The sequence below is a fragment of the Pseudomonas sp. S4_EA_1b genome (assembly GCF_016307435.1).
GTDB classification, from domain to species: domain Bacteria; phylum Pseudomonadota; class Gammaproteobacteria; order Pseudomonadales; family Pseudomonadaceae; genus Aquipseudomonas; species Aquipseudomonas rhodesiae.
Genome location: NZ_JAEILC010000045.1, coordinates 51,679 through 167,021 on the forward strand (window position 1 = coordinate 51,679; position 115,343 = coordinate 167,021).

General features: G+C 62.0%; 99 protein-coding genes (2 of these 99 only partly in view). 32 read left to right on the plus strand and 67 right to left on the minus strand.

What is annotated here, in order from left to right; genetic code table 11:
• Both YA0848_RS15230 and YA0848_RS15235 read left to right on the plus strand, forming a co-directional pair.
• A protein-coding gene (locus YA0848_RS15230) for an NCS2 family permease (protein ID WP_371263967.1) crosses the window boundary here: on the plus strand, positions 1 to 923 show its 3' portion. Its footprint begins 340 nt before the window's first position; only the last 923 of its 1,263 coding nucleotides appear in the window; the start codon falls outside the window, past its left edge; its stop codon occupies positions 921 to 923.
• 64 nt (positions 924 to 987) lie between these two features.
• Positions 988 to 1,614: a LysE family translocator gene (locus YA0848_RS15235; RefSeq protein ID WP_034138799.1), complete on the plus strand. Its 627-nt coding sequence runs from the start codon at positions 988 to 990 to the stop codon at positions 1,612 to 1,614.
• On the opposite strand, the gene YA0848_RS15240 is transcribed toward YA0848_RS15235, so the two are convergent.
• Both YA0848_RS15240 and uraH read right to left on the minus strand, forming a co-directional pair.
• The gene (locus YA0848_RS15240) at positions 1,604 to 6,880 is read right to left on the minus strand and encodes a dermonecrotic toxin domain-containing protein (RefSeq protein ID WP_332873542.1); all 5,277 of its coding nucleotides are present in this window, start codon (positions 6,878 to 6,880) and stop codon (positions 1,604 to 1,606) included. The genes YA0848_RS15235 and YA0848_RS15240 overlap by 11 nt on opposite strands.
• A gap of 155 nt (positions 6,881 to 7,035) precedes the next feature.
• Positions 7,036 to 7,389, minus strand: coding sequence for a hydroxyisourate hydrolase (uraH, locus tag YA0848_RS15245; protein WP_034114675.1), 354 nt, complete (start codon positions 7,387 to 7,389; stop codon positions 7,036 to 7,038).
• A 379-nt stretch (positions 7,390 to 7,768) separates the two neighbouring features.
• Between uraH and puuE the strand changes: the two genes are divergently transcribed.
• From puuE to YA0848_RS15280, 7 genes are all read left to right on the plus strand, one after another.
• A complete protein-coding gene (puuE, locus tag YA0848_RS15250; protein WP_034099379.1) occupies positions 7,769 to 8,695 on the plus strand; it encodes an allantoinase PuuE in 927 nt (308 codons plus the stop codon).
• Positions 8,692 to 9,207, plus strand: a complete 516-nt coding sequence (gene uraD / locus YA0848_RS15255; RefSeq protein WP_034099380.1) for a 2-oxo-4-hydroxy-4-carboxy-5-ureidoimidazoline decarboxylase — start codon at positions 8,692 to 8,694, stop codon at positions 9,205 to 9,207. Before puuE ends, uraD begins: the two co-directional genes overlap by 4 nt.
• 40 nt (positions 9,208 to 9,247) lie before the next feature.
• Positions 9,248 to 10,243 carry an allantoicase gene (alc, locus tag YA0848_RS15260; RefSeq protein ID WP_034138801.1) on the plus strand — a complete coding sequence of 332 codons (996 nt, stop codon included), beginning with the start codon at positions 9,248 to 9,250 and terminating at the stop codon, positions 10,241 to 10,243.
• 121 nt (positions 10,244 to 10,364) lie between these two features.
• On the plus strand, positions 10,365 to 10,868 hold the full coding sequence (locus tag YA0848_RS15265; protein ID WP_034099384.1) for an ureidoglycolate lyase: 504 nt from the start codon (positions 10,365 to 10,367) through the stop codon (positions 10,866 to 10,868).
• Positions 10,869 to 10,919: 51 nt separating this feature from the next.
• On the plus strand, positions 10,920 to 12,209 hold the full coding sequence (locus YA0848_RS15270; RefSeq protein ID WP_034099386.1) for a urate hydroxylase PuuD: 1,290 nt from the start codon (positions 10,920 to 10,922) through the stop codon (positions 12,207 to 12,209).
• Positions 12,210 to 12,387: 178 nt separating this feature from the next.
• Entirely contained in the window at positions 12,388 to 13,734 is a 1,347-nt protein-coding gene (locus YA0848_RS15275; RefSeq protein WP_169902442.1) for a nucleobase:cation symporter-2 family protein, read from the plus strand.
• 233 nt (positions 13,735 to 13,967) lie between these two features.
• Positions 13,968 to 14,753: an outer membrane protein OmpK gene (locus YA0848_RS15280; protein ID WP_034099390.1), complete on the plus strand. Its 786-nt coding sequence runs from the start codon at positions 13,968 to 13,970 to the stop codon at positions 14,751 to 14,753.
• A 57-nt stretch (positions 14,754 to 14,810) separates the two neighbouring features.
• Here the strand turns inward: YA0848_RS15280 and YA0848_RS15285 are convergent, their stop codons facing one another.
• Positions 14,811 to 15,950 carry a patatin-like phospholipase family protein gene (locus tag YA0848_RS15285; protein WP_034099392.1) on the minus strand — a complete coding sequence of 380 codons (1,140 nt, stop codon included), beginning with the start codon at positions 15,948 to 15,950 and terminating at the stop codon, positions 14,811 to 14,813.
• Positions 15,951 to 15,979: 29 nt separating this feature from the next.
• The gene (locus YA0848_RS15290) at positions 15,980 to 16,915 is read right to left on the minus strand and encodes a lipid A biosynthesis lauroyl acyltransferase (RefSeq protein ID WP_034099393.1); all 936 of its coding nucleotides are present in this window, start codon (positions 16,913 to 16,915) and stop codon (positions 15,980 to 15,982) included.
• Between the two features lie 119 nt (positions 16,916 to 17,034).
• On the opposite strand from YA0848_RS15290, the gene minC reads away from it, so the two are divergent.
• The 7 genes from minC (at position 17,035) to YA0848_RS15325 (ending at position 23,774) form a co-directional block, all read left to right on the plus strand.
• Entirely contained in the window at positions 17,035 to 17,772 is a 738-nt protein-coding gene (minC, locus tag YA0848_RS15295) for a septum site-determining protein MinC (protein ID WP_034099395.1), read from the plus strand.
• A 200-nt stretch (positions 17,773 to 17,972) separates the two neighbouring features.
• Positions 17,973 to 18,785: a septum site-determining protein MinD gene (gene minD, locus YA0848_RS15300; RefSeq protein WP_034099397.1), complete on the plus strand. Its 813-nt coding sequence runs from the start codon at positions 17,973 to 17,975 to the stop codon at positions 18,783 to 18,785.
• A gap of 3 nt (positions 18,786 to 18,788) precedes the next feature.
• Positions 18,789 to 19,043, plus strand: a complete 255-nt coding sequence (gene minE / locus YA0848_RS15305) for a cell division topological specificity factor MinE (RefSeq protein WP_003175252.1) — start codon at positions 18,789 to 18,791, stop codon at positions 19,041 to 19,043.
• A 96-nt stretch (positions 19,044 to 19,139) separates the two neighbouring features.
• A complete protein-coding gene (locus YA0848_RS15310) occupies positions 19,140 to 19,775 on the plus strand; it encodes an RluA family pseudouridine synthase (RefSeq protein WP_034099399.1) in 636 nt (211 codons plus the stop codon).
• 170 nt (positions 19,776 to 19,945) lie between these two features.
• Positions 19,946 to 21,235: a M18 family aminopeptidase gene (locus tag YA0848_RS15315; RefSeq protein ID WP_034114690.1), complete on the plus strand. Its 1,290-nt coding sequence runs from the start codon at positions 19,946 to 19,948 to the stop codon at positions 21,233 to 21,235.
• Positions 21,236 to 21,359: 124 nt separating this feature from the next.
• Entirely contained in the window at positions 21,360 to 21,536 is a 177-nt protein-coding gene (locus tag YA0848_RS15320; protein WP_016970148.1) for a hypothetical protein, read from the plus strand.
• 72 nt (positions 21,537 to 21,608) lie between these two features.
• On the plus strand, positions 21,609 to 23,774 hold the full coding sequence (locus YA0848_RS15325; RefSeq protein WP_034114692.1) for a mechanosensitive ion channel family protein: 2,166 nt from the start codon (positions 21,609 to 21,611) through the stop codon (positions 23,772 to 23,774).
• 37 nt (positions 23,775 to 23,811) lie between these two features.
• Here the strand turns inward: YA0848_RS15325 and YA0848_RS15330 are convergent, their stop codons facing one another.
• The 5 genes from YA0848_RS15330 to YA0848_RS15350 form a co-directional block, all read right to left on the minus strand.
• Positions 23,812 to 24,036, minus strand: coding sequence for an MbtH family protein (locus tag YA0848_RS15330; protein ID WP_034099405.1), 225 nt, complete (start codon positions 24,034 to 24,036; stop codon positions 23,812 to 23,814).
• A gap of 83 nt (positions 24,037 to 24,119) precedes the next feature.
• Complete coding sequence (locus YA0848_RS15335; protein WP_034099407.1) at positions 24,120 to 25,514, minus strand: aspartate aminotransferase family protein; 1,395 nt, start codon at positions 25,512 to 25,514, stop codon at positions 24,120 to 24,122.
• Positions 25,515 to 25,815: 301 nt separating this feature from the next.
• The gene (locus tag YA0848_RS15340; protein ID WP_034114696.1) at positions 25,816 to 26,583 is read right to left on the minus strand and encodes an N-acetylmuramoyl-L-alanine amidase; all 768 of its coding nucleotides are present in this window, start codon (positions 26,581 to 26,583) and stop codon (positions 25,816 to 25,818) included.
• 124 nt (positions 26,584 to 26,707) lie between these two features.
• Entirely contained in the window at positions 26,708 to 28,030 is a 1,323-nt protein-coding gene (locus YA0848_RS15345) for an ATP-binding protein (RefSeq protein ID WP_034114698.1), read from the minus strand.
• A complete protein-coding gene (locus YA0848_RS15350) occupies positions 28,027 to 28,707 on the minus strand; it encodes a response regulator (RefSeq protein ID WP_169902443.1) in 681 nt (226 codons plus the stop codon). The genes YA0848_RS15345 and YA0848_RS15350 overlap by 4 nt, the downstream gene beginning before the upstream one ends.
• Before the next feature lie 177 nt (positions 28,708 to 28,884).
• Between YA0848_RS15350 and dsbD the strand changes: the two genes are divergently transcribed.
• From dsbD to dsbG, 3 genes are read left to right on the plus strand one after another with little or no spacing between them, the layout of a single operon-like run.
• Positions 28,885 to 30,612 carry a protein-disulfide reductase DsbD gene (dsbD, locus tag YA0848_RS15355; RefSeq protein WP_034099414.1) on the plus strand — a complete coding sequence of 576 codons (1,728 nt, stop codon included), beginning with the start codon at positions 28,885 to 28,887 and terminating at the stop codon, positions 30,610 to 30,612.
• Positions 30,612 to 31,463, plus strand: coding sequence for a TlpA disulfide reductase family protein (locus YA0848_RS15360; protein WP_047881332.1), 852 nt, complete (start codon positions 30,612 to 30,614; stop codon positions 31,461 to 31,463). The genes dsbD and YA0848_RS15360 overlap by 1 nt, the downstream gene beginning before the upstream one ends.
• Positions 31,439 to 32,200, plus strand: coding sequence for a thiol:disulfide interchange protein DsbG (dsbG, locus tag YA0848_RS15365; RefSeq protein WP_034138809.1), 762 nt, complete (start codon positions 31,439 to 31,441; stop codon positions 32,198 to 32,200). Before YA0848_RS15360 ends, dsbG begins: the two co-directional genes overlap by 25 nt.
• A gap of 62 nt (positions 32,201 to 32,262) precedes the next feature.
• Here the strand turns inward: dsbG and YA0848_RS15370 are convergent, their stop codons facing one another.
• Both YA0848_RS15370 and YA0848_RS15375 read right to left on the minus strand, forming a co-directional pair.
• Positions 32,263 to 45,159, minus strand: a complete 12,897-nt coding sequence (locus tag YA0848_RS15370) for a non-ribosomal peptide synthetase (protein WP_169902444.1) — start codon at positions 45,157 to 45,159, stop codon at positions 32,263 to 32,265.
• A 52-nt stretch (positions 45,160 to 45,211) separates the two neighbouring features.
• Positions 45,212 to 45,964, minus strand: a complete 753-nt coding sequence (locus YA0848_RS15375) for a thioesterase II family protein (RefSeq protein ID WP_169902445.1) — start codon at positions 45,962 to 45,964, stop codon at positions 45,212 to 45,214.
• A 302-nt stretch (positions 45,965 to 46,266) separates the two neighbouring features.
• Here YA0848_RS15375 and YA0848_RS15380 point away from each other — a divergent pair, with 302 nt between their 5' ends.
• Positions 46,267 to 46,818 (plus strand): RNA polymerase factor sigma-70, encoded by a 552-nt coding sequence (locus tag YA0848_RS15380; RefSeq protein ID WP_034099424.1) that lies wholly within the window; start codon positions 46,267 to 46,269, stop codon positions 46,816 to 46,818.
• A gap of 9 nt (positions 46,819 to 46,827) precedes the next feature.
• Here YA0848_RS15380 and YA0848_RS15385 read toward each other — a convergent pair whose 3' ends face one another.
• Together YA0848_RS15385 and YA0848_RS15390 are read right to left on the minus strand one after the other, a co-directional pair.
• The gene (locus tag YA0848_RS15385; protein WP_047881329.1) at positions 46,828 to 47,616 is read right to left on the minus strand and encodes a substrate-binding periplasmic protein; all 789 of its coding nucleotides are present in this window, start codon (positions 47,614 to 47,616) and stop codon (positions 46,828 to 46,830) included.
• A 93-nt stretch (positions 47,617 to 47,709) separates the two neighbouring features.
• Positions 47,710 to 48,336 carry a TetR/AcrR family transcriptional regulator gene (locus YA0848_RS15390; RefSeq protein WP_034099426.1) on the minus strand — a complete coding sequence of 209 codons (627 nt, stop codon included), beginning with the start codon at positions 48,334 to 48,336 and terminating at the stop codon, positions 47,710 to 47,712.
• Between the two features lie 152 nt (positions 48,337 to 48,488).
• Here YA0848_RS15390 and YA0848_RS15395 point away from each other — a divergent pair, with 152 nt between their 5' ends.
• The 8 genes from YA0848_RS15395 (at position 48,489) to ppnP (ending at position 57,730) form a co-directional block, all read left to right on the plus strand.
• Entirely contained in the window at positions 48,489 to 50,267 is a 1,779-nt protein-coding gene (locus YA0848_RS15395; RefSeq protein WP_169902446.1) for an acyclic terpene utilization AtuA family protein, read from the plus strand.
• Positions 50,268 to 50,280: 13 nt separating this feature from the next.
• Positions 50,281 to 51,153, plus strand: coding sequence for an SDR family oxidoreductase (locus YA0848_RS15400; protein ID WP_169902447.1), 873 nt, complete (start codon positions 50,281 to 50,283; stop codon positions 51,151 to 51,153).
• Positions 51,154 to 51,157: 4 nt separating this feature from the next.
• Positions 51,158 to 52,774: an acyl-CoA carboxylase subunit beta gene (locus YA0848_RS15405; RefSeq protein WP_169902448.1), complete on the plus strand. Its 1,617-nt coding sequence runs from the start codon at positions 51,158 to 51,160 to the stop codon at positions 52,772 to 52,774.
• Between the two features lie 16 nt (positions 52,775 to 52,790).
• A complete protein-coding gene (atuD, locus tag YA0848_RS15410; RefSeq protein ID WP_169902449.1) occupies positions 52,791 to 53,948 on the plus strand; it encodes a citronellyl-CoA dehydrogenase in 1,158 nt (385 codons plus the stop codon).
• A complete protein-coding gene (locus tag YA0848_RS15415; protein WP_034099432.1) occupies positions 53,945 to 54,706 on the plus strand; it encodes an enoyl-CoA hydratase/isomerase family protein in 762 nt (253 codons plus the stop codon). Before atuD ends, YA0848_RS15415 begins: the two co-directional genes overlap by 4 nt.
• 90 nt (positions 54,707 to 54,796) lie before the next feature.
• The gene (locus YA0848_RS15420; RefSeq protein ID WP_169902450.1) at positions 54,797 to 56,719 is read left to right on the plus strand and encodes an acetyl/propionyl/methylcrotonyl-CoA carboxylase subunit alpha; all 1,923 of its coding nucleotides are present in this window, start codon (positions 54,797 to 54,799) and stop codon (positions 56,717 to 56,719) included.
• 90 nt (positions 56,720 to 56,809) lie between these two features.
• Positions 56,810 to 57,352, plus strand: coding sequence for an exonuclease domain-containing protein (locus tag YA0848_RS15425; RefSeq protein WP_034099435.1), 543 nt, complete (start codon positions 56,810 to 56,812; stop codon positions 57,350 to 57,352).
• A gap of 93 nt (positions 57,353 to 57,445) precedes the next feature.
• Complete coding sequence (ppnP, locus tag YA0848_RS15430) at positions 57,446 to 57,730, plus strand: pyrimidine/purine nucleoside phosphorylase (RefSeq protein ID WP_034099437.1); 285 nt, start codon at positions 57,446 to 57,448, stop codon at positions 57,728 to 57,730.
• Between the two features lie 69 nt (positions 57,731 to 57,799).
• Here the strand turns inward: ppnP and YA0848_RS15435 are convergent, their stop codons facing one another.
• Complete coding sequence (locus YA0848_RS15435; RefSeq protein ID WP_034114714.1) at positions 57,800 to 58,606, minus strand: MOSC domain-containing protein; 807 nt, start codon at positions 58,604 to 58,606, stop codon at positions 57,800 to 57,802.
• A 40-nt stretch (positions 58,607 to 58,646) separates the two neighbouring features.
• Entirely contained in the window at positions 58,647 to 59,582 is a 936-nt protein-coding gene (locus YA0848_RS15440; RefSeq protein ID WP_034099439.1) for a chemotaxis protein CheV, read from the minus strand.
• 555 nt (positions 59,583 to 60,137) lie between these two features.
• Here YA0848_RS15440 and YA0848_RS15445 point away from each other — a divergent pair.
• The 3 genes from YA0848_RS15445 (at position 60,138) to YA0848_RS15455 (ending at position 62,467) form a co-directional block, all read left to right on the plus strand.
• The gene (locus YA0848_RS15445) at positions 60,138 to 60,587 is read left to right on the plus strand and encodes a hypothetical protein (RefSeq protein WP_169902451.1); all 450 of its coding nucleotides are present in this window, start codon (positions 60,138 to 60,140) and stop codon (positions 60,585 to 60,587) included.
• 330 nt (positions 60,588 to 60,917) lie between these two features.
• Positions 60,918 to 61,811 (plus strand): sensor histidine kinase, encoded by an 894-nt coding sequence (locus tag YA0848_RS15450; protein WP_034114716.1) that lies wholly within the window; start codon positions 60,918 to 60,920, stop codon positions 61,809 to 61,811.
• Positions 61,808 to 62,467 carry a response regulator transcription factor gene (locus YA0848_RS15455; RefSeq protein ID WP_034099442.1) on the plus strand — a complete coding sequence of 220 codons (660 nt, stop codon included), beginning with the start codon at positions 61,808 to 61,810 and terminating at the stop codon, positions 62,465 to 62,467. The genes YA0848_RS15450 and YA0848_RS15455 overlap by 4 nt, the downstream gene beginning before the upstream one ends.
• Here YA0848_RS15455 and yegS read toward each other — a convergent pair.
• From yegS to YA0848_RS15715, 52 genes are all read right to left on the minus strand, one after another.
• Entirely contained in the window at positions 62,426 to 63,346 is a 921-nt protein-coding gene (yegS, locus tag YA0848_RS15460; RefSeq protein ID WP_040269007.1) for a lipid kinase YegS, read from the minus strand. The two genes, YA0848_RS15455 and yegS, sit on opposite strands and share 42 nt — an antisense overlap.
• A 146-nt stretch (positions 63,347 to 63,492) precedes the next feature.
• Positions 63,493 to 63,885, minus strand: a complete 393-nt coding sequence (locus YA0848_RS15465; protein WP_034099447.1) for a DUF2802 domain-containing protein — start codon at positions 63,883 to 63,885, stop codon at positions 63,493 to 63,495.
• Entirely contained in the window at positions 63,886 to 64,371 is a 486-nt protein-coding gene (locus YA0848_RS15470; protein ID WP_370694733.1) for a chemotaxis protein CheW, read from the minus strand.
• Between the two features lie 83 nt (positions 64,372 to 64,454).
• Positions 64,455 to 65,279 (minus strand): CheW domain-containing protein, encoded by an 825-nt coding sequence (locus YA0848_RS15475; RefSeq protein ID WP_034114720.1) that lies wholly within the window; start codon positions 65,277 to 65,279, stop codon positions 64,455 to 64,457.
• Positions 65,279 to 66,067 (minus strand): ParA family protein, encoded by a 789-nt coding sequence (locus YA0848_RS15480; RefSeq protein WP_034099451.1) that lies wholly within the window; start codon positions 66,065 to 66,067, stop codon positions 65,279 to 65,281. The genes YA0848_RS15475 and YA0848_RS15480 overlap by 1 nt, the downstream gene beginning before the upstream one ends.
• Positions 66,068 to 66,118: 51 nt before the next feature.
• Positions 66,119 to 67,006 (minus strand): flagellar motor protein MotD, encoded by an 888-nt coding sequence (gene motD / locus YA0848_RS15485; protein WP_034099453.1) that lies wholly within the window; start codon positions 67,004 to 67,006, stop codon positions 66,119 to 66,121.
• 15 nt (positions 67,007 to 67,021) lie between these two features.
• Positions 67,022 to 67,762 carry a flagellar motor protein gene (locus YA0848_RS15490; protein WP_034099455.1) on the minus strand — a complete coding sequence of 247 codons (741 nt, stop codon included), beginning with the start codon at positions 67,760 to 67,762 and terminating at the stop codon, positions 67,022 to 67,024.
• Complete coding sequence (locus YA0848_RS15495) at positions 67,762 to 68,898, minus strand: protein-glutamate methylesterase/protein-glutamine glutaminase (RefSeq protein ID WP_034099457.1); 1,137 nt, start codon at positions 68,896 to 68,898, stop codon at positions 67,762 to 67,764. The genes YA0848_RS15490 and YA0848_RS15495 overlap by 1 nt, the downstream gene beginning before the upstream one ends.
• A gap of 48 nt (positions 68,899 to 68,946) precedes the next feature.
• Entirely contained in the window at positions 68,947 to 71,190 is a 2,244-nt protein-coding gene (locus tag YA0848_RS15500) for a chemotaxis protein CheA (RefSeq protein ID WP_034099459.1), read from the minus strand.
• 11 nt (positions 71,191 to 71,201) lie between these two features.
• Positions 71,202 to 71,990, minus strand: a complete 789-nt coding sequence (locus YA0848_RS15505; protein ID WP_169902452.1) for a protein phosphatase CheZ — start codon at positions 71,988 to 71,990, stop codon at positions 71,202 to 71,204.
• Positions 71,991 to 72,008: 18 nt separating this feature from the next.
• The gene (locus YA0848_RS15510; RefSeq protein ID WP_162276696.1) at positions 72,009 to 72,383 is read right to left on the minus strand and encodes a chemotaxis response regulator CheY; all 375 of its coding nucleotides are present in this window, start codon (positions 72,381 to 72,383) and stop codon (positions 72,009 to 72,011) included.
• Positions 72,384 to 72,552: 169 nt separating this feature from the next.
• On the minus strand, positions 72,553 to 73,293 hold the full coding sequence (gene fliA, locus YA0848_RS15515; RefSeq protein WP_034099464.1) for an RNA polymerase sigma factor FliA: 741 nt from the start codon (positions 73,291 to 73,293) through the stop codon (positions 72,553 to 72,555).
• Entirely contained in the window at positions 73,290 to 74,123 is an 834-nt protein-coding gene (gene fleN / locus YA0848_RS15520; RefSeq protein WP_003192912.1) for a flagellar synthesis regulator FleN, read from the minus strand. The genes fliA and fleN overlap by 4 nt, the downstream gene beginning before the upstream one ends.
• Before the next feature lie 104 nt (positions 74,124 to 74,227).
• A complete protein-coding gene (gene flhF, locus YA0848_RS15525) occupies positions 74,228 to 75,544 on the minus strand; it encodes a flagellar biosynthesis protein FlhF (protein WP_034099465.1) in 1,317 nt (438 codons plus the stop codon).
• 12 nt (positions 75,545 to 75,556) lie between these two features.
• Entirely contained in the window at positions 75,557 to 77,671 is a 2,115-nt protein-coding gene (gene flhA, locus YA0848_RS15530; RefSeq protein WP_221433504.1) for a flagellar biosynthesis protein FlhA, read from the minus strand.
• A 344-nt stretch (positions 77,672 to 78,015) separates the two neighbouring features.
• The gene (locus tag YA0848_RS15535) at positions 78,016 to 78,216 is read right to left on the minus strand and encodes a cold-shock protein (protein WP_034099467.1); all 201 of its coding nucleotides are present in this window, start codon (positions 78,214 to 78,216) and stop codon (positions 78,016 to 78,018) included.
• Between the two features lie 30 nt (positions 78,217 to 78,246).
• A complete protein-coding gene (locus tag YA0848_RS15540) occupies positions 78,247 to 78,447 on the minus strand; it encodes a cold shock domain-containing protein (protein ID WP_047881322.1) in 201 nt (66 codons plus the stop codon).
• Between the two features lie 163 nt (positions 78,448 to 78,610).
• The gene (gene flhB / locus YA0848_RS15545; RefSeq protein WP_034099468.1) at positions 78,611 to 79,747 is read right to left on the minus strand and encodes a flagellar biosynthesis protein FlhB; all 1,137 of its coding nucleotides are present in this window, start codon (positions 79,745 to 79,747) and stop codon (positions 78,611 to 78,613) included.
• Positions 79,748 to 79,749: 2 nt separating this feature from the next.
• Positions 79,750 to 80,535 carry a flagellar biosynthetic protein FliR gene (gene fliR / locus YA0848_RS15550; protein WP_034099470.1) on the minus strand — a complete coding sequence of 262 codons (786 nt, stop codon included), beginning with the start codon at positions 80,533 to 80,535 and terminating at the stop codon, positions 79,750 to 79,752.
• Between the two features lie 4 nt (positions 80,536 to 80,539).
• Positions 80,540 to 80,809 (minus strand): flagellar biosynthesis protein FliQ, encoded by a 270-nt coding sequence (fliQ, locus tag YA0848_RS15555; RefSeq protein ID WP_034099472.1) that lies wholly within the window; start codon positions 80,807 to 80,809, stop codon positions 80,540 to 80,542.
• Positions 80,810 to 80,813: 4 nt separating this feature from the next.
• The gene (gene fliP, locus YA0848_RS15560) at positions 80,814 to 81,557 is read right to left on the minus strand and encodes a flagellar type III secretion system pore protein FliP (protein WP_034099473.1); all 744 of its coding nucleotides are present in this window, start codon (positions 81,555 to 81,557) and stop codon (positions 80,814 to 80,816) included.
• Positions 81,557 to 81,991, minus strand: a complete 435-nt coding sequence (fliO, locus tag YA0848_RS15565; protein WP_034099475.1) for a flagellar biosynthetic protein FliO — start codon at positions 81,989 to 81,991, stop codon at positions 81,557 to 81,559. Before fliO ends, fliP begins: the two co-directional genes overlap by 1 nt.
• 1 nt (position 81,992) lies before the next feature.
• Positions 81,993 to 82,460 (minus strand): flagellar motor switch protein FliN, encoded by a 468-nt coding sequence (gene fliN / locus YA0848_RS15570; protein ID WP_027603860.1) that lies wholly within the window; start codon positions 82,458 to 82,460, stop codon positions 81,993 to 81,995.
• A 39-nt stretch (positions 82,461 to 82,499) separates the two neighbouring features.
• Positions 82,500 to 83,468, minus strand: coding sequence for a flagellar motor switch protein FliM (gene fliM, locus YA0848_RS15575; protein ID WP_034099479.1), 969 nt, complete (start codon positions 83,466 to 83,468; stop codon positions 82,500 to 82,502).
• 9 nt (positions 83,469 to 83,477) lie between these two features.
• The gene (gene fliL, locus YA0848_RS15580) at positions 83,478 to 83,981 is read right to left on the minus strand and encodes a flagellar basal body-associated protein FliL (protein WP_034099481.1); all 504 of its coding nucleotides are present in this window, start codon (positions 83,979 to 83,981) and stop codon (positions 83,478 to 83,480) included.
• A 194-nt stretch (positions 83,982 to 84,175) separates the two neighbouring features.
• Positions 84,176 to 85,495 (minus strand): flagellar hook-length control protein FliK, encoded by a 1,320-nt coding sequence (locus tag YA0848_RS15585; RefSeq protein ID WP_169902454.1) that lies wholly within the window; start codon positions 85,493 to 85,495, stop codon positions 84,176 to 84,178.
• A 100-nt stretch (positions 85,496 to 85,595) separates the two neighbouring features.
• A complete protein-coding gene (locus YA0848_RS15590; RefSeq protein WP_034114730.1) occupies positions 85,596 to 85,940 on the minus strand; it encodes an Hpt domain-containing protein in 345 nt (114 codons plus the stop codon).
• A 30-nt stretch (positions 85,941 to 85,970) separates the two neighbouring features.
• Positions 85,971 to 87,689 (minus strand): ATP-binding SpoIIE family protein phosphatase, encoded by a 1,719-nt coding sequence (locus YA0848_RS15595; protein ID WP_034099488.1) that lies wholly within the window; start codon positions 87,687 to 87,689, stop codon positions 85,971 to 85,973.
• Positions 87,686 to 87,991 carry an STAS domain-containing protein gene (locus YA0848_RS15600; RefSeq protein ID WP_034099489.1) on the minus strand — a complete coding sequence of 102 codons (306 nt, stop codon included), beginning with the start codon at positions 87,989 to 87,991 and terminating at the stop codon, positions 87,686 to 87,688. The genes YA0848_RS15595 and YA0848_RS15600 overlap by 4 nt, the downstream gene beginning before the upstream one ends.
• Positions 87,992 to 88,069: 78 nt before the next feature.
• Entirely contained in the window at positions 88,070 to 88,519 is a 450-nt protein-coding gene (gene fliJ, locus YA0848_RS15605; RefSeq protein ID WP_034099491.1) for a flagellar export protein FliJ, read from the minus strand.
• A gap of 3 nt (positions 88,520 to 88,522) precedes the next feature.
• Positions 88,523 to 89,881 carry a flagellar protein export ATPase FliI gene (gene fliI, locus YA0848_RS15610; protein ID WP_034099493.1) on the minus strand — a complete coding sequence of 453 codons (1,359 nt, stop codon included), beginning with the start codon at positions 89,879 to 89,881 and terminating at the stop codon, positions 88,523 to 88,525.
• Positions 89,871 to 90,635, minus strand: a complete 765-nt coding sequence (gene fliH / locus YA0848_RS15615; protein WP_034099495.1) for a flagellar assembly protein FliH — start codon at positions 90,633 to 90,635, stop codon at positions 89,871 to 89,873. The genes fliI and fliH overlap by 11 nt, the downstream gene beginning before the upstream one ends.
• A 10-nt stretch (positions 90,636 to 90,645) precedes the next feature.
• Positions 90,646 to 91,665 (minus strand): flagellar motor switch protein FliG, encoded by a 1,020-nt coding sequence (gene fliG, locus YA0848_RS15620; RefSeq protein ID WP_034099497.1) that lies wholly within the window; start codon positions 91,663 to 91,665, stop codon positions 90,646 to 90,648.
• Positions 91,658 to 93,436, minus strand: a complete 1,779-nt coding sequence (gene fliF, locus YA0848_RS15625) for a flagellar basal-body MS-ring/collar protein FliF (protein WP_034099499.1) — start codon at positions 93,434 to 93,436, stop codon at positions 91,658 to 91,660. The genes fliG and fliF overlap by 8 nt, the downstream gene beginning before the upstream one ends.
• Positions 93,437 to 93,452: 16 nt before the next feature.
• Positions 93,453 to 93,782, minus strand: coding sequence for a flagellar hook-basal body complex protein FliE (gene fliE / locus YA0848_RS15630; RefSeq protein WP_034099500.1), 330 nt, complete (start codon positions 93,780 to 93,782; stop codon positions 93,453 to 93,455).
• A 128-nt stretch (positions 93,783 to 93,910) separates the two neighbouring features.
• Positions 93,911 to 95,287 (minus strand): sigma-54-dependent transcriptional regulator, encoded by a 1,377-nt coding sequence (locus YA0848_RS15635; RefSeq protein ID WP_034114734.1) that lies wholly within the window; start codon positions 95,285 to 95,287, stop codon positions 93,911 to 93,913.
• Positions 95,288 to 95,293: 6 nt separating this feature from the next.
• Positions 95,294 to 96,505: a sensor histidine kinase gene (locus YA0848_RS15640; protein WP_169902456.1), complete on the minus strand. Its 1,212-nt coding sequence runs from the start codon at positions 96,503 to 96,505 to the stop codon at positions 95,294 to 95,296.
• Between the two features lie 110 nt (positions 96,506 to 96,615).
• Complete coding sequence (locus YA0848_RS15645) at positions 96,616 to 98,091, minus strand: sigma-54 dependent transcriptional regulator (RefSeq protein WP_034099504.1); 1,476 nt, start codon at positions 98,089 to 98,091, stop codon at positions 96,616 to 96,618.
• A gap of 169 nt (positions 98,092 to 98,260) precedes the next feature.
• Positions 98,261 to 98,557, minus strand: a complete 297-nt coding sequence (gene fliT, locus YA0848_RS15650; RefSeq protein WP_034099506.1) for a flagellar protein FliT — start codon at positions 98,555 to 98,557, stop codon at positions 98,261 to 98,263.
• Positions 98,558 to 98,582: 25 nt separating this feature from the next.
• Complete coding sequence (gene fliS / locus YA0848_RS15655) at positions 98,583 to 98,972, minus strand: flagellar export chaperone FliS (RefSeq protein ID WP_034099507.1); 390 nt, start codon at positions 98,970 to 98,972, stop codon at positions 98,583 to 98,585.
• Between the two features lie 128 nt (positions 98,973 to 99,100).
• Complete coding sequence (gene fliD / locus YA0848_RS15660) at positions 99,101 to 100,468, minus strand: flagellar filament capping protein FliD (protein ID WP_169902457.1); 1,368 nt, start codon at positions 100,466 to 100,468, stop codon at positions 99,101 to 99,103.
• An 83-nt stretch (positions 100,469 to 100,551) separates the two neighbouring features.
• Positions 100,552 to 100,896, minus strand: a complete 345-nt coding sequence (locus YA0848_RS15665) for a flagellar protein FlaG (protein ID WP_034099511.1) — start codon at positions 100,894 to 100,896, stop codon at positions 100,552 to 100,554.
• 76 nt (positions 100,897 to 100,972) lie between these two features.
• Positions 100,973 to 102,691 (minus strand): flagellin N-terminal helical domain-containing protein, encoded by a 1,719-nt coding sequence (locus YA0848_RS15670; RefSeq protein WP_047881318.1) that lies wholly within the window; start codon positions 102,689 to 102,691, stop codon positions 100,973 to 100,975.
• Positions 102,692 to 102,968: 277 nt separating this feature from the next.
• Entirely contained in the window at positions 102,969 to 103,898 is a 930-nt protein-coding gene (locus YA0848_RS15675; protein WP_034114743.1) for a ketoacyl-ACP synthase III, read from the minus strand.
• Positions 103,899 to 104,178: 280 nt separating this feature from the next.
• Positions 104,179 to 105,789 (minus strand): flagellar hook-associated protein 3, encoded by a 1,611-nt coding sequence (locus tag YA0848_RS15680; protein ID WP_040269028.1) that lies wholly within the window; start codon positions 105,787 to 105,789, stop codon positions 104,179 to 104,181.
• A 14-nt stretch (positions 105,790 to 105,803) separates the two neighbouring features.
• Positions 105,804 to 107,849, minus strand: a complete 2,046-nt coding sequence (gene flgK / locus YA0848_RS15685) for a flagellar hook-associated protein FlgK (protein WP_034099519.1) — start codon at positions 107,847 to 107,849, stop codon at positions 105,804 to 105,806.
• 10 nt (positions 107,850 to 107,859) lie between these two features.
• Positions 107,860 to 109,131 (minus strand): flagellar assembly peptidoglycan hydrolase FlgJ, encoded by a 1,272-nt coding sequence (flgJ, locus tag YA0848_RS15690; RefSeq protein WP_047881317.1) that lies wholly within the window; start codon positions 109,129 to 109,131, stop codon positions 107,860 to 107,862.
• Positions 109,132 to 109,135: 4 nt separating this feature from the next.
• On the minus strand, positions 109,136 to 110,224 hold the full coding sequence (locus YA0848_RS15695; RefSeq protein WP_034099860.1) for a flagellar basal body P-ring protein FlgI: 1,089 nt from the start codon (positions 110,222 to 110,224) through the stop codon (positions 109,136 to 109,138).
• 27 nt (positions 110,225 to 110,251) lie between these two features.
• On the minus strand, positions 110,252 to 110,947 hold the full coding sequence (gene flgH, locus YA0848_RS15700; RefSeq protein ID WP_034099521.1) for a flagellar basal body L-ring protein FlgH: 696 nt from the start codon (positions 110,945 to 110,947) through the stop codon (positions 110,252 to 110,254).
• 52 nt (positions 110,948 to 110,999) lie between these two features.
• Positions 111,000 to 111,785 carry a flagellar basal-body rod protein FlgG gene (flgG, locus tag YA0848_RS15705; RefSeq protein WP_034099522.1) on the minus strand — a complete coding sequence of 262 codons (786 nt, stop codon included), beginning with the start codon at positions 111,783 to 111,785 and terminating at the stop codon, positions 111,000 to 111,002.
• 68 nt (positions 111,786 to 111,853) lie between these two features.
• Positions 111,854 to 112,594 (minus strand): flagellar basal body rod protein FlgF, encoded by a 741-nt coding sequence (locus tag YA0848_RS15710; RefSeq protein WP_034099525.1) that lies wholly within the window; start codon positions 112,592 to 112,594, stop codon positions 111,854 to 111,856.
• 470 nt (positions 112,595 to 113,064) lie between these two features.
• Positions 113,065 to 114,627 carry a sigma-54-dependent transcriptional regulator gene (locus YA0848_RS15715; protein ID WP_169902459.1) on the minus strand — a complete coding sequence of 521 codons (1,563 nt, stop codon included), beginning with the start codon at positions 114,625 to 114,627 and terminating at the stop codon, positions 113,065 to 113,067.
• A gap of 258 nt (positions 114,628 to 114,885) precedes the next feature.
• Between YA0848_RS15715 and phhA the strand changes: the two genes are divergently transcribed.
• On the plus strand, positions 114,886 to 115,343 hold the 5' portion of the coding sequence (phhA, locus tag YA0848_RS15720; RefSeq protein ID WP_047881316.1) for a phenylalanine 4-monooxygenase. It continues 334 nt past the right edge of the window; the window shows 458 of its 792 coding nt (coding positions 1-458); its start codon is at positions 114,886 to 114,888; its stop codon lies beyond the right edge, outside the window.

Below are 115,343 nucleotides of genomic sequence, written 5' to 3' on the forward strand. Positions count from 1 at the left end.
TGCTCAACAGCATCCCGGTCAGCCTGCGGCATGCCATGGGCGCCGGTGTCGGTCTGTTTCTTGGGGTGATCGGCCTGAAAACCGCCGGCATCATCGTCGACAGCCCGGCCACCCTGATCAAGCTCGGGTCGCTGCATGAGCCGGCACCGCTGCTGGCGGCGGTGTGCTTTTTGCTGATTGCGATCCTCAGCTACCACCGCGTGTTCGGCGCGATTCTGATCAGCATCATTGCCGTGACCCTGGCCGGTTGGGGCCTGGGCCTGGTGCATTACAACGGCATCCTGTCCACCCCGCCGAGCCTGGCGCCGACCTGGATGGCGATGGACGTCAAAGGCGTGTTCAACGTCAGCATGATCAGCGTGGTGTTCGCCTTTCTGTTTGTGCACATGTTCGACACCGCCGGCACCTTGATGGGCGTCGCGCAACGGGCCGGGCTGGTGAATGCCGATGGCAAGATCGATAACCTGTCCCGCGCCCTCAAGGCCGACAGCGCCTCCAGCGTGTTTGGGGCCATGGTCGGTGTGCCGCCAGTGACCAGTTACGTGGAAAGCGCTGCCGGCGTGGCCGCCGGTGGGCGCACCGGATTGACCGCCGTGACCGTGGGCGTGCTGTTTGTGGCGGCGATGTTTTTTGCGCCACTGGCCGGCATGATTCCGGCCTACGCCACCGCCGGCGCGCTGATCTATGTCGCGATGCTGATGATGGCAAGCATGGCCCATATCAACTGGGACGAAGCCACCGACAGCATTCCGGCGATTGTCACGGCGATCATGATGCCGCTGACGTTTTCTGTGGCCGACGGTATCGCCCTGGGCTTTATCACGTATGTGGCACTCAAGGCCGGCACCGGCAAATACCGTGAAATATCCATCAGCCTGTGGGTGCTGTGCGCAATTTTCATCGCCAAATTCGTTTTCCTGTAACCCAGGCAAACGGCGATAACCGCCTCACCTTCGGGTGGGGCTTTTGCATGAAGGGAGGAATGTAATGAGCGTGGAAACCTGGCTGCTGTTCAGCGGCGCTGCCTTGATCGTGATCCTGATTCCGGGCCCGCTGTCACTGCTGATGATCAGCAACAGCCTCAACTACGGCCTGCGCCGCTCGTATCCGGCGTTTCTGGGCGGGGTGTTCGCCTCGATCTGCCTGCTCAGTGCCTCGGCGCTGGGTCTGGGGGCGCTGCTGCTGGCGTCCGAGCAATTGTTCAGCGCATTGAAAATCGTCGGCGCGCTGTACCTGTTCTACCTGGCCTGGCAAAGCTGGCAGCAATCGCGCCTGCCGTCCCAAGGCGCGGTGGTGCCGGACGCGGTGCCGGTGCCGCGTTTTCGCGCGTTGTTCGGGCGAGCCTTTGTGCTGGGCGCCAGCAACCCCAAGGACATCCTGTTTTTCGCCGCCTTCCTGCCGCAGTTTCTCAGCAGCCAGCAGGCGTTCCTGCCGCAATTGCTGATCATGATCGCCACCTGGACCGTACTCGACTTGCTCTGCAAGCTGGCCTACGGCCTCGGCGCCCATGGCGCGGCGCGCTACCTGCGCACCGGCAAGGGCCAGAGCTGGTTCAACCGCTTCAGCGCCGGGCTGTTTGGCGGTGCCGGCGCGGTCTCCCTGCTCAAGGGCTAGTAAGCTGAGGCTTGATGAAATACACGGTGGGGGCAAGGTTGCCTTTGACCGGCCACTGAATGCCCCCCACCATCGTCACCAAGCGCTCGCTGCCCATTGCATCGTTGACCAGACGATGCACCTCTGACGTCGGATGAAGGGTCAGCTGTTTGGCGACCGATTCCTTCGACAATCTGGGAACGCCCGCAACGCTGCCTGATTCAAGCCATTGGGTCGACAGGTAATACACGTTGTCGGAGCGCTCATGGGTACACACCCACACGAAATGCTCCCGCCCGCCATGGGTTTTCTTCATCGACCTGAGCACAAAGCCTTGTGCCTCCAACACTTGTCTGATTGCGGCCTGCTGCGCCTGGCCTCGCTCCCGCAAGAGCACATCCTTTGCCTGCTTCTTCTGCAACACACCGAGCGACGCGGAAACAGGCGCCTTGAGTGACGCCGCCAAGGGGGTGGGCGGCTGGAAATCCACGCGCGAGAAGCCAGGCGCCTTGCCTTCGAACCCAATGAAAAAGGCGTGTTTGCCCGAGGGTTCGGCCGGGCGTAGGAGTTTGAACAGGTCGTCGGTCTGGCCCCCGGCCGCAATCCAGCCGTCCAGGGTTGCGCGCACGTTCAACAGGTGCGTGGCCGACGCCGTGCGGCCGGTGTCCGCCAGTTCGATCAAGCGCTGGCCGGCGAAACGTCGGCTGGCCAGGGTCATGCCGGGAAACACCTGGGCCACGGATTGCTCCAGCGGGCGGTCGAACAACGGGCGATGCAGTTGCCAACGCTTTTCGGCGTTCAGGGTCGCCGGAATCGGTTGCTCGTGGAGCTGGCTGTTGAGCCAACGCTCGATATCGTCGACAGCCCGAGAGAAAAGTGGGTTGTCTTTCGTCAGGAAAATAATCTGGTCGAGGGGCGCGTTGCTGCCCTGGGGCAGCAACCGGTAGTAGTGGCCGTCGATCCTGACTACGTAGTAGTTACGCTCCTGCAACGACGGTGAAGAAGAAACCGACCTGAACGGCAGATGGGGCAACGCGACTTCAGGCTGCATCGGCACCAGAAACACCCCATGCCCAGACGGCGCTTCCGGCAACTGCGCAACGATATTGGCATGCCAATCGCGCCACTCCACCTGAGGGCCCGGCGATTGACGCACGAAGGTTTCGGTAGCGCCGCGCGCAGGTGGCGACCAGGCGACCGGCGTGTCAGACCGCCATGGACTGAGCACCCCAGAGCTGGGGCCGGCCACCGGAGCGTCCGCGCCCAGCAGCCATTCACCGGGCGCGTAAATCGTCAGGATCAGTTCATCTTGGCCCGGCGCGTCCTGGTTTTTCAGGCGCAAAAACTGCTCGTCGCCGCGTCGGTAAACCGGGTAGCGGTCCTCGCCTACCACCATGAATGGCTCACCGTGTTTGACGTACAGGCCTTTTTCGCCGGGCCCACTGAGCGGCAAGGCGTCGGCTGGCACGCCCGGTTTCTTGAATCGCTCCAGCAGTTTGAGCTGACCAGCGGGAGAAGCCGACCGGCCCAGCCGAGGCACCCGGCCAACCTCGACGAGCGTGGTGCGATGCAGGCGGTTCAGACCTATCCCCATGGAGCGTAGCGGTACGCCCTTGCGCGCTTTTGGCCCAGGCATAACGCTCAGTATCAGATCCACCAGCAGGAATACCGCGCCAAATGCCACATCCACCGCATCCCGTGGGTCACCGCTATGGTGATAACGCCGTGCCGCCAACAACACCTCGTAGAGCTGGTTCACCAAGCCGAACCAGGGCACGAAAAGCGACAGCAATGCCCGGTCGCGGCGGTCTTTTTCCGCTTGCAAGCGTTGGGTGCGGTACTTTTCCAGGGTTTTACCGGAGTGGCTGCCAGCCTGGGCTTGACGGTGCAGTTCAAGCACCCGCGCCTGGTACAACAGGGCCTGGGCATCGCACTGGGAGGTGGGCACCAATGCCAACCAGTTCAAGGGATCGCTGGAGATCTGCTCAAGGGTCTGCGCTTCGGCTTCCGCGGCCAGCGCCGTCGGCTCCTGATGCTTGACACTGAACGAGCGCACAAACTCGGCGCCGCGCCAGAGCCCTTGCAACATGACGTACCCCGGCAACAGATACACCGCCTGGAACTGCGGCGGCTGCGCGCAGGCTTCGTCAGGCGTGTGCGCGATGGCTTCGAATGCCCAGCCGGGTGCGATGTGCCGCGCCAAGGCTTTGGTATTAGGCGGTACTGCGCCAATGCGATTCAGATATTCCCGCGCCAGTTGCAGGCTGCTGTGCTCACTGATGGCATTGCCATCCGGCGCAGCGGGCCAGTAAACCACGCAGCCTTGGGACAGCAGGTCGTGAATCACCACGATGCCGGCAATGTAGCGATCGTGCTGCAACGTGTGGCCCACCAGATGCACCACATACAGTTGCAGGTGATAGCCCTGCTGGCGCAGGTCGTTCGGCGTGCGCGCCGCCATGGCCAGGCTGAACAGGCGCTGAGCGCTGGGCGTCAGCCCCTGTTGAGTCGCCGAATACAGGTGCGCGTCAGCGCCTGTGACCAGCGCGCGCCTGAGCAAGGTGGGCACGCGCCCCTCAGTCAAGCGCCGTGGCGCCTCGTCGCGCGGGTAAAACACTCCATTGATCAGCGCCTCATACTGACCGCCGATATCCAGCGAGGAGACCATGGCGATCAGGTAGGGCGGACTCAGCAGCCCCTTCCATTCGGGCTTCAGGTACTGCGCATATTTAAATCGCCACCAAGTGGGCAACATCTGGGGATCGAGGTTATGCAGCGCCAGTTGCAGCAAAGTGAACTGAGTGCGCCCGGTGCTGGGAGTGAGGATTTCCTTGCGATCGCCCACACTGCAGGTGGCATCTGCACTACAGAAACGACCGTCGACATGGTCTGGCATTTCGATAAACGGCGTGTCGATGTCCACCGCCGGAGGGAGGCCGTCCTCGCGTAAACGGGCAATCAGTACGCGGCGGGCGAAGCTGGGTAAATCCGGCAGACGTTGTTCCAGACGTGCCTGCAGGGCAAAAGTGCTGCTCAGGTAGTGGCCTTGCAGGCGTCTGAATCGGTCGAGCTGCGCGGCCGACGCCTCTTTCAGCCACGCCGGCAGTGTGGGCTGCGCGCCCATCGCCTGGCGCACCACATCAACATGGGCCCGCGCCCGACCCCGCGCTGCGCTGGCCGGCGCCGTGAGCTGCTGCGCCAGCTCTTGGGCCAGCAACAGACCGCTCAGGTGCACATCGCTGACTTCACTGAATACCGGGGGAGTGCGCCCGATCCCTCGGTACACGCGCATATAGCCCTTGAGCAGTTGCTTGAGCGCGAACAGCAGCGGGTTGCCGTCGATGGGGGCATAGCTCACCGCCAGAGTCTGCCCGGCCACCGCTGCGCGCACCGCACCACGGTGCTGACGATCGACGTACTGCCACATCAGTGAGGCGTCACGGCTGGCAAAACTGGCCTTGACCCCCTCGGTCAGCGCGTCGAGACGAGCAAAGCTCGCCACCCCACCCTCCTGTCCGAACGCGCACAACAGCACCGGCGCACGTCGCTGCGGATCGTCGAGGGCCGCCACCTCGGTCACCACAAACAGACTATGCAGCGGCTCGCCGCCCACTCGCACCGACAGCACCCGGGCTTGACTGCCCTCACGCTGACGGGCCAGCGGAGCATCCAGCACCTCAAGCAGCAGATCGCGATGGGGCGTGCGCAGCAAGCGCAGTCGATGCTGCAACTGAACCTCGTCACGCAGCAGCTCGCGCCAGACAGCGATAAAGCATGCCACCCGCCGGGCCGTACCGTCGGCGCGCGCGGCCCAGAACGCCACGTCGAACAGTTTCAATTGAGCATCGTGCAGCAGCGTGCGCAGGCCGTTAGCGTGACTGTTGAGTTGGTTTTCCAGCGTGACTGATTCCTGCCAGGCCGGGGTGTCCTGGCCGGGGTCGTGGGGGTCCAGCAGCGCAGTCAGGCCCTTCTCATAACGCTTGACCTGCTGCTGCACGGTGTTCAACGCCAGGCCCGGCGCCGTGCTGGCGAAATTGATTTCCTGACGGCGACGCTGCTGGTCCCAGTCCAACAGCTCGCGGCGGATTGGCCCCAGGCGCGACTTGCCGATGCTGTGACGCCGACCCCGCTCGATCTGGGCGAGAAACCGCGCCTTATCGGTCACAGCCGGCCGCCGCGCAGCGGAAAACACCTGCGCAAGGTTGATCGACACGGCACAGGCCAACTCGTTTTCCCATTGCCCGTCACGAATCGCCAGGGCGCTGAGAGCCAAGGCATCGCCATGCAGCGCCGAGCCGCGAGCCGCTGTCACCGCCATGCCGGGTTGACACAGCTCGTGTCGACGTCGCAACGGCAGGCATTGCCACAGGTCGTCAAATAACGTGCTGCGGATCAGCGCGACCAGGCCGCACTGCAACTGAGCAAAGGACGGATACTCGTAAAAGGGGCGATTCAGCCCCGGCAGATACATCACATGGGGCATGCCCACCGGGTCGCCTTGCCGGTAGAGATGCAACGCACCGGGGATGGGCATCAGTCGCGGCCCCACTCCCGGCCACATCAATTGGCAGGCCTGTACGCTGGCCCACTGCTGCCCCGCACGTTGGCGGGCTTCGGCGGTCGGTGCGTCCACCAGGGCCTGGACCATCGCCGCCCCAGCGCTGGACAGCTCGTCCAGTTGCCGCGCCACCAGCGCCCGGTCGGCGAACAATTGCCTGTGGAGTTCCACCCAGCGCTCCTCGCGGGTCTGCCAGGAACCCGTGGCAAGGGTCCGCCAGTACTCGGTCTGAGCGGTGTTGAGGCGCTCGAACAACTTGAGTGCGACAACTCGCTGCAGTGCTTCCAGCGCTGTGAACGGCAAACGGCGCGTCGGCTCGTCCTTGAGGCTGAGGGCGGTGAATTGATTGATATTGAGCGGCACCGACGGCAGCACGAGCAACTGCAGGGCGCGGTCGGTCAAGCACTCCACCTTGCTCGCGGTGGCCGGCGGCAAGGGTTCGGTGAACAGCAACGTATCCGGGTCCAGATCGAAGGCCTGGCGCAGGGCGGCGCGAATCACTCGCAGCACCTTGGGCGCGCGCGCAATCAGGCCTGACACGCGGCGTGCCGCGTCGGCGCAGCGCAGATCGGCCGTCGCCAGCTGGTTGATCAGACGGCTGGGATGGGGGCTGCTGTTGATCCGCTGGGTCAGCTGGGCGCGCAGGGCCTGGCGCGCTTCGTGGGCGGCGCGGGCCGGGTCGTCCGCCTCGGCAGGCAAGGCGGTAGGGTCGTCGTTAAGTGAGGTCACGGCGGTATCTTCGTCGAGGAAAACACCTAGCCTAGGCAGGGCCAAGCTCGCGCAGGCGCTAGATAAATGAACGCCGCCCGAGCAAAAAAAAGCCCGCAGTGTGAGCGGGCGAAAAACCAACGAAGAGCTTTGGGGGTGTGAAGCGCGGGGACGACTCAGCTACCGCGATAGGTGGAGTAGCTGTAAGGCGAAATCAGTAAGGGCACATGGTAGTGATCCTGTTCGGCGCTGATGCCGAAGCGCAGCACCACCACGTCCAGAAAGGCCGGCTCCGGCAGTTGTACGCCGCGGGCGCGGTAGTAGTCACCGGCGCTGAACTGCACCTGGTAGACGCCGCTGCGATAGTCGTCGCCTTGCAGCAATGGCGTGTCGCAACGGCCGTCGCTGTTGGTCACGGCGCTGGCCACCAGTTCCAGCTGCGTGCCTTCGACGCGGTACAGTTCAACCTTGATTGCGCTGCCGGGGCAGCCGTGGGCCGCGTCGAGTACGTGTGTGGTCAGTCGTCCCATGGATCGGGGCTCCGTTCAGTCGAGTGAGAAAGGCCGCACCTTTTCAGGGCGAGAAAAAGCCGGCGATGGCTGATTAAGACACTTTTGATAAAAATTGTACACAATAAAAACCACAAAATTTTCAGCACGCTCCGCAGCGCTTTTCGCGCTGGTGAATCCTCGGTAAACCTTGCGGTTAAAAGGACTGCTATACATTTACTGACCAACCGGGCAAGTTTCTTGCAGGGTTAAGCCGTGCAGATGGCTTGGAAAAAATGCGGAAATACAGGCTTACAAAGTGACCGGCAAGTTGTATACAATCAGTCCATCGCTGTGACGCCACCCAGTCTTTCCGCTGGCCGCCACGCACTTGTTACCACGCACAAGAAGGAAGACTGCAGTGAGCGCTGACTACCCACGCGACCTGATCGGTTACGGCAGTAACCCTCCTCACCCCCACTGGCCAGGCAAGGCGCGCATTGCCTTGTCGTTCGTACTCAACTACGAAGAAGGCGGTGAACGCAACATCTTGCACGGCGATAAAGAGTCGGAGGCGTTCCTTTCGGAAATGGTCTCGGCCCAGCCGCTGCAAGGCGAACGCAATATGAGCATGGAGTCGCTGTACGAATACGGCAGCCGTGCCGGCGTGTGGCGCATCCTCAAGTTGTTCAAAGCATTCGATATCCCGCTGACCATCTTCGCCGTAGCCATGGCCGCTCAGCGTCACCCGGACGTGATCCGCGCCATGGTCGCCGCCGGCCACGAAATCTGCAGCCACGGTTACCGCTGGATCGACTACCAATACATGGACGAGGCCCAGGAACGCGAGCATATGCTCGAAGCCATCCGCATCCTCACCGAACTGACCGGCGAACGCCCGCTGGGCTGGTACACCGGGCGCACCGGCCCCAACACGCGGCGGCTGGTGATGGAGGAAGGCGGTTTTCTCTACGACTGCGACACCTACGACGACGACCTGCCCTACTGGGAACCCAACACCCCCACCGGCAAGCCGCACCTGGTGATCCCCTACACCCTGGACACCAACGATATGCGCTTCACCCAGGTGCAGGGCTTCAACAAAGGCGATGACTTCTTCGAGTACCTCAAGGATGCGTTCGACGTGCTTTACGCCGAAGGCGCCGAGGCACCGAAAATGCTCTCCATCGGCCTGCATTGCCGCCTGATCGGTCGCCCGGCGCGCCTGGCCTCGCTCAAACGCTTTATCGAATACGCCAAAAGCCACGAACAGGTGTGGTTCACTCGCCGCGTCGACATCGCCCGTCACTGGCAAGCCACCCACCCGTACAAGGGAGCGGCGAAATGACTGCGTTCCAAACCCTGCAACCCTCGACCTTGAGCCGTGACGCCTTCGTCCGCGCCTTTGCCGATATCTATGAACATTCGCCATGGGTGGCCGAAAAGGCCTTCGACCTGGGCCAGGACGCGTCGATCGATCAGATCGAAACCCTGCACCAGCGCATGAGCGATATCCTGTTGAGCGCTGATCACGCCAGTCAACTGGCGCTGATCAACGCTCACCCGGACCTGGCCGGCAAAGCCGCCGTCCAGGGCCAACTGACCGAAGCCAGCACTAACGAACAGGCCGGCGCCGGTATTCACCAATGCACGGCCGAAGAGTTTTCTCGCTTCACCGAGCTGAACGAAGCCTACAAAGCCAAGTTCAAGTTTCCCTTCATCATGGCGGTAAAAGGCAGCAACCGGCATCAGATACTCGCCGCGTTCGAAACGCGCATTCACAACTCGGCGGACGCCGAGTTCAAGTGCGCGCTGGACGAGATCAACAAGATCGCGTTGTTCCGTTTACTGACCCTCTAAACACCATCCCCAGCCACTCTATCTAAGGCAGACAAGAAGAATGAAAGCGCAACCCGTACCTTTCGAAAAGTTCGTCAACCTGGCCGACGCCCGCTTGGGCACCAAGATCATCTCCGTGACCGATGACTGGTTCGCCGACGCCAACCGCCTGTTCCAGCCGACCCCGGCCGTGTGGAAGGAGGGCGTGTTCGATGACAACGGCAAGTGGATGGACGGCTGGGAGTCGCGCCGCAAGCGCTTCGAAGGCTACGACAGCGCGGTAATCCGCCTGGGCGTGCCGGGTTCGATCAAAGGCGTGGACATCGACACTTCATTCTTCACCGGCAACTACCCGCCGTCGGCCTCCCTGGAAGCCTGCTTCCTGGCCTCTGGCGAGCCGGACGAAAATACCCAGTGGACCGAAGTGCTGTCGGCCGTCGAGCTGCAGGGCAACAGCCACCACTACCATGAGATCAACAACGACCAGGCGTTCAGCCACCTGCGTTTCAACATCTACCCGGATGGCGGCGTGGCGCGTCTGCGTGTGTACGGCGTGCCGTTCCGGGATTGGTCGGCGGTGGGCGACAACGAACAGGTCGACCTGGCCGCGGCGCTCAACGGCGGCCGCGCCCTGGCATGCTCCGACGAACACTTCGGCCGCATGAGCAACATCCTCAACCCAGGCCGTGGCATCAACATGGGCGACGGCTGGGAAACCGCGCGTCGCCGCACGCCAGGCAATGACTGGGTGATCGTCGCCCTGGGCCATCCGGGCGAGATCGAGAAGATCATCGTCGACACCCTGCACTTCAAGGGCAACTACCCGGATACCTGCTCGATCCAAGGTGCTTTCGTAAAAGGCGGCACCGACAGCCAGATCGAAACCCAGTCGCTGTTCTGGCGCGAATTGCTGCCGGCGCAGAAGCTGGAAATGCACGCCGAACACACCTTCGTCGAGCAGATCAAGGCGCTGGGGCCGATTACCCATATCCGCCTGAACGTATTCCCGGACGGTGGTGTAAGCCGCCTGCGGGTGTTCGGCAAGGTCGCTAAATAAGCGGTGAACCCAATCGCGGGCAAGCCCGCTCCCACAGGGGGAATGCATTCCAAATGTGGGAGCGGGCTTGCCCGCGATAGCAATAGACCAGACAACACAGAACTCGGATAAGAAGACCGCCATGCGCACACTAGTGATCGAACCCCTGACCAAAGAAGCCTTCGCCCCTTTCGGAGACGTTATCGAAACCGACGGCAGCGATCACTTCATGATCAACAACGGGTCGACCATGCGCTTTCACAAATTGGCCACGGTCGAAACCGCAAAGCCGGAAGACCACGCCATCATCAGCATCTTCCGCGCCGACGCGCAGGACATGCCGCTGACCGTGTGCATGCTGGAGAGACACCCGCTGGGCAGCCAGGCTTTCATTCCGCTGCTCGGCAACCCCTTTCTGATCGTGGTCGCGCCACTTGGCGATGTACCTGTATCGGGCTTGGTCCGCGCCTTCGTCACCAACGGCAGGCAGGGCATTAATTACCATCGCGGCGTCTGGCACCACCCGGTGCTGACGATCGAAAAGCGGGATGACTTCCTGGTGGTTGATCGCAGTGGCACAGGCAATAACTGCGATGAGCATTTTTTCCAAGAGGATGAGCGGTTGATCCTCGCCCCCCACCAATAAGAGAAGGTCTGATCACCCGACAACAAGGGTGACAGGCGAGAGGTAAAGACTGTGGAAGCACATCTGTTGGAATGGCTGAACCTGAGCGTGCGCTGGGTTCACATGATCACTGGCGTCGCCTGGATCGGCGCTTCGTTCTACTTCGTCTGGCTGGAAAACAACCTCAACCGCGTCAACCCCAAGGACGGCCTGGCCGGCGACTTATGGGCGATCCACGGTGGCGGTATCTACCACCTGGAAAAATACAAACTGGCCCCGCCGACCATGCCGGACAACCTGCACTGGTTCAAATGGGAAGCCTATTTCACTTGGATGTCGGGCGTCGCGCTGCTGTGCGTGGTGTTCTACTCCAACCCGACCTTGTACCTGCTGGCGCCGGGCAGCAGCCTCAGTGGTCCGCAAGGCGTGTTGCTGGGCATCGGCTCGCTGTTCGCAGGCTGGTTCATCTACTCCTTCCTCTGCGACTCGGCCCTGGGCAAACGCCCTGCCCTGCTCGGTTTCATCCTGTTCGTACTGTTGATTGCCGCCGCGTATGGCTTCAGCCAAGTGTTCAGCGGGCGTGGTGCCTACCTGCACGTAGGTGCGGTGATCGGCACCATCATGGTGGGCAACGTGTTCCGCATCATCATGCCGGCGCAGCGCGCGCTGGTGGCGGCCATCGCCGAGAACCGTACACCTGACCCGGCGCTGCCGGCCAAGGGCCTGCTGCGCTCGCGTCATAACAACTATTTCACCTTGCCGGTGCTGTTCATCATGATCAGCAACCACTTCCCGAGCACCTACGGCAGCCATTACAACTGGCTGATCCTGGCCGGTATCGCGGTGGCGGCGGTGTTGGTGCGGCATTACTTCAACACCCGGCACAACAGCCAGAAGTACGCGTGGACCCTGCCGGTTGGCGCGCTGGCGATGATCTGCCTGGCTTATGTGACCGGCCCCAAGCCGGCCGAACCGATTGCCAAGGCGCCGGCGGCCATTGAGTACCAACCGTTGCCGGAAACCGCATTGGGCGGTGGCTTGAAACCTGCCGCGCCTGCGGCAACCGAACCCGCTGCCGCACCTGCACCGGCCCAGGCGACCATTGATTTCGACAAGGTCCACGGAGTGATTCAGGAACGCTGCGCCGTGTGCCATTCGGCCAAGCCCACCAGCCCGTTGTTCAGCACCGCGCCGGCCGGCGTGATGTTCGATACACCGGCGCAGATCCAGCAACAAGCAGCACGCATCCAGGCCCAGGCTGTGGCCAGCCAGATCATGCCGCTGGGCAACATCACTCAGATGACCCAGCAGGAGCGCGACCTGATCGGCACCTGGATCAACCAGGGGGCGCATACCAACTAACAGCCTGGTGCAACTCCAAAATGTGCGAGGGGGCTTGCCCCCGATAGCGGTATGTCATTCAAAACATCAGTGACTGAACCAACGCAATCGGGGGCAAGCCCCCTCCCACGGATGACTTGCAGTGGTTTAGAGATTGCGTTCCACACAATACAAAAATAAAAAAGATTCGAGGTGTTGCATGTCCCCGTTAGAACCGCAGACTCCTGCCGCGCCCGCCATGGTGCGGCTACCCCTCTTGCAACTGATTCTGGTCGGCCTGCAACACGTCTTGTTGATGTACGGCGGCGCCGTCGCCGTGCCTCTGATCATTGGCCAGGCCGCCGGCCTGAGCCGTGAAGAAATCGCCTTCCTGATCAACGCCGACCTGCTGGTGGCCGGCGTCGCCACCATGGTGCAGTCGTTCGGCATCGGCCCCCTGGGCATCCGCATGCCGGTGATGATGGGCGCCAGTTTCGCCGCCGTTGGCAGCATGGTCGCCATGGCCGGTATGCCCGGTATCGGTTTACAGGGGATCTTCGGCGCCACCATCGCCGCCGGGTTCTTCGGCATGCTGATCGCGCCGTTCATGTCCAAGGTCGTGCGCTTTTTCCCACCGCTGGTGACCGGCACCGTGATCACTGCCATCGGCCTGTCGCTGTTCCCCGTGGCCGTGAACTGGGCCGGTGGCGGCAGCGCGGCGGCCACCTTCGGCTCACCGATCTACCTGACGATTGCCGCTTTGGTGCTGGCCACCATCCTGCTGATCAACCGTTTTATGCGCGGTTTCTGGGTCAACATCTCGGTGCTGATCGGCATGGGCCTGGGGTACGCCCTGTGCGGCGTTCTCGGCATGGTCGACCTTAGCGGCCTGGCACTGACGCCCTGGGTGCAGGTGGTGACGCCGCTGCATTTCGGCATGCCCACCTTTGAGTTGGCGCCGATTCTGTCGATGTGCCTGGTGGTGGTGATCATCTTCGTTGAGTCCACCGGGATGTTCCTGGCGCTGGGCAAGATCACCGACCGCGAGGTCACGCCCAAGATGCTGCGTCGTGGCCTGCTGTGCGACGCCGGCGCGTCGTTCGTGGCCGGGTTCTTCAACACCTTCACCCATTCCTCGTTCGCCCAGAACATCGGCCTGGTGCAGATGACCGGCGTGCGCTGCCGCTCGGTGACGATCATGGCCGGCGCGTTCCTGATCGTGCTTAGCCTGTTGCCCAAAGCCGCTTACCTGGTGGCCTCGATTCCGCCGGCGGTGCTGGGCGGCGCGGCGATTGCCATGTTCGGCATGGTGGCGGCCACCGGCATCAAGATTCTGCAGGAGGCCGACATCGCCGATCGCCGCAACCAGTTGCTGGTGGCGGTAAGCATCGGCATGGGCCTGATTCCCGTGGTGCGCCCGGAGTTCTTCGCTCAACTGCCGCTGTGGATGAGCCCGATCACCCACAGCGGCATCGCCATGGCCACCCTCAGCGCGTTGTCGCTGAATGTGTTGTTCAACATCCTCGGCGGTTCCGAGCGGGCGGTCGTCGAGCACGCGCACACCTGAGCGTGCCCCATCATCGCGCTGTACGCCCTGTAACAGCGCGCTTGAGCCCAGGCAGGGTTATCAGTATTCTCCGCGCCCGCTCGAATCGATTGCTCTTCAACGCGTTGGCGCGGCTCTTGCTAAACCCATAAAAGCTGACCGATCAGACGATATTCACAGCGAACCAAAGGCGCCACATCAGAGCGCCTGCATTAGAAGAAAAACCAAAAAAACTTTAACTCGGGAGCAACCGAATGAAACCTATGTTCAAAGGCCTGATGCTGGCGGGATCCCTGCTGGCCGGCGGCCAGGCCGTGGCCGGTGACTTGTTGCAGTGGCAGAACAACAGCCTGACCTACTTGTGGGGCAAGAACTTCACCGTTAACCCGCAGATCCAGCAAACGGTCACGTTCGAACATGCCGACGCCTGGAAGTACGGCGACAACTTCTTCTTCCTCGACCGCATCTTTTATAACGGCAAGGAAGACGGCAACGTCGGCCCGAACACCTACTACGGTGAGTTCAGCCCGCGCTTGTCGTTCGGTAAGATCCTCGACCAGGACTTGTCCTTCGGCCCGATCAAAGACGTGTTGCTGGCGATGACGTATGAGTTCGGCGAAGGCGACAACGAGTCATACCTGGTCGGCCCAGGCTTCGATTTGAACATCCCCGGTTTCGATTACTTCCAGTTGAACTTCTACCAGCGCCAGACCGAAGGCAATCGCCCCGGCGACGGCGTGTGGCAGATCACCCCGGTGTGGTCGTACACGATCCCGGTGGGCAACTCGAACATCCTGATCGATGGCTTTATGGACTGGGTGGTGGACAACGACAAGAACGCCCGCGGCACCTACCACGCCAACCTGCACTTCAACCCGCAAGTGAAATACGACCTGGGCAAGGCGATGAACTGGGGCGAGAAACAGCTGTATGTCGGTTTCGAATACGACTACTGGAAAAACAAGTACGGCATCGAAGATTCCGGCGCGTTCAAGACGACTCAGGACACGGCGAGCTTCCTGGTCAAGTACCACTTCTGACCGAACGCCCCAGGTCAGCGTGTGAGAGGGGCTTGCCCCCTCCCACCGTCAGATCGGCTACAGACCCAAGAATCGGGTGATCTCTTCACGCTTGGCCAGCGCATCTTTCCTGCCCAACTCGATCAATTCGCTGCAGTACCCCGCCTCGAACAACAAGTAGCTCAGCACCCCTGCCCCGCTGGTCTTGGTCGCACCCGGCCCGCGCAGGAACACACGCAACGCCGCCGGCATTTCCTGGCGATGTCGCGCGGCGATTTCGTCGATGGGCTGGCTGGGCGCGATGACCAGCACTTCCACCGGCGCCAGGCCGCGCGCCGCGCTGTCGGCCGGCTGCAAATGGCTGAACTGATTGAGGCGTTCCAGCAATTCGATATCGCTTTCCAGGCTGTCGATAAAGGTGCTGTTGAGCATATGCCCACCGATCTGGGCCAGGGTCGGTTGCTGCCCGGTAAAGGCGCGCTGCACCGCCGGTTCGTTGCCTCGCGGGTTGCCGCTGACGCCCACCACCAGCACGCGGTTGGCGCCCAGGTGCAGGGCCGGGCTGATGGGGGCCGACTGACGCACGGCACCGTCGCCGAAATATTCCTGATCGAGTTTCACCGGCGCAAACAGCAGCGGAATCGCCGAACTGGCCAGCAAGTGCTCTACCGTCAGTTGGGTCGGCACGCCAATGCGACGGTGGCGCAGCCAGGCGTCGATGGCGCGCCCGCCCTGATAGAACGTCACGGCTTGCCCAGACTCATAGCCGAACGCCGTGATCGCCACTGCATGCAGGTGGTTTTGCCGGATGGCCTCATCGATGCCTTGCAGGTGCAGTTTGTCTTGCAGCAAATCGCGCAGCGGCGAGCTGTTGAGCAGCGCCACCGGCACCCGGCGGCCCAGGCCCAACAGGCTGTGGATCAGGAAGCGAGCGGCCTGGCGCACCACGCCGGGCCAGTCGCTGCGCAACACCAAGTGGCTGCGAAAGCCCTGCCAGAAGGCGGTCAGGCGCTCGATGGACGCGCGAAAATCCATGGCGCCGCTGGCCAGGCTCACCGCATTGATCGCCCCGGCCGAGGTGCCGACAATCACTGGAAACGGGTTGGACGCGCCGGGCGGCAACAGCTCGGCAATCGCCGCCAACACCCCTACCTGATACGCCGCTCGCGCCCCGCCGCCGGAAAGAATCAAGCCTGTTACCGGTTCAGCTGGGCGCATCGCATCACTCCATTGGGGAAAGGTCGTTCTTATCGACGGCGTTTTTCGTACAGCTTGGGTTCACCCGGTGGCCGGCTCTTGAAGCGGCGGTGGGTCCACAGGTATTGCTCGGGGCATTCGCGCACGGAGGCTTCGACCCACTGGTTGATGCGCAGGCAGTCCACCTCGTCGCTTTCGCCGGGGAAGTCGGTCAGCGGCGGGTGGATCACCAGGCGATAGCCACTACCATCGGCCAGACGCTCCTGAGTGAACGGCACCACCAGCGCCTTGCCCAAGCGAGCGAACTTGCTGGTGGCGGTCACGGTGGCGGCCTGGATGCCGAACAGCGGCACGAAAATACTTTGCTTGGCGCCGTAGTCCTGATCCGGTGCGTACCAGATGGCACGGCCGGCGCGCAGCAGCTTGAGCATGCCGCGCACGTCTTCGCGCTCCACGGCCAGGGAATCGAGGTTATGGCGCTCGCGGCCACGGCGTTGGATATAGTCGAACAACGGGTTGCCGTGCTCGCGGTACATGCCGTCGATGGTGTGCTTCTGGCCGAGCAATGCCGCGCCGATTTCCAGAGTGGTGAAGTGCAGGGCCATCAGGATCACGCCCTTGCCATCCAACTGTGCCTGCTTGAGATGCTCCAGGCCTTCAACATGGGCCAGCCGCGCCAGGCGCTGACGCGACCACCACCAGCTCATGGCCATTTCAAAAAAGGCGATGCCGGTGGAGGCGAAGTTTTCCTTGAGCAGGCGCTTGCGTTCCTTGGCGGATTTTTCCGGGAAGCACAGCTCCAAGTTGCGCGCGGCGATGCGGCGGCGTTCACCGGCCACGCGATACATGCCCGCGCCCAGCAACCGACCGATGGTCAGCAGGGCGCGGTACGGCAATTGGGTCACCAGCCATAGGAGGCCGAGTCCCAGCCATAACAGCCAAAATCGCGGGTGAAAAAATACAGCTCGAAAACGCGGGCGATCCATTACAGATTCCGGTAAAGACAAGGGCCGCGCATTCTACAACGGTTCGACTCGGCTTGCGGCCAGTGAGTGTTCTCGTTATAAGTCTCGACACTTTTCGTGACAAGCCGCTTTTGCCGACCATGAGCCAAACCGAACCGCTAGACCAAGATCCCGTGTTCCAGTTGAAAGGCAGCATGCTCGCCATCACCGTGCTGGAACTGGCGCGCAACGACCTCGATGCCCTGGACCGCCAATTGGCCGCCAAGGTCGCCCTGGCCCCGAACTTCTTCAACAACGCCCCGCTGGTGCTGGCTCTGGACAAACTGCCCGCCGGCCAGGGCGCCATCGACCTGCCTGGTCTGATGCGCGTGTGCCGCTCCCATGGCCTGCGCACCCTGGCCATCCGCGCCAGCCGCATCGAAGACATTGCCGCCGCCATCGCCATTGAACTGCCAGTACTGCCGCCGTCCGGCGCGCGCGAACGTCCGTTGGATCCGACGGAAGGCGACGTAAAGAAAAAACCGGAAAAACCGCCCGAGCCGACGATAAAGCCTACAAAGATCATTACCACCCCCGTACGCGGCGGGCAGCAGATTTACGCCCAGGGCGGCGACCTGGTGGTGGTCTCTTCGGTCAGTCCCGGCGCGGAACTTCTGGCCGATGGCAACATCCATGTATACGGCCCGATGCGCGGACGCGCCCTCGCCGGTATCAAGGGTGACACCAAGGCCCGTATTTTTTGCCAGCAATTGACCGCTGAACTTGTGTCCATCGCCGGCCAGTACAAGGTTTCCGAGGATTTGCGCCGCGACCCGCTGTGGGGGGCCGCCGTTCAGGTCAACCTGTCGGGCGATGTGTTGAACATCATTCGGCTTTAACGGATACTGCCGCATTTTCCAAGCATCTCTAGACTCTGATAGCACAGCGAAACCGGCAAGACTTGTGTAGGAATAACTGAAAGCTGGCGTTTCCCTGCGGAAACCACAGCTTTTTCCTACAGTAGCTGTCCGCCTGCAGCGAGTTCCAAGAGATGTTTTTCAGGGGCTGAAAAGTCCTTTTTCCTTAGGGGTGAAACACCTTGGCCAAGATTCTCGTGGTTACATCCGGCAAGGGTGGTGTGGGTAAGACCACCACCAGCGCCGCTATCGGTACCGGTCTCGCACTGCGCGGCCACAAGACAGTCATCGTCGACTTCGACGTGGGTTTGCGTAACCTCGACCTGATCATGGGCTGCGAACGCCGCGTGGTGTACGACTTCGTCAACGTGGTCAACGGCGAAGCCAACTTGCAACAGGCCCTGATCAAGGACAAGCGCCTTGAGAACCTGTACGTACTGGCCGCCAGCCAGACCCGCGACAAAGACGCCCTGACCAAAGAAGGCGTAGGCAAAGTCCTTGCTGAGCTGAAGGAAACCTTCGAATACGTGGTCTGCGATTCCCCAGCGGGTATCGAGACTGGCGCGCACCTGGCCATGTACTTCGCCGACGAAGCCATCGTCGTGACCAACCCGGAAGTCTCCTCGGTACGTGACTCGGACCGCATGCTCGGCCTGCTGGCCAGCAAATCCAAGCGCGCCGAAGAAGGCCAGGACCCGATCAAGGAGCACTTGCTGCTCACCCGCTACAACCCTGAGCGCGTCAGCAACGGCGAAATGCTCGGCGTTGAAGACGTGAAGGAGATCCTGGCGGTGACCCTGCTGGGCGTCATTCCAGAATCCCAGGCGGTGCTCAAAGCCTCCAACCAGGGTGTTCCGGTGATTCTCGACGACCAGAGCGACGCCGGCCAGGCGTACAGCGATGCGGTCGATCGCCTGCTGGGCAAGTCCGTGGAACATCGCTTCCTCGATGTCAAGAAGAAGGGATTCTTCGAGCGTATCTTTGGAGGCAACTAAACAATGAAATTTCTCGACTTCTTTCGCGCCAACAAAAAGCCAAGCACCGCGTCGGTCGCGAAAGAGCGTCTACAGATCATCGTGGCGCACGAACGCGGCCAACGCAGCACCCCGGATTACCTGCCAGCCTTGCAGAAGGAACTGGTCGAAGTGATCCGCAAGTACGTCAATATCGGCAACGATGACGTGCATGTCGCCCTGGAAAATGACGGCAGCTGCTCGATTCTGGAACTCAATATCACCCTGCCCGATCGTTGATCGAACGGGCGGTCGCCACGGCGGCTGGGGCGTGCGGCTCCCTTTACGGGAAGCGGACGGCCCAGCCGCCGTTGGCGTTTGTTACGAGGCTGTTTAATGCCGTTGTCCAACATTCATATCCTCTACCAGGACGACGCGGTCCTGGTGGTGAACAAGCCGACCCTGCTGCTCTCGGTGCCTGGCCGCGCCGATGACAACAAGGACTGCCTGATCACGCGCCTGCAGGAAAACGGCTACCCCGAAGCACGCATCGTCCACCGGTTGGACTGGGAAACCTCGGGCATCATCCTGCTGGCCCGCGACGCCGATACTCACCGCGAGCTGTCCCGTCAATTTCACGACCGTGAAACCGAAAAGGCCTACACCGCCCTGGCCTGGGGCCAACCGGCACTGGACAGCGGCAGCATCGACCTGCCCTTGCGCTACGACCCACCCACCAAGCCCCGGCATGTGGTGGACCACGAATTCGGCAAGCATGCACTGACCTTCTGGAAGGTGCTGGAGCGCTGTGGCGATTGGTGTCGCGTTGAGCTGACGCCGATCACCGGGCGTTCGCACCAATTGCGTGTGCATATGCTATCCATCGGCCACCCTCTGTTGGGGGATGGCCTGTACGCCCACGAACAAGCCCTGGCTGCGTGGCCGCGCCTGTGCCTGCACGCGAGCATGCTCAGCTTTACCCATCCGCAAAGCGGCGAGCGCTTACGCTTCGAGTGCCCTGCACCCTTTTAAGTGGTCAACACAGGCAAATGTGGGAGTGGGCTTGCCCCCGATGACGGCGTATCAGTGACAGCTGTACTGACTGACACACTGCAATCGGGGGCAAGCCGTCTCCCACATTTGTTATGTGCACTTGCCGTCATCGAACGGTAAACTCCGCGCATTGCTGTCTGGAGCTATTTATGCGCGAAGCGTTGAATCAAGGCCTGATCGACTTTCTCAAGGCCTCCCCTACTCCTTTTCATGCCACCGCCGCCTTGGCCCAGCGCCTGGAAGCGGCCGGTTACCAGCGTCTCGACGAGCGCGAAACGTGGGCCACCGAAGCCAACGGGCGCTACTACGTTACCCGTAACGACTCCTCGATCATCGCCTTCAAGCTCGGCCGCCAGTCGCCGCTGCAGGGCGGCATTCGCCTGGTCGGCGCCCATACCGACAGCCCGTGCCTGCGGGTCAAGCCGCAGCCGGAGTTGCAGCGCCAGGGCTTCTGGCAGTTGGGCGTGGAAGTCTACGGCGGTGCGTTGCTGGCGCCGTGGTTCGACCGCGACCTGTCCCTGGCCGGCCGCGTGACTTTCCGCCGCGACGGCAAGGTAGAAAGCCAATTGATCGACTTCAAGCTGCCGATCGCAATCATCCCCAACCTGGCCATTCACCTGAACCGTGAAGCCAACCAAGGCTGGGCGATCAATGCCCAGACCGAATTGCCGCCGATCCTGGCGCAGTTTGCCGGTGACGAGCGTGTGGATTTCCGCGCCGTACTCACCGACCAACTGGCCCGCGAGCATGGGCTCAATGCCGACGTGGTGCTCGACTACGAGTTGAGCTTCTACGACACCCAAAGCGCTGCGGTGATCGGCCTCAACGGCGACTTTATTGCCGGTGCGCGCCTGGACAACCTACTGTCGTGCTACGCCGGCCTGCAAGCCTTGCTCACCAGCGACAGCGACGAAACCTGCGTGCTGGTATGCAACGACCATGAAGAAGTCGGTTCCTGCTCGGCCTGCGGCGCCGACGGCCCGATGCTGGAACAGACCCTGCGTCGCCTGTTGCCTGAAGGTGATGAATTCGTACGGACCATCCAGAAATCCCTGCTGGTATCTGCGGACAACGCCCACGGCGTGCATCCGAATTACGCCGACAAGCACGACGCCAACCACGGCCCCAAGCTCAATGCCGGCCCGGTGATCAAGGTCAACAGCAACCAGCGCTACGCCACCAACAGCGAAACCGCCGGGTTCTTCCGCCATCTGTGCATGGCCCAGGAAGTACCGGTGCAGAGCTTCGTGGTGCGCAGCGACATGGGCTGCGGCTCGACCATCGGCCCGATTACCGCCAGCCACCTGGGTGTGCGCACCGTGGATATCGGTTTGCCGACATTTGCCATGCACTCGATCCGCGAACTGTGCGGCAGCCATGACTTGGCGCATTTGGTGAAGGTGCTGGGCGCGTTCTACGCCAGCCACGACCTGCCCTGATCAATGAGGGAGGGGGCAGCCCCTCCCTCATTGGGTTTTGCCTAAAGCTGATCTGCATCATCTGCACTTTCTGCAATCCGACCTAGACTGGTCGATATTCCCCGTCAGACAAGGCCGTCGTTCCATGATTTCCATGTCCTCGTTCCACGCCATGCTTATCCCTATCCTGATCGGCATGATCATGCTGGCAGTGGGTTTCAACTTTCGCGACAAGCCCCTGGGCGTGTTCGGCATGTGGGTCGGCATGCTGCTGATCCTGGGCACCGTGGTGTACAAAATCCTCGCCAAACTGGCTGAATAAGAATTGCACTCGCATCTGGCATAGCGCCCTCGTACACTCGGTCAATTCGTCGTCTCCAAGGTTGACCGCCTCGTGCTTTCCCGTCTGTTTGCCCTGCCCTGTTCCCTGTTGCTTGCCCTGCTTATCCTGCTGCCGACCACGCCTGCCCACGCAGCGGGCCTGCCGGGGTTGCTCAACGGCGGCAATAAAGCCCAACCCCAGGCCGAAGTACCGCTGGGGCAGTCGTTGGACGAGGTGATCAAAACCCTGGAGAACGACCAGCAGCGCACCCAATTGCTCAGTGACCTGAAGAAACTGCGCGCCGCCACGCAAAAGGCTCAGCCGGCCGCCGAGCAAGGCGTACTCGGCTTGATCGGCAGCACCTTGTCAGGCCTGGAACAGCAATTTTCCGGCAGCGACAGCCCACTGGGGCGTTGGTCCGATGAAGTCGATCAGGCCAAGGACGAACTTGAAGCCCTGATGCTGCCGGCCAGCGAATGGCTACCGATCATTTTCGGCTTTGCCTTGATTCTGGCGGTGTGGAGCCTGCTCGCTGCCGCGCTGATCTGGCTCAGCCACCGCGTGCGCGAGCGCTTCGGCCTGCCCGAAGAATTGCCGCAGCACCCACGCACCTGGGACATGCTGCGCTTTGCCCTGCGCAAACTCGGGCCGTGGCTGATCGCGCTGGTGATCACCGTGTACCTGAGCTACGCCCTGCCCTCGTCCCTGGGCAAATCCCTGGCGATGGTGCTGGCCTATGCGCTGGTGGTGGGCACCTGTTTTTCCGCAATCTGTGTGATTGCGTTCTCCCTGCTCGACGGCCCGCATCGCCATCGTGCGCTGTACATCCTGCGCCATCAGGCCTTTCGTCCGTTGTGGCTGATCGGCAGTTTCGCCGCCTTCGGCGAAGCCCTGAGCGACCCGCGTCTAGTGCAATCCCTAGGGCAGCACTTGGCTCACACCGCCGCGACCGTGGCCAATGTGATGGCGGCGTTGTCCACCGGGGTGTTTATCCTGCGTTTTCGTCGGCCGATCGCGCATCTGATCCGCAACCAGCCACTGTCGCGCCGCCTCACACGGCGCACCCTCAGCGACACGCTGTCGATCATCGGCACGTTCTGGTACTTGCCGGCGCTGTTGCTGGTGGGCATCTCGCTGTTCGCCACGTTTCTGTCGGCCGGCGACACCAGCACCGCCCTGCGCCAGTCGCTGCTGTGCACGGTGCTGCTGGTGTTGTGCATGGTGATCAACGGCCTGGTACGCCGCCATTCGCTCAAGCCCCAGCGCGGGCACAAGCGCCATGCGCTGTATTCCGAGCGCCTGAAGAGTTTTTTCTACACCCTCGCCCACTTGCTGGTATGGCTGGCGTTTATCGAACTGGGTCTGCGGGTCTGGGGCCTGTCGTTGATTCGCTTTACCGAAGGCGACGGCCATGAAATCAGCGTCAAGCTGTTCGGCCTGGGCGGCACGCTGCTGTTTGCCTGGCTGATCTGGATTCTCAGCGACACCGCGATCCACCACGCCTTGACCCGCTCGCGCAAAGGCCTGGCCAACGCCCGCGCGCAGACCATGATGCCGTTGATCCGCAACGTGCTATTCGTGACCATTTTCATCATCGCCGCCATCGTCGCCCTGGCGAATATGGGCATGAACGTCACGCCGCTGCTGGCCGGTGCCGGTGTGATCGGCCTGGCCATCGGCTTCGGTGCGCAATCGCTGGTGGCGGACCTGATCACCGGCCTTTTCATCATCATCGAGGACTCCCTGGCCATCGACGACTACGTGGACGTCGGCGGCCACCTGGGCACGGTCGAGGGCCTGACCATCCGCACCGTGCGCCTGCGCGACATCGACGGCATCGTGCACACCATTCCGTTCAGCGAAATCAAGAGCATCAAGAACTACTCGCGGGAGTTCGGCTACGCGATCTTCCGCGTGGCGATCCCTTACAACATGGACATCGACGACGCGATCAAGCTGATCCGCGACGTGGGCCAGAAAATCCGCAACGACCCGATGCAGCGTCGCAATATCTGGTCGCCGCTGGAGATTCAGGGGGTGGAGAGCTTCGAGTCCGGCAGCGCAATCCTGCGCGCCCGGTTCAAGACCGCGCCGATCAAACAGTGGGAAGTGTCGCGGGCGTTCAACCTGTCGCTCAAGCGTCAACTGGATGAAGCTGGCCTGGACCTGGCCACGCCGCGCTTGAGCGTGCAGGTGGTGACGGCGGCGTCAGGGCAGGAAAAAGACAAGAGCGTCTAACTCCCGATCCCATGGCGGGATCGGGAGGCGAGAGAGGTCAACCGGCCAGTGCCGCGCCATCCATCTTCTGGCGCAGGCTCAACGGGCGCATGTCGGTCCAGACTTCTTCGATGTAGGCCAGGCATTCTTTCTTGAAACCGCTCTTGCCCACGGTACGCCAGCCGTCCGGCACGGCCTTGTAATCGGGCCAGATGGAATACTGTTCTTCATGGTTGACCACTACCTGAAACAGGATGTCGTCGCGGTCAAATACTGAGGTCATTGCTGTTCTCCGTCGTTCAAAGGCTGGGCTGCGCACCACGCGCAGCATCGATATCTGTAGAAACGTAGCGGGCGCGCAAAAAATTAGAGACTGGCGACGGCTGCCGCCAGGGCGCGACCGAAAATATCGGCTACTTGGTCGATTTCGCCGGCGGTGATTACCAGCGGCGGCAAGAAGCGCACCACGCTGGCGTGGCGACCGCCCAGTTCCAGGATCAAGCCGCGCTTGAGGCATTCGCGCTGCACCAACGGCGCCAACTGGCGATGCACCGGGGGGTGGCCCTGGCTGTCGAGCGCGCCGTGGGGGTCTACCAGCTCAACGCCGAGCATCAACCCACGCCCACGGATATCCCCCAGGTGTGGGTAGTCGCGCTGCAACAGGCGCAGGTGTTCACCCAGGCGCTCGCCCATCGCCGCTGCGTGACCCGGCAAATCGTGGGCCTTGAGGTAGCGCATTACCGCCGAGCCCGCCGCCATTGCCATCTGGTTGCCACGAAACGTGCCGGCATGGGCGCCCGGCAGCCAGGTGTCGAGCCAGTCGCGGTACACCACCACCGCTAACGGCAGGCTGCCGCCGATGGCCTTGGATAGCACCACCACGTCCGGGATGATGCCGGCGTGTTCAAACGCAAACATCTTGCCGGTGCGACCGAAGCCGCTCTGGATCTCATCGACGATCAATGCCACGCCCGCCTGTTGGGTGATACGCCGCAGGCCTCGCAGCCAATCGAGGTCGGCCGGAATCACGCCGCCCTCGCCTTGCACCACTTCCACAATCACCGCCGCCGGCAGCAGCACGCCGGCTTCGGGATCGTTGAGCAGGTTTTCCAGGTAATGCAGGTTGACCCGCACGCCCTCCGCGCCGCCCAGGCCGAACGGGCAGCGGTAGTCATAGGGGAACGGCAGGAATTGCACGCCATTGCCGAGCAGGGCACCCAACGGTTTCTTCGGCCCCAGGCTGCCCATCAGGCTCAACGCGCCTTGGCTCATGCCGTGGTAACCGCCCTGGAACGACAACACCGTGCTGCGCCCAGTGGCGGTGCGCACCAGTTTCAGCGCGGCTTCCACCGCATCGGTGCCGGTGGGGCCGCAGAACTGGATCTTGGCTTCCTGCGCCAGCTCAGCCGGCAGCAGGCCGAACAAGTCCTGCACAAACTGATCCTTGACCGGCGTGGTCAGGTCGAGGGTGTGTAGCGGCAGTTCATCGCTCAGCACCTGCTGGATGGCGTCGATCACCACGGGGTGGTTATGCCCCAGCGCCAGCGTACCGGCGCCGGCCAGGCAATCGATAAAGCGTCGGCCCTCCACGTCCTCCACGTAAATGCCCTTGGCCCGCTTCAGCGCCAGGGGGATACGCCGCGGATAACTGCGCGCATTGGACTCCTGCTGACGCTGACGGGCCAGCAGCGGGGTTTCGTCGAACTGATAAAGCGTTTCATGCACTTGGGTATCTTCAATACGGCTGATAGCGACTGACATCTCTCGATCCCTCAATACGCGGATGATGGTGACCAAACTGCCGATCCGTTGGCGTCTGGCCCAAGGGCATGCGCACGGATTTCCTGTTCTGGAAACGCACCAGCGAGAAGAGGATTTAGGCGGCAGTGATGATTGCCCCTGATAGCGGGGAATCAATCGGCAACTCTATTGGCTGATCCAGTGCCATCGGGGGCAAGCCCCCTCCCACATTGGGATGACCTTTGTTTTCGAAATGGAGCAATGGGTCGGTTAAAGTGAAATCGGTCAAAACTGTGGGAGGGGGCTTGCCCTGCGCCGGGCTTCAGAGCCCGCGGTATTTTTCATTCAAGGCATACAGAATCGCGCAGGTCTCGGCATCCAGCACGCCACGGTAGTCCCGTGGCCGAAAGTGCATCTGAAAGGCCCGTGTCCGCGATTCGAACGCCTGGCGGTTCTGCGCCGGCTTATAGCCGTAGCGCTGGAACGCACGCTCCACCTCTACCTCAGGGGGTAAGCCGACGCAGAAGCGGCGTTGATACATGGCCCGGGTCGACTCGTCGAACCAGGCGCCCAGGCCCGCCTCGGACAAGCGCTGCCACGGCAGTCGCGGCCCTGGATCGCTTTTGCGCCAGTAGGCGACGTCGCTATGGCCGAGGATGTCCGTCGGTTCGATCTGCGGATAACGCCCCAGCACATCATGCAGCAGCGCAGTCAGCGCCTCGATCTGTGCTTCGGCAAACCCGGGAAAAACAAACACACCCGCCTCATCCCGCGCCAGGTTGACGATCTCGATGCCAATCGACCGTGCATTGAGGTTGTCGCGCCCACCCCATTGGCTGGCCCCGGCGTGCCAGGCGCACTGACGTTCGTCCACCAGGCGGAACACGCGCAGTTCCTCGTACCCGGCGGCGCGGTAGCCGGGGTCGTTGGGGTCGGGCAACAGGTAGTGGGCACTCACGGCAGCCTGGGTCAGGGTGCGCAGAGACGCGGCAAACGGCGCCGCGGTGTAATGCAGGATCACCTGCCGCACGGGCTCGCCGTTACGTTCGTTGCAGCCCGTGGCGGAAAAACTGGTGTCGATGACCAACATAAGAAGCATCCTTTTCAATTCAGGCCGAGTCTTTCGGCCCGTTCAAGCGCAAAAAAATTACCGCCATCCTGAAGCCTTCCACTTCAAGCGGGCGGTAACTATTTGGCACCGGAAAGAAAAGGGATCAGCGTCGCAGCGGCATGCCCAGCTCCACTCGCAGGCCATCGGGCTGGCTGTCGAAGTTCAGTGAGCAACCACAGCGCTGCACGATCGCCTGCACAATCGCCAGGCCCAGGCCACAGCCTTCGCTGCTGCCGTTGCGCCAGAAACGCTGGGTGAGGTATTGCAGGTCTTCGCTGGAGATCTGCTCGCCATGGTCACGCACGCGGAACACTACCTTGTCGGCGTCGTTGAACAGGCTCAGTTCCACGCGGGTGTGGGCTGGTGTGTGGCGCAGGGCGTTGTCCAGCAAGTTGCGCAGCGCGGCCACGGCCAGGCCCACCGGCATGTCCACCGGGGCGCCGCAGAGGTTGTCCGACAGGATCAGATCAATGCGCCCGTTGTCGCCGGCGCTGGCGTCCTGAATTGCCAGGCGCGCGACCTCTTCGGCGCTGGACTGCAAACCATCGTCAAACGACAGGCTGCCTTCCACCCGCGCCAGCAACAGCAATTGTTCCAGGGTGCGGTGCAGGCGGTCGGCGCCCTCCTCGGCATGGGCCAGGGACTGGTCGCGTGCGGCGCCGTCGGTCATGCGTGCCACTTGCAGGTGGGTCTTGATCGCCGTCAGCGGGCTGCGCAGTTCATGGGCCGCATCGCCGGTGAGGCGGCGTTCGCGCTCGATGGTCTTGGCGATGCGCTGCAACAGTTGGTTCTGGGTGTCGAGCAGCGGCTTGAGTTCGCTGGGCAGCGGGTGGATTTGCAGCGGTTCGAGGGAATCGGCGCTGCGCCGCATCAGCGCATCACGCATGCGGTTAAGCGGCAGCAGGCTCTGGCCGATGCCCAGCCACAGCAGGCACAGACAGCCCAGCATCGCCACGCCCACCGGCACCGACGCCGCCAGCAGGATCGACAGGTTCAACGCCTCGCGCTCCACCTGACGGTCAGCGGTGGTGATCAGCAGGTCGCCACGGGACAAGGTAAAGCTGCGCCAACCCACGCCGTCGATAACCTGATCGCGAAAGCCGCTTTTGCGCGACTCCAGCCCTTCATCCGGGGTGGTGTGGCTGCGCGCGAGAATTTCCCCACGCAGGGAGCTGACCTGGCAGGCCATGCCGCCCGGCACATTGAGTTGTTCGGCACTGAAATGCGCACCGCCGCTGACGCTGGCCAGGCCCGGCATCTGCTCGGTCAGCCCGGCCACCATGCGCGCCGACGCCACCAGGCGCTGGTCGAGGGAAAACATCATCTGGTTGCGCAGGTCATTGAGCATCCAGGCTGCCGCCAGGGCCCAGATCAACACGAACGCGGCGCCCAACTTGAAGGTCAGGCGCAGGCGCAGGCTCTTCACGACGCGTTCTCTCCCCCGTCCGCCGGCCCCAGGCGGTAGCCCAGGCCGCGCACGGTCTCGACGATGCCGTTGCCCAATTTGCGCCGCAGGTGGTGGATATGCACGTTGAGGGCGTTGCTTTCCAACTCGTCATTGAAGCCGTAGACGCTGTCCTTGAGCTGCTCGCTGGACAGCACACGGCCCTTGTTGTGCAGCAACGCTTGCAGCAACGCCTGTTCCCGGCGCGACAGGTCCACCGGCTGACCGCTCAGGAAGGTTTCGCGGCTGCTGGGGTCGTAGGTCAGGCGGCCGTGTTCGATCAGGTTGACGCTGCGCCCGGCCACCCGCCGCAGCAGGGTTTGCAGACGCGCGGCCAATTCGCGCAGGTCAAAGGGCTTGAGCAGGTAGTCGTCGGCCCCGGCCTGCAGGCCGTCGACGCGGTTGGTCACCGAATCCCGCGCGGTGAGGATCAGCACCGGAATCTCCAGGCCCTGGCTGCGCTGTTGCTGCAACAGCTTAAGGCCGTCTTCGTCGGGCAGGCCGAGGTCGAGCACCATGATGTCGAAGGTCGCGGCCTTGAGCATCGCGCGCGCGGCCGCTGCCGTGGCCACGCGCTCGACCGTAAAGCCTTGGGCGGTGAGGCCGGCCACGATGCCGCTGGCGATCAGTTCGTCGTCTTCGCAGACCAATACGTGCATGGAGAACCCTTCGTCAAAGATGGGGGAGATTAAAGAACCAACCGATTAAGCGCGGATTATGCCGTGAAAAGATGCACCCTCAGATATTCCCTACACTTTAGAATAGCGCCCGGTTAATCATCGGTTAATCAACGCCACACATTGTGTGCCTCACTTGTATCGAACTAAGGCTTGACCATGCGGCTTCTGTTGACCTTTCTACTGGTGATGTTCGCCGGGTTCGCCCAGGCCGCGCCGGGTAACCCCTTCGACACCAAACCCGAGTTCCTCCCGGTGGGCAAGGCCTTCACCTTTACTTCCGAGCGCCTTGAAAGTGGCGAGACCCAGTTGTATTGGCAGATTGCCGACGGCTACTACCTGTACCAGCAACGCATGAAGTTCGACGGCCTCGCCGAAAAGCCCGTGCTGCCCCAGGGCGAAGCCCATAGCGATGAATTCTTCGGCGAGCAGCAGGTGTATCGCCAGGGCCTGGAAGTCAAGCTGCCGGCGGGCACCACCGGCCAGGTCAAGCTGGGCTGGCAGGGCTGCGCCGACGCCGGCCTGTGCTACCCGCCGCAATCGATCACCGTGAACCTGGGCGGCAACCCGGCGGTAGCCGCCACTGCGCAGGCGCAGGATCAAAGCCTGGCCAGCGGCCTGCAACAACGCAGCCTGGGTTGGAGCCTGCTGGTGTTCTTTGGCCTGGGCCTGCTGCTGGCGTTCGCACCCTGCTCGTTGCCGATGCTGCCGATTCTCGCCGGCCTGGTGGTCGGCAGCGGCGCCAGTCCGCGTCGCGGCTTTGCCCTGGCCGGCAGCTATGTGGTGTGCATGGCGCTGGTGTATGCCGCGCTGGGCGTGCTGGCCGCCCTGCTCGGCGCCAACCTCGCGGCGCTGCTGCAAACCCCCTGGATCCTCGGCAGTTTCGCGGCATTGTTCGTGATCCTGGCCCTGCCGATGTTCGGCTTCTTCGAGCTGCAACTGCCAGTGGCCCTGCGGGATCGTTTGGATAACGTCAGCCGCAACCAGAGCGGCGGTAGCCTGGTCGGCGCGGGCGTGCTCGGCGCATTGTCCGGCCTGCTGGTGGGGCCATGCATGACCGCGCCCCTGGCCGGCGCGCTGTTGTACATCGCCCAGAGCGGCAATGCGCTGCACGGTGGGTTGATCCTGTTCGCCATGGGCATCGGTATCGGCGTCCCGCTGTTGCTGTTGGTGACCGTGGGCAATCGCTTCCTGCCCAAGCCGGGCACCTGGATGAACGTGCTCAAGGGGGTATTCGGCTTCCTGTTCCTGGGCACTGCCGTGCTGATGATTCGCCCGGTGGTGGATGAAAGCCTGTGGCTCGCCCTGTGGGGCGCGCTGGCGATGGCCATGGCCTATTGCGGCTGGCGCCTGGCCCAGGATTTCGGGCGGGTGGCCATGCTGTTCGGCGCCGGTTCCGTGGTGCTGGGCCTGTGGGGCGCGCTGATGCTGGTGGGCGCCGCCGGTGGCAGCGACGAACCGTGGCAGCCGTTGAAGGTGTACAACGGCTCGAGTAGCGCAGCCGCGCCGACGGCCCACGACGCCTTCCTGACCCTCAACGACCCAGCCGCGCTGCAAAGCCAACTCGACAGTGCCAAGGCCCAGGGCCAATGGGTGCTGGTGGATTACTACGCCGACTGGTGCGTGTCGTGCAAGATCATGGAGAAACAGGTGTTCGGCCGCCCCGAAGTCCTCGCCGCCCTCAAAGATGTGCGCCTGTTGCGCCTGGACGTCACCGCCGACAACCCCGCCAGCCGCGAACTGCTGGGCCGCTACCAGGTGCCAGGGCCGCCGAGTTTCGTGTGGATCGGCCCGGACGGCCAGGAACGCCGCGCCCACCGCATTACCGGTGAAGTCGACGCGATGACCTTCCTGCAACGCTGGACCCAAGCCCGGGACGCCCTCTGATGCTGACCCTGACCATCGGCACCTTCGCCATCGCCCTGAATCACATCCTGCTGATCGGCGCGCTGATTCTCGCCACCCTGGTGGGTTGGCGCGTGGCCAAGCGTGGCGGTGAAAACCCGGAGTCGGTGCTGTTCAGCCTGTTTCTACTAGGCATGCTCACCGCGCGCATCAGTTTCGTGCTGATGTACTGGAGCTACTACCGCAACGACCCACTGCAAATGGTCGACCTGCGCGACGGCGGTTTCCTGGCTTGGCCGGGCGTGGTCGCACTGATCCTCGGCGCCCTGCTCTACGGTTGGCGCCGCCCGGCGCTGCGCAAGCCGCTGAGCGCCGGCGTCATCACCGGCCTGCTGTTCTGGGGCATGACCAGCCTCTCATTGAGCGTGTATGAAAAAGGCACGCGCCTGCCGGACATCACCTTGCGCAATGCCAATGGCGACGTAGTGCAACTGGTCGACTACCAGGGCGGGCCGCTGGTGATCAATCTGTGGGCCACCTGGTGCCCGCCGTGCCGGCGCGAAATGCCGGTGCTGGAAAGCGCCCAACGCATGCGCCCCGACGTGACCTTCCTGTTCGTCAACCAGGCCGAAAGCATGCAAAGCGTCAGTACCTTCCTAGCCACCCAGGGCCTGACCCTGGACAACGTCTTGTTCGACGCCAGTGGCCGCCTCGGCCAGGCCGTTGGCTCCATGGCCCTGCCGACCACGCTGTTCTATACACCCGACGGACGCTTGATCAACAGCCATTTGGGCGAGTTGTCCCAGGCCAGCCTGGCCCGTGCCATGGAGCCCTTCGACACCGTCCCCACCGCCACAAGGAAACCGACATGCCCCGCCTCCGCCACCTGCTGACCCTGCTGCCGCTGACGCTGGCGGCCTCCCTGGCCCAAGCCGAAGACTGGCCAGCGCCGATCAAGCAGATCGAAGCCAAGGGCGCCAAGATCATCGGCAAATTCGACGCCCCCAGCGGCCTCACCGGCTACGCCGCGCAATACCAGAACCGTGGCATGGCGCTGTATCTCACCGCCGATGGCAAACACGTAATCGCCGGCAGCCTCTACGACGCCCAGGGCAACGACCTGAGCAACGCGCCCTTGGAAAAACTGGTGTATGCGCCGATGGCCAAGGAAGTCTGGGCCAAGATGGAACACAGCAGCTGGATCCAGGACGGCGACGTTAAGGCACCGCGCATCGTCTACCTGTTCAGCGACCCCAACTGCCCTTACTGCAACATGTTCTGGGAACAGGCGCGACCCTGGGTGAAGGCCGGCAAGGTGCAACTGCGCCACATCATGGTCGGCATCATCCGCGAAGACAGCCCCGGCAAATCCGCCGCGCTGCTGGCCGCCAAAGACCCGCAAAAAGCCTTGGAAGAACACGAAGCCGCCGGCAAAGGCAGCAAGTTGCAGGCGCTGGCCAAGATCCCGGCGGATATCGAAGCAAAGCTCGATGCCAATATGAAGTTGATGGACGAGCTGGAACTGTCGGCTACACCGGCGATTTTCTATCTGGATGACAAGGGCGGGTTGCAGCAACAGCAAGGTGCGCCGTCGCCGGATAAGTTGGTGAAGATACTTGGGCCAAAATAAACGCTGGCTGGACTGACGTTATCGGGGGCAAGCCCCGATAACGCCCTCACAGACAGCGAAGATCAAAGCCCTTCCAACTCCGCCATCAAATCACTCAACCGATCCACCTTCTCCACGCTGATCTCACTGCCCGCCAACCCGTCGATGTACTCGGCCAGTTCCGCCACGCTGCTGCACTCGAACATCGCGCGCAGCGGTACGTCCCGTTGCAGGGTTTTCTGCACACGCGAGGCAATCTGTGTGGCCAGCAGTGAATGCCCGCCAAGCTCGAAGAAGTTGTCCTGCACACCGACCCGCTCGACTTTGAGCACTTCGGCCCAGATGACGGCCAGGGTGGTTTCCAGTTCGTTGCGTGGCGCCAGGTAATCCTGGCGATGCAACTGGCCGATTTCCAGGACCGGTAGAGCGTTGCGGTCGAGTTTGCCGTTGGCGTTGAGCGGCAGGCGTTCAAGCCATAGCCAATGCAGCGGCACCATGTACTCCGGCAGTTCGGCGCGCAGGCGCTGTTTGATACGGTCCAGACGTTCGCTGGGGTCGAGCGCGCCATCGGCCGCCACCAGGTAGCCCACCAAGTGTTTGCCGTTGACGCCGTCCTGCACGCCGACGGCGGCATCGCGCAGGTCGGCTTGTTCGTGCAGACGCGCTTCGATTTCCCCCAGCTCGATCCGGTAGCCGCGAATCTTCACCTGATGGTCGATCCGACCGACATATTCCAACACCCCATCGCTGCGCCGCCGCGCCAGGTCGCCGGTGCGGTACAGGCGTTCGCCCGGCGCGCCGAACGGGTCGGGCACAAAGACCGGCGCAGTACGCAACGGGTCGCCAACATAGCCGCGCCCGACTCCGGTGCCCGCCACGCACAATTCGCCGACGGCGCCTTGGGGCACCAACTCCAGTGCGCCATCAAGCAGGTACAGGCGGTTGTTGTCGGTGGGTGTGCCAATCGGCAGATAAGTGCCACGGGTCGAGGCCAGGTCGACTCGGAAGAACGCCACGTCATCGGAACATTCCGCCGGGCCGTACGCATTCACCAGGCCGATCTCGGGGTAGCGTTGCAGCCACTGGTGCGCCAGTTCAGGCGGCATCGCCTCGCCGGTCGGCAGCATCCAGCGCAGGCCGTCCAGGTGCAGGCGCTCCTGGGCGAGCATGCCCTGAATCAACGACGGCACGCTCTCCAGCACGCTGATGCCCTGGGCCTGCACATGGGCCAGCAAACCTTGCGGGTCGTGGGCGATGCTGTTCGGCACGATGTCCACCCGCGCGCCAAACAACGGCGCGGCGAGGAATTGCCACACGGAAATATCGAAACTCTGGGAGGCGGTTTGCGCGATCACATCCGCTGCGGTCAGGTCCAGGTACGGCACTTTGCTCAACTGGTTATTGAGCATGCCGCGCTGTTGCACCATCACGCCTTTGGGCAGGCCGGTGGAGCCGGAGGTGTAGATCATATAGGCGAGGTTGTCGGGGCCACTGTAGACACCCGGGTTCTCACCACGGGCCGGCACTTCGTCCCATACCAGCAACTGGCAGTCGATGCCGTCCAACAACGCGATGGCCTGTTCGCGACACGCCTCGCTGCACACCAGCAGCGGCGTACGGCTCAGCTCGATAAGGCGGCGCAGACGCTGGCTCGGCAAGCCCGGATCCAGCGGCAAGTAGCCGGCCCCGGCCTTGAAGCTGCCGATGATCATGCCCAGCAATTCCAAGTCGCGTTCGGCCAGCAACGCCACCGGTTGATCCAGGCCGACACCCGCCGCGATGAGTGCGTGCCCCAGGCCATTGCTGCGGCGATTCAGTTCCTCGTAGCTCCAGTGCCGATCCAGGCAACTGGCGGCGATACGCTGTGGATGCGCGGCTACCTGGGCTTCGAACAGCTCCACATAGCTGCGCTCCAGTGGGTAGGCGTGTTCGCTCTGGTTGCAGCCGTGCACCAGGAAATCGCGCTCCTGTTCGCCCATCAGCGGCAAGTCGGCCATGTCGCCATGGAAGCCCTGCACCAGCGCCAGCAGCAGGCGTTTGAACTCGGCAAGTAAACCTTGCACGGTGCTTTCGTCGAAATAGCGTTGGTCGTAGGACAGGTGCAAGCCCAGGTCATCGCCCGGATAGCACACGGCCGTCAGCGGGAAATTGGTGTGGGTGCGCCCGGAATCCGAGGTGGCGTTCAGACTATGGGCGCGGTCCAGTACCGTGGTGTCCACCGGGGCGTTTTCGAACACGAACAGGCTGTCGAACAACGGCTGGCCCTTGGGCAGTTCGCTGTGTTCCTGGATAGTCACCAGCGGCAGGTATTCGTACTCGCGCAATTGCATATTGCTGTCGAGCAGGCCGTTCAACCACTGCCGCACGCTGCAGGGCTGGCCGTCCTCGGGCAGTTGCACCCGCAGGGCGATGCTGTTGATAAACAGACCGACCGTGTGTTGCATCTCGGGCATGTCCACCGGACGACCGGCCACGGTCACGCCAAACACCACGTCACGGTCTCCGCTCACCCGACGCAGCACCAGCGCCCAGGCCGCCTGGGCGAAAGTGTTGACGGTCAGTTGATGGGCCTGGGCCAATTCACGCAGCTGTGCGCCGTCGTGCGCATCGAGGCGGGTGTAGCAGTCGCCCACCACCATGCCGCCGCTGTGGCCGGCGTGTTCGCGCAGGAATGGGCGGTCGCTGGGGATCGGCGTGGTGCGTTCGAAGCCTTTCAGGTTCTGTTGCCACCACTGGCGCGCTTCGCTCAGGTTGCGGCGTTGCAGCCAGGCGATGTAGTCGCGATAGCGCGGCGGCGTGGCCAGCTGCGCGTCGCGGCCTTCACCCAGCGCCAGGTAGATTTCGAAGAAGTCGTTCATCAGCAACGAACGGCACCAGGCATCGATCAGGATGTGGTGGTTGCTCATCATGAACCAGTAGCGCGCCTCGCCCACGCGAATCAGCCGCAGGTGGAACGGAGCCTGGTTAAGCAGATCGAAACCGGCCTCGCGCTCGGCCTTGAGCAGCGCTTGCAGGCGCGGCTCATGCTCGGCCTCCGGCGCGTGGCGCCAGTCCAGGTACTCGATGGGGGTGCTACCCGGTGCGTGGATCACTTGCAGCATGTCTTCGCCGACGTTCCAGCAGAACGACGCGCGCAAGGCTTCGTGACGGGCGATCACCGCTTGCCAGGCCTGGGCGAAACGCTCGGGGTCCAGCTCGCTATTGATGCGGTAGCGATCCTGCATGTAGTACAGGCCAGTGCCCGGTTCCAACAAGGTGTGCAGCAGCAAACCTTCCTGCATCGGGGTCAGCGGGTAGACATCTTCGATCACATGGGCGGGCACCGGCAGGCTGTCCAGTTGTGCCTGAGTCAGACGCGCCAGAGGGAAGTCCGACGGAGTCAGGCCACCGGCCTGGTCGCTGAGGCAGTGTTCGATCAGGCTGTGCAACTCGGCCAGGTAAGCCTCGGCCAATGCGCCGATGGTGCGCGCATCATAGCGTTCGCGGCTGAAGGTCCAGCGCAGCAGCAATTCACCGCCGTAGACCTGGCTGTCCACGCTCAAAGCATTGGGCAGCGGCGCGTCCGGGTCATGGGCCTGGCCGGCCGGCTCATCCAGCGGATGGAACAGCGCATCGGCGCCGAAGCTCTGGTCGAACTGGCCAAGGTAATTGAAGGTGATTTCGGCGCTCGGCAGCGTCGCCATCTGCTGCTTGCAACCGGCGTCCGCCAGGTAGCGCAGCACGCCATAGCCCAGGCCCTTGTGGGGCACCGCGCGCAGCTGTTCCTTGATCGCCTTGATCGAATCGCCCTGCCCGTCTTGGGGCGTGAGGCGCAGCGGGTACGCGCTGGTGAACCAGCCGACGCTGCGGGTCAGGTCGATATCGTCGAACAGCGGTTCGCGGCCGTGGCCTTCCAATTGGATCAACGCCGAGGCGTGGCCGCTCCAGCGGCACAGTACGCGGGCCAGGGCGGTCAGCAGCAGGTCATTGACCTGGGTGCGGTATGCGCTGGGCGCCTGTTGCAGCAACTGGCGGGTGCGCTCGGCGTCCAGGCGCAAGCTGACGCTGTCGGCATCGCGATTGCGCAGCGCGCCATGGGCACGGTCCACCGGCAACGCCACGTCAGGCCCGGCCAACTGCGCTTGCCATACGGCCAGTTCTTCGCGCAGGGATTCGCTGCCGGCATACGCCTGCAGGCGCGCGGCCCAGTCACGCAGCGCGCTGGTCTTGGCCGGCAGGCTGACCGACTGGCCGGCGCTCAACTGGCGGTATACCGTTTGCAAATCTTCGAGCAGCACACGCCACGACACGCCGTCCACCACCAGGTGATGGATCGCGATCAGCAGGCGTTGCTGGCCCTCGGGCCCGTCCACCAGCAGCGCGCGCAGCAGCGGGCCGTGTTGCAGGTCGAGGCTGCGCTGGGTGTCGTTGAACAGCGCGGTGCACTGCGCCATGTCGCGTACCTGGGCCTGCATCAGCACACCGCCATGGGGTACGGCCAGGTGTTCGGCGTGCCACTGGGCGTCGCGCCGGGTAAAACTCAGGCGCAGCGCATCGTGGTGCTCCAGCACCGCCAGCAGCGCTTGCTCCAGACGGTGCGGGTCGAGCAGTTGCAGCGGCTTGAGCAGCAGCGCCTGGTTCCAGTGCTGACGGTTGGGCATCGGCGTTTCGAAGAACCACCGTTGGATCGGCGTCAGCCCCGAACGACCGGTGAGCACGCCTTGCTCGGCGCGGATGTGCTCGGTGCGCGTGGCCACGGCGGCCAAGGCCCTCACGGTCTGGTGCTGGAACAGGTCACGCGGGCTGAAATGAATCCCGGCCTGGCGTGCGCGGCTCACCACTTGGATCGACAGGATCGAATCGCCGCCCAGTTCAAAGAAGTTATCGTCCAGGCCCACTTGCTGCACATTCAACACGGCGCACCAGATCGCGGCCAGGTTGCTTTCAAGGGCGTTGCTTGGCGCCACGTAATGTTGGCGGTTGGCCTCCGGGTCGGGTTGCGGTAGCGCGCCGCGGTCGAGCTTGCCGTTGGCGGTCAGCGGCATGCTGTCGAGCACGATCAGATGCGCGGGCACCATGTAGTCCGGCAATTGCGCCTTCAGGTGAGCTTTGAGGGCCTCGCGCAGAGGGCCGTGCTCGGCGTCGCTGACCAGGTACGCCACCAGTTGTTTGCCGCTCGGCGCATCCAGCGCCAGCACCACCGCTTCGCGCACCTGGCCGTGTTCCAACAGACGGGTTTCGATTTCCCCCAGCTCGATGCGAAAACCGCGAATCTTCACCTGATGGTCGATTCGCCCCAGGTACTCCACCAGGCCATCGGCGCGCTGGCGCACCAGGTCACCGGTGCGGTAAAGACGCCCGCCATCGGCGGCAAACGGGTCGGCCACAAAGCGCTCGGCGGTCATGCCCGGACGTTGATGGTAACCCTGGGCCAGACCGGCCCCGCCGATGTACAACTCGCCGCTCGCGCCCTGGGGCACCAGGGCCAGATCGGCATCCAGGATGTACGCCACGCGCTCACCGACAATGCTGCCGATCGGCACGCTGCCGGCGCCCTCCTCCCACTGCGGCGGCGCCAGGCTGGCCAGGGGCATCACCACGGTTTCGGTGGGGCCGTAGGCGTTGAAAAACAGCGCGGGCTGGAACGCCCCACGGATGCGCTGCAAGTGTTCGCCGGTCAGGGCTTCGCCGCCGGTGATGCACATGCGCACCGGCAATGTATGCCGCTGGGTCGCCAGCCATTGCGCCAACTGGCTGCCGTAGCTCGGGGTAAAGCCCAGCACCGTGACGCCATGGTTGCGTATCAACCCACAGATCTGCTCGGCATCCCATTGCCCCTCAGCCCGCAGCACCACGTGTGCGCCGCTGAGCAACGGCACCAGCAAACGCTCGGTGGCGGCGTCGAAGTTGATCGAATAGAAGTGCAATTCGCAATCGTCGGCGCGCATGCCGAAACGCTCGATCACCGCCTGGCAGTGCATGGCGATTTCACCGTGGGACACCACCACGCCTTTGGGCTTGCCGGTGGAGCCGGAGGTGTAGATCAGATAAGCCTGATGCTGCGCCAGGTTGATGCACGGCGGCGCCTCGGCCGGGTAATGGCCCAGCACCGGCAGGTCATCTTCCAGGCACCAGCAGGCTACCGTGGCCGGCAGTTCGCCGAGGGCTTCGAACATCGCCGCATCGCTGAGCAGCAGGCCGATGCCGCTGTCGTCGATCATGTAGTGCAGGCGATCGAGGGGGTATTCCGGGTCCAGCGGCACATAGGCGCCGCCGGCCTTGAGGATCGCCAGCAAGCCAACCACCATCTCCAAGGACCGGGGCAATGCCAGGCCGACCCGCACTTGGGGGCCCACGCCACGCTCGCGCAGCATCCAGGCCAGGCGGTTGGCGCGCGCTTCCAGCTCGCGGTAGCTGAGGGTTTCACCGGCAAAGGTGAGCGCCGGGGCGTCGCCACGTTTTCGTGCCTGTTGGCTGAACAGCGGATGCAGGCATTGATCCAGGCGATGCACACCGGGCTCGGCGCCCAGGCTGCGCTGCAAGTGGCGTTGTTCAGCGGCGCTCAGCAACGGCAATTCACTCAAGCGCTGGTGCGGGTCGGCGATCAGTGCTTCGAGCAGGTTGCGCCAATGCTCGGCCATGCGCGCGATGCGCGGTTCGTCGAACAGGTCGGTGCTGTAGGTCAGGCAGCAACCCAGGCGATGGTCGAGGTCGGTGACTTCCAGGTTGAGGTCGAACTTGGTGGCGCGCGCATCGTTGGCCAGGTACTCGACGGTCATGCCGGCCAGTTGGCGGCTCTGTTGGAATTCCCAACGCTGCACGTTGCACATCACCTGGAACAGCGGGTTGTACGCTGCACTGCGCGGCGGTTGCAAGGCTTCGACCAAGTGGTCGAACGGCAGGTCCTGATGGGACTGGCCTTCGATCACGGTGTGACGAACGTGCTCGAACAATTCGTGGACATTCATCTGCCCATCGAGCTGGCATCGCAGCACCTGGGTGTTGAGGAACGCGCCGATCAGCCCCTCGCTTTCCGGGCGGATGCGGTTGGCCACGGGGGCGCCGATGCGCAGGTCGGTCTGGCCGCTGTAGCGGTAGAGCAGCACCGCCAGGGTCGCGGTCATGGTCATGAACAGCGTCAAGCCGCGCTCGGCATTGAACGCCCGCACCCGCGCGGCCAGTTCGTCGCTGAGGTCGAAGCGATACAGTTCGCCCCGATGGCTTTGCACCGGCGGCCGCGGACGGTCGGCGGGCAGTTCCAGCAAGGGGTGTTCGCTGCCCAGTTGCGCGGTCCAATAATCCAATTGGCGCTGGCGCTCGCCGCTCTCCAGCCATTGGCGTTGCCACACGCTGTAGTCCAAGTACTGCGCCGGCAGCGGCGCCAGCGGCGACTCGCGCTCGTCGATAAACGCTTCGTACAGCGCACTGAGTTCACGGGCAAAAATGTCCATGGCCCAGCCTTCGGTGACGATGTGGTGCAAGGTCAGCACCAGGTAATGCTCCTGCTCGCCGGCCTTGACCAGGCACGCACGCAGCAACGGCCCGGTTTCCAGGTTGAACGGTGTATGGGCTTCGTGATCGGCCAACTGCTGCAGGCGTTGCTGGCGCTCGGCAGCACCGAGGGCGGACAGGTCCTGCCAGTCCATGCGCACGCCGGTCTGCGCCGCGACGTGCTGGCAGGCCACGCCGTCGACGCTGGGGAACGTGGTGCGCAGGGTTTCGTGACGCATGATCAAGGCCTGCAACGCGGCTTCGAAACGTCCCACATCCAGCACCCCGCGCAAGCGCGCCATGCCGCCGACGTTGTAGGCCGGGCTGTCCGGTTCCATCTGCCAGAGAAACCACATGCGCTGCTGGGAATAGGACAGCGGCACCGGCTGGCGACGGTCGACCCTGGCGATGGCGGTGTGCTGATTGCGCTGACCGGCCGCCTGGATCAGCGCGACCTGTGTGGCAAATGCTTCAAGCTCGCTGGTGTCGAACAGGGTGCGCAACGGCAGCTCGACATCGCAGGCCTGGCGGGTGCGGGAAACGATCTGGGTGGCCAGCAGGGAGTGGCCGCCGAGGGCGAAGAAATCATCGCGCAGGCCCACCTGCGGCACCCCGAGCACCTCGCGCCAGATCGCGGCGATCTGCTGCTGCAACGGCGTCGCGGGTTCCACATGTTCGCGGGTGTGCCACACCGGCTCAGGCAATGCGCGACGATCGAGTTTGCCGCTGGGGCTCAGGGGCATGGCGTCCAGGCGCATCACCTGCGCGGGCACCATGTACTCCGGCAGCTCTGCGGCCAGGGTGGCTTTGACGTCGTGTTCATCCAATGGGGTGTGCGCGGTGTAGTAACCGATCAATTGCCCGTCGCGTACCAACACCACGGCTTGGGCGACACCGTCCAGGGCCAGCAGGCGCGCTTCGATTTCTTCCGGCTCCACGCGGAACCCGCGCAGCTTGACCTGCTGGTCGAGGCGACCGAGGTATTCCAGCACACCGTCGCGGCTCCAACGCACACGGTCGCCGGTGCGATACAGGCGCGTGCCGGCTTCGCCCAGCGGGTCGGCAACGAAGCGTTCGGCGGTCAGCCCGGCACGCCCCAGGTAACCGCGCGCCAGGCCGATGCCGGCGATGCACAGCTCACCCGGCACTCCGGCGGGCAGTGGGTTGAGGTGCTCGTCGAGCACGCGGCAGATCACATTACCCAGCGGCCGACCAATCGGCGAGCGCTCGCCGTCCTCGGCCTGGCAGTGCCAATGGGTGACGTTGATCGCGGTTTCGGTCGGCCCATAGCGGTTGTGCAACTGCACCGCCGGCAACTGCGCCAACACGCGATTACGCAGCTCGGCGGGCAAGGCTTCGCCACCGGAGAACAGGCGGCGCAGGCTGGTGCATTCGGCGGCCAGCGGCTCGTCGATAAACAGCTGCAACAGCGGCGGCACAAAGTGCAGCGTGGTTACGCCGTAGGTCTGCACCAGTTGCGCGATGCGATGTGGGTCGCGGTGTTCGCCGGGCCCAGCCAGTACCAGGCGGCAGCCGCTGATCAACGGCCAGAAGCACTCCCATACCGACACGTCAAAACTGATCGGCGCCTTCTGCATCAGCACATCGCTGGCGTCGAGCCGATAGGTGGCCTGCATCCATTGCAGGCGCTCGGCCAGAGCCCCGTGGGTGTTGCCCACGCCTTTGGGCTGGCCGGTGGAGCCGGAGGTGTAGATCACGTAAGCGAGGTTGTCGCCGTGCAGGTGCAGGCCCGGCGGCTGGGTCGGCCAGCTGTCCAGGTGCAAGCTGTCCATGGCGATCACGCACATGCCCTCGGCGCTCGGCACGCGATCGAGCAGTGCGGTCTGGGTCAGCAGCAGGTGCACGCCGCTGTCCTTGAGCATGTAGGCCAGGCGCTCGGCCGGGTAGTCCGGGTCCAGTGGCACGTAGGCGCCGCCGGCCTTGATGATCGCCAGCAGACCGATCAGCAACTGCGGCGAACGCTCGGCGGCGATGGCCACGCACACGTCCGGGCCGACGCCTTTGTCGCGCAGGTAATGGGCCAGGCGATTGGCCTGGGTATGCAGTTGGGCGAAGCTCAGGCTGCCGCCGTCCCACACCAGCGCGGTGGCGTCCGAGGTGTGCTGGTTGAGGGCTTCGGGCAGCCATTGTTGCGCCGGTGCGCAGGGCGCGGCGTTCCATGCCTGCTGTTCATCGTGCGGCAGCAGCGCAAGGTCGCCGAGGGCCAGGTGCGGCTGTTCGCACACGCCGTGCAGCAGGTGGATAAAGTGCTCGGCCAGACCCTGGATAGTCGCCGCCTCGAACAGTTCATCGGCGTAGTCGAACGACAGACTCAGGCGCCCGTTGCGGTCCTCTTCACTGTGCAGTTGCAGGTCGAACTTGGCCTCGCGGCTGTGCCATGGCAACTCGTCGGCGAGCATGCCCGGCAGGCGGCGCAGCGCGCTCAAGTCCCGCTGCTGATGGTTGAACATCACCTGGAACAACCCCTGTTCGCGAGCCTGGGGGAAGGCTTCTAGGAGTTGTTCGAATGACAGGTCCTGATGGGCCTGGGCGCCCAACACGGTTTGGCGGGTAGCGGCCAGCAACTCATTGAACGGCAGGCGCCCATCCAGCTCGGCGCGTAGCACCAAGGTGTTGATAAAGAAGCCCACCAGGCCCTGGGTTTCCTGGCGCGGGCGGTTGGCGCTGGGCACGCCGATACGAATATCGCGCTGGCCGCTATAGCGGTAGAGCAAGGTCTGGAACACCGCGAGCAGCAACATGAACGGCGTGGATTCATGGGTCTGGGCAGTCTGGCGAAGCGCTTCGCTGAGGCTCGCGCTCAAGCGCACGCTATGCCGCGATGCGCTGCGGCGGTGCTGGGCCGCACGTGGGTGATCGGTCGCAAGGCTCAGCACCGGGTGCTCATCGCCCAGTTGCGCCTGCCAGTACGCCAGTTGACGCGAGCCCTCACCGTCGGCCAGCCATTGGCGCTGCCAACTGCCGTAGTCGGCGTAGCTTACGGTCAAAGCTGGCAGCGTCAGGGTTTGGCCCTGAACAGCGGCCGAATACAGGCGCGCGAACTCGTCGAGCAGGATCGACAACGACCAGCCATCGGCGATGATGTGGTGCAGCGTCACCAGCAACTGGTGGTCTTCGTCGTCCAGGCGCACCAGGGTTACCCACAGCAGCGGACCTTTTTCCAGATCGAACACGGTGCGCGCTTCGTCCTCGCGAATCTGCTGCGCGCGGGCTTCACGCTCGGCGGCGAGCAAATCGCTGAGGTCGATCAGTTGCAAGTCGAACGTGACTGCGGCGTCGATGCGCTGATAGGCCTGGCCGTCGCGTTCGTAAAAGCGCGTACGCAGGGCGTCGTGGCGCTGGCTCAACTGCGCGAAGCTGGCGCGCACCGCGTCTTCATCCAGTTCGCCGCGCAGGCGCAGGGCGCCGGGGATGGTGTACGCGCTGCTCTGGGGGGCGAGTTGCCAGGTGATCCACAGGCGATTCTGCGCCAGGGACTGAGGCAGTTCGTCGTGCGCAGGCAAGGCGCGGATGGCCCCTTGAGCCACCCCGCCGTCCTGTTGCAGGTGCGCGACCTGTGCGGCAAAACCCTGCAGGGTCGGTGCCTCGAACAACAGGCGCAGGTTCAGCTCCAGGCCCAGGCTTTCACGCAGGCGCGCAATCACCTGGGTGGCGCTGATGGAGTTACCGCCGAGCAAGAAGAAGTGGTCGTCGGCTGCCACGCTCGCGACCTGCAGTTGCTCGCACCAGATCGCGGCGATCTGGCGCTGCAGTTCGGATTCCAAGCTCGCCTCAACGGCCAACACCTGCCGATCAGGGAATTGCGCGTAACAATCGAGACTGCCATCGGCATGGCGCAGTGCGCAGGCGGCGCGCTGCACCTTGCCGCTGGAAGTCTTGGGCAAACCGCCGGGGTTGAGCAGCACCACCACACACGGCGCTTCTTGATAGGCCTCGGCCACCGCTTGACGAATCGCTTTGATCAACGCTTCGGGCGGCAGGATTTTCTGCACGCTGCGGCTGATTTCGGCGGCGATGCCGATACCTTCCAGGCCCTGATCACTGACGGCGAACGCCGCCACCCGGCCCTTGCGCACCACTTCCACTTCGCGCTCGATGGTCTGCTCGATGTCCTGGGGATAGAGGTTGTGGCCGCGCACGATCAACAGGTCCTTCAGGCGGCCGGTGATGTACACCTCGCCGTCGCGCCGAAAGCCCAGGTCACCGGTGCGCAACCAGGTACGCCCGGCGTGCGACACAAAAGTCTTGGCGGTGGCTTCGGGGTTACGCCAGTAGCCGTGGGCGATGCTCGGCCCGCTGGCCCAGAGTTCGCCGACGTGGTTGTCAGCCAGTTCGCTCAGGCTGTGGGGGTCGACGATCAACACCGCGTGGTCCGGCTGCGCCGTGCCGCAGCTCATGATCGCACTGCCCTGCCCTGGCTCGGCGCGGTTGGCGGCCAGTGCCGCATCGTCCACCCGCAGCGCCGGGATGCCCTGGCCACGACGGCCGCCGGCCACAAACAGCGTGGCTTCGGCCAGGCCGTAGGAGGCGAAAAAGTTGTTGGGGCTGAAGCCGCACACCGCGAATTTGTCGGCGAAGCGCTCCAAGGTGTCGAGGCGGATCGGTTCGGAACCGGAATAGGCCACGCGCCAGCGGCTCAGGTCGAGACGCTCCAAGGCCGATTCGCTGACCCGCTCACTGCACAAGCGATAGGCAAAGTCCGGACCGCCGCTGATGGTGCCGCCGTATTCACTGATCGCTTCCAGCCAGCGCAACGGCCGACCGAGAAAGTACGCCGGCGACATCAACACACACGGCACGCCGCTGAAAATCGGTTGCAGCAGGCCGCCGATCAAGCCCATGTCGTGGTACAGCGGCAGCCAGCTGACGATCACGTCGTCCGGGTTGAGGTCGATGCCGAAACCACGGCGGATCAGCACTTCGTTGGCCACCAGGTTGCCGTGGCTGACTTGCACGCCTTTGGGCAACGCGGTGGAACCGGAGGTGTATTGCAGAAAGGCGATATCGTCGGCTTGCAGGTCGACCGCGACCCACTGTTCGGCGAGCTGCGCGTCGAGGGTGTCGACGCTCAGCACCGGCGGCGCGCTGTTGAGTTGCGCCAGGCCCTCGCTCAGACTGGCGATGGTCAGCAACAGGCGCGGCTCGGCGTCGCCGATGATCGACAGCAGGCGCTCCTGATGATGGCGACGCGTGGACTCCGGCGGATAGGCCGGCACCGCGATCACCCCGGCGTACAAGCAACCAAAGAACGCTGCGACGTAGTCCGGGCCGCTGGGGAACAACAACACCGCGCGGTCGCCCAAGCTCGCCTGCGCCTGCAACGCTGCTGCGATGGTGCGGGCGCGTTGGTCCAGTTCGCGGTAACTGAGCACCACGTTGTGCTCGGCCGACTCGGCGAGGAAGCGCAACGCCACCTGATCCGGGGTGTGCGCGGCGCGATGTTGAAGGGACTGGACCAGTGTGCGGGGAAGTTCGAAGGCGTCCATCATGGGGTTCCTGCCTGAAATCGGCTTACGGGGAAATCGGAAAAATGGGCTGCGCTCAGCCGGCGGCCAGTTGCCGCGTCGCGCCATTGCGCCAGCGCGTCAGGTGTTCCTCGGCATAACGCCGCAAACAGCGCAGCACCGCGCTTTCGTGCTGCACGATGAAGAAGTGGTGACCGTCGAACAGGTCTAGGGAAAAGCCGCTGGCGGCCTCCAATTGCCAGTCGAGCAATTGGTCGGCGCGCACGCTGTCCTGCTTGCCGCCGAACACATGGATCGGCATGCCCAGGGGCTGGCGCTCGCCATAGCTGAAACTGCCGCACAGCAGAAAATCGGCGCGCAGGATCGGCAGCATCAACTGCATCAATTCGGGGTTGGCCAGGGCCTCCTCGGCGGTGCCCTGCAGTTCGCGCAGACGGGCGATCAGCTGTTCATCAGTCTTTTCAACCGCGTATTCACTGACGTCCCGACGGGCCGGCCCGGCAGTCCCGGATACGAACAGCGCCAGCGGCGCCGGCAGATTGCGGGCGTTCAGCGCGTGGGCCAGTTCAAACGCCAGCAGGCCACCCAGGCTGTGGCCGAACAAGGCGTAGGGGGTGTGCGGATCGCGGCTGATTTCCTGCGCGAGCTGCGCCGCCAGGGCCTTGATGTCGCGCTGCAAGGGCTCGTCCATGCGCATGCCGCGACCGGGCAATTCCAGTGGGCAGACCTGTAGCCAGTCCGGCAACGCACGGCGCCAGCGCACATAGACCATGGCGCTGGCGCCGGAATAGGGCAGGCAATACAGGCGCAATCGGGTCGCTGCACTCATCCCTGGAGTGCTCCGATGTGAGACACGCTGTGTGCACGATAAAAACCCATCTCGTCCTCCTGCGGGTGCTGATCCTTGGCCGCTGCGGGAACGGACCTGTCACCCATGAGAACGGACGGCCCCGGCAAATAATTAGTCGCCGGGGCAGCGCGTGAGGCACTTCACATCAAAGCGAAGAGCATAAGATTAGTTCGTCTTCTCATTTGACAATCATTATCATTCATCCTAATTTGTTGCCCGATGTGTAGGAGGCCTTAGCAAGGAAGCCCTCCCCTAACCTCTTTTGCGACAAGGTGATTTCCATGACGGAACCAGTAACCACAGGCAGGTGCGATTCACCTCTTCTTCAGGCGTTCGTCGACAATCGAACGATTCTGGTGAAGATTGCGGCACGCATTACCGGCTGCCGCTCGCGGGCCGAAGACGTCGTGCAAGATGCGTTCTTTCGCCTGCAGTCGGCGCCAACCATTACTTCATCGTTCAAAGCCCAGCTCAGTTACCTGTTCCAGATCGTGCGCAACCTGGCGATCGATCACTACCGCAAGCAGGCCCTTGAACTGAAATACTCCGGCACGGAAGAGGAAGGCTTGAATGTGGTGATTCACGGTGCTTCACCGGAAACCTCCCACATCAATTTCAATACCCTGGAAACCATCGCCGACGCCCTGACCCAACTGCCGCAGCGCACCCGCTATGCATTCGAGATGTATCGCTTGCACGGCGTGCCACAAAAGGACATCGCCAAGGAACTGGGCGTCTCGCCGACCCTGGTGAACTTTATGATTCGCGACGCGCTGGTGCACTGCCGCAAGGTGTCGGGCAGCCACAGCGATACGTTTGCGCGGCGGGTTTGAAACGCTCGATCAAGGCACCGACATCACATCGATGCGGTAAGGCTCGAAAATCTTCAGCATTTCGCCGTTGTCGCGCAGGCGTTTGAGCAGCGCGGCAAACGCTGGGCCTGTGATCGGCGCTTTGGGACGCAGCAGTGCGTAGTGGTGGTAGATCTGGTCGATACGCTCCGAGACCAGGAACTGCGTGGCGGTGTCGGCATTGCGTACCATGAAATCGCTGAGGTAAGAGCGGGTCACCAGCGCAATATCGGCGCGCCCGCGGGCGACCATCAGCAGGTTGCTGTCGTGGGAATAGGTCAAGGTCGCGTTGAAGCGTTCGGCCATGAGCTTGGGATCTGGGTTGAAGTTGGCGAAGGCGTAGTGATAACCGCTGAACACCGCCAGACGCTTGCCGACCAGGTCAGCGAAATAGCTTTGGTCGCGTCCGGGCGCACTTTGAGCGACGAAGATTTCCGCGTCTTCCAAGCCCATATCGACGCTGGTATGGGGAATTTTCTGCCAGCCCCAATCGGGGTTTTCGAAGATCGCCATGTCGACCCGGCCCTGGTCGAAATCGCGGAAACGCCGGGGAATCGAAGTGGGCACCAGCACGAACTGGTACTCGGTCTGCTCGGCGTTCAACGCCTCCACCAACTGCGGCAGCAACCCAGTGTCGGCCCCCTGCTCGGGTCGCACGGTGTACGGCGGGAAATGCGCCGCGCCGATGCGCACCAATTGCGCGGCTGAAACAGGCAGCCACGCTACGGTGCCCAGTGCCGATAAAGTAAGTCCTGCAGCCAACCGCCATGGCGATAACATCAAGGCACACACCGTTCATCACTCTGATGGCAATAAGCTAGGCGTTTTTGCCTGGGGAGACAACTTTCTACCGGCAAATTAATAGCTTGCGCCTCAGTCCTCTTTCAGAACCATTAACAATGCTTCTTCCGCCAGTTGTTCGAGGGTCAGGCTGCCGCCCTCGGCACGGAACCAGGTGGTCGTCCAGGACAGCGCACCGGTCAGGAAGCGCCGGGTGATAAATACATCGCCGCGGATGTAGCCCGCCGCTTTGGCTTCATTCAACACCTGCAACCAAATCTGCTCATACACATCACGTAACGCCAGCACCTGGGCCTGCCCTTCGGCTGACAGCGAGCGCCATTCGTACACCAGCACCGCCATGGCTTCGCCGCTGCCGCCCATGATCGACTGCAATTCGCAGCGGATCAGCGCCAGCACGCGCTCGCGCACGCTGCTCGCCGCTTGCAGCGAAGCACGCATCAGCGCGGTGTTGTAGTGGATGGTTTCTTCCATCACGGCCCGCAGGATCTCGTCCTTGCTCTTGAAGTGATGAAAGATGCTGCCGGACTGGATGCCCACGGCGCCGGCCAGATCGCGCACGGTGGTGCGCTCGAAACCTTTGTTGCGGAACAGGTGAGCCGCCGTCTGCAGCAACTTGCCCCGGGCGCTGTCGGGGTCGGTCAGTTGGCCGCCGTCGACCATGGTGCGCATCACCTGCAAGGCTTTTTGCTCATCCATGCTTCTCTCCTCTACTGCCAGAACGTGTTGGCCGGCAATTTAGGCCGTGCCAGCCACCCAAGCAAGCGCTTGGGTAAAACTTGTCAGCGGCGTTTACAAACCAAGCGCTTGCTTGGTAGTCTCGGCCACAGCCATTCGAGGAAGGATTTCTCATGAGCAAGACCGTTCGTATCGGCTGCGCCAGCGCCTTTTGGGGCGACACCTGCACCGCCGCCGCGCAGTTGGTGCACGGCGGTGCCCTGGACTACCTGGTGTTCGACTACCTGGCGGAGGTCACGATGTCGATCCTCGCCGGCGCGCGCATGAAAGATCCCCAGGCCGGTTACGCCACGGATTTCGTTGAGGTGCTTACGCCGTTGCTGGCCGATATCCAGCGCCAGGGCATCCGGGTGATCAGCAACGCCGGCGGCATCCACCCCCAGGCCTGCGCCGACGCCCTGCAAGCGGCTTGCGACCATGCCCAGGTGCCCTTGAAAATCGCCGTGCTGCTGGGCGATGACCTGCAACCCCAACTGAAAAATCTGCACGGCATCACCGATATGTTCGACGGCACGCCACTGCCGCCGGTATGCGTATCGGCCAACGCCTACCTCGGCGCGCCGGGCATCGCCCAAGCCCTCGCCCTCGGAGCGGATATCGTCATCACCGGTCGGGTGGTCGACAGCGCCGTGGTCAGCGCGGCGCTGGTGCATGAATTCGGCTGGTCCTGGCACGATTACGACCGCCTCGCCCAGGCTGCCCTGGCCGGGCACATCATCGAATGCGGCGCGCAGTGTACCGGCGGCAACTTCACCGACTGGCGCGACGTGCCCGATTACGAACACATCGGTTTCCCCATCGTTGAGGTCAGCGCCGACGGCCAGTTCACCGTAAACAAAGTCGACGGCAGCGGTGGCTTGATCAGCGAACTGAGTGTGGCCGAACAACTGCTGTATGAAATCGGCGACCCGCGCGCATATGTGCTGCCGGATGTGATCTGCGATTTCAGCCAGGTCAAATTGCAGCAACAAGGCAAGCACCAGGTGCGCCTGCACGGCGCCAAAGGCTTGCCCCCGACCGACCGCTACAAGGTCAGCGCCACCTACCCGGATGGTTTTCGCTGCACCGCCAGTTGCCTGATCGCCGGGATCGACGCGGTGGCCAAAGCCGAGCGGGTCAGCCAGGCGATCATCGGCAAGACCGCCGAGTTGTTCAGCCAGCGCGGCTGGGCGCCCTTCACCGACGTGAACATCGAACTGCTGGGCAGCGAAGCGACCTACGGCGCCCACGGGCAGCGCCATGACACCCGCGAAGTGGTGGTCAAACTGGCGGTGCGCCACCCAAGCAAACAGGCGCTGGTGCTGTTTGCCCGCGAGATCGCCCAAGCGGCGACCGGCATGGCGCCGGGGCTGACCGGCATCGTCGGCGGGCGGCCGACGGTATACCCGCTGATCCGCCTGTTTTCGTTTCTGATCGACAAATCGGCCTGCGACCTGAGTATCCACTGGCAGGGCGAACGGCATACCTGTGCCCTCCCCGCCGCCCAGGCACTGGTGACACCGGCGGCACCGATCGACCCGCCCAAAACCACAGGCCGCGCCGACGCCAGCGTCCCCCTGGTGAAACTGGCGGTAGCGCGCGCCGGCGACAAGGGCAATCACAGCAATATCGGTGTGATCGCCCGCGCGCCCGAGTACCTGCCCTGGATCGCCGAAACGCTGACCCCAGAAGTGGTCGTCGACTGGATGCGCCATGTGCTCGACCCCGTGCATGGTCGCGTCGAGCGGTGGTACTTGCCCGGCAGTCACAGCCTGAATTTCCTGCTGGAAAACGCCTTGGGCGGTGGTGGCATCGCCAGCCTGCGCATCGACCCCCAGGGCAAGGCTTTCGCCCAGCAACTGCTGGAAATCCCCATCGCCGTGCCGCAGCACATCGCCGATCAACTCAACTGACAGGAGCCTGGCCGTGGCCTTCGACTCGATCTTCAAAGCCGAGCTGTTCCAGGGGCACACCGTGGTGGTCACCGGTGGCGGCAGCGGCATCGGCCGTTGCACCGCCCATGAACTGGCGGCCCTCGGTGCCCGCGTGATCCTGGTGGGGCGCAAGCCGGAAAAACTCCACGCGGTCGCGGCGCAAATTGCCGAAGACGGCGGCAGCGCCCATGGCTACGCCTGCGATATTCGCGATGAAGTGGCGGTGAAGGCGCTGGTCGGCCAAATCATTGCAGAACACGGCGCAATCCACGGCTTGGTCAACAACGCCGGCGGCCAGTACCCCTCGCCCTTGGCGTCGATCAATCAGAAAGGCTTCGAAACCGTGCTGCGAACCAACCTGGTCGGCGGTTTTTTGATGGCGCGGGAGGTGTTCAACCAGTGCATGAGCACCCACGGCGGCGCCATCGTCAACATGCTTGCCGACATGTGGGGCGGCATGCCCGGCATGGGCCACTCAGGGGCGGCGCGCGCCGGTATGGATAATTTCACCAAGACTGCCGCGTTCGAGTGGGGTTACGCCGGGGTCCGGGTTAACGCCGTGGCGCCGGGTTGGATCGCCTCCAGCGGCATGGACACCTACGAAGGCGCGTTCAAGGCCGTGATCCCCACCTTGCGTGAACATGTACCGCTCAAGCGCATCGGCACCGAGTCGGAAGTCAGCGCGGCGATCGTGTTCCTGCTCAGCCCCGCCGCCGCCTTCGTCAGCGGCAGCACCCTGCGCATCGATGGCGCCGCCAGCCTTGGCAACCGGGCCTGGCCGCTGCATAAAGCGGCCATGCCGAGCGCGCCGTTCAATGGCTTTCACCGCGCGTATCTGCCCGATGTACTCAAGGCGCAGGACTGACGCCATGCCGACAATAATCAGCCAGATCGACCCGCACAGCCCGGCGTTCGCCCAGAACCGCGCGGCGCTGCTCGCCAGCATCGAGCACCTGCGCCAGCTGGAAAATGCCCTGCTCGACAAGGCTCAGGCAGCCAAGGCCAAGTTCGAGCAGCGTGGCCAGTTGCTGCCGCGCGAGCGCCTCAGTGCGTTGCTGGACCCAGGCGCGCCGTTCCTGGAACTGGCCAGCCTGGCCGGCTACAAGCTGCACGATGACAAGGACGGTAGCGCCGCCGGCGGTGGCTTGATCGCCGGCATCGGTTACGTCAGCGGCGTGCGGGTGCTGGTGGTGGCCAATAACAGTGCGATCAAGGGCGGCACCATTTCCCCTTCGGGCTTGAAGAAATCCCTGCGCCTGCAACAGATCGCCATGGAGAACAAACTGCCGGTGGTGACCCTGGCCGAGAGCGGCGGCGCCAACCTCAACTACGCCGCCGAGATTTTCGTTGAAGGCGCACGCAGCTTTGCCAACCAGGCGCGCATGTCGGCCATGGGCTTGCCGCAGATCACCGTGGTGCATGGCTCGGCCACGGCCGGCGGCGCCTACCAGCCTGGGTTGTCAGATTACGTGGTGGTGGTGCGCGGCAAGGCCAAACTGTTTCTCGCCGGGCCGCCGCTGCTCAAGGCCGCCACCGGTGAAGTGGCCACGGACGAGGAATTAGGCGGTGCCCAGATGCACGCGCACGTAGCCGGCACCGCCGAATACCTGGCAGAAAACGATGCCGACGGCCTGCGCATCGTGCGTGAGATCGTCAGCCTGCTGCCGTGGAACGCGCACCTGCCGCCGACGCCGTCGCGTGCCTTCGCCGAGCCGCTGTACCCCATCGACGAGTTGCTCGGACTGATCCCCGCTGACGCCAAAAAACCCTACGACGTGCGCGAAATCCTCGCGCGCCTGGCCGACGGCTCGCAGTTCCTCGAATTCAAAAGCGAGTTCGACCCGCACACGGTGTGCGGCCACCTGCATATTCACGGCCACGCGGTGGGAGTGATCGGCAATAACGGCCCGATTACGTCCAAGGGCGCGAGCAAGGCCGCGCAGTTTATCCAACTGTGCGACCAGAGCCGCACGGCGCTGCTGTTTCTGCACAACACCACCGGGTTTATGGTCGGCACCGAGTCGGAGCAGCAAGGGGTGATCAAGCACGGTGCGAAGATGATCCAGGCGGTGGCCAACGCACGGGTGCCTAAACTCACGGTGGTGGTCGGCGGTTCCTATGGCGCCGGCAACTATGCAATGTGCGGTCGCGGCTTGGACCCGCGCTTTATCTTCGCCTGGCCAAACAGCCGCACAGCTGTGATGGGTGGTGCGCAGGCGGGCAAGGTGCTGCGTATCGTCACCGAGGCCAAGCAGTTGAAGGACGGCCTGGTGCCCGACCCAAAGGTGCTGGACATGCTGGAGCAGGTCACCGCACAGAAACTCGACAGCCAATCCACCGCGCTCTACGGCAGCGCCAATGTGTGGGATGACGGGCTGATCGATCCACGGGATACCCGCACCGTGCTGGGGTTTGTGCTGGATATCTGCCATGAGGCCGAGGCTCGACAGCTACAGCCGAACAGCTTCGGTGTGGCGCGTTTCTAACAGGAGAACAATAAAAATGATCTTCACCCAGGAACATCAGGAACTGCGCCGCACCGTGCGCGCCTTCGTCGACCGCGAGATCAACCCCCATGTGGACGAATGGGAGAAAGCCGGGCGTTTTCCCATCCACGAGGTTTTCCGCAAGGCCGGCGACCTCGGCCTGCTGGGCATTTCCAAACCGGAACGCTTCGGCGGCATGGGCCTGGACTACAGCTACTCGATTGTGGCCGCCGAAGAGTTCGGCACCATCCTTTGCGGCGGCATCCCCATGGCCATCGGCGTGCAGACCGATATGTGCACCCCCGCCCTCGCCCGCTTCGGTTCCGACGAGCTGCGCGACGAATTCCTGCGCCCGGCCATCAGCGGCGAACAGGTCGGCTGCATCGGCGTCTCGGAAACCGGCGCCGGTTCCGACGTGGCCGGGCTCAAGACCCACGCGCGCAAGGATGGCGGCGATTACGTGATCAACGGCAGCAAAATGTGGATCACCAACTCCCCCAGCGCCGATTTTATCTGCCTGCTGGCCAACACCTCCGACGACAAACCGCACATCAACAAGTCGCTGATCATGGTGCCGATGAACACCCCCGGCGTGAGCCTCAGCCCGCCCCTGGAAAAACTCGGCATGCACAGCTCCGAGACGGCCCAAGTGTTCTTCGACAACGTGCGCGTGCCGCAACGCAACCGCATTGGTCAGGAGGGCGCGGGCTTCATGATGCAAATGCTGCAATTCCAGGAAGAACGCTTGTTTGGCGCGGCCAATATGATCAAGGGCCTGGAGTACTGCATCGATAGCACCATCGCCTATTGCAAGGAACGCCAGACCTTCGGCAAAGCACTGATCGACAACCAGGTGATCCACTTTCGCCTGGCGGAACTGGCCACCGAAATCGAATGCCTGCGCGCACTGGTGTACCAGGCCACCGAGCAGTACATCAAAGGCCAGGACGTGACGCGGCTGGCCTCCATGGCCAAGCTCAAGGCCGGGCGCCTGGGCCGCGAGGTCAGCGACAGTTGCCTGCAATACTGGGGGGGCATGGGCTTTATGTGGGACAACCCGGTGGCGCGGGCGTATCGCGATGTGCGCCTGGTGTCGATTGGCGGCGGCGCCGACGAAATCATGCTGGGCATCATCTGCAAACTGATGGGCACCCTGCCGGGGAAAAAGCCATGAACACCCTGTTGCTGGAAGCCCACAACGGTGTGCTGCACATCACCCTCAACCGCCCACAGAGCCGCAACGCCATGAGCCTGCAGATGGTCAACGAACTGCGCACGGTGCTGGCGCAGCTCGACAGCCAGGTGCGTGCCGTGGTGATCAGCGGCGCGGGCGGGCACTTTTGCGCAGGGGCCGACGTGAAGGATCTGGTCAGTGCGGGCGATCAATTGCAGGCGCTGAACCGCGCATTCGGCACCTTGCTGCAAGAGGTGCAAGCCACACCACGCGTGGTGATCGTGGTGCTGCAAGGCGCCGTGCTGGGCGGCGGGTTCGGCCTGGCCTGCGTAAGCGACATTGCGATTGCCGATCACCAGGCACAGTTCGGTTTGCCGGAGACCAGCCTGGGGGTACTGCCGGCACAGATCGCACCGTTTGTGGTCAAGCGCATCGGCCTGACCCAGGCGCGGCGGCTGGCGCTGACCGCCGCACGCTTCGATGGCGTGGAAGCGCAACGCTTGGGCCTGGTGCATTTTGTCGAGCGCGACCCCCAGGCCCTGGCCGAGCGTGTGGATGAGGTGCTGGGCCAGGTCTTGCAATGCGCGCCGGAGGCCAATGCAAGAACCAAAGCCTTGTTGCTGGCCAGCGTCGAGCAGCCATTGGAGCCGTTGTTGGATCAAGCGGCGCAGTGGTTTGCCGAGGCGGTGGCCAGTGCAGAAGGCATTGAGGGGACACAGGCTTTTGTACACAAGCGCAAGCCTGGGTGGTGCAAATGACGCCAGCCCCGGGGACTGGTTCCAAATGCGGGAGGGGGGCTCGTCCCCGATAAGGCCAGAACAAACAGCGCATAACCAAGGGACCTTCCAATGCCCACATTCAGCAAAATCTTGATCGCCAATCGCGGCGAGATCGCCTGTCGCATCCAGCGCACGGCCCAGGCCCTGGGCTATCGCACCGTGGCGGTGTACAGCGACGCCGACGCCGACGCCCTGCATGTGCAGATGGCCGACGAAGCCGTGCACATCGGCCCCGCTGCGGTGCAGCTGTCCTACCTCAATATCCCGGCGATCCTCGATGCCGCGCATAAAACCGGCGCTGACGCGGTGCACCCCGGCTACGGCTTTCTCTCGGAAAACCCCGACTTCGCCCGCGCCTGCCAACACGCCGGGCTTACCTTTATCGGCCCCAGCGCCGAAGCGATCGAGCTGATGGGCAGCAAACGCCTGTCCAAGCTGGCCATGCTGGAGGCCGGCGTGCCGTGCATTGCGGGCTACCAGGGCGCCGATCAGGATGACGCCACCCTGCAACGCCACGCCGAACGCATCGGCTACCCGTTGATGATCAAGGCCAGCGCCGGCGGCGGTGGGCGTGGCATGCGCCTGGTCCATCAACAGGATCAATTGCTGGCGCAATTGCGTACGGCACGCTCCGAAGCGCTCAACGCCTTCGGCAGCGCCGAGCTGATTCTGGAACAGGCGCTGATCGAGCCGCGTCACGTCGAAATCCAAGTGTTCGGCGACCGTCACGGCCAGCTGATATACCTGGGCGAGCGCGATTGCTCGGTGCAACGCCGCCATCAGAAAATCATCGAAGAAGCGCCCTGCCCAGTGATGACGCCCGACCTGCGCCAGGCCATGGGCGAGGCCGCGCTCAAGGCTGGGCGCGCAGTGAACTACGTGGGCGCCGGCACCGTGGAGTTTCTGCTCGACCGCGACGGGCGCTTTTACTTCCTGGAAATGAACACCCGCCTACAAGTGGAGCACCCGGTCACCGAACTGATCACCGGGCTCGACCTGGTGGCCTGGCAACTGCAGGTCGCCGCTGACCAGCCACTGCCCCTGAGCCAGGCCGACGTGACCCTGACCGGGCATGCCATGGAAGTACGCTTGTACGCCGAAGACCCGGCCCAGGGCTTCCTGCCGCAGACCGGCGACGTGCTGCGCTGGCAACCGGCCGCCGCTGTACGAGTTGACCACGGCGTGCTGGAAGGCCAGCGCATCAGCCCGTTCTATGACGCGATGCTGGGCAAGATCATCGCCCACGGCGCCACCCGCGAAGAAGCACGGCGCAAACTGCTGCGCGCGGTGCAAGACACGCTGCTGCTGGGGGTGACCAGCAATCAACGGCTGCTGGCCGATGTGCTTGAACATCCGGACTTTGTACGCGGGGACTTCAGCACTGGGTTTATCCCTCGTTATTTCAATGCGATCGCCCCCTACCCGGCCACTGACGAACAATTAGCCGTCGCCGCAGCATTGTTCTACCAGCACAGTGCCACGCGGCATGGCTCCGGTCTGTCGGGCTGGTGCAACAACGCCACGACGCCCAGAGCTTATCGCTTGCTGGTCAACGACAGGGTGCACGGGATCAGCGTCAGCGTGTCGGCCGATAACGCCCTTTGCATCAACGGCATCGATATCCGGCCGCTCGGGCTCGACGACCGCCACTTCACCCTGGTCATCGATGGCATTCGTCACCGCCTCGCCTATCACCTCGATGGCAGCCGGTTGTGGCTGCCGGGGCTGACGGTGGTCGACGTGACCCAGCAGGTTGCCCAGCGCCAGGACGACGCCGGCAGCGGTACGCTCAAGGCGCCGATGGATGGGGCAATCGTCGACGTGTGTGTGGGCGTCGGTGACCGTGTGCGCAAAGGCCAACTGCTGCTGGTGCTGGAGGCCATGAAGATGGAGCATCCGCTCAAGGCCGGGGTTGAGGGCGTGGTCAAGGGCATACAGGTGATGACGGGCGATCAGGTTCGCAATCGCCAGATTCTGCTGGAGATCGAATAAACCCTGGCTCTCCTGGAAAAAACAGCGCGGAACTACAGGGGCCGTCTACGCTCTATCCCCCAGGACGGGAAGAGTACGGGAACCTGCACCATGCCTCATTGGCTGATTATTGACCTTGAAGCCACGACGGATGAAGGCGGCTGGCCCGTGACGGAAATGGAAGTCATCGAGATCGGCGCGAGCCTGGTCAACCGCCAGGGCCGCGAAGTGGATCATTTCCAGCGCTTTGTGCGCCCGCAGCGCCGCCCGTTGCTGACGCCGTTCTGCCGCCAGCTTACCCATATCACCCAGGCCAATATCGACGCGGCAACCCCGTTGAACGAGGTGTGGCCGCTGTTCGAACGCTGGCTGGGCCAGCATCGTACGCGCCTGGAAGGCTGGGCCAGTTGGGGCGACTACGACCGCCAGCAACTGGAACTGGAGTGGCAGCGCCATGGCCTGGACAGCGCCCTGGCCCACACGCCCCATATCAACCTCAAGCAGCGCTTCGCCAAGGCCCGACGCCTGGACAAGCCGCTGGGGCTCAACGGCGCGCTGCAACTGGCGGGGATGCAGTTCCATGGCCAGCAGCACCGGGCACTGGAAGACGCGCGCAACACCGCCCGCCTATTGCCGCTGATTTTGCCGGTCTAGGCAGCCTCGCAAGGCTTGGGCATACTGGCCAACCTTTTCCATAACGCTGCCCTCGCTTCGACAGGGAAGGCAACTTTTTCCGAGGATTCGCCCATGTTCAAAGTCAACGAGTACTTCGACGGCACCGTCAAGTCGATCGCGTTCGGCACCGCTGAAGGTCCGGCGACCATCGGTGTGATGGCCCCGGGTGAATATGAGTTCGGCACTGCCCAGCGTGAAATCATGCACGTCGTCTCCGGCGCGCTGACCGTGAAACTGCCGGATGCCAGCGAGTGGCAGACCTTCTCCGCCGGCAGCCAGTTCAACGTACCGGCCAACAGCAAATTCCAGCTGAAGGTCGAGGTCGACACCGCTTACCTGTGCGAATACCGCGGCTAAGGTTTCAGCCAGGCAAAAAAATGCCCGTTTCCTACTAGAAGGAGACGGGCATTTTTTATGGGCGATGGATTATTCGAGGATCGTCACCGGCATGCCGACTTCCAGATGACCCACGCCATCGTTGACCAGGTTCTGGCCGAACATCGCGCCATCCTCGGTCTTGCGGTAGCCATTCAAAGTGGCGAAGGGTTCACGGTCGGCGCTGCGCTCGCCGGTGCGCGGGTCGATGGTGGTGAGGATGCAGCGTGCGCACGGCTTGACCACCCGGAACTCCACGTCGCCGATGCGCAGGCGCTTCCAGCCATCTTCGGCAAACGCGTCGGCACCTTCGATCACCAGGTTGGGGCGAAAGCGCAGCATCTCCATGGGGCGGCCGACCTTCTCGGACAGGTCTTCCAGGGAGGCCTGGCCGATCAGCAGCAAGGGATAACCGTCGGCCAGCGCCACCTGGTCATCGTCGCGGCCATAACCGGACTGAGTGGTGCGCGCCCGCTTGAGCGGCATGTGCACCAACCGGGTCGGCGCGCCGACAAACTCGCTGACCCACGCGGCGGCTGCGTCGCCGGCATCCGGCAGGCGCGGGGTGTCGCGCCAGATGGTCACGCCGCGCAACGCAGCGTCTTCATCGGGCAATGCGACGTCAAGGGAGGTATAGCCAGGCGAACTCAGGGTCAGGCCGCCGGCGCTGTTCCACAAGGCCGACAGCTGGCTCATCTTGGTGACGGCGCGTTGCGTCAGGAAGCGGCCACTGGCCTCGTCCACCAGCATCCAGCGTCGATCCCCGTCCAACCCGAGCTTATCCAGGCCGCTGTGTTGCAACGATTCGGCCTTGCCGGATTTCAAGGGGTAACGGTACAACGCGCTGAGACGGAGCATGGGCCTGCATTCCTGAGGGGCGAAGCCCATCACCCTAAGGTCAAGCCGACTGTTCGTCCAGCATCAGTCGTTGGCGCACCACATCCACCAGTTTGTCAGGCTGGAACTTGGACAGGAAATTGTCGCAGCCGACCTTCTTCACCATCGATTCGTTGAAGCTGCCAGACAGCGAGGTGTGCAGCACCACATACAGTTTGCGCAGGCGCGGGTCGTTGCGGATCTCGGTGGTGAGACGGTAGCCGTCCATTTCCGGCATTTCGGCGTCGGTGAAGATCATCAATAGTTTGTCGGTCATCACGTGACCGGCGTCGGCCCACGACTTGAGCATGTTCAGCGCTTTGAGGCCATCACTGGCGATGTGCATTTTCACGCCCAACTGGCCGAGGGTGTCACGCAGCTGCGACAGCGCCACGTTGGAGTCGTCCACCAGCAGCACTTCGCGGCCACGGGCGCGTTCGAGCACTGGGTCTTCGAGTTTTTCCCGGGAGACCTTGGCGTTGTAAGGCACGATCTCGGCGAGGACTTTTTCCACGTCGATGATTTCCACCAACTGGTCGTCGACCTTGCTGATGGCGGTGAGGTAATGCTGGCGACCGGCGCTGGTCGGAGGTGGCAGGATGGCTTCCCAGTTCATGTTGACGATGCGGTCCACACCGCCCACCAGGAACGCCTGCACCGAGCGGTTGTACTCGGTGACAATGATGGTGCTGTTCGGGCCCGGCACCAGCGGGCGCATGCCGATGGCTTGGGATAGGTCGATCACCGGCAGGGTCTGGCCGCGCAGGTTGACCACGCCACACACAAACGGATGGCGCTGGGGCATCAGCGTGAGCTTGGGCAATTGCAGGACTTCCTGCACCTTGAACACGTTAATGGCGAACAACTGCCGCCCGGCCAGGCGAAACATGAGGATCTCTAGGCGATTCTCACCCACCAGTTGCGTGCGTTGATCTACCGTGTCGAGAATGCCGGCCATTGGAAGCTCCTGATATGCGCGGGTAAGTGCTGCGCGTAGGGGTTGTGCAGTTCACTAAGCTGTTTATCGGCGGCAAGCGCCAGATCTTGACCCCGTTAAAATGCCACGTAAATTAATTGATGTCACACTGACATCATGCTTTACTGGCCGCGCTGCTTCATAAGCGGGCAAGACGGCATTGCGCGACACACAAATCGACGCAAGGTTCCCGCTTGTAAGGGATTCCCCTATGCGCAATCAGGTCCAACCTGATATTCGCAATATCTAATAGCCATTAATGTGACGCCATTCTCATTGCATGAATGGAGTCAGGCTTTTGTTTGCCATCTCACGTCCTCGCCCGCTGGGTGTTCCAGACATTTACGTCGCGGCAAATGAAGGTGTGCAACTGGGCCTGCTCACGAGGGCTTGGCAGCGCCCTTGCAGTCATTTCAATAAACTTCCTACCAAAAGCTCAGAAGTAACCTACAAGCAAGAGCAATATTTCAGCGCTAGCTTTAAGCCATTGACCCGCAGCGACATCTCATCGCCCGATTCCATATTGTGGAGACTTGCATGATGAACGACGGTAAAGAGTGGCAGCTCGCACTTTCGGCGTTTCTGCTGGAGGCTGAAAAACTGTTGAACCGGTCAGAGGAATGCCTGAGCCATCTGCATCTGATTCGTAACGACAGCGACGCCATCGACTGCATGACACTCAGCCTGGCCAAGCTCGCGGAACAGGCCGACACCCTGGCGCTGCAAGCCATCAGCGAATTTTCCGGACATATCCACGGCCTGATTGCCAACGCTGAAAACCCGTTGCAATTGCACGACCAGGCGCTGGAGGCGCTGCATGACTGCCTGACTTTACTGGCCTGGCAATTAGAACTGATCGACACCAAAACCGGTCAGTTGGCGTTGGATGAAACCGAGCAAACCACGTTGATTGCGACGGTCAGCCTGCAAATCCCGCAAAAGGGCTTCACCTATAAACCGCAGCAACGTTTGCATCACGCCTCTTGAGCGATTGGCAGGTCGTATTTCGCAACGCGACTTATCTAAAAACGACAGGCGTTAACGATTCCATCACCTATAACGTCCATTAACGTTACAACTTCGTTTAAATAGTAAAACTTCCCATGCTTCATACGCTGATATCACCCACTACATCCCCTCGTTTAATTGGTCGGCACAGCACGGTGTCAGGCGACCAACGGTTACAGGGGTGTTACTATGCGTCGCTCGAAGTCATTCAACTTCCTGTATATAAACGATTCGGCCACGCACGCCAGACTGAGCCCCGTCAGACGTGACCGGACTTCCCGCAGCGAACCTTCATTGGCTCCATCCGTTATGTACGCCAGCCTCAAGTCACTCCTCGCCAGGTCCGTGCCCCGCAGCCATGCTCGCCGCCTGACCCTTGGCCTGTGCCTTGCCTCGCTGCTGATCAGTCTGTGGGCCTACAGCGAGTCCGCGCCATTGCCACTGACGGTGTTGCTGCTCAACCTGGCCACCCTGATGGTGGTGGGTCTGCAACAATGGCGCTCACGCAAATCCATCCGCTTCCAGCCCCAGGAATTGGCCGATCGTCTGTTGCAGGTCCAGGAAAACGAACGCCATCGCCTCAGCCGTGAACTGCACGACGATATCGGCCAACTGCTCACCGCCGCCAAACTGCAGAGCGAATGGCTCAAGCGTCGCCTGCCGGATGACCTGCAAGACCAATGCACGATGCTGTGCAATACCCTGAACGAAACCCTGGCCAAGGTGCGCGATGTGTCTGCCATCCTCAACCCCCGGCAACTGAGCAGCCTGGGCCTGGAAGCCAGCCTGCGCGCGCACCTACTCAAAACCCTGGAAAACAGCCCCGTTCACTGGAGCCTGGAATGCCGACAACGCCTCACCGGCATCCCGGAAGAAATGGCCGTAGCGGCGTTTCGCATTACCCAGGAAGCGGTGACCAACATGCTGCGCCACGCCCAGGCCCAGAACCTGCTGGTGCGTCTGCAACGCCTGCCCGAAGGGTTATCGCTGACAATTCGCGATGACGGCCGTGGCTTCGCGCCGGCGAGCAACCCAGCCCGTGAAGGTCAGCGAGGCATGGCAGGCATGGTCGAACGTATCGAACAACTGGGTGGCACGCTGTCCGTCAGCAGCCAGCCCGGGCAAGGCACGCGCATCGACGCACTTTTTCCCTGGGCGCCGCGCGCCCTCGAACGGGCCAACTCCCCTAAGGTTCTCGAGTGACCTGCACATTACTTCTAGTGGATGACCATGCACTGATCAGGGCCGGCGTGCGTGCCCTGATCCAGGATATTCCCGGCTACACCGTGATCGGCGAAGCCAACGATGGGGCACAGTTACTTGAGCAGTTCCACGCATTGCAACCGGACATGGTGCTGCTGGACCTGTCGATGAAGCACACCGGCGGCCTGGACGCCTTGCAGCAACTCAAGGCCGCCTACCCGCGCTGCAAGGTGCTGATCCTGTCGATGCACACCGACCCGCAACTGATCATGTGCGCGCTGGAGGCCGGCGCCCATGGCTACCTGCTCAAGGACACCACGGCCAACGAGCTGGAACACGCCCTGCGAGCCCTGTGCAATAACGAGCGCTACCTGAGCCCGGCGATCGCCCATACCGTGATCAACCAGGCGCTGGTACGCAGCCAAGGGCCCACTGCGTCGTCCGGCTACGGCCACAAACTCACGGCACGGCAGTTGGAAATCCTGCGCCTGATCGTGCGCGGCAAGTCCACGCGTGAGATCGCCCACGGCCTGGGCCTGAGCATCAAAACCGTGGAAGCTCACCGTTCGCAAATCATGAAGCGCTTGCAGATATTCGACGTGGCGGGGCTGGTGCTATTCGCGGTGCGCGAGCAGATCATCAGCCTGGACGACTAGGGGCGAACCCAGCGGCAAATGCACGCGCAAGGCCTTGGGCAGGGCTTCGAAACGCAGGTCGTCGCCCTGGAGCGGTTCACCATCCAGGTTGATGTACAGCCCTTCGGCCTGTTTGATCTGCACCCAGGGCAGCCGCGCGCGGACGAACATGTTGTCCAGGCCCCAGCCATTGCTCATCAGTTCGCGCAAAGTACCGACCACTTCCTGGGGTGCCGGTAGGATACTGACATCGAGCAACCCATCATCGGCCATCGCCTCCGGGCACAGCGCATGCCCGCCGCCGGCCTGGCGACCGTTGCCGATACCCAGCGCCAGCATCTCGCCCTTCCACTGGAAACCCGGGCCTTCCAACTCCCCATAGGCGGCCTTCAACTCGCTGAAACGCGTCAGACCGGTAAACAGGTACGCCGCCCCCCCGAGGATTTTTTTCAGGTCTTCGGAGGTATTGGCGGTGACCTGGCTGCCGAAACCGCCGGTGGCCATGTTGAGGAAAATCTGCCCGCCAACCTGGCCGAGGTCGATCGCCCGCGGCGCCACATCCAGCAGCGCCAGGGCCTGGGCCGGCTCCAGCGGCACGCCGGCGGCCTTGGCGAAATCATTGGCGGTGCCCAGGGGCATCAGCACCAGGCTGGCATCGGCTTTGGCCTGGGCCATCGCTTCAGCCACGTCGCGCAAGGTGCCGTCGCCGCCGCCGGCAATGATGTGGGTATAACCGTCGTCGAGGGCCTCCCTGACCAGACGCTGTGCATCACCGCCCTCCCACGTTACCCGCACCGCCAACTCCCAACCCTGCTCACGCCGGGCCAGCACGGCGCTGCGCACGTCCTCGTTGAGGGCTTGCTTGCCGTGGAGGATCAACAGTGCCTTGGGGGTGCTCATGCAGGGAATCTCCTGATTCAAAGGTGCTTGAAGGATGTGGACCTTGGCAGAGGAGAAAAAAGTCAGTGGGATTGGAAATTAATTGGGCGGCAGAGCGCTATCCGTCGCAAACACGACGACTCATAACGGCGTACCACCGATGGCAATCAGCTCTTATGCAACTTACTCATCAACTGCGCCTCAGCCTGGGTCAAGCCGCACGACTGGGTCAGGTCATCCACCGTCGCGCCCATCCCCACCAACTTTGCCGCTTGGGCAAACGACAGGTTGGCAGGATCGCGCTGCTCCAACTGCTCCAGCTTGTCGGGCATCGGTGCGAGGATCGCGCGCAGCTCATGCACCTCATCCCCGACCCGCACGGCACTCTTTTGGTAATGGTCGACGCGCTTAACCAGCTCCACGATGCGTCGGTCACGCACCGCATCGCGCTCGGCCTGCTGCAACGCCAATTCGCGCTGCCGAGCCATGTAGCGCAGCAGAAAACCCAGGGTCCCGGCCCACAACAGGGCCAGGACGATCACCGCGACCTCAAGGAACAATCAAATGCTCTCCAGTTCCGACCATTCTTCTTCGCTCATCATTTTGTCCAGCTCAACCAGAATCAACAGTTCGTTGTTCTTGTTGCACACGCCCTGGATAAACTTGGCCGACTCTTCGTTGCCCACGTTCGGCGCAGTTTCCACTTCCGATTGGCGCAGGTAGACCACCTCGGCGACGCTATCGACCAGGATACCGACCACTTGCTTGTCGGCTTCGATGATGACGATGCGCGTGTTGTCAGTAACTTCGGCGGTATCCAGGCCGAAACGCTGGCGCGTATCGATCACGGTCACCACGTTGCCACGCAGGTTGATGATACCCAGCACGTAGCTAGGAGCACCCGGGACCGGGGCGATCTCGGTATAGCGCAGCACTTCCTGCACACGCATCACGTTGATACCGTAGGTCTCGTTGTCCAGCTTGAAGGTTACCCATTGCAGAATCGGATCGTCCGAGCCTTTTTGTGCAGATGCTGACATATTCATACCCATGACCCCTTCAAATGCCGTTGGATACGGCGTGTGTGCTTCATTCGCCAACCGCACACCCGTGCGGCCGGCGTGTTCAATCAACTGCGTTTGTTACCGGGCATCGACTTGACGGCGCCGCTGGCGATCAACTCGGCCAGTTCGGCGACGTCGAGCAACGCGCACATGTGTTCGATCACGGTGCCGGCCAGCCAAGGCCGCTGGCCCCGGTGGCTGCGCCATTTGATTTCGTTCGGGTCCAGGCGCAGCGAGCGGCTGACCTGATGCACCGCCAGCCCCCACTCGTAGCCCTGAACGGAAATAACGTATTGCAGGCCCTCGCGGAAATCGTCGCGGTAGCGGTCGGGCATCACCCAGCGCGCGGTGTCCAACACCTTGAGGTTGCCGGCCTGGCTGGGCAGGATGCCGAGGAACCACTCCGGCTGGCCGAACAGCGGCGTCAGCTCGTGACCTTCCAAAGAGTAGATCGAACCCAGGCACACCAGCGGCACCGCCAGGGTCAACCCGGCGACATCGAACAGCAGGCATTCGAAAGGCTCGGCGGCCCACGCCGGACGGTCATCGCCGCTCACCGGCGGCGGCGTGATGCTCGGCGGCAGGTGCACGTCCACCACCGGCTCGATCACCACGGGCGCCGCCACCAACGGTTCCGCCGCCACAGGCTCTGCCACTACGGGTACGACCGGCGCGACAATCGGCGCTACGATCCGGGCGTCTCGGGCCTGCTCTTCCAGCACCGCCAGTTGGAATTCATCCAGCGTACTGCTGGGCTCAACCACCGGCTCCAGCACCAGAATCGGTTCCGGCAGCACCTCATCGGTGGCTTCCTGCAACAGGGCATCCAGGTAGGATTCCAGGGCCAGTTGCGGCCGGGTCTTGGTCTTGAGTTCGACAGGACGGTTCATCATGCCACCTGCGCCACGAGTTGCTGGGACAGCAAGTGTTTGAGCAACGCACGGTAGGCCATCACGCCACGACTCTTGCCATCGAACTGCGACGGCGTGAGCCCTGCGCGGCTGGCGTCACGCAGGCGCGTATCCACCGGAATGTAGCCTTGCCAGATGGTGTCCGGGTAGGCGTCGCGCAATACCCGCAGGGTGCCCAGCGACGCCTGGGTGCGGCGGTCGAAAAGGGTCGGCACGATGCTGAACGGCAGCGGCTGTTTGCGCGAGCGATTGATCATCGCCAGGGTGCTGACCATACGCTCAAGGCCTTTGACAGCCAGGTGCTCGGTCTGCACCGGGATCACCAGTTGCTGGCTGGCGGCCAGCGCGTTGACCATCAGCACGCCCAGCAGCGGCGGGCTGTCGATAATGGCGTAGTCAAAGTCCTGCCACAGTTGCGCCAGGGTCTTGGCAATCACCAGGCCCAGGCCGCTCTGCCCTGGCGACTGACGCTCAAGGGTGGCCAGCGCGGTACTGGAAGGCAGCAGGGAAATGCTCTCATTGCTGGTGGGCAACAGCAGTTGCCCGGGCAGGTCGCCAGGCACGTTGCCCTTGTGCAGGAACAGGTCAAAGCAGCTGTGTTCCAGCGCATCCGGGTCGTAGCCGAAATAGCTGGTCATCGAGCCGTGGGGGTCCAAGTCCACCACGACCACACGCTTGCCCGCCTCGGCCAGCAAACCGGCCAGAGCGATGGAGGTGGTGGTCTTGCCGACTCCACCTTTTTGATTGGCAACTGCCCAGACTCTCATTCGGATGATTCCTCCCGGCAGGCACAGGCGCGACCGAGACATTGCATAACGTTATTGAGCCGGTGACGGAGAATTGACGGCACTCTGACCCACCGGCGGCTTAACCGCTGGCGGTGCAGTTTGTGTGCCAGCACGCCTCAAGGCCGCATCCGGTGTTGCATTGGCGGTGCCGGTGCCGGTCAGGCTGCGGCGCACATCCAGGTTGCGCGACACCACCAGCACTACCCGACGGTTGCGCGCGCGCCCTTCCAGCGTGGCGTTATTGGCCACTGGCTGGAATTCGCCATAGCCCACCGACGCCAGGCGCCCGGGGTTCACACCCTGCATCGCCAGCATGCGCACGATGCTCGCCGCGCGGGCCGAGGACAGTTCCCAGTTGGTAGGGTACTGCGCGGTGCTGATCGGAATATTGTCGGTAAAACCTTCGACATGAATCGGGTTCTCGAACGGCTTAAGGATCGCCGCCACTTTGTCGATGATGGTGAACGCCTGGTCGCTGGGCATCGCATCGGCGCTGGCGAACAACAGGCTGGAATTCAGCTCGATCTCGACCCACAACTCATTGCCGCGCACGGTCATCTGGTTGGAACTGATCAGGTCGCCAAACGCCGCGCTGATGTCATCGGCGATGCTTTTCAACGGGTCGCTGGTTCCGCCCACGCCGGCGGCGGTCTCATCGCTGTCGTTGACCAGCGGCTTGGCCGGGGTCACGGTGCGGGGCCGCTCTTCGCCGATGGGAATCGGCTTGAGCGAACGGTCGGCGTCGTTGAACACCCCGATCAGCGCTTGGGAAATCACTTTGTACTTGCCTTCGTTGATCGACGAGATGGAGTACATCACCACGAAAAACGCGAACAGCAGGGTGATGAAGTCCGCGTAGGACACCAGCCAGCGTTCATGGTTGACGTGTTCTTCAGGCTCGCGACGGCGACGGCTCACAACCCATACCTCCCATCAATCCATGAAGCCCTGGAGCTTCAATTCGATGGAGCGCGGGTTCTCGCCCTCGGCAATCGACAGCAGACCTTCGAGCAACATTTCGCGGTACCGCGACTGGCGCGTGGCAATCGATTTGAGCTTGCTGGCCACCGGCAGCAACACCAGGTTGGCGCTCGCCACGCCGTAGATGGTGGCGACAAAGGCCACGGCAATGCCGCTGCCCAATTGCGACGGATCGGCCAGGTTGCCCATCACATGGATCAGGCCCATCACCGCACCGATGATGCCGATGGTCGGCGCGTAGCCGCCCATGCTTTCAAAGACTTTGGCGGCATTGATATCGCGGCTTTCCTGGGTGTAGAAATCCACCTCAAGGATGCTGCGGATCGCTTCCGGCTCGGCGCCGTCCACCAGCAACTGCAAGCCTTTGCGCGCGTAGCTGTCAGGCTCGGCATCGGCCACGCCTTCCAGGCCCAGCAGGCCTTCCTTGCGTGCGGTGAGGCTCCAGTTGACCACGCGATCGATGCCACCGGCCAAGTCCACACGGGGCGGGAAAATAATCCAGATCAGGATCTGCATGGCGCGCTTGAACGAACTCAACGGCGATTGCAGCAACGCGGCGCCCACCGTGCCGCCGATCACGATCAGCGCCGCTGGGCCGTTGGCCAGGGCGCCCAGGTGGCCGCCCTCCAGGTAGTTGCCGCCGATGATGGCGACAAATGCCATGGTGATGCCAATCAGACTCAAGACATCCATCAGAGGCAGGCCTCCACCAGATGCTTGCCGATGTCATCCAGGCTGTAGACGGCGTCGGCCAGGTTGGCTTTGACGATGGCCATGGGCATGCCATAGATCACGCAGCTGGCTTCGTCCTGGGCCCAGATCGCGCTACCGCCCTGCTTGAGCAGGCGCGCGCCTTCGCGGCCATCGGCGCCCATGCCGGTCAGGACCACCGCCAGAACTTTGTCGCCGTAAGACTTAGCGGCCGAACCAAAGGTGATGTCCACGCAGGGTTTGTAGTTGAGGCGTTCGTCACCCGGCAGGATTTTGATCGCACCCCGGCCGTCGACCATCATCTGCTTGCCGCCCGGGGCCAGCAGCGCCAGGCCGGGCCGCAGGATGTCGCCATCCTCGGCTTCCTTGACGCTGATGCGGCACAGCTTGTCCAGGCGCTCGGCAAACGCCTTGGTGAACGCGGCCGGCATGTGCTGGATCAACACGATCGGCGCCGGAAAGTTGGCCGGCAATTGGGTCAGCACGCGCTGCAACGCCACCGGGCCACCGGTAGAGGTGCCGATGGCGACCAGTTTGTAGGCCTTGCGCTTGGGCGCCGGGGACTGGGCCGTTGCCGCTGGCGCAGACGCACGCACAGGTGCCGCTGCGGGGCGGGCAACCGGTGCGGGCGCGGGGCGCCCGAACGTCGAGGCACTCGCTGGCGCCGGTGCTGCAACAGGTGTCGGGGCCGGCGCGGGGGCGCTGAACAGGCTGCGACGGTTGCTGCGGGAAATGCTGTGGACTTTCTCGCACAGCAGTTGCTTGACCTTCTCGGGGTTGCGCGAGATGTCTTCGAAATTCTTCGGCAGGAAGTCCACCGCCCCTGCATCCAGCGCGTCGAGGGTCACTCGGGCGCCTTCATGGGTCAGCGAGGAGAACATCAACACCGGAGTCGGGCAGCGCTGCATGATGTGCCGCACCGCCGTGATGCCGTCCATCATGGGCATCTCGTAGTCCATGGTGATGACATCTGGCTTCAACGCAATGGCTTGATCAATCGCCTCTTTACCGTTGGTGGCCGTGCCGACCACCTGGATGCTTGGATCGGCGGAAAGAATTTCCGAGACGCGGCGGCGGAAGAAACCCGAATCGTCCACCACCAGGACCTTGACTGCCATAAACACTCCGTTAGGCGGGGCGGGCAATACCGCCCTGCCCCGCCAGAATCAAATACGCCGAGCGGCGTAACGCTTGAGCATGCTCGGAACATCGAGAATCAGCGCGATCCGACCGTCACCGGTGATGGTCGCACCCGACATGCCCGGGGTTCCCTGCAGCATTTTGCCCAAAGGCTTGATGACCACTTCTTCCTGGCCGACCAACTGATCGACCACAAAGCCGATGCGTTGAGTGCCCACGGAGAGAATCACCACATGGCCTTCGCGCTGTTCTTCATGGGCCGCCGAAGCCACCAGCCAGCGCTTGAGATAGAACAGCGGCAAGGCCTTGTCGCGCACGATCACCACTTCCTGGCCGTCCACCACGTTGGTGCGCGACAGGTCGAGGTGGAAGATCTCGTTGACGTTGACCAACGGGAAGGCGAACGCCTGGTTGCCCAGCATCACCATCAGGGTCGGCATGATCGCCAGGGTCAACGGCACCTTGATGACGATCTTCGAGCCCTGGCCCTTGGTCGAGTAGATATTGATCGAACCGTTGAGCTGGCTGATCTTGGTCTTGACCACGTCCATGCCCACGCCACGGCCCGACACGTCGGAAATCTCGGTTTTGGTAGAGAAGCCTGGGGCGAAGATCAGGTTGTAGCACTCGGTGTCGGTCAGGCGGTCGGCGGCGTCTTTGTCCATCACGCCACGCTTGACCGCGATGTTACGCAGGATGGCCGGGTCCATGCCTTTGCCGTCGTCGGTAATCGACAGCAGGATATGGTCGCCTTCTTGCTCGGCCGCCAGGATCACTTTGCCGCCACGGGACTTGCCCGAGGCTTCGCGTTCTTCCGGGGTTTCCACGCCGTGGTCGACGGCGTTACGCACCAAGTGGACCAGCGGGTCGGCCAGGGCCTCGACGAGGTTTTTGTCGAGGTCGGTCTCTTCGCCCACCAACTCCAGGTTGATCTCTTTCTTCAACTGACGCGCCAGGTCGCGAACCAGGCGTGGGAAGCGGCCGAAGACTTTCTTGATCGGCTGCATCCGCGTCTTCATCACCGCGGTTTGCAGGTCGGCGGTAACCACGTCGAGGTTCGACACGGCCTTTTGCATGGACTCATCGCCACTGCTCAGGCCCAGGCGCACCAGGCGGTTACGCACCAGCACCAGTTCGCCGACCATGTTCATGATGTCGTCCAGGCGCGCGGTATCGACCCGCACGGTGGTTTCGGCTTCACTGGCAGGCTTGTCGGCCACCGGCGCGGCGGCAGCAGCCCGGGCGGGTGCCGCAGCCGGAGCGGCCGCTGCGGGCTTGGGCGCTGCGGCAGGCGCCGCGGCCTTGGCGGCGACCGGTGCAGGTTTGGCGGCGGTAGCGGCGGCCGCAGAAGCGGCCGGCGCAGGCACTTCGCTGAATTTGCCCTTGCCGTGCAAATCATCCAGCAACGCTTCGAATTCATGATCGGTGATCAGCCCGTCACCGGCAGGTGCCGCAGCGGCTGCCGGCTTGGCATCAGCCGGCGCGGCGGCGGTGGCCGCGACTTCCGGCAACGCGTCGGCGGCAAAGGTACCCTTGCCGTGCAACTGGTCGAGCAACGCTTCGAACTCGTCGTCGGTGATATCGGTGCTGGCAGCCGCAGCGGCCGGTGCAGGCGGCGCGGCGGCAGGCGCCACGGCATCGGCGGCGAACTGGCCTTTGCCATGCAACTGATCGAGCAGCGACTCGAATTCGGCGTCGGTTATGTCTTCGCTGGTCGGAGCGTCAACCGGGGCCGGGGCCGCAGCGGCCGGCGCTTCGGCTTCGGCCTTGACCGCGCTGAGGGAGCTGAGCAGCTGTTCGAATTCACTGTCGGTCACGTCCGGTTCCGGCGCCGGTTCAGGCTCCGGCACGGCCTCGACCACGGGCTCCGCCGACAGGTCGGCAGGCTCTGCATAGCGCGCCAGGGCGGCCAGCAGTTCCGGGGTGGCGGCAGTGATCGGCGCACGTTCGCGCACTTGGCCGAACATGCCGTTGACCGCATCGAGTGCTTCGAGAATCACGTCCATCAACTCCGAGTCGACGTGCCGCTCACCCTTGCGCAGGATGTCGAACACGTTCTCGGCGATGTGGCAGCACTCCACCAGCTCATGGAGCTGGAGGAAGCCGGCGCCCCCTTTTACAGTATGAAAACCGCGAAAAATTGCATTGAGCAGGTTCGCATCATCCGGGCGGCTTTCCAGCTCGACCAGTTGTTCGGACAGTTGCTCTAAAATTTCGCCGGCCTCTACAAGGAAATCCTGAAGGATCTCTTCATCGGCGCCGAAGCTCATGTGGGTGCTCCTTAGAAGCCTAAACTGGATAACAGGTCATCTACGTCATCCTGACCTGACACAACGTCTTCACGTTTATCGGCATGAATCTGCGGACCTTCACCCTTGGCGAGATGTTTTTGTGGATCTTTTTCCGAGAGGATCGCTGCGCGGTCATGTTCGATGCCGGCGAAACGGTCAACCTGACCGGCCATGAGCACCAGTTTGAGCAAGTTGCTTTCCACTTCGGTGACCAATTGCGTCACGCGCTTGATCACCTGACCGGTCAGGTCCTGGTAATCCTGAGCCAGCAGAATATCGTTGAGGTTGCTGGACACCGTGCGGTTGTCCTGCTCGCTGCGTGACAAGAACCCTTCGACCCGGCGCGCCAGCTCGCGGAACTCTTCAGCCCCCACTTCCCGGCGCATAAAACGACCCCAGTCGGCATTCAGGGTCTGAGCTTCGGTGGCCATGCCGTTGACCAGAGGCGTGGCGTTTTCCACCAGGTCCATGGTGCGGTTGGCCGCGGCCTCGGTCAGCCTGACCACATAGGACAGGCGTTCGGTGGCATCCGTGATCTGCGAGATTTCTTCGGCCTGGGGCATGTGCGGGTCAATCTGGAAATTGACGATTGCACTGTGCAGCTCGCGTGTGAGCTTGCCCACTTCCTGGTACAGGCCTCGGTCACGGGTCTGATTGAGCTCATGGATCAACTGCACCGCGTCGCCGAAATGGCCTTTTTCAAGACTGTCGACCAGTTGGTGAGCATGTTTTTTCAGGGTGGACTCAAAGTCTCCCTGTGACGTTTCTTGATGCTCCATAGCTCCCCCGCGATGGCATTAGCCGTGGATGCGTTCGAAGATTTTTTCGATCTTCTCTTTCAACGCCTGTGCAGTGAATGGCTTGACCACATAACCGTTAACACCGGCCTGGGCGGCCTCGATGATCTGCTCGCGCTTGGCTTCGGCGGTTACCATCAGCACCGGCAGGTTGCGCAGTTTTTCATCGGCGCGCACCCAGCGCAGCAGGTCGATACCGGTCATGCCCGGCATGTTCCAGTCCGTCACCAGAAAGTCGATGCCTCCGCTGTTGAGGATCGGCTGTGCAGTAATGCCATCGTCCGCCTCGACCGTGTTGGTGAACCCAAGGTCACGCAACAGGTTTTTTATGATCCGCCGCATCGTTGAGAAGTCATCAACGATGAGGATTTTCATGTTCTTGTCCAATTCGACCTCCAAGCAGTCTTAAACGCGCCCAGCACCTGGACGCGCCATTTCAATCAACAGGCATTACACAAAAAGGACTGCCGGGGCCACCACGGGCCGAACCCGCGCAGGCCAATCGCCCCCGCGGTATCGCTCTGCAGTGTCCCCACACTGCCTGTCAGCGCGCTCGCCACTCTCCCAAACGCCCCCGCAAGCGGGCGGCGCACTGGCTGTGCAACTGGCTGACTCGCGATTCGCTGACCCCCAGGACCTCACCGATTTCCTTGAGGTTCAGCTCTTCGTCGTAGTACAGCGCCAACACCAATCGTTCACGCTCCGGCAAATTGGCGATCGCGTCCGCCAACGCCCCCTGGAAACGCGCATCTTCCAGGTCGCGCGACGGCTCCATGTGAGCGCTCGCGCCGTCCTCGTGCAGCCCTTCGTGTTCGCCGTCCTGCAGCAGGTCGTCGAAACTGAACAGGCGGCTGCCCAAGGTATCGTTCAAAATCCCGTAATAATCGTCGAGACTCAATTGGAGTTCGGCCGCAACTTCATGATCTTTAGCGTCGCGACCGGTTTTTGCTTCAATTGCACGAATTGCGTCACTGACCATGCGCGTATTGCGGTGCACCGAACGGGGTGCCCAATCACCTTTGCGCACTTCATCGAGCATCGCCCCACGGATACGGATACCCGCATAGGTCTCGAAACTCGCGCCCTTGGTTGCGTCGTACTTGGTCGACACTTCGAGCAGGCCGATCATGCCGGCCTGAATCAAATCTTCGACCTGCACGCTGGCAGGCAACCGGGCCAGCAAGTGGTAGGCAATGCGCTTGACCAGGGGCGCATAGCGCTCGATCAGTTCACCCTGGCTGTCACGCGCCGATTTCTTATAGAGGTTGTAGCCGCTCGATGTCATAGCACTGGTCCTGCGCTCGTCTGATGCACCAATCGCTCGACGAAAAACTCCAGATGCCCACGCGGGTTGGCGGGCAAAGGCCAGGTATCGACCTTCTGAGCAATAGCCTTGAACGCCAAGGCGCATTTCGAACGAGGGAATGCTTCGTAGACCGCACGCTGCTTTTGCACGGCCTTGCGCACACACTCGTCGTAGGGAACTGCGCCGACGTATTGTAAGGCGACATCGAGAAAGCGATCCGTGACCTTGGTCAACTTGGCGAACAGGTTGCGTCCTTCCTGGGGGCTCTGGGCCATGTTGGCCAGGACGCGGAAGCGGTTCATGCCGTAGTCACGGTTAAGGAGTTTGATCAGGGCGTAGGCGTCGGTGATCGAGGTGGGTTCGTCGCAGACCACCAGCAGCACTTCCTGCGCGGCGCGCACAAAGCTGACCACGGATTCGCCGATCCCGGCGGCGGTGTCGATCACCAGCACGTCGAGGTTGTCGCCGATATCGCTGAACGCCTGAATCAGGCCGGCATGCTGCGCCGGGCTCAGGTGCACCATGCTTTGGGTACCGGAAGCGGCCGGCACGATGCGGATCCCGCCAGGGCCCTGCAGCAGCACGTCGCGCAGCTCACAGCGTCCCTCGATCACATCGGCCAGGGTGTGTTTGGGCGTCAGACCCAGCAGAACGTCGACGTTCGCCAGCCCCAGGTCAGCGTCCAGCAGCATGACGCGACGGCCAAGCTCTGCCAGCGCCAGGGACAAATTCACTGACACGTTCGTTTTTCCGACGCCACCTTTGCCGCCGGTCACCGCGATCACCTGTACGGGATGCATGCTGCCCATTTTATTTCTTTACCTTGTCTTGCTTAGACGCAGGCTACATGGCTTGGCCGCGTGAATCGCTTGCAGACCATCGATGTAGGTACATTGCATTGTGTTCATGTTGCTCAGCCCACCCGTTTTGCCGGGCTGTGGTAAAGATCAGCGAACATATCGGCCATCGCTTCCTCGCTCGGCTCGTCTTGCATTTGCACGCTGACTGCACGGCTGACCAACTGATGACGGCGCGGCAGATGCAGATCATCCGGGATCCGCGGCCCGTCGGTCAGGTAGGCGACCGGTAACGCATGACCGATAGCCAGGCTCAACACTTCGCCCAGGCTGGCGGTTTCGTCCAGTTTAGTCAGGATGCAACCGGCCAGCCCGCAGCGCTTGTAGCTGTGGTAGGCAGCGGTAAGAACCTGTTTCTGACTGGTGGTTGCAAGCACCAGATAATTTTTTGACTTGATGCCACGCCCGGCCAGGCTTTCCAACTGCATGCGCAGCGCCGGATCGCTGGCTTGCAGGCCGGCGGTGTCGATCAACACCACACGTTTGCGCAGCAGCGGGTCGAGGGCGTTGGCCAGGGATTGGCCCGGATCGACGTGAGTCACCGGCACATTCAGGATGCGCCCCAGGGTCTTGAGTTGTTCCTGGGCACCGATACGGTAGCTGTCCATGCTCACCAGCGCGATGTTATGCGCGCCGTACTTGAGCACATAGCGCGCCGCCAGTTTGGCCAGGGTGGTGGTCTTGCCCATGCCGGCGGGGCCGACCATGGCGATCACACCGCCCTCTTCCAGAGGTTCGATTTCCGGGGTGACGATCATGCGGGCCAAGTGGGCCAGCAGCATGCGCCAGGCTTGGCGCGGCTCAGCGATTTCAGTGGTGAGGGCCAGCAGGTCGCGGGACAACGGGCCGGACAGGCCGATGCGTTGCAGGCGACGCCACAGGTTGGCTTGCTGCGGCTTGCTGCCTTGCAGTTGGGTCCAGGCCAGGGAGCCCAGTTGCACTTCCAGCAGCTCGCGCAGGCCGTTGAGTTCAAAGCGCATCGAATCGAATACGCGCTGGTCGATCGCGGCGGCCGGTGCCGGCGCGGCGGGACGCGGTGGCTCGACGAAGGTTGGTTCCACCAACGGCTCGGCGGCGGTCAGTGGCAGCCCGGCGAACAACTGGCGATTGGTGGTGGCATCGCTGTCGCCACGCATGCTCAGTTCAGCCTGGGCCGAGACGATGCGCGATGCGGTCTTGCGCAGTTCATCTTCGAGTTCCATGTTGGGAACGCGCGGCGCCAGCGCCGAGGGGGTGTAGTCCAGGGCAGCCGTCAGCTCGACACCGCCGGCAATGCGACGGTTACCGATAATCGCGGCATCGGCGCCCAGCTCATCACGGACCAGTTTCATGGCCTGACGCATATCGGCGGCGAAAAAACGCTTCACTTGCATAACCCACTACCCTCAGCCGTTGGGCCCTACTGTCGCGACGATAGTCACTTGCTTGTTGTCAGGAATTTCCTGGTAAGCCAAAACGTGCAAATTCGGTACTGCCAGGCGTCCAAACCGCGACAACATCGCTCGGACCGGGCCCGCCACCAGCAGAATCACCGGTTGGCCCTGCATTTCCTGACGCTGTGCTGCGTCGATCAACGAACGCTGCAGTTTTTCAGCCATGCTTGGCTCCAGCAGAACGCCCTCTTCCTGGCCTTGTCCTGCCTTCTGAATACTATTGAGCAATATTTGTTCCAACCTTGGTTCCAAGGTGATCACAGGCAGCTCGGAGTCAAGCCCTACAATGCTTTGCACGATGGCGCGCGACAATCCGACGCGCACTGCCGCCACCAGCGCGGCGGTATCTTGACTCTTGGCGGCGTTGTTGGCGATGGCTTCGGCAATGCTGCGGATGTCGCGCACCGGCACCTGTTCGGCCAGCAGCGCTTGCAACACTTTGAGCAATTGCGACAACGACAGCACGCCCGGCACCAGTTCTTCGGCGAGTTTTGGCGAGGCTTTGCCGAGCAACCCCATCAATTGCTGGACTTCCTCGTGGCCGATCAGCTCGTGGGAGTGCTTGTAGAGGATCTGGTTGAGGTGGGTGGCAACTACCGTGCTGGCGTCCACCACGGTGTAACCCAGGGACTGTGCCTGGCTGCGCTGGCTGATTTCGATCCACACCGCGTCCAGGCCAAAAGCCGGATCTTTGGCGGTAATGCCATTGAGGCTGCCGAACACCTGCCCGGGATTGATCGCCAGTTCGCGGTCGGGGTAGATCTCGGCTTCGGCCAGGATCACGCCCATCAGGGTCAAGCGGTAAGCGCTGGGGGCCAGGTCGAGGTTGTCGCGGATGTGTACGGTGGGCATCAAAAAGCCCAGGTCCTGGGACAACTTTTTGCGCACACCCTTGATCCGCGCGAGCAATTGGCCGCCTTGGTTGCGGTCGACCAACGGGATGAGGCGGTAGCCGACTTCCAGGCCGATCATGTCGATCGGGGTCACGTCATCCCAGCCAAGCTCCTTGGTTTCCTGGGCGCGGGCCGGGGATGGCAGCAGCTCCTGCTGACGGACGATCTCTTGCTGGGCCTGTACTTTGACCATGTTCTGTTTTTTCCAGAACAGGTAGGCGGCGCCGCCGGCCAGCGCGGCCATGGTCAGGAACGACACATGGGGCATGCCCGGCACGACGCCCATGATCGCCATGATGCCAGCCGCTACGGCCAACGCCTTGGGCGACGCGAACATCTGCCGGCTGATCTGCTTGCCCATGTCTTCGGAGCCCGAAGCACGGGTCACCATGATCGCGGCTGCTGTTGATAACAACAGTGATGGCAATTGCGCCACTAAACCGTCACCGATGGTCAGCAAGGCGTACACCTTGCCGGCATCGCCGAAGCTCATGCCGTGCTGGAACATGCCGACAGCGACGCCGCCGATGAGGTTGATGAACAGAATCAACAGGCCGGCGATGGCGTCACCGCGCACGAATTTGCTGGCACCGTCCATAGAACCGTAGAACTCGGCTTCCTGGGCCACTTCCAAGCGGCGGGTCTTAGCCTGGTTCTGGTCGATCAGGCCGGCGTTGAGGTCGGCGTCGATGGCCATCTGTTTGCCGGGCATGGCGTCGAGGGTAAAGCGCGCGCTCACTTCGGAGATCCGCCCGGCACCTTTGGTCACCACCACGAAGTTGATGATCATGAGGATTGCGAACACCACAATACCGACCACGTAGTTACCGCCGATCACCACTTCACCGAAGGCCTGGATCACCTTACCGGCAGCGGCGTGGCCGTCCTGACCGTGGAGCATCACCACCCGGGTGGACGCCACGTTCAGCGCCAGGCGCAACAGGGTCGCCACCAACAGGATGGTGGGGAACACCGCAAAATCCAGCGGCCGCAGGGCATACACACACACCAGCAGCACCACCACGGACAGCGCGATGTTGAAGGTGAAGAACACGTCCAGCAGAAACGGCGGCATCGGCAACATCATCATTGCCAGCATCACCAGCAACAGCAACGGCACACCCAGATTGCCCCGCGACAGGTCAGTCAGGGTGCCACGGGCCGTACTGAGCATTTGAGAGCGATCCACCACCGGTATTCCTCGTTTCCTTGAAGCAAACTTTTGACGCCAGCTGGCGACTTGCAGGCGGTGTTGCAAGAAGCCTTCCAACTTTGCTTTTGTGCCTGGAGAACCTCACAAACACCCCGGGGCATCGGGTGTCAATCACTCCAAATGTGGGAGGGGGCTTGCCCCCGATTGCAGTCTGTCAGGCGCGGATCAGGTGCCTGATACACCACCATCGGGGGCAAGCCCCCTCCCACATTTGAGCTGTGTACAGCCAGTGCTGCTGAGGAAATTTATGGCAAGGAGTGAGGATCGTCTTCAGGAGGCCCGCTCCAGCACCGAAGACCTGAAGTTCAAAGGACGCGGACGTTTTCAGCTTGAGCCCCTTTGGGCCCCTGGGTAACCTCGAACTCCACTTTTTGCCCCTCTTCAAGCGTCTTGAATCCGTCGTTCTTTATGGCCGAGTAGTGGACAAATATATCGCCCCCACCTTCCTGGGTGATAAACCCAAAGCCCTTCTCCGCGTTGAACCACTTAACCGTGCCCGTCGCCATTGCCGTTCTCCATACACTTCAATAAAACACTCAGATCAACTTGATCTCGCACGCGTAAACACCATCCGGGCGATGGATCTTCTGGAACACCACTCTCTGTCCTTGCGAAAGCAAGCGACCTCCCGAGCTGAGTAAATCGACCGCCACCACCTCGCCCCTCCCCTCCGGCGCAATCAAACCCTTACCGGTCCGCGGGTCATACGTTTGAACCTTGCCTGTAAACACCTGCATTAACCCACTCCCTGCATCTTGAGGTGCAGTCACTCAGGCTATGGAACCGCGAGAACGCGACACTGACTACTGTCAAAGTTGACAGGTAGACGAGATCGCGCGACGAGTGGTAGCAGGCGTGGAAGGCAGTAGATGGCAAGCCTGCTCAGCACAGGCGTGGCGATCAGGAGTCGCGGCGCAGGTCCGGCGGGATGGGCAGGTCTTTGAGCGGATCGGGCCGCTTGCCTTTGCCGGCGCGGTACTGGCGAATCTGATAGACATAGGCCAACACCTGGGCCACGGCCAGGTACAACCCGGCAGGGATTTCCTGATCGAGGTCGGTGGAGTAAAAGATCGAGCGCGCCAACGCCGGCGATTCCAGCAGCAGAATGTCGTTGGCCACGGCAATTTCGCGGATTTTCAACGCGGTGAAATCGCTGCCCTTGGCCAGCAGCATTGGCGCTCCGCCCTTCTCCGGGTCGTATTTCAGGGCCACGGCGTAGTGGGTCGGGTTGGTGATAACCACGTCGGCATCCGGCACCGATGCCATCATCTTGCGCTGGGACATCTCGCGCTGCAGTTGGCGGATGCGCTGTTTGACCTCGGGCCGACCTTCCTGATCCTTGTGCTCGTCACGCACTTCTTGCTTGGTCATCAGCAGTTTCTTGTGGCTTTCCCACAGTTGGATCGGTGCATCCACCGCCGCGATCAGGATCAGTCCAGCCGCCATCCACAGCGCACTCCAACCCACCACCTGCACGCTGTGGATGATCGCCGACTCCAGGGGCTCATGGGCGATGCGCAGCAAGTCATCGATATCGGACGACAACACCGAAATGGCCACGAACAGAATCAGGATGAACTTGGCCAGGGCCTTGAGCAGCTCGACCAGCGCCTTGGCCGAAAACATGCGCTTGAGCCCCGCGGCCGGGTTCATGCGGCTGAACTTGGGCGCCATGCTGCTGGCGGCGAATAACCAACCGCCGAGGGACACGGGGCCGATCAGCGCAGCCAGCAGCAAAGTAATCAGGATCGGCTGCACGGCCAGGATCGCGATCTGGCCAGAATGCAGCAAATACTGGCCCATGGCGCCGGGGCTAAGCAGCACTTCGCGGGGCAAGCTGAAGTTGTGCTTCATCAGCTCCATCAGATCCAGCGCCAGACCGCCGCCGTAGATCAACAGGGCCCCGGAACCGGCCATCATGGTCGCAACGGTATTGAGCTCTTTGGAGCGGGCGATCTCGCCCTTCTCCCTGGAGTCCTTTTTGCGTTTCTCCGTGGGGTCTTCTGTTTTGTCCTGACCACTCTCGCTCTCGGCCATGGTCAGCGCGCCCGTGCCAGGTCACGTAAAAACTGCAAGGCGTCGGTCGCCAGCGGTTGATACTGATTGAGAATGTCGGCCAGGCCGACCCAGAAAATCGCCATGCCCAACACCAGGGTCAATGGGAAACCGATGGAAAAAATGTTCAGTTGCGGCGCCGCGCGGGTCATCACGCCAAACGCAATGTTGACCACCAGCAGGGCCGTGATTGCCGGCAACACCAGCAACAGCGCCGCCCCCATCACCCAGCCGAGGCGCCCGACGATTTCCCAGAAATGGTTAACCACCAGCCCCGAGCCCACCGGCAAGGTGGTAAAGCTCTCGGTCATCACCTCGAACGCCACCAAGTGGCCGTTCATGGCCAGGAACAGCAAGGTCACCAGCATGGTCAGGAACTGCCCGATCACCGCCGCCGACACGCCGTTGGTGGGGTCGACCATGGAGGCGAAGCCCATGCCCATCTGCACCGAGATGATTTGCCCGGCAATCACGAAAGCCTGAAAGAACAACGTCAGGGAAAAGCCCATCAAGGCGCCGATCAGGATCTGTTCGGCGATCAGCAGCAGCGCACTCAGGTCCAGCGCATTCACCGGCGGCATCGGCGGCAGCCCAGGCACGATCACCACGGTGATCGCCACGGCGAAATACAAGCGCACGCGCCGCGGTACCAGGGTTGTGCCGAACACCGGCATGGCCATCAACATCGCCGTCACGCGAAACAGCGGCAGGATGAAGGACGCCACCCAGGTACTGATCTGGGTGTCGGTCAAGGCCAGCAAGGATTGCATCGGGTCAGCCGATCAACTGCGGAATACTGCCGTACAACTGCAGGATGTATTCCATGAAAGACTGCACCAGCCAAGGCCCGGCGACGATCAGGGTAACCAGCATCACCAACAGGCGCGGCAGGAAGCTCAAGGTTTGTTCGTTGATCTGGGTTGCGGCCTGAAACATCGCCACCAGCAAGCCCACCAACAGGCTGGGCACCACCAGCACGGCGACCATCACAGTGGTCAGCCACAGCGCTTCACGGAACAGGTCGACGGCGACTTCTGGCGTCATAGCGCTATACCCCTCCGAAACTGCCGGCCAAGGTGCCGATAATCAGCGCCCAGCCATCCACCAGCACAAACAGCATGATCTTGAACGGCAACGAGATGATCAGCGGCGACAGCATCATCATACCCATGGCCATCAGCACGCTCGCCACCACCAGGTCGATGATCAGGAACGGAATAAAGATCATGAAGCCGATCTGGAACGCCGTCTTCAATTCGGAGGTGACAAATGCCGGCACCAGAATGGTCAACGGCGCCTGGTCGGGGCTGGCGATGTCGGTGCGCTTGGACAGGCGCATGAACAGCTCAAGGTCGCTGGCGCGGGTTTGCGACAGCATAAAGTCCTTGATCGGGCCCTGAGCCTTGTCGATGGCGTCCTGGGCGGTCATTTTCTCCGCCAGATAGGGTTGCAGGGCTTGCGTATTCACCTTGTCGAATACCGGCGCCATGATGAACAGCGTCAAGAACAGCGCCATGCCGGTGAGGATCTGGTTCGACGGAGTCTGCTGCAGGCCCAACGCCTGACGCAGGATCGAAAAGACGATGATGATCCGCGTGAAACTGGTCATCAGCATGACGAACGCTGGGATAAAGCTCAGCGCGGTCATGATCAGCAGGATCTGCAGGCTCACCGAATACTCTTGCGCGCCCGCTGCGTTGGTCCCCAGCGTGATGGCCGGGATCGACAACGGGTCGGCGGCCAGCGCCAAGGGCGCGGCCAGCAACAGCATGAGCGTCAATAAAACGCGCATTACTTCTTATCCTTCTGATCCTTGCCCAGCAATTCCATCAGGCGCTGGGCGAATTCGGGCGTGGCGGACTGGGTCTGCTCCACATTTACCGGTGTCTTGAGTACGTGCAGTGGGGTGATGCGACCAGGTGTGATACCCAGCAGAATCTGTTCCTCCCCCACCTGCACCAGCACCAGCCGATCGCGCGGGCCCAGGGCGCGGGCACCGATCATTTCGATCACCTGGCCATTGCCAGGGCCTACGCGCTGCACCCGGCGCATCAGCCAGGCCAGCACGAAGATCAAGCCCACTACCAGCAGCAGGCCAAGCACCAGCTGGGTCAACTGCCCGCCGACACTGCCGACCACCGGCGCCGCAGCGGCCTGGGCCACCGGCTCCGCCGCCCACACGGGCAGCGCCAACGCGATCAACAGCCCCACCATCAGCCGCTTCATATCAGCGCAACTTCTTGATGCGTTCGCTTGGGCTGATCACGTCTGTCAGGCGGATGCCGAACTTTTCGTTGACCACCACCACCTCGCCGTGGGCGATCAGCGTGCCGTTGACCAGCACGTCCAGCGGCTCACCGGCCAGGCGGTCCAGCTCGATCACCGAGCCCTGGTTGAGCTGCAGCAGGTTGCGGATGTTGATGTCGGTGCTGCCCACTTCCATGGAAATCGACACCGGAATATCCAGAATCACATCCAGGTTCGGACCGTCGAGGGTCACCGGGTCGTTGTTCTTCGGCACGCTGCCGAACTCTTCCATCGGCAGGCGATTGCCAGCCGGCGCGGTGGCGGCGTCAGCGGCCAACAGCGCATCGATATCGTCCTGACCGACATCGCCGGTCTCTTCCAGGGCAGCTGCCCATTCGTCGGCCAGGGCCTGGTCTTCGGCGGAAGTGTTTTCGTGTTCGGTAGCCATTACATGTCCTCGGCGAAGCAAACATTCATAAATTAGGAATCAGCGACGGTTGATCGGCTCAACCACTTGCAATGCCAGGTTGCCCTTGTGGGAACCGAGCTTGACCTTGAACGACGGCACGCCATTGGCGCGCATGACCATTTGTTCCGGCAAATCCACCGGGATGATGTCCCCCGGCTGCATGTGCAGGATGTCGCGCAGGCGCAACTGACGGCGGGCCACGGTGGCGCTCAGCGGCACGTCGACGTCCAGCAAGTCTTCGCGCAGGGCTTTGACCCAACGCTCGTCCTGGTCGTCCAGGTCGGACTGGAAGCCGGCGTCGAGCATCTCGCGCACCGGTTCGATCATCGAGTACGGCATCGTCACGTGCAGGTCACCGCCACCGCCGTCGAGTTCGATATGGAAGGTGGACACCACGATGGCTTCGCTGGGACCGACGATGTTGGCCATGGCCGGGTTCACTTCCGAGTTGATGTACTCGAAATTGACTTCCATGATCGCCTGCCAGGCTTCCTTCAAGTCGATGAACGCCTGCTCCAACACCATGCGCACCACGCGCAACTCGGTGGGGGTGAATTCACGGCCTTCGATCTTGGCGTGGCGGCCGTCGCCGCCGAAGAAATTGTCCACCAGCTTGAACACCAATTTGGCGTCGAGAATGAACAGCGCGGTGCCGCGCAAGGGCTTGATCTTGACCAGGTTGAGGCTGGTGGGCACGTACAGCGAGTGCACGTACTCGCCGAACTTCATCACCTGCACGCCGCCCACCGCCACGTCCGCCGAGCGGCGTAGCATGTTGAACATGCTGATACGGGTGTAACGGGCGAAACGTTCGTTGATCATTTCCAGGGTCGGCATGCGTCCACGGACGATGCGATCCTGGCTGGTCAGGTCATAACTTTTGACACTGCCGGGCTCGGCAGCCATTTCGGTCTGTACCAGACCATCGTCGACGCCATGCAACAGCGCATCGATTTCATCCTGGGACAGCAGGTCCTGCACGGCCATGTCGTGATCCTACTGCAATACGAAGTTAGTGAAGAGCGCCTGTTCGACCACCGTTTTGCCCAGCTCTTTCTGGGCTACTTCCTGCACGCTGGCAGTGACCTTCTGGCGCAGCATTTCCTGGCCGACCGGCGTGGCCAGGGTGTCGAAACTCTGGCTGGAGAACAGCATTACCAGGTTGTTGCGGATCACCGGCATATGCACCTTGAGTGCCTCCAGGTCCGACTGGTTGCGCGCCAGCAAGGTGATGCTCACCTGCAGGTAGCGCTGACGACCGTTCTGGTTGAAGTTGGCGACAAAGGCCGGAAGCATCGGCTCGAAGATTGCCGGTTGCTTGACGTTGGTGGCGGTCTCGGCGGCGGGTGCCGGTTTGCTTGCACTGCTGTGCATGATGTACCAGGTGCCACCCACCGAGGCACCGATGGCCAGGAGCAGGCCCACGACTATCAACAGAATAAGCTTGAGCTTACCTTTGCCTGCGGGTGCTTTTGCTGCTGCGTCGTCGCTCTTCGCCATGCCAATAATCCGTCACTATTCGGGGATTCATAGATCTACGGGAAGGCAAGAGCAAGTGTTATGCCAGAGTTGTCTGGCTGAACACAGACAAAGGAACACCATAAAGTGTGGGGGTGGGCTTGACCTCGGATAGCGGCGTACCAGTCAACTGATGTATGAACTGACACACCGTTATCGAGGCAAGCCCCCTCCCATCAAGCGTAGTAATCCACCGCGCTGGAGCCGATTACTGTCGATGTCACCGGCGCCACTGCTTCAGCCACGTCAACGTGACCACCGCTGTCGCCGACGTCACCGCGTCCACCGCTACTGCTCACACTGCGGGTCTGCGCCTGTTGCTGTTGCTGCTCCTGGCCACGGGACTGGTCGGAGACGTTGACGTCCACTTGCCCCATGCCCTGTTGGGCAAACATTTCACGCAAACGCCCGGACTGGTTTTCCAACGCTTCACGCACCACCGGGTGGGCGCTCATAAAATTGACCTGGGCCTGCTGGTCGGCGGTCATGTTGACCTTGATATCCAGGCGTCCAAGTTCGGCCGGCTGCAACTGGATCTCCGCCGATTTGAGGTTGGCGCTGGAGAGGTACATGACGCGGTTGACGATCTCGTCGGTCCAGCCGCTCTGGTGCATGGCCAGCGGCGCGTTCGCGACCGGCGGCAAGGCGTTGGCGGTCTTCGGCGTGGCGGCCTGGGTCAGCGCGGCGAGGCGGTTGGCGAAGTCGTCGACCCGAGTGTCGCTGCTGGCGCTCTTGAGGTCTTTGAGACCATCGTCAATCAAACCGCTGAAAGCCTTATCGCCGCCTTGGTCGGTACTGTCCTTGGTGGCTTGCTGATCGACCATGCTGGCCATGCCTGCTGCGAAGTTCTGTGCGGCGGTCGGTTGTTCCTGGGTCGGTGCCGAGGCGCTTTTCGCCGAAGCCTGGCTGCTGGCCGACACATGACCGCCCTGCTCCATGGCCAGGCGTACGGCAGGCATTGCATCTAGAGGGTCGGCCTCGGGGTCGAAGGCGGGCTTGGCGTCATCGCTGGCCACGAGTGGCGCGGCGACCGGCAATTGAGTATTGGCATCGACAGAGTCAACGACAGGAGCCGGGGCTTCCACAGGCACCGCGACCGGCACGACAGCGGCGATCAACGCGGGATCCACCGCAGGCTGCTGCGCCAGGCTCGGGTCGGCGGCGGCGGCGTCCTGATCGGCATCGTCATCGGCTTTGGCCGGTGGATTATTGGCAGGCAAAGTATTGCCGCTATCGGCAACCGCCGGTGTGTTGGCGGCAGGCTTGTCCCCCCCAGTGGACGGCTTGGCGCTGGCATCGGCGGGCTTGTCGCGAGAGGGTTTGACGCTGTTGTCATCGCCCTTGAGGCTGGGCTTGGAACCCTGGCTGGCGAACACTTGAGCGAAGCCAGGGCCCTTGTCCCGTGGGTCCGCCGCCACCGCCGGCGGGTTGGCGGCGGGCGCTTGAGACTTGGCTGCGGGGGCAGCCTGAAGAAGCGAATTCGGGGCGACTGGCATGATAAAGGTCTCCACTGCATGGGGATCGAGGATGCAGTATCGAGAGCTACAGCAAGAGTCGGGCCAAGTGTGGTTGTGTCTGCTGACAGCGGATTTGGCGCTACACCTGATACCGCTGGCGCTCCGACTCATACAGCGGCTTGACCAACGCAAACTCATGATCGATCTGATCCACCAGCGCCTCTAGATTTGCTGTCGGCTCGCCGGATTCCAGCTCCAGCCGCTGGCACAACTGCGCCAGGCGCACAGCCCCCAAGTTGCCGCTGCTGCCCTTGAAGCTATGGGCGATTCTGCCCAATGCTTTAGCGTCATCCCGCGCGGTGCGCAGCGCTTCGATGCGTTTTTGCGAATCGTCTAGAAAGGTTTCGAGCAGTTTGGGGTACTCGCCTTCCATGACTTCCTGCAAACCCGACAACACGTCAGGGTCCAGATGAACATCGACCACTTGCTCGCTCCTTGATCAAGAATCGGCGGATTATGCCAGAGCCTCCCAGGAAAACTCCACGCAGACACAGCGCCCGCCATCGGACCAGCGTATATCGCGGCTAAGCTGGCGTACCAGGCTCAAGCCGCGCCCAGACAGACGGTCGGTATCCGCCGGCCGCGCCAGCACTTTTTCCACGTCAAACCCGGGGCCGCTGTCTTCGATCCGCAAGGTCATCGTCCCGCCCGCTCCATTGGGCGCTACTTGCACTTGCACTCGCACGTAACCACTGTCCAGTTGGGCCAGACGCTCGTTGCGCTGGCGATAATAGTCGGCGAAGCCCTGGGCATCGCGTTTGAGCAAAGAATCCAGTCCGAGTACGCCGTGCTCCAGCGCGTTGGAGTACAGCTCGGCCATCACACTGTAGAGCGCGCCGCTCTGTGCACGCAGGCCGTGGATCTCCAACAGCAGTTGCAGCAGGTAGGGTAACGGGTTGTAGTGCTTGAGGGTTTCGGCGCGAAATTCGAAATTCACTGACCAATCCCGTGGGCACGACTGGCCGCTGTCGGCGTATAACGGCCCGGTGGCGCGCGTCGCCAGACCTGACCTCAAGGTGATCTCCACCATGCTCACGTCATCGCGGGCTTCACCGCGAAACGCGACCAGCGCCTGTTCGATGTCGTCGAACAGACGATCGGGCTCGCGGTTGGCGTCGAATACTTGTTGCAGGCGTTCGACCCCGAACAATCGATCATTGGCGTCGGCGGTTTCCAATACCCCATCGGACAGCAGAAACACCCGGTCGCCCAGGGCCATGGGCCAAACTTCAGTGCGGTCGTCGAACAGTTCCGCCGACAACACTCCCAACGGCAGGTGTCGCGACACCAGCGGTGTACGCTTACCCGTGGCTACCTCATGCACATAGCCCTCGGGCATACCGCCGTTCCATACCTCGACCACGCGCCGATCGGTACTCAGGCACAGCAGGGTCGCGCAGCAGAACATGTCCACCGGCAGAATACGTTTAAGCTTGGCGTTCATCTCGCGCAGAGTCTGCGCCAGGCCATAGCCCTTGGCGGTCATGCCATAGAACACTTCCGCCAGGGGCATGGCCCCCACTGCTGCCGGCAAACCGTGGCCGGTAAAATCGCCGAGCATTACGTGCATATCGCCGGAGGGCGTGTAGGCCGCCAGCAGCAAGTCCCCGTTGAACAACGCATAGGGCGATTGCAGGTAGCGAATATTCGGCGCGGCATTGATACAGCCCGAATGCGCGACCTTGTCGAATACCGCCTTGGCCACCCGCTGTTCGTGCAGCAAGTAATCATTGTGCTTGGCGATCAGGTCGCGCTGCTGCAAGACCGTGGCTTGCAGGCGGCGCAGGCGGTCCATGGCGTTGATCTTCGCGGCCAGGAGCAAGGGGTTGTAGGGCTTGGCCAGGAAGTCATCGCCGCCGGCGTCCAGGCACTCGGCCAGGTCGGCGCTGTCGGTCAGGGAGGTAAGGAAGATGATCGGCACCAAAGCTTCGCCGGACAACTGCTTGATCCAGCGCGCGGCTTCGAAGCCGTCCATCACCGGCATCAGCGCATCCATCAGCACCAGTTGCGGACGCGCGCGCGTGAATACCTCGACCGCTTCGCGCCCATTGGCGGCGGTGAGTACTTGATGCCCCTGACGTCGCACAATGGTCGACAGCAGCAACAAGTCAGTGGCGCTGTCATCGGCGATCAGGATCGTTAGCGCCTCATGGGCGGGGGCCAGGGCGCTCAATTGATGTCGAACAGTTTGTCGAAGTTGGAGATGGCGAGGATCTTGCGCACATCGGAGTTGCTGTTGATCACCCTGACCTCAGACTCGTCCCCCCCCGCGTGGTCTCGCAGCAACAGCAGCATGCCCAGGGCGGAACTGTCCAAATAGGTGGTTTCTTTGAGGTCGACGATATAGGTATCTGGATCCTTGTAGAACCGCTCGTAAGCGTCACGAAAGAGCTGGTGGCTGCTGAAATCGAAGCGGCCTTTGATAACGATGGTCAACTTCTTCCCGTCCGGGGATACAACTGACTCGACTGACATATGACTGCTTCCTTGTCGTAGGTGACGTACACACAAGGTTTAGCAGTTGAACCGAGTGCGGGCAACACAGTCCGTCATTTAGAACTGTTCCGGACGCGGCAGGCGTTGGGACAGTTCATCCAGCAACTTCTGCTCGCGCTTGTCTTCAATCGCCCGCGCTTCATCGATATAGCGCTGCACCAGTTTGCGCAAACCTTCGACGCGTGCGAATGCCTGCTGCCAGCTCTCACGGGCCTTATCGAGGTTGTTCTGGTGCCAGGCCAGGCTTTGACGCTGCTGGCCGACGGCGGTTTCCAACTGGTTGAGAAAGCCCTGATAGCCCATCAGCCATTGGCCCGATACGCCTTTGGCGCCGCGCTCGATCCACTGCTGCTGGTACTCGCCGCGAAAACGCTCCAGGTCGCCCAGCTTGCTTTCGGCCAAGCGCACTTGGCCCTGGAAATACCCCAGGCGCTGCACCGCGGTTTTTTCGGCCTTTTCGGCCATGTCCACCACCGGGGCCAAGCGTGACGCGCGACTGCTGGCCATGGCTTAGCCGCCTGGCGCCGGGGCGAAGATCGACTGCAAGTGCGCTTCGCTTTCGCCCATGCTGATCTTGTCGTTGAGGCCCTGGCGCAGGTACGTCACCAACTGCGGTTGCAGGGCGATGGCCAGGTCGGTGTCGCGATCGCCGCCGGCCACATAGGCGCCGACGCTGATCAGGTCGCGACTCTGCTGATAACGCGACCACAATTGCTTGAACTGCTGCGCACGGGTCATGTGCTCGGGCGTGACCACCGCCGGCATCACCCGGCTGATGGACGCTTCGATGTCGATGGCCGGGTAGTGCCCCTCCTCCGCCAGCCGCCGCGACAACACGATATGGCCGTCGAGCACGCCCCGGGCCGAGTCGGCGATGGGGTCCTGCTGGTCATCGCCTTCGGACAGCACCGTGTAGAACGCGGTGATCGAGCCCCCACCGGCCTCGGCGTTACCGGCGCGCTCCACCAGCTTAGGCAGCTTGGCGAACACCGACGGCGGGTAACCCTTGGTGGCCGGCGGCTCACCGATGGCCAGGGCGATTTCCCGCTGGGCCTGGGCGAAACGGGTGAGCGAGTCCATCAGCAACAGGACGTTCTTGCCCTTGTCGCGAAAGTATTCGGCGATGCGCGTGCAATACATGGCGGCGCGCAGTCGCATCAGCGGCGCATCGTCGGCAGGGGATGCAACCACCACCGAGCGTTTGAGACCTTCCTCGCCGAGGCTGTGCTCGATGAACTCCTTCACCTCCCGGCCCCGCTCGCCGATCAGCCCAACCACGATGATGTCGGCCTCGGTAAAGCGCGTCATCATGCCCAGCAACACCGACTTACCCACGCCGGTGCCGGCGAACAGGCCCAGACGCTGGCCGCGACCGACCGTCAATAAACCGTTGATGCTGCGAATCCCCACGTCCAGCGGCACGCTGATGGGGTTACGGTTGAGCGGGTTGATGGTGGGGCCGTCCATCGGCACCCAATCTTCGGCCTTCATACCGCCCTTGCCGTCCAGCGCGCGACCGGCGCCGTCGAGCACGCGACCGAGCATGCTCATGCCCATGGGCAGGCGGCCGGTATCGGCCAGGGGCACCACGCGGGCACCGGGGGCGATGCCCGCCAGGCTGCCCACGGGCATCAGGAAAATCTTGCTGCCGGAAAACCCCATGACCTCGGCTTCAACCTGCACCGGGTGATAACTGTCGTCGTTGATCACCATGCAGCGGCTGCCCATGGCGGCGCGCAAGCCTTCGGCTTCGAGGGTCAGGCCGACCATGCGCAACAGCCGCCCTTCCAGGATCGGCTGGCCGGGCAATTCGGTGGCTTCGGTGTAAGCGCTCAAGCGCTTGGTGAAGCTGGTGCGATCAAGGCGCATCGGGGGCGTCCAAGTCGATGCTCAGGTCCGGTTCGGCCGGGTTCAGCACCTGCTCGTGCTGTTGATCGAGCAACTTGGCCATGATCTGGCTGATGCGGGTTTCCACCGTGGCATCGATGCGGCTGTGCTCGGTCTCGACGCGGCAACCGCCGGGCTGCAACGCGGCGTCTTCGACGATGCGCCAGGTTTCTTCATGGCGCTCGCGCAGGGCTTTGACCTGTTCGAAATCCTGCGGGTTGATGTATAGCCGCACATTGCCGACGCCCAGGGGCAGCAGCTTGAGGGCTTCGCGCATGACGCTTTCGATCTGGCTGGAGTCCAGCGCCAACTCACGCTGAATCACCTGACGCGTCATGTGCTCCACCAGGCGCACCATGGCTTTTTCGATCTGGGTGTCCTGTTCGGCGATAGGCTCGAACAAGCTGCCCATCAAGCGCTCCAGGCTGGCCAGTTTCACAGCCAGCGCGGCCTCGGCTTCCTGGCGCACCTTGAGGGTGGTGCTACGAAAACCGTCTTTTTCACCAGCGGCAAAGCCCTCGTTGTAGGCTTCCTGGCGGATGCTTTCCAACTCTTCCAGGGTCAGCGGCTGGACTTCTTCCAGCGGCACTTCTTCCATTTCCACCGGTAGTTCTTCCACCGGTTCGGGTTCGGGTTCAGGCACATGCGGGTCGAAGCTGGGCAACGACCAGATGTCGAACCCGCCGACATCCCGTGCGCGAATCAGATCGCTGGGTGCCTCATCTTTGCTCGACATGGACAACGCCTTAGATCATTTCTTCGCCGCCCTTCCCACCGAGAACGATTTCTCCGGCTTCGGCCATACGGCGGGCAATGGTGAGGATTTCTTTCTGCGCGGTTTCCACGTCGCTGACGCGCACCGGGCCCTTGGCTTCCAGGTCGTCGCGCAACAGTTCGGACGCGCGCTTGGACATGTTCTTGAAGATCTTTTCCTTGACGCCGTCGTCGGAGCCTTTGAGTGCCAGTACCAGCACGTCGGAGGACACTTCGCGCAGCAACGCCTGGATGCCACGGTCGTCGACATCGGAGAGGTTGTTGAACACGAACATAAGGTCTTCGATCTGGCCGGACAGGGTGTCGTCGATCTCGCGGATCGAGTCCATCAACTGGCCTTCGACCGAGCTGTCGAGGAAGTTCATGATGTCCGCCGCGCGCTTGATACCGCCCAGGGTGGTACGCGAGGCATTGGAGTTGCCCGAGAACTGCTTCTCCAGGATGGTGTTCAGTTCTTTCAGGGCCGCCGGCTGCACGGTATTGAGCGACGACACGCGCAGGATGATGTCCAGACGCACTTTGTGGTCGAAGTGGCCCAGCACTTCACCAGCCTGGTCGGGGTCAAGGTACGCCACCACAATCGCTTGGATCTGCGGGTGCTCGTAGCGGATCACATCGGCCACGGCGCGCGGCTCCATCCACTTGAGGCTGTCCAGGCCGCTGGTATTGCCGCCCAGCAGGATACGGTCGATCAGGCCGTTGGCCTTGTCTTCGCCCAGGGCCGAGGTGAGCATCTTGCGGATGTAGCTGTCGGAGCCGACGCCCAGGCTGGTCTGATCGCCGACAATCTCGACGAACTCGCTCATCACCTGTTCGACTTGCTCGCGGTGCACATTGCGCATTTGCGCCATGGCCACGCCCACCCGTTGAACCTCTTTGGGCCCCATATGGCGCAGCACTTGGGCGGCGTCGGTTTCCCCCAACGACAGCAGCAGGACTGCGGCTTTGTCGACTCGGGAGAGCTTGGCAACAGCGGCTCGATTATCACTCATCTGCGTTAATCCACTCTTTCACGACCTGAGCCACACGGCCCGGGTCTTCTGCTACCAGACTCTTGATTGCGTTCAACTGCGCGTCATAGCCTTCGCTCGGGCTTGGCAACAGGATGCTTTGCGGGCCGCCGAGGCTGACGCGGTCGTTGCCCAGTTCGCCGTCCAGGCCGCCCATGCCACCCAACTCGACATCGCTGCCGCCGGCCAGGGCCAGTTGTTTCTTGCCATTGCCAGTGATGTTGTTGAGCACCGGACGCAGCACGCCGAACACCAGCACCAGGATGAACAGCACACCCAGCACTTGCTTGACGATGTCCCAGAACCACGGCTGCGAGTAGAACGCAGGCTCGGCAATCACTTCGCCACGCTCGGCGGAGAACGGCATGTTGATCACGCTCACGCTGTCGCCACGGCTGGCGTCGAAGCCGACGGCGTCCTGCACCAGGCGGGTAAAGCGCGCCAATTCGTCGGCGCTCCACGGGGCACGGGTGACCGCGCCGTCTGCGGCATTGACCTTGACCTGATCGTCGACCACCACCGACACCGACAGGCGATTGACACGGCCCTGCTGCTGCTTGGTATGGCTGATGGAACGGTCCAGCTCGAAGTTCTTGGTGGACTGGTTACGCTTGTCCGCCGGGTACGGGGCGAGCATCGGCTGGCCGGTGGCCGGGTCCATGATCTGCTGACCGTTGGCGTCCAGCAGCGGTTGCCCAGGCTGGATCGCGCCGGCGGTAGCGGCGGCGCCACCGGTGGTTTGCGGGGCCGAGGCCGGCGATGGCGGCTGGTTGCTCAGGGCTCCCGGCACACCTTGGGGGCCATTGCTGGCGGTGCGTTGTTCGCTGGTGGACTGCTCGCTGCGCAGGGCCGGCTGGTCCGGGTTGAACTGCTCAGAGGTGGACTCCACGGCGCTGAAATCCACATCGGCGGAGACTTCGGCTTTATAGCGGTCATTGCCCAACACCGGTTGCAGGATGTTGTGCACGCGCTGGGTCAGCATGCTTTCCACGCGGCGGCTGTAATCGAACTGCTTGCCGGCCTGGGTCAGCGCGGAGTTCTCAGCTTGGTCGGAGAGCAGGTTGCCCTTTTGATCCACCACGGTGATCTGGGATTTGCTCAGTTCGGGAACGCTGGTAGCCACCAAGTTGACGATGGCATTGACCTGACCGGGTTCCAGGGAACGACCGGCGAACAGCTCAACCAGCACCGAGGCGCTGGGCTTGCGCTCATCACGCACAAATACCGAGCTTTTCGGAATGGCCAGGTGCACGCGGGCACCCTTGACGTTATTGAGGCTGGAGATGGTACGCGCCAGTTCCCCTTCCAGGCCGCGACGATAACGGGTGGCTTCCATGAATTGACTGGTGCCCAGGCCCTGGTCCTTGTCGAGGATCTCAAAACCGATATTGCTGTCGGACGGCGTCACACCGGCAGCGGCCAGCTTCATGCGCGCACGGGCGACGTCATCGGCCTTGACCAGCAGAGCCCCGGAGTTGGGCTCCACGGTGTAGGCGATGTCGGCGGCGGCCAGGGTTTCCATGATCTGTTTGGAATCCAGGCCAGCCAGGCTGCCATACAATGGCCGGTAATCGGGTTGCTGCGACCACAACACCACGGCAAAACCAATCGCCACGCTGGCAGCCAGGCCGACCAACAGGCCAACCTGACGCAACATGGTCATTTCCGAAAGGTTTTCCAGGAACGACAGGCCAAACAGCGGCGGCTTGCCTTCTGTCTTGGCGGGTACGTTGTCCACGACTGCTTCTGCCATGACTTAAATCTCGCCCTTAAACCGGCATCTGCATGATGTCTTGATAGGCCTGAACCAGCTTGTTACGCACTTGGGTCAGAGCCTGAAAGGAAACGCTGGCTTTTTGCGAAGCGATCATCACGTCGGTGAGGTCCACACCGCTCTTGCCGATCTCGAACGCGCTGGCCAACTGGCTGGAGGCTTGCTGGGTGTCGCTGACTTTGTTGATGGCCTGACCAAGCATGTCGGCAAAACTGCTTTGGCCCAACTCCGGCGCTGGCGCGACGGATTTCGGTTGAGCCATGGCATCCATCTGCATGGAGCGCATATCCAACATCAACCGATTGAACTCAATACCCTGGCTCATGACCTTCTCTCTCCGACCCGCAAAAATTTGACACTACGCTGCAGTTACTAGGGGAGGTAGCAACAAGGGTGCCAGATCCGTGGCGACTCGTAAGAAAAGGCGACAAACCTTGTACGCCTTGGCTATTTTCAGGTGGCGAAAAGATACGCTTCCACATCCATGCCCGCGTCGCGCATCTGCGCCAACTTGTAGCGCAAGGTGCGCGGGCTGATGCCCAGGCGTTCGGCGGCCTCTTTGCGGCGGCCGCGCTCGGCGCGCAGGGTATCGATGATCATCTGGAATTCGCGGCGACGCAGGTCATCGCCCAAAGCGCTGGCGGTTTCCACCTCGGCGACCAACGGTGCGGGGGCCAGTGTCGGCAGCGGCGCCGCGCCACTGCCCATGGCCAGACAGAAATCCTGGGGTTGAATCAAGCCGCCCTGCTGCAAGATCAGGGCACGTTGGATCGCGTTGTCCAGTTCCCGCACGTTGCCCGGCCATGGATAGGCGATCAGGCACGCCTGCGCCTCGGCCGACAGCCGCGCCTGGGCGTGCTTCATTTTTTTGACGTGGTTGTTCAGCAGGCGCTCGGCCAAGGGCACGATATCCGCCGGACGCTCGCGCAAAGGGCGCCAGGCCAGCGGAAACACCGAGAGGCGATAGAACAAGTCTTCACGGAAGCGCCCCGCCGCCACTTCGCCGGCGAGATCGCGGTTGGTGGTGGCCACCACTCGGATATCCAACTGGATCGGTTTGCGCGCGCCGACGCGCTCCACTTCGCGCTCCTGCAACACACGCAGCAACTTGGCTTGCAGGCCCAAGGGCATCTCGGAAATCTCGTCGAGCAGGATCGTGCCGCCGTCGGCCTGCTCGAACTTGCCGGCTTGCGCCGCAATAGCACCGGTGAATGAGCCCTTTTCATGACCGAACAGCGTGGCTTCCAGCATGTTGTCGGGGATCGCCGCGCAGTTGATGGCGATGAACGGCTGCTTGGCGCGGGTCGACTGCTGGTGAATGTAACGCGCCAGCACTTCCTTACCCGTACCGGACTCACCGGAAATCAGCACCGTGGAATCGCTGCGCGCCACGCGGGCCGCCAATTCCAGCAACTGGGCGCTGGCTGGCTCGATGGCAATCGGACCCTCGCCTTCGTGCGCCGAGATCACGCCAAGAGCGTGGCGCGCTACCAACTCGATCAGGGCCTTGGGCTCAAAGGGCTTGACCAGGTAATCCGCCGCGCCCTGGCGCATCGCATCCACCGCGCGTTCCACGGCACCGTGGGCAGTCATCAACAACACCGGCAGTTGCGGCTGGCGGGCGCGCAGCAGGGCCAACAACTGGTGACCGTCCATGCCGGGCATATTGACGTCGCTGACCACTAGACTGAACGCCTCCTGGGCCACCGCCTCCAAGGCCTCCTCGGCAGACCCGACCGCCCGGTAGTCATGGCCCGCCAGCAGCAGCGTGTCAGCCAATGCTTCACGCAGGGCGCGATCGTCTTCCACCAGTAAAACCTTGATAGCCATGACTCTTTACTCCGCGCTTGCCGCGCCTGAAAACAGCGGCAAGCTCATCAATGCACAGGTGCCGCGCCCCAACCGGGAACGCAGCTGCAATTCTCCCTGATGGGCGCGCGCCACGGCCTTGACCACCGTCAGGCCCAGGCCAGTTCCGTTGGTCTTGGTGGTAAAAAAGGGTTCGCCCAGACGCCGCAGCACCTGCGGGTCGATGCCACTGCCGTTGTCGCTGATGCACAGGCGCAGCGAATCTTGACGGCGATATAGATGCACCTTGAGCCGCGCGCCGGGGCCGCTGGCCTGGGTAGCGTTTTCGATCAGGTTGAGCAGCGATCCCACCAGGGTGTCGCGATTGCACAGCAACTCGCCTTGGTGGCTGTCGCACTGCCAGCGCACCTGCGCGTCTTGAATGTGTGTGGCGGCCGCCGCCTGCAGGGTCTGCATCAGCTCGGCCGGAGTGATGCGGTCGGTCAACGGCAGTTCGCCGCGAGCGAACACCAACATGTCGCGTACCTGATGCTCCAATTCGTGCAGACGCTCTTTAAGGCGCCCGGCGAAACGCTGATGGGTCGCAGCCGGCAACTGTTCATCAGTCAAATGACTGGCGTAGATCAACGCCGCCGACAAGGGCGTACGGATTTGATGCGCCAGAGAAGCGACCATGCGCCCCAGGGACGACAAGCGCTCATGGCGCGCCAACTGGTCTTGCAAGTGGCGGGTTTCAGTCAGGTCGTTGAGCAGCACCAACTGGCCGGGCTCGGCGTCCAGGGAACGGGTGGAAATCGACAGTCGACGCCCATCCTTGAGGGAGATTTCATGACCATCATCTTCGCGCGGGGCGAAGCAGCGGGTGATGACGTGACGCCACAGCTCGCCTTCCAGCGGCAGTCCCAGCAGGTCGCAGGCGGCGGGGTTGGCTTCGCGCACGCGGCCTTGGTCGTCAATCACGATCACGCCGCCGGGCAACAGGTCGAGCAGGTTTTGCAAGCGGTTGGCCAGGCGTTCTTTCTCGGCCAGCTCCTGCATACGCTGAGCACTGACCACCGCCAGCTCGCCTTTAAGCTCCGAGACCCGGGCTTCCAGCAAACTGTAGGAGTCGCTCAGTTGGCTCGACATCTGGTTGAACTGCGAGAACGCATGTTCAAGACCCTGCCGGGCGAGCGGCTCTGCGGAGGGAACAAGCCCCTGGATGGCAGGGGCTGAGGCTAATTGGGCGGCGTGGGGCATGATGCTCTCTCGCTTGGCTGACCGTCAGTTAAACGGAACGTTGCGAGGGCTGTAGCAATACCCGTGCCTAAAAAAATAGGCTTAGTTTTCAGTCAGTTGAAAAACAGGCGTCAATCATCCGCCTGTTCGTCACCTTCGCGGCGGCTCATACCGTACTTGCGCATCTTCTCCACCAGGGTGGTACGACGAATGCGCAAGCGCTCGGCGGCACGGGCGACAATGCCACCGGCATCGTCCAGGGCTTGTTGGATCAGGCCCTGCTCCAGGTTGCCGAGGTAGTCCTTCAGGTCCAGGCCCTCCGGCGGCAGCATGGCAGTGGAACCGAAGTCCGGGGTGTGGCCGTTGATGGCGACCCGTTCTTCCATATCACTGCGCAGACTGTCGACCAATTGCTCATCTTCGTCGTCGACATAGCGGAATTTCTTCGGCAGCTCGACTACGCCGATCACACCGTAGGGGTGCATGATCGCCATGCGCTCCACCAGGTTGGCCAGCTCACGCACGTTGCCCGGCCAGCCGTGGCGGCACAGGGACATGATTGCGGCGGAATTGAAGCGAATCGAGCCACGCTTTTCGTGTTCCATGCGCGAGATCAGTTCGTTCATCAGCAGCGGGATGTCTTCCACGCGCTCACGCAGCGGGGCCATCTCGATGGGGAATACGTTGAGGCGATAGTAGAGGTCTTCGCGGAAGCTGCCGATCTCGATCATGCTTTCGAGGTTCTTGTGGGTCGCGGCGATGATGCGCACGTCCACGCTCTGGGTCTTGTTGCTGCCCACGCGCTCGAAGGTGCGCTCCTGCAACACACGCAGCAGCTTGACCTGCATCGGCAGCGGCATGTCGCCGATTTCGTCGAGGAACAGAGTGCCGCCGTTGGCCAGCTCGAAACGCCCGGCACGGCTGGTAATGGCGCCGGTAAAGGCGCCCTTCTCGTGACCGAACAGCTCGCTTTCCAGCAGCTCTGCCGGAATCGCCCCGCAGTTGACCGGTACAAAGGGCCCGTCGCGGCGCTTGGAATGGTAATGCAGGTTGCGCGCGACCACTTCCTTGCCGGTGCCCGACTCGCCGAGGATCAGCACGCTGGCGTCAGTGTCGGCCACTTGCTGCATCATCTGGCGCACGTGCTGGATGGCGCGGCTGGTGCCGACCAGGCTACGGAACAGGTTGGGTTCGCGATGACGACCGCGCTCGCGAGCCTGGTCGTACATCTCGCGATAGACCTGGGCACGGTGCAGGGAATCAAGCAATTTGCTGTAGCTGGGCGGCATTTCCAGGGTGGAAAGGACACGTCGGCGCTGGTCTTCGGGCAGGTCGAGCGAAGAATTTTCGCCCATCAGCAACACGGGAAGGAACTCATCCCAGGTAGACAGTGTCTTTAACAAGCCCAAAACAGCGCCAGGAGCGTTTACCGTCCCGATCAGCACACAAATGACTTCACGGCTTGACGACAACGAGCTGACCGCCTGCTGCCAATCGTGGCTGCCGCAGGGCAAATTTTCTTCGCCGAGAAAATTCAAAATCACCGCTAAATCGCGGCGGCGGACGCTATCGTCATCAATCAGCAGAATTTTGGTTTCACGCCACATGCAATAGCAACTTCCCTAGTAAAACTTCCTGCCCAAGTGTAAGGGCAATCGAGACGGCTGTAGGACTTCTTACTCTATAGACGTCTGAACTCTGAAAACAGCACTAGTTAAGTCAAAAAAGCTGGCACGGTCAAATTTATGACGCGCCGGTCGGATTAACTGCGTCTGTTCAGCCGAACAGATGGTAGACCTTTGACGCATTCTTCGCTTGGTTGATCTGCGACATCTCTTCGAAAATCGCCTGGCGCTCGCCGGTCGTTACCTCCAGCAATTGCTGGTAGACCGCCAGCAGACTCTCCAGCTTCTCACGCAGCGCATCTTCGTCCACAGGGGCTTCGCTGAGCACCTCATCAATCACCGCACGGCAACCCAGATCCAACTCGCTGACAGCCTCCCAGTTGCGCTCAGCCAGCGCGCCGATCAGGGCTTCGCGGGTCTCGTCAATACGTTGCAGTGCGTGGCTCATGATGTGTACCTCTAGGCGGTCCGCCTTATTGTGGAGCAATGGCATCCCAGCCAGTCTTGACGGTGATCAGCAGACGCGCGACTTCGTCGATCATCTCGGCGTCATTGACCTGATTAGCCTCGACCAGACGATTACCCATGTAGTTGTACAGCGCGTCCAAGCGCTGAATCGCTTCCGGATCTTCGGCCTTCTCCGGCTCCAGGCCATCGCGCAGGCCGGAGATAATTTCAATGGCCTTGCCTAGCAACAGCCCTTTCTGGGCGATATCACCGCGACTCAACGCGCCCTTGGCCTGCGCCATACGATCCAAACCACCCTCCATCAGCATCTGCACGAGGCGATGCGGGCTGGCCTCGGAGACCTGAGCATGGGAATTGACCTTCTGGTACTGGCGAAGGGCTCTCATCGGGTTCATGTTGCTACCTCGTAACGGGCTACAATCGAATAGGGTTGCTTAACCAGTTTTTCGACCATGGCGACAAAAACTTTAATCCAGAACTGTGCGACAAAGCCCTGGATCAGGGCTTTTAGGCGCACCGACTATCAGCTCGACTTCGGATTGTTCAGCGAGTTGAGGGTGGTCATGATGCTGGAGCTGCTGGCATTGATCTGCGCGATCATGGTGTCCATCGCGGTGTACTTGGCGGTCAGGGACTTTTGCAAGGCGTCCATGCGTCGTGTCAGATCCGCCGTCTGGGTGTTCAAATCCGTCAACTTATTGTTCAAGTCGGTCGCACGGGCTGCCAAGGTGCCAGTGGTGCCCACGTAACTGTTGGTCGCCTTGTTCATGCGTGTGATCAAGCCAGTGTCGCCGGTAAACAGCTTGGCAATATCGCCTGCGCCCTTGACCACCGCTTTGTCCCAGGTCTTATCGTCCAGGCTCAACAGCCCGGTTTTCTGATCCGTGGTGATACCCATCTGCGCCAAGCTGGTCATGGTGCCAGCGCCAGAGCCGTTGACCAGTTCGGAGCGCAGGCTGTTGACCAATTGACGCATCGACGCGTCGCCCGTCAACGCCGCGGCGGTGGTGGTCGAGGCATCCCCGGTAGCCGTGACTTTGGTCTGGGTGTTGATCGCGGTCATCAGCGTGTTATAGGCACTGACGAAGGACTGCACCGACGTCTTCAATGTATCGGTATTGCTGGCCACGGTGATGGTCGTCGGCTTGGTCGTATCGATCGTGTCCAGCAGGTCCAGGGTCACACCACTGATCGCAGAGGTGATCTTATTGGTGTTCGACGACATTTCAACGTCATCGATTGAATACTTGGCGTTGGTGGGGGCTTTGCCTTTGTCGTAGCCGGTGGCCAGTTCGGAATCACCGCTGAGAGTGATGTCGGTACCCTCCCCCATGGTGGTCGAGGTCAGCACCAGACGCGCGCCGTTGGAGTCACTCAGCACGTTGGCACTGATGCCCTGAGCCGAGAGCTGGGTATTGATCGTCTCGCGCACTTGCTGCAAGGTCGCGCCGCCGGGAATTACCACGTCATAGCTTTTGCCCGACTGATTGATCGTCAGCGTCTGATCTTCGTCGGTGCTGTTGGCCTTGCCAGAAGCGCCGTCCGCATTCATCGCCGTAGTGACTTTCGACGCGGTCGCCAGGTTGGTGACTTTCAGCACGTATTTGCCGCTGGATGCACCGTCCCCCAGAGTGACCTTGATGTTCTTCTCCTCCGAAGAGGAGGCCGACAGCCCGTTAAACGCCGAGGCATTGTTCAACTTGGTGATCGCCGCCTGGTAGGCTTCCAACGCCGTCTTGACCGAGCCAACAGCCGACAACTGGACGGTGGCTGCTTTCTGTTCGTTGGTGATCTGCTGCTGCTTGGGCGCCTGCTCAGCCCCCACCAACGCTTTGACGATAGCCTGCGTGTCGTAGCCCGAACCTGGGCCGGAAATCGTTGAACTAGCCATTTGCCATTCTCCTTGTCCTGCAGCGGCCGTTTTTTTGGCGCTCGCGTGCTCTGACCGCAATCAGAAACATGTTTCGTGCCAACTCACGCCTTGCTGTCAAACAGCACGCTGCTGGCATCGCTCAGATTCTGCGCCAACTTCAGCGCGGTCTCCGATGGAATTTGTCGAATTACTTCGCCACTGTCCGTGGCAATCACCTTGACGACCACTTTGCCGGTAGTGTCATCGATGGAAAAATCCAGATTGCGCTGTGAAGCCTGCACAAACTCTCGTATATCAGTCACCGCTTTTTCCAATGCCACGCGCTGGGGCTCTTCACCCTTGACCGGTTCACTGGGGGCCGCAGGCTTGAACGGTGTTACAGGCGCACTACTGGCCTGGGTAATACCAGCCGGGTAAGACGCGTTAAGCTTGATGCTCATGTCCATGTCATCACCTCCAAACTGAAAAAACGGAAGGGCACGTTGTTAAACGCACCCTCCCGTTATTTAACCGCTACCGCTATTACTGAAGCAGCTTCAGAACAGAGGAAGGCAGTTGGTTGGCCTGGGACAGGATCGCAGTGGAAGCCTGTTGCAGGGTTTGTTGCTTGGTCAGCTCAGCAGCTTCAGAAGCGAAGTCGGCGTCTTCTACGCGGCCTTTGGCAGCGGAGGAGTTCTGCGAAATGCTCTGCAGGTTGGCCACAGTGCTGGCGAAGCGGTTTTGTACGGCACCCAGCTGCGAACGCTGGCTGTCGATCTGCTGCATGGCGTCGTCCAGAGCCTGGATAGCCTGCTGCGAAGAAGCGGCAGTCAGGATGCTCAGGTCGGAAACGCTGGTTTCCATGGTGACGGCGGTTTTAGTACCGGCCGCAGAAACAGTGGTCAGACCCAGTGCAGCCAGGCCAGTACCGGCGCTGCCGTCCTTGATGGTGATGTCTTTGTCGGCGAACAGGTTCAGGGTGCCGTCAGCATTTTTGCTGGCTTGTACACCGGTACTGGCGCTGTTGATCGAAGCAACGATCGCGTCAGCGGTGTCACCCTTCTTGAACTTGACTTCAACGCCGTTTACGTCGATGGAAGTGTCAGCGGTCAGTTTTGCTTGGGTAGTGCCAGCCGACAGTCCCAGTTGCGACAACGAGCCAGCAGAAGTGTTGGACAGTTTGATGTCTTCACCGCCACCCGAAGTGACCTTAACGCGACCGTCAGTGAAAGTTGCAGTAGCACCGGTACCCGCTGCGGCTGCAATATCTGTCAGCACGTCGGTCATAGTGTCAGCAGCAGCCCAAGTTACTGCGGTGCCGTTAACAGAAATGGCACCGGTAACGCCCATGGCGCTGGTTGCAGTTGTAGCTGCGGCTGCGGTAGTACCGGCAGCGCCCAGGGCCAGGCTGGCCAGACCATCAGTAGCACCAACTGTGGCAGAAGCCCCCAAGACGATATCGTTTTTGGAGCTGAGAGTCACTTTACCATTAGCGTCAGTCGAAGCTGTAACGCCGGTCTGAGCAGTTTTGGCGTTGATGGCGGTCACTGCGGCAGTACCAGCAGCGGAACCTGCAGCAGCAGCACCAAGTGCAACCTCTACACCATTGATGGTGAATGCATCAGTCGCAACGGTTGCGCCTGCATCTGCGGTACCGGTTTTAACAGCTTTGTCACCCAATACAGAACCAGTGGCGGTAGCAGCCAGGCCAGTCATTGCGGTGCCGTCTACAGCAGCTTCTTTGTAGTTACCTTTCAGCGCAGTCGAGCTGATATCAGTCATACCGAACGAGATAGTCTCGTTGGCGTTGGCGCCGATCTGGAACGCTACGTTGTTGAACGAGCCGTCCAGCAGGTTACGACCACCGAAGGTAGTGGTGCTGGCGATACGGTTCAGCTCGCCCACTTTAGCGGTGAATTCTTGCTGCAGGGAAACACGGTCAGCGTCGCTCTTATCACCGTTCGCCGCTTGCAGGGCGAGTTCACGCAGACGCTGCAGGGTGTTGGTGGATTCTTGCATCGCGCCTTCAGCGGTCTGGGCAATCGACACGCCGTTGTTGGCGTTGGAGATCGCAACGTTCAGGCCTTTGACCTGGTTGTTCAGACGGTTGGCGATCTGCATGCCAGCAGCGTCGTCTTTAGCGCTGTTGATTTTCAGACCGGAGGACAGACGGTTCATCGACTGGCTCAGAGCGTCGGAAGCTTTGTTCAGGTTCTTCTGGACACCCAGGGAAGTGATGTTGGTGTTTACTGATAATGCCATGACGAAATCCTCGTTGGTATTGGATACTGCGGCTTCCGGCCCTGGCAACCGCCGGGTGTGGCCTAGAGAACCTACGTAATAGTTATCGTCGTGGTAGCCGGTTGCTTGAGGGTTTTTTTGATTTTTTTTACTGGCGTGGTGCCACCCCTTGTAATTCAAGGGTTTAAGCCGGGTTTTAACGCCGATTTTGGTGGCTTTTCTGGCGCCAAATAAAAAACGCCGATGATCTTTCGATCATCGGCGTTTGCTTTTGCGGTGAACGCAGTCTAAAGACGCGTCACGGACGATGCAGAATCGCCGAGCCCCACGACAGGCCCACACCGAATCCACTGATCGCCACACGCTTCCAGGTGGCGTCCATCACGTGCTTTTCCAGCAGCAACGGAATGCTCGACGACACGGTGTTACCGGTCTCGACCATGTCCTTGATGAACTTGTCCACCGGCGCCTCTTCGAAGCGACGGGCCACGGCGTCGACAATCGCCGCACTGCCCTGGTGAATGCAGAACGCGTCGATGTCATCGGCCTTGAGGTCCGACTCATTGAGCAGCTCGTGCAAATGCGCCGGAACTTTGAGCAAGGCAAAGTTGAACACCTGGCGACCGTTCATGAAGAACACGCCATCGCTGACCTTCAGGTGCGGTGCGCCGGAACCGTCGGTGCCGAACTTGGACTTGCCCAGCAGCCACGAGGCGTCTTCGCCCATCCAGGTCGCAGTGGCGGCGTCGCCGAACAGCATGGTGGTGTTGCGATCTTCCGGGTCGACGATCTTGGAGTACGGGTCGGCGGTGATCAACAGGCCGTTTTTCAGGCCGGCGGCCTCCATGAAGCCCTTCATCGCGTAGATGCCGTAGACGTAACCGGAACAGCCCAGGGAAATATCGAACGCGGCGACATGGGTCGGCAGGCCGAGTTTGTCTTGGACGATGGCGGCTGTATGGGGCAAGCCCTCTTCGTCACCGTTCTGGGTCACGACGATCAGCGCGTCAATCGACTCGCGCTTGAGATCCGGGTTGTTGGCAAACAAGGCGTTGACCGCTTCGACACACAGATCTGAGGTTTCCTGCGTGGCTTCCTTGCGCGGCAGGAACGCCGAACCGATCTTGCCAATGATGAACTCTTCATCCTTGGCGAATTTGGCACCCTGGGCGTAGTTATCGATACCGTCCGCCGGCACGTAACTGGCGATGCTTTTTATGCCAATCATTGTGGCTTCCCAATACTAAATAGCTGGAGAACACCCCACGGCCGACGCCTGGAGTGCTGACAATAAAGGGGGTAACCCCATAAAAATCCCGCTGAAAGCCGCCCCGCAAGGACCCTGAGACGACTTATCCTTTTCACACGATACAGTGAAGATGCGCTTTATGACTCACAGGTCACTCAATTTTCTCCGGTTTATGCAAAACCTTTAAACAATTGAGCCCCCTGAAACGACAGCGGCCCCCCCGGTTTCCAGGCGGGGCCGCTGTGCTGATGCGGTGAAATCACATTTTGTTGAACAGGCTCAACTGCGAAATCTTCACAAAGGCCAGCTGCGATGCTTGCAGCATGGTTTGTTGCAGACTCAGATTGATAGCGGCATCCGCAAAATCGACGTTGCCCAATGCATTCATGGTGGTGGCGTTGGCCAGGCTCAAGCTGGTGTTCTCTTGGGACTGGATATCCATACCATTCAAGCGAGCACCGATGGCGCCGCGCACCTGGTCGATCTGACTCTTGGCGTTGGTCAGATTACCGATGGAGCGGGCGACCACGTCCTTGAGCTCTTTCTGTGCCGCCGGTTTTCCGTCCGAGGGCGTCTCTAGGATTTGGCGCAAATGGCTGAGAGTGTCGAGCACGTTCTCGTTTTTGTTGCTGGTGGCGCCAATCACAAACTGGTCGCCATCACCCGGTGGCGGCGTGGTCGTGACGTCAAATGTCACACCCGCCGCGCTCAAGGTTGTGGCGCCGGCGGCCAGGGTGCCGCTGGCGATGGACTTGCTATCCGAGCTATACGGCTGTGCATACACATTGTAATCACCCGCCGCGCCAAACTTGATGACCATACCAGCGTTGGGGAAAGTGCTGGCATAAGCCGCCGAATCACTGACCGTACCACCGCTTATTTGAGCCGTGGTCGGGTTGCTGGGAGTGCGCGAAACACTGAAGGTGTCCGGTTTGATCGACAGGCTGAACTCGCGGTCTTTGACAACCGCATCCGCCGGTGCGCCGGGCAACACGTCTTTACCCAAAGCGTCCTTACCCAGGTTCAGGCCGATGTCGAACTTCACGCCACGCAGATTGATGGTCGAGGCGCCCTCTTTGGTGGCATCGAACGTGCCGTTACCCGGAATCTCGGAGGTGATGTCTTTGCCGGTGTTGTCGCTCACCGTGTATTGAGTGCTGCTGACAAAGGTCAGCTTGTATGGCTGCCCATCGGCAAAGCTGCTGTCATAGCTGGTCTCGGCAGCGATCAACCCCGCCGATATAGTGACCTTGCCGTCATCGACCGCAGGCGGCACAAGAATCGGCGCGGTCTGGGTGCGCCCCGTGTTCGCGGAGCTCTCGAGCATGCTTTTGGCGGTGTCGCCCATCGAGACGGAAATATTCTCGGCGATCTTCAGGCTCAACGGGATGTCGTCGCCCTGATAACTGTAGGTGCCGTTATTGTTGCGCGTATAGGGCGGCGTGTCGGTCTTGCTTCCGGAAAACAGGTAATTGCCCCCGGCATCCTTAGAATTGAGCAGGCCCAGTACCTGATCCTCAATGGCACCGACCTCGGCCGCAATCGATTTGCGGTCCGCATCACTGATCCCGACATTACCGGCCTTCAGGGCCAGTTCGCTGGCCTTTTGCAGGGCGGTGTTGATGTTATCAAGAACGCTATCTTCGGTTACCAGCGAGTTCTTCAGGGTATCGATGTTGCCATTGAACTGCGACAGCATGTCTTTCTGCTGCTGCAACATCAGCAACCGCGCCGCCGCCACAGGATCATCCGCCGCGGTCTGCACGCGTACGCCGGAGCTGGCCTGATCCTGAGCCTTGACCACACTAGAGTAGTTGGACTGGTACTTGGCGGAGCTGGTCTCGAAATACTGCTGTGTGGAAATACGCATCGTCCCGGCCTCCCTTAAAGAGCATTGATCAGTGTGGTGAAGGTTTCTTGCGCGGCCTTGATAATCTGGGACGACGCGGTGTAATACTGCTGGAACTTGATCATGTCGCCCGCCTCGTCATCCAGGTTAACCCCTGACACTGAGTTGCGCGCTTCCTTGTTGGCGCTGAGCAACGCGCCAGTAGCCGTGGTATCAACCCCCGCCTGACTGGCCTTGGAACCGACTTGAGAAACCAGGCGACTGTTGGCCGCCACCAGGCTTACGCCGACATTGCCATCGTTCATGCCGACGCTGGCCTTGGTCTGCAAGTTGAGCAGTTCCTGCGCGTTCCGGCCGTCCGATTTGCCACCGCTGTTGAACGCGAACGTGGTGCTGTCGCCCGCGGCCGGAGAACCGTTCACGGTAGTGTCGAATTTGAAACTCTTACCCGGAATGGCGGCTCCCGAAGCGTCTCGCATCGGAACATCCACGGTGATCTTGTTGCCCTGCCCCGGAATGATGCTGCCGGTGCCGATCGGGTTGCCTTGCGCATCGTTGACGGTATAGGGCTGAGTGCCGTCAGCCGCCGGTTTGCCAAACACCATTTTGACCGGCATCGAGTTCTCGATACCCGCGCGCAACTGTGCGGTGTCTGCCCCGCCATGAATATCCAACGGTACAGTCAAGGTGGGCTGGGTAAACGTGCCAGTGCCACTGTTGGTCGTACTACGAGTACCAGACAGCGGGCCGGCGAACGCCAGCTTATTCGCGTCAGAAAGCGCCACGCCGATGCCACTGGCGCCCGTAGCGGTGGGGCTGACCTTGAAACTGTCGCCGACTGCCACAGGGCCCTTGCCGTCCAGAGACAAGGTAAATCCATCGATCTGGGTCGGCGGCGTGGCTGACAGATCGATAATGCCCAGGGCTTTGCCGTCCGAACGCACCACCGTCGCTTTATTGAGGTCGGTGCTGTCGTTGAAGGTCACTTTGTAATCGAAGGTCGAGAGCTTACTGCTGTCGCCAATCGACACATTCAGGTTGCCGGAACCGCTGCTGTTGCCGGCGGTAGCCTGGCTTCGGGAGGCGATAGCAGTTGCACTATTGATGTCGTTGAACAACGACACACCAAAGTCACCGTTCAAATCCAGACCTTGGCCGAGCTGATTGTTCAGAGTATCGGCTGTCGCAATAGCGATACGCCCCAAGTCATTGATAGCCGGCATCAAGGCATCACTGCGATAGCGCAACAGGCCACCGATGCTTCCGCCACTGATTACCGCGCCAAGATCCAGTGTCGTTCCGCTCACATTCAGCTGGATCGTATATTGACTGTTATCCGTGCTGCTCGGCACCGCCGTAATCGTATTGGACAACCCGCCCTCAACCAGCGACTGACCGCTGCCGGTGGTCACACTGAACTGGCCATTCTTCTCGGTGGCGGTGACCCCGATCAGCTCATTGAGCGAACGCACAGCCTCGCTACGCTGGTCCAGCAGGTTGGCCGGAGCGGTGCTCGATGAACCCTGCACTTGAGAGATTTGCCGGTTGAGCGCAGCGATCGAAGAAGTCAGTTGGTTGACCTGATCACTCATGGTACTCAACTGGCTGTTGATGGTTTCTTTCTGCTGCGTCAACTGGGTGGAGATGGAGTTGAAGCGATTGCTCAAGGTCTGGGCATTACTCAACAGCAGTTGGCGGGCCGACAGATCGCTAGGGTTGGAAGATGCGGTCTGCAGCGTGGCGAAGAAGGTGCTGAGTACTGATGACAGACCGGTGTTCTTATCCGACAGCACCTTATCGACCGCACTGATCTGGTCTTGGTAGGCGCGGGCGTCATTATTCAATGCCGTACTGTTCTGGTACGCCGTGTCCAGGTACTCGTTGTAGACACGCCGTACATCCGCCAGCGTGGTGCCGCTGCCGATGAATACGCCGCCGAACTGGTTCGACGCGCTAGCGTTCTGGATAGTCTGCTGACGCGAATAGCCTGCGGTATTGGCGTTGGCGATGTTGTTACTCAAGACCGACAACGATCCTTGAGCGGCGTTAAGCCCCGACATCCCGATATTGAGCAAACTCATGGTTCAGACCTTATAAAAGAGTGGTCGCGCCCGCGGCGGCGTAGTTCTGGTAACTGTTCATCGAATGGGCGATCTGCGAGATCTTGTTGGCGTAGTTCGGGTCGGTGGCGTAACCGGCTTTTTGCAACTCGCGTACAAAGCGTTCCGGGTTATCGGCCGACTTCACCACTTCTTTATAGCGGTCATTGCTTTGCAGCAACGTTACCAGGTCGTGGAAGCTGTCCTGGTAGGAGTCGTAGGAACGGAACTGCGCCGTCTCCTTGACCATCGCCCCGTCGCGGAACTCGCTGGTGATCGCGCGGGCCTGGCCGCCCTGCCAACTCTTGCCGGCCTTGATGCCGAACAGGTTGTGGCTGCTGCTGCCGTCTTCTGCGCGCATCACCGATTTGCCCCAACCGGTTTCCAAAGCGGCCTGGGCCACCAGGTACTTCGGATCGATGCCGATACGCTTGGCGGCCGCTTCGGCCATCGGCAGCATGGTGGCGACAAATTCGTCCTGGGAGCTGAAGGCTTTCTTGGCCGGCGCCAATGGTGGCTGGGCCACGGCGCGGCCATAGACCTGCATGCTGCCGTTGGCCGCGGCAACACTGCGTGCGCCGCTGTTGATCACGTTGTCTTGCAGGGCGCTGTTGCGCAGCGGCGCGGCCTTGGCCTCGGTGGCGACCTGGGTGCTCGGCACGATGCCGGCCAGCAGGCGATCGGTCAGCTTGCTCGGCAAGGCGATACGGCGCTGGTTCATCAGCTCCATATCGTTGCTGTGAGTGGCAGCAGCACCGGCTTGAGGCTCGGCGACACGGAACGCCCACAACGGACGCTGACCATTGGAGCGCCCCAGCGGGCCATCGGCCTGGGTGCCGGCGGCGATCTCGGTCGGCACATCGACTTTCTTGACCGCCTCGACCGCAGCCGGGCCCTGCAAGGTGGCCGCCTGGGCGTCAACCGGCTTGTTCTTCTGCATCTGGCGCATCAGCACGTCGGCCAGGCCGATGCCGCCGCCCTCGCGGGACAGCGAGACCGCCAATTGCTGGTCGTACATTTCCTGGTACTGCTTGGCCGCCGGGGTGTTCATCGGGTTGTCTTTGCCCAGAGCCTCGGTGGCCGAACGCATGGACTTGAGCATCTCGCTCAAAAACAGCGACTCGAACTCCTGCGCCACTTTGCGCATGTTGCCTTCGCTGTTTTTGTCAGCACCGACCTTGAGCTGGTTAAGCCGGTTCAAGTCGGAGTAAGAGCCCGAGTCCGCCGAACTGACAATCCCGCTTTTGTGCATATCCATGGCCATGGCCTCAGATGACGATCAGGTCGGCTTGCAAGGCGCCGGCCTGTTTCAATGCTTCAAGGATCGCCATCAAGTCGCCGGGCGCCGCGCCCACCTGGTTCACCGCGCGGACAATCTCGTCCAAGGTGGTGCCGGGGCCGAATTTGAACATCGGCTTGGCTTCTTGCTGAGCGTTAACCCGCGAGCGCGGCACCACGGCAGTCTGGCCGTTGGACAACGGTCCCGGCTGGCTGACGATCGGGTCTTCGGTGATGGTCACCGTCAGGCTGCCGTGGGTCACCGCCGCCGGCGAGACTTTGACGTTCTGGCCGATCACGATCGTGCCGGTACGCGAGTTGATGATGACTTTGGCTACTGCCTGGCCCGGGTCGACTTCCAGGTTTTCCAGGATCGACAGGTAATCGACGCGCTGGCTGGGGTCCAGCGGCGCGGTCACACGGATCGAACCGCCGTCGATGGCCTGGGCCACGCCTGGGCCGAGCATGTCGTTGACCTTGTCGACCACGCGCTTGGCGGTGGTGAAGTCCGAGCGATTGAGGTTCAAGGTCAGGCTGTTGCCCTGGTTGAAACCGCTGGGCACGGTGCGTTCCACCGTGGCCCCGCCAGGGATACGACCGGCCGACGGCACGTTGACGGTGATCTTGGAACCGTCGCGACCTTCGGCGTCGAACCCGCCCACCACCAGGTTGCCCTGGGCAATGGCGTAAACGTTACCGTCGATACCCTTGAGGGGCGTCATCAGCAACGTACCGCCACGCAGGCTTTTGGAGTTACCGATGGACGACACGGTGATGTCCACCACCTGACCCGGCTTGGAGAACGCCGGTAGATCAGCACTGATCGACACCGCCGCGACGTTTTTAAGCTGCACGTTGCCCGACCCCGGCGGCACTTTGATGCCGAACTGCGAGAGCATGTTGTTGAAGGTTTGCAGGGTGAACGGGGTCTGGGTGGTCTGATCACCTGTACCGTTGAGCCCCACCACCAGGCCATAGCCGATCAACTGGTTGGAGCGCACGCCGGAAATGCTGGCGATGTCCTTCAAGCGTTCGGCCTGGGCGACGGCGCTCAAGGAAAGCAACAGGGCCGCCGCCATCAGCTGTTTGAATTTCAAAGTGGCCACCTAGAAAGGGAACAGCGGGCTGAGGAAGAAACGGTCGAACCAACCCGGCTGGCTAGCATCGGCAAACGAACCCGTCCCCGAGTAAGTAATGCGTGCATCGGCGATTCGCGTCGACGAAACGGTGTTGTCGGTAGAGATATCGTCGGCGCGCACCATGCCGGCAATCCGCACCAGCTCGTCGCCGGTGTTGAGGGTCATCCACTTCTCACCGCGCACGGCGATGATGCCGTTGGGCAATACATCGGCCACGGTCACGGTGATCGAACCGGTCAGGCTGTTGCCCTGCCCCGCCGCACTTTTGCCACTGGTCGCACGGTCGCCGCTATAGCCAGCGTTGAGGCTCAAATCGCCGTCACCCAACGGGTTGTTGGTGTTAGGTACGGCACCGAACAACGAGGTCAGGCCAATGCCTGCCTTGCTGGTCTTGCCGACCTGGGAGTTGGCGTTCTTGCTGGCCTGGGTCTTCTCGTTCAGGGTGATGGTGATGATGTCACCGACCCGGAAGGCCTTGCGGTCGCTGTACAGGTTCTGTTCGAAACCGGCCTGGTAGATCGAGCCATTGTTGGCCGCCGCCGGCAGCGGCGTGCGTGGCAACACCGGCGCGTAGTACGGGTCATTGGGTTTTGGCGTCGGGGCGACACAGCCCGCGAGCACGGCAATCCCACTCAATGCCAGAACGGAAACATAGCGATTCATGACCCTTACCTCACGGTGTTGCAGACGCTTTCAGGGCGCCCCATAGACTTGATTACAGATTCTGCGTTACGAACGAGAGCATCTGGTCGGCGGTGGAGATCACCTTGGAGTTCATCTCGTAAGCGCGCTGAGTGGTGATCATGTTGACCATCTCTTCCACGGTGCTGACGTTGGAGGTTTCCAGGGTGCTTTGCAGCGTGGTGCCGAAACCGTTCAGACCAGGGGTGCCGATCTGTGGCGCGCCGCTGGAGGCGGTTTCCAGGAACAGGTTGTTGCCCATAGCCTGCAAGCCGGCCGGGTTGATGAAGTCGGCGGTCTGCAGGTTGCCGATCACTTGCGAGGCCGGGTTGCCGGCCACGGTAATGGACACGGTGCCGTCGTTGCCGACGGTGAAGGTCTTGGCATCGGCCGGCACTACAATCGCCGGTTCCAGGGCAAAACCGTTGGCGGTGACGATCTGGCCGTTGGAGTCCAGGTGGAATGTACCGTCACGGGTGTAGGACGTAGTGCCGTCCGGTTGCAGGATCTGGAAGAAGCCACGGCCGTTGATGGCCATGTCCAGCGGCTGACCGGTTTGTTGCAGGTTACCGGCGCTGAAGTTCTTCTGGGTGCCGACGATCTGCACACCGGTACCCAATTGCAGGCCCGACGGCAGCTCGCTGTCCTGGGTCGACTGAGCGCCCGGCTGCTTCTTGATCTGATAGAGCAAGTCCTGGAACTCGGCGCGGTCACGTTTGAAACCCGTGGTCGATACGTTGGCCAAGTTGTTGGAAATGGTGGTCAGGTTGGTGTCCTGGGCGGACAGACCGGTTTTGGCAACCCATAGAGCCGGAAGCATGCTGTTCTCCTTCGTGCGCCTGTTTGTTGGCGCTGCGCTGCGAAATTAGTGGTTCAGTGAAACCGCGATCAGCTCATCTGCATGACGCGTGTCATGGCCTGGTCGTCTTCCTTGGCGCTGTTCATCATTTTGATGTGCAGCTCGAACTGCTTGGAAAGCGCCAGCACCGCCGTCATTTCTTCCACGGCATTGACGTTGCTCGCCTGCAGGAACCCCGAGGTCAGCCTGACGCCTGCGTCGGCCTGAGCCGGCTGGCCATCCTTGGTGTGGATGGTGCCATCCAGGCCCTTATTCATGTTCTTCAGGTCCGGCTGAACCAGCTTGATGCGGTCCACTTCGGCCATCACCCGTGGGCCTTCGCCCATGGCACGGATGCTGATGGTGCCGTCGGCGCCCACTTCGATCTTCTGCTGCGGCGGCACCGCGATAGGGCCACCGTTGCCCATGATCGGCATGCCGTTGCCGGCACGCAGCACGCCCAGGGCGTCCACGTTCATGCTGGCGCTGCGCACGTAGGCTTCGCCGCCATCCGGAGTTTGTACGGCCAGCCAGCCGTCGCCGTTGACAGCCACATCCAGGTCGCGACCGGTTTCGATCATCGCGCCAGGCGTGAAGTCGGTGGCGGGACGCTCAGTCAGGGCGAAGGCCCGCGCCGGAAAGCTGTCACCGAACACCGGCATCGAACGCGCCTGCTCCAGGTCGCGTTGGAAACCGTTGGTGGAAATGTTCGCCAGGTTGTTGGCATGGGCCTTTTGCGCCAGCGCATTCTGGCTGGCGCCGGTCATTGCCACATAAAGGTACTTGTCCACGCTCTTTCCTCTTTATGACGGACGCTTGCCGCCCACCGCTGTACTGATGAGACTTAAGCAATTAGCGAACCAACTTTTAAAAAGTCAGGAAAGTTCAGGCGGGACGTGGGTTTGCGGGCTGCCTTCACATTTTTCAGGAAAGGAGAGAGTCGAAAAAACGGCGGACTACTGCCGCTAACGGCAAGGGCCGTCTTACGGGTGACAGAGAACCCATTTGGGGAGGGGCGGTGCGACGATTCGAATTGCCCCCGATGGAGGTGGGTCAGTGACAGATGGGCTGACTGACCCAGCGCCATCGGGGGCAAGTCCCCTCCCACATTTTGAGCCGGTTCTTCCAGTTAATAATGAGGAGGGCGTTTGGATCCGCATATTGGCGCTGACTTTTTAGTCATTGCCCCTCTCGCCTTAACTGACTGGCATTAGGGCTTGCCTTGCCCCTCCCACATTTTTGCCCACGTTGTGTCGGTTGATTATTTATCGGTCTTGAGGATTTCGTAATCGCGCAATTTATTGGCGATGGTGGTGTGGGACACGCCCAGGCGCTTGCCCAGCTGTCGACTGCTGGGATGTTCGACATACAGGCTTTCCAACACCGCTTTCTCGAAGCGCCCGACAATCGCCTCCAAACCGCCATCCAGGGAAAAATCGCCAAGGGGCTGACGCACGCCGTAATCCGGCAGACGAATATGCTCGACCTTCACCGTGCCGCCGTCGCACAAAGACACCGCCTGGAACAACACGTTTTCCAACTGCCGCACATTCCCCGGCCAGTGATAATGGCGGAGGCGCTCCATCGCCGCCGGTGCCAACGTGGGCAACGGGCAGCCGATCTGGCGGCTGGCCTGGTCAAGAAAATGCTCCACCAGCGGCGCCAGGCCATCCAGGCATTCGCACAGCGGTGGGATATGCAGCGACAGCACATTGAGGCGGTGGTAGAGGTCCTGGCGGAATTCGCCGCGCGCGCAGAGTTCGGACAGATCCACCTGAGTCGCGCAAATCACCCGCACATCCAGGTACACCTCTTCGTCACTGCCGACGCGGCGGAAGCAACCGTCCTGCAAGAAGCGCAGCAATTTCACCTGCAGGCGCGCGCTCATTTCGCCCACACCGTCGAGAAACAACGTACCGCCCGCAGTCAGCTCCAGCAGCCCCAACTTGCCTTCCGCCCGGGCGCCTTCGAACGCGCCGGGGCCGTAGCCGAACAGCTCGGTCTCGGCCATCGACTCCGGCAGGCCGGCGCAGTTGAGGGCCATCAGCGGCGACTGCCCGCGCGGACTGGCCAAGTGGCAGGCGCGCGCCAACAGTTCTTTGCCGGTGCCGGTCTCGCCTTCTATTAATAGCGGCGCGTCCAACGGGGCCATGCGCCGTGCTTCACGCACCACGGCGGCCATCACCTTGGAGCTTTGGAAGATGCTGTCAAAGCCGCGCAGTTCCTGCTTGCGCACGTTGTAGATGCGCTCGCCGACCCGGTCCGCACGATGCAACGTCAGCACGGCGCCGGCCATGGCTTCACTGTCATCGTGTTCGGAGGATTGCAGCGGCGCGATATCCGCCAGGAACACGTCGCCCTTGACCTTGACCCGCAGGCCGTTGATCCGCGACTTGCTGGCGCGCACCAGTTCCGGCAAATCGAAATCCTCGGCGTAGCGTGACAACGGAATGCCCGGCACCTCGTCCACCCGCACCCCCAGCAACTGCGCCGCCGCACGGTTGGCGGCGACGATGGAGCCGCCCATGTCGATCGACAGCACCGGAAACTCCAGAGCGCCCAGCAAGGCATTGAGTTCCATGTGTCGCCGCTCGCTGGGCATCAGCCCTACCCGCTTGACCCCAAACACCCCGGCAATCGCCTCGAACTGCGGGCGCAACGCCTGAAATTGCATATTCACCAGGTTCGGACAGAACAGGTAGATAGCATTGCCGTGCTCACCGCCCACCTCGCCTTTGGCAACGTTGACGCCGTATTCCACCAGGAGGTTGAGAATGTCCCGCAGGATGCCGATGCGGTTCTGGCAATGCACTTTGATACGCATGAATGAGGCCCGAAAAGAGGGAAGGCGCCGCGTCTTTTTGTCGCTGGGCGCAGAAAGTCGTCAAGATTATGTGACAGCCGGACTGCTTTTCCCAGCCCAACACTAAGAGCAGGTCGTCAATCGTAACGAATACTTTACAAAAAACGGTAAATTTTCCTACGTAGCACTGCCACAGGTGGCTGGCATCCGCACGCCATCGGGTTATCAATAGGCCTATCGCAGGACATAACAAGAACGAATGCCTAGCAGGAGAGCCGTATGAAGCAGACGCACTACGTGGCCCGCGAGCCCGATGCGCAAGGGTTTATCCACTATCCGCAGGAAGAACATGCGGTATGGAACACCCTGATCACGCGCCAGTTGAAAGTGATCGAAGGTCGCGCCTGCCAGGAATACCTGGACGGCATCGACAAGTTGGGCTTGCCCCTGGACCGCATCCCGCAACTGGGCGAGATCAACCAAGTGCTGGCCGAGACCACCGGTTGGCAAGTCGCTCGCGTGCCGGCGTTGATCCCCTTCCAAACCTTCTTTGAATTACTCGCCAGCAAGCAGTTTCCGGTGGCGACGTTTATCCGCACCCGCGAAGAACTGGACTACTTGCAAGAGCCGGATATTTTCCACGAGATCTTCGGCCACTGCCCGCTGCTGACCAACCCTTGGTTCGCTGAATTCACCCACACCTACGGCAAACTCGGGCTGGCGGCGACCAAGGAGCA

Excerpts from the sequence above, each read along its gene's own strand:
- YA0848_RS15420 (WP_169902450.1), top strand. The coding sequence starts at position 54,797 with ATGCCCACATTCAGCAAAATCTTGATCGCCAATCGCGGCGAGATCGCC.
- YA0848_RS15600 (WP_034099489.1), bottom strand. The coding sequence starts at position 87,991 with ATGTCAGTCGAGTCAGTTGTATCCCCGGACGGGAAGAAGTTGACCATC.
- dsbG (WP_034138809.1), top strand. The coding sequence starts at position 31,439 with ATGCCCCGCCTCCGCCACCTGCTGACCCTGCTGCCGCTGACGCTGGCG.
- fliP (WP_034099473.1), bottom strand. The coding sequence starts at position 81,557 with ATGCGCGTTTTATTGACGCTCATGCTGTTGCTGGCCGCGCCCTTGGCG.
- YA0848_RS15680 (WP_040269028.1), bottom strand. The coding sequence starts at position 105,789 with ATGCGTATTTCCACACAGCAGTATTTCGAGACCAGCTCCGCCAAGTAC.
- YA0848_RS15675 (WP_034114743.1), bottom strand. The coding sequence starts at position 103,898 with ATGATTGGCATAAAAAGCATCGCCAGTTACGTGCCGGCGGACGGTATC.
- YA0848_RS15340 (WP_034114696.1), bottom strand. The coding sequence starts at position 26,583 with ATGTTGGTCATCGACACCAGTTTTTCCGCCACGGGCTGCAACGAACGT.
- YA0848_RS15695 (WP_034099860.1), bottom strand. The coding sequence starts at position 110,224 with ATGGCGGCGGCCCTGTTGCTTTCCTTGAGCGCCGTCGCCCAGGCCGAA.
- YA0848_RS15265 (WP_034099384.1), top strand. The coding sequence starts at position 10,365 with ATGCGCACACTAGTGATCGAACCCCTGACCAAAGAAGCCTTCGCCCCT.
- uraH (WP_034114675.1), bottom strand. The coding sequence starts at position 7,389 with ATGGGACGACTGACCACACACGTACTCGACGCGGCCCACGGCTGCCCC.
- YA0848_RS15320 (WP_016970148.1), top strand. The coding sequence starts at position 21,360 with ATGATTTCCATGTCCTCGTTCCACGCCATGCTTATCCCTATCCTGATC.
- YA0848_RS15715 (WP_169902459.1), bottom strand. The coding sequence starts at position 114,627 with ATGCGTATCAAAGTGCATTGCCAGAACCGCATCGGCATCCTGCGGGAC.
- YA0848_RS15585 (WP_169902454.1), bottom strand. The coding sequence starts at position 85,495 with ATGCCAGTCGCCCCGAATTCGCTTCTTCAGGCTGCCCCCGCAGCCAAG.
- YA0848_RS15645 (WP_034099504.1), bottom strand. The coding sequence starts at position 98,091 with ATGTGGCGTGAAACCAAAATTCTGCTGATTGATGACGATAGCGTCCGC.
- YA0848_RS15310 (WP_034099399.1), top strand. The coding sequence starts at position 19,140 with ATGCCGTTGTCCAACATTCATATCCTCTACCAGGACGACGCGGTCCTG.
- yegS (WP_040269007.1), bottom strand. The coding sequence starts at position 63,346 with ATGAGCACCCCCAAGGCACTGTTGATCCTCCACGGCAAGCAAGCCCTC.
- alc (WP_034138801.1), top strand. The coding sequence starts at position 9,248 with ATGAAAGCGCAACCCGTACCTTTCGAAAAGTTCGTCAACCTGGCCGAC.
- YA0848_RS15385 (WP_047881329.1), bottom strand. The coding sequence starts at position 47,616 with ATGTTATCGCCATGGCGGTTGGCTGCAGGACTTACTTTATCGGCACTG.
- YA0848_RS15510 (WP_162276696.1), bottom strand. The coding sequence starts at position 72,383 with ATGAAAATCCTCATCGTTGATGACTTCTCAACGATGCGGCGGATCATA.
- YA0848_RS15390 (WP_034099426.1), bottom strand. The coding sequence starts at position 48,336 with ATGGATGAGCAAAAAGCCTTGCAGGTGATGCGCACCATGGTCGACGGC.
- atuD (WP_169902449.1), top strand. The coding sequence starts at position 52,791 with ATGATCTTCACCCAGGAACATCAGGAACTGCGCCGCACCGTGCGCGCC.
- fliE (WP_034099500.1), bottom strand. The coding sequence starts at position 93,782 with ATGAGCCAGGGTATTGAGTTCAATCGGTTGATGTTGGATATGCGCTCC.
- YA0848_RS15335 (WP_034099407.1), bottom strand. The coding sequence starts at position 25,514 with ATGTCAGTCGCTATCAGCCGTATTGAAGATACCCAAGTGCATGAAACG.
- YA0848_RS15235 (WP_034138799.1), top strand. The coding sequence starts at position 988 with ATGAGCGTGGAAACCTGGCTGCTGTTCAGCGGCGCTGCCTTGATCGTG.
- YA0848_RS15635 (WP_034114734.1), bottom strand. The coding sequence starts at position 95,287 with ATGGCTATCAAGGTTTTACTGGTGGAAGACGATCGCGCCCTGCGTGAA.
- YA0848_RS15415 (WP_034099432.1), top strand. The coding sequence starts at position 53,945 with ATGAACACCCTGTTGCTGGAAGCCCACAACGGTGTGCTGCACATCACC.
- YA0848_RS15670 (WP_047881318.1), bottom strand. The coding sequence starts at position 102,691 with ATGGCATTATCAGTAAACACCAACATCACTTCCCTGGGTGTCCAGAAG.
- YA0848_RS15425 (WP_034099435.1), top strand. The coding sequence starts at position 56,810 with ATGCCTCATTGGCTGATTATTGACCTTGAAGCCACGACGGATGAAGGC.
- fliO (WP_034099475.1), bottom strand. The coding sequence starts at position 81,991 with ATGAAGCGGCTGATGGTGGGGCTGTTGATCGCGTTGGCGCTGCCCGTG.
- flhB (WP_034099468.1), bottom strand. The coding sequence starts at position 79,747 with ATGGCCGAGAGCGAGAGTGGTCAGGACAAAACAGAAGACCCCACGGAG.
- minC (WP_034099395.1), top strand. The coding sequence starts at position 17,035 with ATGAGCCAAACCGAACCGCTAGACCAAGATCCCGTGTTCCAGTTGAAA.
- flgK (WP_034099519.1), bottom strand. The coding sequence starts at position 107,849 with ATGAGTTTGCTCAATATCGGGATGTCGGGGCTTAACGCCGCTCAAGGA.
- YA0848_RS15505 (WP_169902452.1), bottom strand. The coding sequence starts at position 71,990 with ATGGAGCATCAAGAAACGTCACAGGGAGACTTTGAGTCCACCCTGAAA.
- fliH (WP_034099495.1), bottom strand. The coding sequence starts at position 90,635 with ATGTCGAGCAAAGATGAGGCACCCAGCGATCTGATTCGCGCACGGGAT.
- YA0848_RS15490 (WP_034099455.1), bottom strand. The coding sequence starts at position 67,762 with ATGGATGTCTTGAGTCTGATTGGCATCACCATGGCATTTGTCGCCATC.
- fliM (WP_034099479.1), bottom strand. The coding sequence starts at position 83,468 with ATGGCCGTGCAGGACCTGCTGTCCCAGGATGAAATCGATGCGCTGTTG.
- fliQ (WP_034099472.1), bottom strand. The coding sequence starts at position 80,809 with ATGACGCCAGAAGTCGCCGTCGACCTGTTCCGTGAAGCGCTGTGGCTG.
- YA0848_RS15440 (WP_034099439.1), bottom strand. The coding sequence starts at position 59,582 with ATGGCCGGCATTCTCGACACGGTAGATCAACGCACGCAACTGGTGGGT.
- fliG (WP_034099497.1), bottom strand. The coding sequence starts at position 91,665 with ATGAGTGATAATCGAGCCGCTGTTGCCAAGCTCTCCCGAGTCGACAAA.
- YA0848_RS15285 (WP_034099392.1), bottom strand. The coding sequence starts at position 15,950 with ATGCGCCCAGCTGAACCGGTAACAGGCTTGATTCTTTCCGGCGGCGGG.
- YA0848_RS15535 (WP_034099467.1), bottom strand. The coding sequence starts at position 78,216 with ATGGCGACGGGCACGGTTAAGTGGTTCAACGCGGAGAAGGGCTTTGGG.
- YA0848_RS15375 (WP_169902445.1), bottom strand. The coding sequence starts at position 45,964 with ATGAGTGCAGCGACCCGATTGCGCCTGTATTGCCTGCCCTATTCCGGC.
- fliD (WP_169902457.1), bottom strand. The coding sequence starts at position 100,468 with ATGGCTAGTTCAACGATTTCCGGCCCAGGTTCGGGCTACGACACGCAG.
- fliJ (WP_034099491.1), bottom strand. The coding sequence starts at position 88,519 with ATGGCCAGCAGTCGCGCGTCACGCTTGGCCCCGGTGGTGGACATGGCC.
- dsbD (WP_034099414.1), top strand. The coding sequence starts at position 28,885 with ATGCGGCTTCTGTTGACCTTTCTACTGGTGATGTTCGCCGGGTTCGCC.
- YA0848_RS15445 (WP_169902451.1), top strand. The coding sequence starts at position 60,138 with ATGATGAACGACGGTAAAGAGTGGCAGCTCGCACTTTCGGCGTTTCTG.
- YA0848_RS15475 (WP_034114720.1), bottom strand. The coding sequence starts at position 65,279 with ATGAACCGTCCTGTCGAACTCAAGACCAAGACCCGGCCGCAACTGGCC.
- YA0848_RS15470 (WP_370694733.1), bottom strand. The coding sequence starts at position 64,371 with ATGAATATGTCAGCATCTGCACAAAAAGGCTCGGACGATCCGATTCTG.
- flgH (WP_034099521.1), bottom strand. The coding sequence starts at position 110,947 with ATGAATCGCTATGTTTCCGTTCTGGCATTGAGTGGGATTGCCGTGCTC.
- YA0848_RS15450 (WP_034114716.1), top strand. The coding sequence starts at position 60,918 with ATGTACGCCAGCCTCAAGTCACTCCTCGCCAGGTCCGTGCCCCGCAGC.
- fliN (WP_027603860.1), bottom strand. The coding sequence starts at position 82,460 with ATGGCTACCGAACACGAAAACACTTCCGCCGAAGACCAGGCCCTGGCC.
- YA0848_RS15435 (WP_034114714.1), bottom strand. The coding sequence starts at position 58,606 with ATGCTCCGTCTCAGCGCGTTGTACCGTTACCCCTTGAAATCCGGCAAG.
- YA0848_RS15315 (WP_034114690.1), top strand. The coding sequence starts at position 19,946 with ATGCGCGAAGCGTTGAATCAAGGCCTGATCGACTTTCTCAAGGCCTCC.
- flgG (WP_034099522.1), bottom strand. The coding sequence starts at position 111,785 with ATGCTTCCGGCTCTATGGGTTGCCAAAACCGGTCTGTCCGCCCAGGAC.
- minE (WP_003175252.1), top strand. The coding sequence starts at position 18,789 with ATGAAATTTCTCGACTTCTTTCGCGCCAACAAAAAGCCAAGCACCGCG.
- flhA (WP_221433504.1), bottom strand. The coding sequence starts at position 77,671 with ATGCTCAGTACGGCCCGTGGCACCCTGACTGACCTGTCGCGGGGCAAT.
- YA0848_RS15540 (WP_047881322.1), bottom strand. The coding sequence starts at position 78,447 with ATGCAGGTGTTTACAGGCAAGGTTCAAACGTATGACCCGCGGACCGGT.
- YA0848_RS15275 (WP_169902442.1), top strand. The coding sequence starts at position 12,388 with ATGTCCCCGTTAGAACCGCAGACTCCTGCCGCGCCCGCCATGGTGCGG.
- fleN (WP_003192912.1), bottom strand. The coding sequence starts at position 74,123 with ATGGGCAGCATGCATCCCGTACAGGTGATCGCGGTGACCGGCGGCAAA.
- uraD (WP_034099380.1), top strand. The coding sequence starts at position 8,692 with ATGACTGCGTTCCAAACCCTGCAACCCTCGACCTTGAGCCGTGACGCC.
- YA0848_RS15640 (WP_169902456.1), bottom strand. The coding sequence starts at position 96,505 with ATGCCCCACGCCGCCCAATTAGCCTCAGCCCCTGCCATCCAGGGGCTT.
- YA0848_RS15380 (WP_034099424.1), top strand. The coding sequence starts at position 46,267 with ATGACGGAACCAGTAACCACAGGCAGGTGCGATTCACCTCTTCTTCAG.
- fliS (WP_034099507.1), bottom strand. The coding sequence starts at position 98,972 with ATGAACCCGATGAGAGCCCTTCGCCAGTACCAGAAGGTCAATTCCCAT.
- ppnP (WP_034099437.1), top strand. The coding sequence starts at position 57,446 with ATGTTCAAAGTCAACGAGTACTTCGACGGCACCGTCAAGTCGATCGCG.
- YA0848_RS15360 (WP_047881332.1), top strand. The coding sequence starts at position 30,612 with ATGCTGACCCTGACCATCGGCACCTTCGCCATCGCCCTGAATCACATC.
- flhF (WP_034099465.1), bottom strand. The coding sequence starts at position 75,544 with ATGCAAGTGAAGCGTTTTTTCGCCGCCGATATGCGTCAGGCCATGAAA.
- YA0848_RS15405 (WP_169902448.1), top strand. The coding sequence starts at position 51,158 with ATGCCGACAATAATCAGCCAGATCGACCCGCACAGCCCGGCGTTCGCC.
- fliL (WP_034099481.1), bottom strand. The coding sequence starts at position 83,981 with ATGGCGAAGAGCGACGACGCAGCAGCAAAAGCACCCGCAGGCAAAGGT.
- fliI (WP_034099493.1), bottom strand. The coding sequence starts at position 89,881 with ATGCGCCTTGATCGCACCAGCTTCACCAAGCGCTTGAGCGCTTACACC.
- fliT (WP_034099506.1), bottom strand. The coding sequence starts at position 98,557 with ATGAGCCACGCACTGCAACGTATTGACGAGACCCGCGAAGCCCTGATC.
- YA0848_RS15665 (WP_034099511.1), bottom strand. The coding sequence starts at position 100,896 with ATGGACATGAGCATCAAGCTTAACGCGTCTTACCCGGCTGGTATTACC.
- YA0848_RS15370 (WP_169902444.1), bottom strand. The coding sequence starts at position 45,159 with ATGATGGACGCCTTCGAACTTCCCCGCACACTGGTCCAGTCCCTTCAA.
- flgJ (WP_047881317.1), bottom strand. The coding sequence starts at position 109,131 with ATGGCCATGGATATGCACAAAAGCGGGATTGTCAGTTCGGCGGACTCG.
- YA0848_RS15495 (WP_034099457.1), bottom strand. The coding sequence starts at position 68,898 with ATGGCAGTCAAGGTCCTGGTGGTGGACGATTCGGGTTTCTTCCGCCGC.
- YA0848_RS15330 (WP_034099405.1), bottom strand. The coding sequence starts at position 24,036 with ATGACCTCAGTATTTGACCGCGACGACATCCTGTTTCAGGTAGTGGTC.
- YA0848_RS15350 (WP_169902443.1), bottom strand. The coding sequence starts at position 28,707 with ATGCACGTATTGGTCTGCGAAGACGACGAACTGATCGCCAGCGGCATC.
- YA0848_RS15500 (WP_034099459.1), bottom strand. The coding sequence starts at position 71,190 with ATGAGCTTCGGCGCCGATGAAGAGATCCTTCAGGATTTCCTTGTAGAG.
- YA0848_RS15280 (WP_034099390.1), top strand. The coding sequence starts at position 13,968 with ATGAAACCTATGTTCAAAGGCCTGATGCTGGCGGGATCCCTGCTGGCC.
- fliA (WP_034099464.1), bottom strand. The coding sequence starts at position 73,293 with ATGACATCGAGCGGCTACAACCTCTATAAGAAATCGGCGCGTGACAGC.
- fliF (WP_034099499.1), bottom strand. The coding sequence starts at position 93,436 with ATGGCAGAAGCAGTCGTGGACAACGTACCCGCCAAGACAGAAGGCAAG.
- YA0848_RS15480 (WP_034099451.1), bottom strand. The coding sequence starts at position 66,067 with ATGAGAGTCTGGGCAGTTGCCAATCAAAAAGGTGGAGTCGGCAAGACC.
- YA0848_RS15290 (WP_034099393.1), bottom strand. The coding sequence starts at position 16,915 with ATGGATCGCCCGCGTTTTCGAGCTGTATTTTTTCACCCGCGATTTTGG.
- fliR (WP_034099470.1), bottom strand. The coding sequence starts at position 80,535 with ATGCAATCCTTGCTGGCCTTGACCGACACCCAGATCAGTACCTGGGTG.
- YA0848_RS15395 (WP_169902446.1), top strand. The coding sequence starts at position 48,489 with ATGAGCAAGACCGTTCGTATCGGCTGCGCCAGCGCCTTTTGGGGCGAC.